Here is a 115,343-nt window from a genome sequence, read left to right as displayed (position 1 = left end):
CGCGAGCAGCGCCCTGCCGGACTCGTCGAGGTTGTCGGGGTGTTCGTCGTGGGAGAGCAGGACCACGTCGATACGGCCCAACTCCGCCGGCGCCGCCGCCGGGGGCGCGGTCTTGGTCAGCGCCCCGCCCGGCACGTCGTAGTCGCGGGGCTGGTCGAAGGTGGGATCGGTCAGGAAGCGCAGACCGCCGTACTCGAAGAGGGCGGTGGGGCCGCCGAGGACGCGTACGGGGAACTGCTGGGCGGTCGTGCCGGCTGTGGCCATGAAGAACCTCACGGATGACAAGGGAATTATCCGTGAGGAACCCTAGCCCTGCCTCACGGATGACGGCAACCCGTACCATGAGACGTATGCCCGAGAGCCCGACCGGCGACTTCGCCGTCACCCCCGCCCCGGGGGCCGCGGACTATCCCTCGCTGGACTTCGTCAACAGCGCCATGGCGCTTCCCGGAGGGCAGTTCGCCGACCTCCTCGGCACCCCCGCCGGCGCCAACCGCTGGCTCACCGGGCACGGCCTCGCCCCGGCGGACGCCGGGATACGGGAGATGTGCGCGGCGCAGTTGCGCTCGCTGCGCGAGCATCTGCGGGTGCTGTTCGCCGCCCGCGCCGAGGGGCTGCCCGCCCTGCCGGCGGCGCTGGCCGCCGTCAACGACGCGCTCAGCCGCGCCCCCACGGCCGCGCTGCTGTACTGGGACGAGAAGAGCGGCCCCTACCGCGCGGCGCCGTGCCCCACCAACGAGATCCTCGACCGCGCCCTCGCCGTGCTCGCCGCCGACGCCGCCGATCTGCTGACCGCTCCCGACGCCGACCGCCTCACCCGCTGCGGCTCCAGCCCCTGCAACCGCTACCTGCTGCGCCACGGCCGCCGCCACTGGTGCTCCACCCGCTGCGGCGACCGCGCCCGCGCCGCCCGCGCCTACGCGCGGCGTACCCGGCCGAGTGACGGCTGAGCCCCGCCGCCCAGTGCCTCTTCCAGTTGGGCGACGCCCTTGGCGGTCTGGCTCTTGACGGTGCCCACCGAGATGCCCAGGGTGTGCGCGGTCTCGCGCTCGGAGAGGTCGAAGGCGTGCCGCAGCACGACGCAGGCGCGCTTGCGGAACGTCAGTCCGCGCAGCGCCTCGCGTACGTCCACGACCGCCGGCACGTCCGGCCCTTCGGCGTGCCCGTGGCTGTCGGTCCAGTACAGGGCGATGCGGCGGCGTTCGCGCACGGCGCTGCGGATGCGACTGCGGACGAGGTTGGCGACGACCCCGCGGGCGTACGCGGCCGGGTGGTCGGCGGCGCGCACCCGGTCCCAGCGGTGCCAGAGCGCGGCCAGCGCGTCGGCCGCCACGTCGTCGGCGCCGTCCGCCTCGCCGCTCAACGAGTTCGCCAGGCGGGCGAGTTCGGCGTAGTGGTGCTCGAAGAACTCGCGGAACTCCGCGGTCGCCGCGGCGTCGTGACCGGCACTGGGTATGCCCACGGTGGCCTCTCCTCGCCCTCGCGTGTCCAGGCCCCTGTTCACGTCATGAGTCATCGTTCAAGATGGTGAACGCAATCTAAGGCAGGGCGACTCGGGCGGCAACCCCCGCGGCCGACGCCGGCCTTCGCCGCCGGCCCCGGGGGTGCGGTCGGCCTCAGGGCTCGTCCGTGCGCGACTCCAGCTCGTGCCGGGTCTCCGGGCCGTAGACACCGCGCTCGTCCTCCTCCAGGCCGTTGACCGACTGGAAGGTGCGCACGCTGGTGCGTACGCCGTCGTCGTACGCGCCGTCCGCCGGCTGCAGCAAGCCCAGCCCGACCTGGCGCAGCCGGTGCTGCAGCTCGGTCACCTCGGGCCCGGAGTCGCCGGGGCCGAGTTCCGGCGGCAGGACGGGGACGACGGGGGAGGTGGGGGAGGAGGACGGCGGGGGGTGCGACGCGCCGTCGGCGGGCGGTGCGGTGGGGGCGATCGAGCCGATCTGCCCGTTCGCACGGCCCGGTTCGGGGTCGCCGGCGTGGTCGTCGCCGTCGGCCCCGCGGCCGTCGGGGGGCGCGTACCCGTCGCCGCCGCGGTCGCGGCCGGCACGGTCGTCGGGCTGCGTGCCCGCGCCGTCCACCGGCGGGCCGCCCTCGTCGTCGCCGCCCAGGGGGCCGCCGTCCGCCTCGCCGCCGGCGGACGGACCCGCGCTGATCCGGGCGGGGCCCGGGCCCGCGTCGTCCGACTCCGAACCGCCGGTCAGCAGCCCGGCGGTGACGATCAGCCCGGTGAGCACCGCCGCTGCCCCGCCGGCCGCGAGCAGCAGCCCGGCGGGACGCCCCCGCCGCCCGCCGCCGAAGGCCGCAGCGGACGCGTCCGGCTCCGTACCCTCGACGCGCACGACCGCGCCTCTCGGCGCGACCTGCGGCAGAAACGCCGCGCGCGGCACCGGCAACAGCTCCGTCCCGGGCCCCGGTTCACTCCCGTCGCCGGTCTCCTTCTCTCCGCCGGCCTCGGTCGCCCGCAGGACGTACGGTCTGATCAGCCGCGGCTCGGCCCGCTGCCCGGTCGTCGGTGTGCTGCCGGTCGTCGGCGTGTCCGATTCCTGCGCCGCGTCCGCCGCACACGCACAACTCGGCCTGCCGTCCTCCCTGAGCGGTGCGAAGCACCGCGGACATCCGTCGGATGGCACTGGCGTTCCCCTCCAGTTCGATGCCGACGATTATGCAAGCAGGCGGCGGTTCGCGCGGCCGATTCGCCCCCCGTTTGCCGCGCGTGTGCACCGGCAAAACGCCCCACCACCCGCGCAATCCGTCGCATACTGGCGTCGCCCCCCCAAGGCCGAGCTCTCGGCTGCACCAGGGAGGCCCCGCATGGACAACGACCGCACCTTCGGCGTCACGGCTTGGATCATCGCGCTGACCATCACGGTCGTCGCGCCGCTGGCGCTGGTGCTCTACCTCGTGCTGTAACCGGCCGACGGGTCGCTCTGCGGGCGTAGTTAGGAAAGTTTCCTTCCAGTCTTGACGGGGTGCGGAAAGGACCTTAGCTTTCCGGCCACGCCCATCTGCGCTCCGGATGGCATCACCCCCCAAAAAACTGGAGACCCCCCCATGCGAAGGACCAAGCCCCTCCTGCTCGGTTCCGCCAGCGTCGCCACCGCGGCGCTGCTGTTCGCCCTCACCCCGCAGCTCAGCGCAGGAGCCGACGAGGACGCCGCCGCGGCCGGCCGCGACACCCGCGGTGCGACCGCGGCCCAGGCCGCCGCCCGCGCCGCGGCCCCGGCGGGCTCACCCGTCGCGGAGAACGGCCGGCTGGCGGTCTGCGACACCATGCTCTGCAACGAGCAGGGCCGGGCCGTCCAGTTGAACGGCATGAGCTCGCACGGCACCCAGTGGTACGAGCAGTGCCTCACCGACGGCTCCCTCGACGCGCTGGCGCAGGACTGGGACGCGGACGTGCTGCGCGTGTCCACGTACGTCCAGGAAGACGGCTACGAGACCGACCCCGAGCGGTTCACCGCCCTCGCCCAGCGGGTTGTCGACCAGGCGATAGAGCGCGGCATGTACGCCGTCATCGACTGGCACATGCTCAGCCCCGGCGACCCCAACGCCAACACCGCCCTCGCCAAGCGCTTCTTCACCGACATGGCCAGCAGGTACGCGGACCAGCCCCACGTCTTCTACGAGATCGCCAACGAGCCCAACGGCGTCGGCTGGGGCTCGGTCAAGAGGTACGCCGAGGAGATCATCCCCGTCGTCCGGCAGCACGACCCGGACGGCGTCGTCCTCGTCGGCACCCGCGCCTGGTCCTCCTTCGGCGTCTCGGACGGAGCGGACGAGCGCGAGGTGATCGACAATCCGGTCGACGCCGACAACATCATGTACACCTTCCACTTCTACGCGGCCTCGCACGGGGACGAGTACCTGCAGACGCTCTCCCGCGCCGCCGACGCGCTCCCGGTGTTCGTCACCGAGTTCGGCACGCAGAACTACGCGGGCGAGGGCCCGAACGACTTCGCGATGTCGCAGCGGTACCTGGACCTCATGAAGCAGAAGGGCATCTCCTGGACCAACTGGAACTTCTCCGACGACTTCCGCTCGGGTGCGGTGTTCAAGGAGGGCACCTGCGACGGGAGCCAGTGGACGGGCACCGGCGTGCTGAAGGAGGCCGGGGTCTGGATCCGGGCGCGTATCAAGGAGTGAGCGCGCGAGCGCGCGACGACCGCGGGACCGGCCCGGTGCGGGCCGGTCCCGCGGCTCTTTCGTGCGACGAAGGTGCCGTCGGAGCTGTCAGCCGACGTTGATGTTGGAGCTGCCGCTGCTCTGGTAGCCCTCGGTCGCCATGATCATGTAGTAGCTGAAGTTGCCGAGCTGCATCCCGGCCCGCGACCAGGCGTCGAAGTGGGTGCCGGTGCTGATCGTGCCGCCCACCCGCCTGGACCTGTTGACGCTCCAGAACTGCGGGAAGGTTCTGGTGCCCTCGACGGACGGGGCGTTGTAGCGCATCGTGTGGTAGATGTCGTACGTGACGCCGTCGCTGCTGACCGAGCCCCGGTTCTCGCCGGTGGGCCGGTAGGTGCCGTAGCTGTCGACGATGTAGTACTCGACGAGCGGGTTCGAGGTCCAGCCGTAGAGGCAGAGGTAGCCGTTGCCGGACGGGCTGAAGCTGCCGGAGTAGTTCACGCTGCGGCGGCTGCCGTTGCTCCAGCCCTTGCCGCAGACGAAGTTGCCGGTGTTGCGCCACGAGGTGCTGTAGTTGCCGCCGTTGCCCAGCGTCATCGAGACCGTGTTCTGCGCGTCGGTCCAGAACGAGTAGTAGTACCCGTTGTGGTTGCCGGTCTGGTTGGTCGTGATGGTCTGCGCGTGCGCGGCTCCGGCGGGCAGGAGCGTGGCCGCGGACGCGCCGAGGGCCACTGCGCCGGCGCGGCCGACGAACTGCCGGCGGCTCACGCCGTGGGGGGTGCCGTTCGTGTTCATTCTTCCTCCTCGTGACGGCAGGCAGGACGTGCCTGCCGCCGGGCCAGGGTGGCGCCGAACGGGTTGTGCGTCAGTGTTGGACGGGAGTCACGGAGTGTCAACAGTTTCGGCATTGATTCCGAAACATTGCCGTGTGGTGGCGTCGAGCCTGACAAGAGTCTTTGCAGCTCAAGGCGTTGCCAACGGGAGAGTGGCAACGAGAACCCGCTGTCTGCGTGTTGAGAAGATCCTCTTCGCGGCCCTGATGCTCGAAAGTTTCGAGTGATCACTTGACCTGGTCGTGGCGACCGAGGAAGCGGAAGGCGCCGTCCCGGACCTCGTACAGGAACGCCGCCTTGTCCGGCTGGAGCGTGTGCACCAGATCCCGGGTGAAGCGCAGCGGCTTGGCGATGCCCGTGTGGCTCACCTCCACGATCCGCTCCGCGATCTGGCCCCGCACGATCTCCGCACCGCCGCCCAGCGCGTCGAGCGCCGCGGCGATCAGGCCCACGGCGTCGTACGCCTCGGCCGCCCAGCGGGGCGGCGCGGTGTCGTAGCGCTCGCGGTACGCGGCCGTGAAGTCGCGGGCCGCCGCCGACGTCGCCTGCTCCGCCGCCGTGTACGGCGCGCCGAACACCCAGCCCTCGGCCGCCGCCCCCGCCGCAGCCAGGAACGCCGGCCGCATCATCGGCTCGAACGACGCCCGCGGCCCGTCGAAGCCCGCGGCCGCGAGCGCGCGTGCGCACGCCGCCGCGCGCTCCGCGGAGGCACCCGCGTAGACGACCGCCTGCGGGTCCCCGGCCAGCGCCTCGGCGACGGCGGGGCCGAACCCGGCCGACGCCGCCACCTGGTGGAAGCTCACCTCGCCCTCCCCGGGCGGCGCCTCCCGCAGGCTTGTCACGACGCCCCGGGCCGCGTCCCCGGCCGCCCGGTCGTCCACGACGGCGGTACGCACCACTCGCTGCACCCGGGTCAGGTAGTCGAGAATCGGATGCGCCTGGTAGGCGCCCGACACCCGGGTACCGACGAGTGACGGGGCGTCGATCCTGTCCACGTCGGCCGCGTCGATGTCGACCGACACGTCCACGGCGGCCAGCGACTCCTGCCCGTACAGCGGGACCGCGGCGCGCAGGGTCTCGACCGTGGTCGGGCCGAGCACCGCGCGTACGGCACGCTCGCCGAGCACCCGGCGCACCACGTCCCGGGCCCGGCCGGGCTCGCCGCCGTCGTCGTACGTGACGAGGGCGAGCCGGAAGCGCACGTCCTCGCGGGTGTTGTGCCGCTCCACGGCGAGGCGGGCACCGCGCTCCTGGGCGATGCCTGCGCCCTTCTGGTCACCCGTCAGGGAGGCATGCAGGGCGAGGGTGTGGGTGGGCGGCCGCGGTGCGCCGCCGCCGTTGCCGTCGGAGCCGCCGCGGGTGGCGAAGAGCGCGCCCGCGCCCGAGGCGGCGAGGACGGCGGCGGCGGACCCGCCGATGGCGAGGAACCGGCGCCGCGAGGGCCTGCGGCGGCCCCCTGCGGTGGTGGCCACCGCCTCGGGCGGCGCGGCGTCGGCGAGTGTGCTCTGCCGCGGCGGCGGGTCGAGCGCCCGGGCGGACCGCTCCGCGACGAGCCGCAGCACGGGGGAGGGCAGCCAGTCGCGGGGGTCGGCGACGGGCACGGGAGCCGGGGCGCCGGGAGCGCGGTCGCGGGGCCGGTCCGCGCGGCGTACGCGGGGTGCCGGTGGTTCACCGGGGCCGCCGGGGACGCGAGGGTCCGCTGCCGGTGGCGGGACGTCGCCGGGCGTGTCCGGGGCACGTACGCCCGGGAGCCGCGGATCGCGGGTGCCGGCAGCCGCGCCGGGTCCGGCCGCGGGGTCCTCGTCCGCGCCGGGGCGATCCGCTGCCGGGTGGGCCGGCCGCTCTCCGGTGCCGCCGCCCGCCACGGCCCGGGGCTCACCCGGGTGTTCGGGCGCTGCGGGCCGCCGCTCCGCCACGCCGTGCTCGGCGGCCTCCGTCCCCTCGTACGGCAGCGTCTCCGAGGCCGGACCGGCCGTTCCGTCCCGCAGCACGCGCGTGTCCGCGTCCGGCTGCGGTGGCACCGGAAGCCGCGGGTCTGCGGGTCCCCCGTCCGGCGCCGCATCCGGCCCCGTGTACGCGGCGGCCGTCCCCGGCCCCGGGGCGGCAGCCGGCTCCGGGGCCAGGGAAGCCGCCAGCTCCGCCGCCGCGGGCCGGTCCTGCGGATCCTTCGCCAGGCAGGCCGTGACGGTCGTCCGCAGCTCCCGCGGCAGCCCTCTCAGGTCCGGCTCCTCGTGGACGGTCCGGTACAGCACCGCCGCCGGGTTGCCCGTGCCGTACGGGCGGCGCGCCGTGGCCGCGTACGCCAGCACGCACCCCAGCGCGAACACGTCGCTCGGCGGCCCCGCCCGGCCGCCCGCCCTGATCTGCTCCGGCGCCAGGTACCCGGGCGTGCCGATCACCGCGTCCGGCGCCGTCAGCGCCGTCGCCCCGGAGTCGTGCGCGATGCCGAAGTCGATCAGCCGCGGCCCGTCGAGCGCGAGCAGCACGTTGCCCGGCTTGACGTCCCGGTGCACCAGTCCCGCCGCGTGCACCTCCGCCAGCGCCTCCGCCAGCCGCGCACCGAGCGCCGCGACGGCGTACGGCGGCAGCGGCCCGTACCCGTCCACCGCCTCCACCAGCGCGGGACCCGGCACGAACGCCGTGGCCAGCCACGGCGCCCGGGCCTCGGCGTCGGCCGCAGTCACCGGCACCACCCAGCGGCCCGTCAGCCCCGTCGCGAGCCGCACCTCGCGACGGAACCGGGCGCGGAACGCCGGGTTCGCCGCGTGCTCGGGCCGGATGACCTTCAGCGCCGCCAGCGTGCCGTCGCCGGCGCGCGCCAGGTAGACCACGCCCATCCCGCCCGCACCGAGCCGGGCGAGCAGCCTGTGCCCGCCCAGCTCCTCCGGGTCGTCCGCGCGCAGCGCCCGCATCGTCCGCCCTCCCCGTCAGGAGCCGGGGAGCGCCACCGGGCCGACGTAGCCGAACCGGCCGTCCTCGACGCGGTGGTGGTGGACCGGCCCCTGCGCGATCTCCCTGCTGTCGTCGAAGCTGTACGTGGCCGTCAGCCCCTTGAACTCCGCGGCGGTCAGCGACGCGGCCAGCGCCTCCCGGGTGGGCCTGCGCCTGCCCTTCCGCGCGAGGGCGGCCAGCCGGTCGGCGATCAGCCGCGTGACGTCGTACGCCTCCGCCGCCCACGGCCCCGGCGCGGAGCCGAACCGCTTGCGGTACGCGGCGGCGAAGTCCCGTACGCCATCGGCGTCCGCACCGACGTACGGCGTCAGCGCCTGCCAGCCCTCGGCCGCGCGCGCCGCCACGGACGTGAACGGGCCGCCGGCCGCGGGCTCGTCGAGGAACCGCGGCCCGTCGAAGCCCCGCTCCGCCAGCTCGCGCGCGACCGCCGCGGCGCGCTCGGGCGTGCCGGTGTAGTAGAAGCCGTCCACGCCGTGGCCGATCATGTCCGCCACCACAGGACCCAGGGCCTCGGCGCCCGCGGCGGCCGGTACGACGCGCAGGTACAGCGCCAGCTCCGCACCCGCCGCCGCGTTGTGCGCCATGCTGCTGTGCTCGAAACCGCGGATCGCACCCGCCCGGTCGGCGAGCAGGCCCACGTTCGTCACGCCCTGGCCCAGCAGCGTGAACACCGTGGTGTAGGCGGCCCGGGCGCCGAGCGCGGTGGTGTGGAAGTACGTCTTCGGCTCCCCGGCCAGCGCCGCCTGCGCGGCGCTGAACGACCCCTCAGAGACCGTCAGCAGCGGCATCCCCGCGGCGTCGTAGGCGTCCAGGGCCGCCTGGGCGGAGGCGTAGCCCGTGGGGCCGAGGACGGCGAGCACGTCCTGGTCGCCGACCAGCCGCCTGGCGACGGTCAGCGCGCGGGCGGGGTCGCCGCGGTCGTCGGCGACGGTCAGCTCCAGCGTGAACGGCGCGTTCTTCCGGGCGTTGAACTGCTCCACCGCCAGCCGCGCGGCCCGCTCCTGGGCCGCACCCGCCCCTTTCTGAGGTCCCGTCAGATCCGCGTGCAGCCCGAGGGTGCGGCGCGGGCCCCTCGCCTCCGCGGGCGGCCCGCCGTCGTCGCGGAGCGCCGCCCACAGCGCGGCTCCGCCGCCCGCGGCGAGGAGCACGGCGCCGCCGCCGGCCAGCGCCAGGACCCGGCGGCGGCCGGGGCGGGCGGAGTCCGCCGGGGCCACGGTGGTGTCCACCTCCGCCGCGTCCCCGGCAGGCGCTGCGGAGGCCACGGTGGGCTCGATGCCGGGCAGTTGCAGCATCTCCGCCGACCGTTCTGCGACCATCCGCACCACCGCGTCCGGCAGCCAGTCGATGTCGCCTTCCGGCGCGTCGGCGTCCAGCTCGGTGTCCAGCCCGGCCGCGGTGGGCCGCCCGTCGGGATCCTTGGCCAGGCACCGTACGAGCAGCGCCCGCAGCCCCTCGTCGGCGAGGCCGTCGAGATCCGCCTCGTCGTGCACCGTGCGGTACAGCAGCGCGTCCGCGGCACCGGTGCCGAACGGCGGCCGGCCGGTGGCCGCGTACGCCAGCACGCACCCCAGCGAGAAGACGTCGCTCGCCGGCCCGACCTGCCGGGCCCGCGCCTGCTCGGGGGAGAGGAAGCCGGGCGTGCCGACGACCATGCTGTCCGACGTCAGTTCCGTCTCCTCGGCCGCCGTGGGCCGGGCGATGCCGAAGTCGATGAGCCGCGGGCCGTCGAGCGCGAGCAGCACGTTGCCGGGCTTGAGGTCGCGGTGGACCAGGCCGGCGTCGTGCACCGCGGCGACCGCGCGCGCGAGCACCTTGCCCAGCACCCGTACGCCGCGGCCCGGCAGCGGGCCGCAGGCGGTGACCGCCTCGGCCAGCGACGGGCCCGGCACGAACGCCGTCGCCAGCCACGGCGCGACGGCCTCGGTGTCGGCGTCGAGCACGGGCACCACCCACGGGCTGGCGACCCGGCGGGCGGACGCCGCCTCGCGGCGGAAGCGGGCCCGGAACTCGGGCTGTTCGGCGTACTCGGGCTGGATGACCTTGACCGCGGCGGGGGCGCCGGCCCGGGTGCGGGCGAGGTAGACCACGCCCATGCCGCCGGCGCCGAGCCGGCCCAGCAGCCGGTTCCCGCCCAGGTGCGCGGGGTCGGAGGGGAGCAACTGATCCATCAGTCGCCCTCCTTCGCACCCGCGGGGTCCGAGGGATCCGCGGAGCCGCCGTCCCCGCCGCCGGTGTCCTCGCGGGCGACCGCGACCTGGGCCCGCTGCATCATCGTCACCATGGGCTCGATGCTCACGCCCGTCACATCCCCCGCCGCCGTCTTCGCCCCGGCGCAGACGGACACGCCGACGACCACCGGGCCGAACGTCGACTGGTCCCACGAGTACGGGTACGGCCCGCCCCGGGTGTCGCTGACGCATTCGCCGTGCTCGGACAGCGAGTCGTCGCTCGTCTCGTTGGCGCCCTCGCCGCGCGCGAGCGCCGTCGACGTCAGGCCGGTCAGCCGCTCGCCCGCCCGCAGCGTCTGCTCCGGGCAGCCGACGGCCTCCTCCAGCATCCGTGCCTGCTCCCACGCCGCATCCAGGGTCGATCGGTGCACGGTGACGGTGGCGGAGAGCTCGGCGGTCCCCTTGCCGTCCGCGGCGGGTATCTCGAAGTAGCGGGTGAGCGTCGCCAGTACGTCGTCCGGCAGTTCTTCCGTGCGCCACGCGCAGTCCTCGGCGAGAACCGTCCAGCGCGCGGGATCACTCTCGTACGGCGTCGCCCGTACCGCGGCGGAGCCGAACTGCTCCGGCCCGACGATGACGTCCTCGATCAGCCGCCGCGCCTGCGCCGCGGTGCGCGGGACCTTCTCGGGGTCCGCCTCGGGCACCGGGGACGGCGCGGGCGGCGCCTCGTCCTTCGTGCCTGCGCTCGTGCTCGCGGTCGCCTTCCCCTCGGGCCCACCACCGCTGTCGCAGGCCGCGCCGCCCACGACCAGCACGGCGAATAACGCCGCGGGAACACCCCGGCGGCGCATACGTCTTCCGTCCACCATGACTCCCACCCCTGCCCTCCGCAGCCACCCGGCCCGAACGCCGCGAGGCGGCCACCCATACGGATGCCGCTCCGGTGTCCCGGCGGCACAACCGCCGGGACACCGGAGCGGCATCGCGTCTTGGTGCTGAACTTTACAAGGGTGCGGGACTCCTGGCACCGCCTGGAATGCCGTTGCCATGGCGGGGCGGTTGCACGTACGTTGACGGCATGGGAACGCTGTGATCACCGCCGGGCGCACGACCGCGTAGAGCCACGCTCCGCATGTCGTCGCGCCCGTCCGTGCGCGAATCCCGCCTCCCCGCTCCCTTTCACGGCGCCGCGGCGCGTTCTCGTGTACGGACCCGTCCTCGATCCGTCGCGAGCGGCCACGGCCGGGAACAGGGGCACCTACCTTGACCACCGCACAACTCTCCCTCCACACCGTCACCAAGCGCTACGGCGAGCGCATCGTCCTGGGCGGCGTGACGCTCACCGTCCGGCCCGGCGAGAAGGCCGGCGTCATCGGAGACAACGGCTCCGGCAAGTCCACGCTGTTGCGGCTCCTCGCCGGCCGGACCGGGCCCGACACGGGCGGGACGACCCTCGTCACCCCCGGCGGCCTCGGCTATCTGCCGCAGAGCCTCGACCTGCCGCCGGAGGCCACCGTCCAGGATGCGGTCGACACGGCGCTCGCCGAACTCCGCGCGCTCGAAGCGGAGCTGCGGCGCGCCGAGGCGGGGCTCGCCGCGGCGGCGCCCGGCGCGCCGCTGGACGCGGCCCTGGCCGCGTACGGGCGGCTCGTCGAGGAGTACGAGACCCGCGACGGCTACCGCGCGGACACCCGCGTCGACGCCGCCCTCGCCGGACTCGGCCTCCCCGGCCTGGCCCGCGACCGCCGCCTGGGGACCCTCTCCGGCGGCGAGCGCTCCCGCCTCGCCCTGGCGGGGACACTGGCGGCCCGCCCGGAGGTCCTGCTGCTCGACGAGCCGACCAACGATCTGGACGACCGTGCGGTCGCCTGGCTGGAGGACCACGTGCGCGCCCACCGCGGCACGGTCGTCGCGGTCACCCACGACCGGCTGTTCCTGGAGCGGCTGACGACGACGGTCCTGGAGGTCGACGGCGGCCGGGTCACCCGCTACGGCGACGGCTACGAGGGCTACCTCGCCGCGAAGGCCGCGGAACGCGCGCGCCTGGTGCGCGAGTACGAGGAGTGGCGCGCGGAACTCGCCCGCAGCCGCCGCCTCGCGGAGTCCGCCGCGACCCGCCTCGCGGCGATCCCCCGGGCGCAGCCCCTGGCGGTCTTCGGCCATGGCGCGTTCCGCAGGCGCGGCAGGACCCACGGCGCCTCGGTCCGCATCCGCAACGCCAAGGAGCGGGTGTCCCGCCTCACGGCGAACCCGGTCCCGACCCCGCCGCAGCCGCTGGTGTTCCAGGCGCGGCTGCGGTCGGGCGGCCCCGCAGTGCCGCCGGCCGGTGGGGGCGGCGCGGCTGCCGCGGAGGGGGACGAGCAGGGCGGCCCGGCCGCGCGCGGGGCCGCGGCGACGCCGGCCGGCGGCCGTGAGCCGGTTGCCGCGGATGCGGGGCAGCCGGGCGGCGGCACCCCGGACGGCCCCGATCCGGCGGAGCCGGTGCCGGCCGCCGCCGAGTTGGCGGACGTCGTCGTCGGGGACCGGCTCCGGCTGAACTCGCTGCGGCTGGGGAGCGCCGAGCGGTTGCTCGTCACCGGGCCCAACGGGGCCGGGAAGACCACCCTCCTGCGGGTGCTGGCCGGTGAGCTGCGGCCGGAGTCCGGGGTGGTGCGGGTGCCCGGCAGGGTGGGGCATCTGCGGCAGGAGGAGACCGCGTGGCCGCCCGGCGTCACCGTGCTGCGGGCGTTCGCCGCCGATCGCCCCGGCACCCCGGACGAGCACGCCGCACAACTGCTGTCCTACGGCCTGTTCCGCCCGGCGGACCTGCGCCTGCGGGTGGGGGAGCTGTCGTACGGGCAGCGCCGCCGCATCGACCTCGCCCGGCTCATCGCCGAGCCGGTCGACCTGCTGCTCCTGGACGAGCCGACGAACCACCTGTCGCCGGTGCTCGTCGAGGAACTGGAGCAGGCGCTCGCCGCCTACGCGGGCGCGCTGGTCGTGGTCACCCACGATCGCCGGATGCGCGCACGCTTCACCGGCACCCGCCTGCACCTCGACGGGGGAACCCCGCGCCCACCGGAGTGACGCCCCACCGGGCCCGCCGCGGCTGCGGCGGGCCCGGCCCGCCCCGCGGGCGGAGCCCCGCCGACGCGGCTGCGCGGGCCCGCAAGGCGGCGGCCGATCGTCTCGCAGGCGGGTGCGGCACCTCCGCGGGGTTTCACCCCTGGGCCCGGCCACGACCCGCCACGGCGTCCGCCCCCACCGGGCCGTCGCCCGGCCGGCGGTCGGGGCGCCTCCACCCCGTGGCCTGGCGATCTCCGCCGCGCCCGCCGCTGGGGGTACCGCCCGGCGGGCCGTCCCCGCGGGTGGGGAGATGCCGCGCATGCTGGGGGGATGTCCGTCGCCAGGTTACTTTCGTCCCGGTGGTTCGTGGCGACGCTCTTTGTCGTCATCACGTTCGCCGACCTCGTGACCGCCCGGAGGCAGTCGCTCGGGGCGCTGTTCTCCGTCATCCCCGTGCTCGTCGCGGTGAACGGCGGGCGGCTTGCCGTCGTCGCCGCCGGAGCGCTCGGGGTGGTGCTGGCCGCGTTGCTGAGCTGGTACAACCACGACGCCGGGCAGGCCCAGTTCTTCGCCCGCTTCATCGCCGTCGTCGGCGCCACCGCGCTCGGGCTCGTGGTCCAGGCGGTGCGCGTCGACCGCGAGACCCGGCTTGCGCGGGCGCAGCGGATCGCGGACGTGGTCCAGCGGGCGCTGCTGCCGGTGCCGCCCCACCGCGTGGGGCCCTTCGACGTCGCCGCGACCTACGCGTCCGCCGCGCACGACGCGCAGGTCGGCGGCGACCTGTACGACGTCGTGGACACCGGCTCCGGCCTGCGGGCCGTGATCGGCGACGTACGCGGCAAGGGGCTGCCCGCCGTGCGCATCAGCGGCGGCGCGCTCGGCGTCTTCCGTGCCGTCGGGCACGACGAGCGGGATCTGCCGCTGATCGCCCGCCGGATGGAGCACAGCGTGCTGCGCGAGGCGGGGCCGGAGGACTTCGTCACCGTGCTGCTCGTGGAGGTCAGCACGGGTGGCCGCTGCACCCTCCTGTCGTACGGACATCCCCCGCCCCTGGTCCGCAACGTCGCGGGCGAGGTGCGCGAGGCCCCGGTCGCCCCCCACCCGCCGCTGGGTCTCGGGCTGCTCCGGGCCACCGCGCCGGAAGACGGCCCGGCACCCCGCGGCTCCGGAGTCGTCCCGGCCACCGACCCCGCGATCGACCCCCTCGCCGCCCCGGCCCCCGGCGCCCCCGCGCGGACCACCGAGCTGATCCTCGCCCCCGGCGACGAACTGCTCCTGGTCACCGACGGCGCCCTGGAAGCCCGTAACGCCGCCGGCGAGTTCTACCCGCTGGCCCCGCGCTACGCCGCCTGCCTGGGCCCGGACGACCCGCCCGCCGAGGTGCTCGCCGCGCTCAACGCCGACATGCGCGTCTACTGCGGCGGCGAACTCGACGACGACTCCGCGCTCGTCCTGCTGCGCTACATGCCGCCGCTGCCCGGCGAACGCTCGTCCTCCGCGGACGCCGTCTCGCCCCGCTGAGCCGGCAGCCGCGGCACCTCGGCCGCACCCGCCTCCGCGTGCGTTTCCCCGCCACCGGCGGAGCCGTCCCCCGCGTCGGCCGCCTCGGTGGCGGCCTTGTGTTCCGCCGCCTGCGCCCGGCGCTCCGCCTCCCGGGCCTCCCGCCACGCCGTCACCCGCAGCGCGACCGGCTCCGTGTACCGCGCCGCCAGCGGTCCGACGATCACCAGCACCAGGACGTACGCCGTCGCCAGCGGCCCCAGGTCCGGTTCGACGCCGGCGGTGACCGCGATCCCCGCGATGACGATGGAGAACTCGCCCCGCGCGACCAGCGTGCCGCCCGCCCGCCAGCGGCCCTTCACCGAGATCTCGGCGCGTTTCGCCGCCCAGTACCCCGTCGCGATCTTCGTCAGCGCCGTCACGACCGCCAGCGCCAGCGCCGGCAGGATCACCGGCGGGATCGACTCGGGGTCGGTGTGCAGGCCGAAGAAGACGAAGAACACCGCGGCGAAGAGGTCGCGCAGCGGACTGAGCAGGTTGTACGCGCCCTCCGCGACCTCGCCGGACAGGGCGATGCCCACCAGGAACGCGCCCACCGCCGCCGACACCTGGAGCTGCTGGGCGAGCCCGGCGACCAGCAGCGTCAGCCCCAGGACGACGAGCAGCAGCTTCTCGGGATCGTCGCTGGAGACGAAGCGGGAGATCAGCCGGCCGTAGCGGACGGCGATGAACAGCACCGCGCCCGCCACACCGAGCGCGATGGCCAGCGTGAGGCTGCCCTGCGCGATGCCGACGCCGGCGACCAGCGCGGTGACGATCGGCAGGTACACCGCCATCGCCAGGTCCTCCAGGACCAGCACGCTGAGGATCACCGGCGTCTCGCGGTTGCCGAGGCGGCCGAGGTCGCCGAGGACCTTGGCGATGACGCCGGAGGAGGAGATCCAGGTGACGCCGGCCAGCACCACGGCGGCGACGCCGCCCCAGCCGAGCAGCAGCGCCATGATCGCGCCCGGCAGGGCGTTGAACGTGAAGTCGACGACCCCGGCGGGGTACTGGGTCTTGAGGTTCGAGACCAGGTCGCTGGCCGTGTACTCCAGGCCGAGCATGAGCAGCAGCAGGATGACGCCGATCTCGGCGCCGATCGCCACGAAGTCCTCGCTGGCGCCGAGCGGCAGCAGCCCGCCCTCGCCGAAGGCGAGCCCGGCCAGCAGGTACAGGGGGATGGGAGAGAACTGGAAGCGGCCCGCGAACCGCCCGAGCAGACCGAGCCCGAGGATGATGGCGCCGAACTCGATGAGGAAAACCGCGTAGGAGTGCAAGCGCTCACTCCCGCCCGAGCAGCGCCGCGGCCGCCTCGATGCCTTCGCGGGTGCCGATCACGATGAGCGTGTCGCCACCGGCGAACCGGAAGTCGGGGGTGGGGGAGGGGATGGCCTCCGCGCGCCGCAGGACGGCCACGATCGACGCGCCCGTCTCGGTCCGGATCCGCGTCTCGCCCAGCACCCGGCCGTTCCAGTACGACGTGGCCGACAGCTCGACGCGCTCGGCGACCAGCCCCAGGTCGGTGGTGTGCAGCAGGTTCGGGCTGTGGTGCGAGGGCGTGAGCGCGTCGATCAGCGCGGCCGTCTCGGCGCCGTTCAGATGCAGCGACTGCATGCAGGCGTCCGGGTCGTCGGAGCGGTAGACGTTGATCGACCGGGTGCCGTCCCGGTGCGCGATCACCGACAGGTGCTTCTTCTGTGCACGTGTGGTGAGGTCGTACTTCACACCGATGCCCGGCAGCGGCGTGGTGCTCATCCTTGGAGCAGGCACGGCCCGTCCCCTTTCCGGCTCTTGCTGAATGTCGCGCGTCCGCGGCCCCGGGATTCTGGCAGCCGATCCCCCCGCGCGGCGCAGCGGATATCGTGCCATCCCGGCGTACGGCCGGAACATGGGTGTCAGCACGGATGGACAGCCCGGCCCCGGCGGGGCCACCATCAGTGCCGGGACGGTCGTCTTCTCCGCCGGTCGCAGCCTCGGTCAGGCCCGGTCCCGCCCGCTGCGTCCACCGTCCCCAGGGAATCCCCGAATGAACCGAGCGGTCAAGGCCCGCGTCCTGCTGGCCGACGACCACGCCCTCGTACGCCGCGGGATCCGGCTCATCCTCGACGCCGAGCCCGACCTGACCGTCGCCGCGGAGGCGGGCGACGGCGCGGAGGCCGTCGCGCTCGTCCGGGACGGCGCGGTGGCCGTGGACCTGGCGATCCTGGACGTCGCGATGCCCCGGCTGACCGGGCTGCAGGCGGCGCGCGAGCTGTCCCGCCTGCGTCCGGGGCTGCGGATACTCATCCTGACGATGCACGACAACGAGCAGTACTTCTTCGAGTCGCTGAAGGCCGGCGCCGCCGGCTACGTGCCGAAGTCCGTCGCCGACCGGGACCTCGTCGAGGCGTGCCGGGCCGCGCTGCGCGACGAGCCGTTCATCTACCCGGGAGTCGAGACGGCCCTCATCCGCCGCTACCTCGACCGCGCCCGGCAGGGCGACCCGCTGCCGGCCCGGCCGATCACGGAGCGCGAGGAGGAGATCCTCAAGCTCGTCGCCGAGGGGCACACCTCGAAGGAGATCGGGGACCTGCTGGTCATCAGTGCGAAGACGGTCGAGCGGCACCGGGCCAACCTGCTGCAGAAGCTGGGGCTGCGCGACAGGCTGGAACTGACCCGATACGCGATCCGCGCGGGCCTGATCGAACCCTGACGGGGCCCGACCGGGCCTGACCGGATCCTGACGCCGCGCCGGGTGTGAGCGTCGGCCGGAAGACCGGCGGGGTACGGCCCCGTGGCCGCACCCCGCCCCCCCCGTCAACGCCCCCGTCCCCGGCGGCGCTCCCCGGCGACCGGATCAGGCAGCGGACTCCGCGGCCGCCGGCGCCGTCCGCCCCGGCGTCAGCGCGCCCGCGATCGCCGCCGACACCGCCGCCGCGACGGCCGCCACCGTGAACGCCTCCGTGAACCCCTCCAGCGTGCTGCCGACGAGGCTCGCCGCCGCCACGCTGGAGACCACCGCGGCGCCCAGCGAGGCGCCGAACTCGTGGAAGGTGCTCACGATGCCGGAGGCGATCCCCGCCTCGTGCGGCTCCACCCGCCCCAGCGCCGTCGCCGAGGCGACCACGAACATCGCGCCCGTGCCCAGCGCCGCGACGGTCACCCCGATCGCGACCGTCACCGGCCGCATCGACAGGGCGGGTACCGCGAGCCCGGCCGCCGAGGCGGTCAGCGCCGCGATGGCGGGCACCCGTGCACCCGTTCGGCCGATCAGCCGGCCGGTGAGATCCGCCCCCAGCATCGCCGCGAACGCGACGGGCAGGAAGAGCAGCCCGGTGCGCAGCGCACCGTAGCCGCGGGCGTGCTGGTAGTAGAACGTGCCCAGGAAGAACACCGCCACCATCAGCGCCGTCGCCATCAGGATGAGGAACGCGCCCGTGGCCACCGGCCGCCGGGCCAGCAGCCGCACGTCCATCAGCGGGCTGCGGGCGCGCCGCTGCCAGACGGTGAACAGCAGGTAGCCGACGGCCGCGAGCAGGACGAGCCCGGCGGTACGGGCGGTGAGCCAGCCGCGTTCGCCGGCGTCGATGAGGCCGTAGATCAGCGTCGCCGTCGAGGCGGTCACCAGCGCCGCGCCGAGCATGTCCACCCGCGGCCGCTCCGCGGGCGCGGGGCGCGAAGGCAGCAGCACCGCGAGCACGGCGACGATGACGAGCCCGATGGGCACGTTGACGTAGAAGACCCACGGCCAGCCGGGGCCCGCGGTCAGCAGCCCGCCGAGGAGGACGCCGAGTGCCGCACCGCCGCCGCCGAGCGCGGACCAGATGCCCAGGGCCTTGTTGCGCTCCTCGCCCTCGAAGAGCGTGACCACGAGCGAGAGCGCGGCGGGTGACAGCATCGCCGCGCCGACGCCCTGCGCGATCCGCCCGCCGACGAGGGTGCCGCCGGACTCGGCGAGCCCGGTGGCCAGGGACGCCGCGGTGAAGACCAGGAGCCCGGCGAGGACCACGCGCTTGGGGCCGATCAGGTCCGCGATCCGCCCGCCGAGCAGCATCAGCCCGCCGAACGTCAGCGTGTACGCGCTGACCGTCCAGGTCAGCGCCGCGCGGCCGAGTCCGAGGTCGGCCCCGATGTGCGGGAGCGCGATGGCCACCACCGTGACGTCGAGGATCAGCATGAGCTGGGCGACCCCGAGGAAGCCGAGGATGCGCCAGCGGGCGGGGTGCCGCCCTTCCTTGGTCGTGTGCCCGACCTCGTGCGAAGTCATCAGTGCCCTCCCGATATCTCGTACGTTGATGTACGAGTTCTAACGGAGGACTGTAACGCAAACATTCCCGTACGAGTTAGGCTGGCCCGCATGACCGCCGCCCCCCGCCCCCGGGCCGGAGCGCGCCAGCGCCGCCGGGCCGACGCCGAGCGCAGCATCGCCCGCATCGTCGCCGCCGCCCGGGAGGAGCTGCGCTCCGATCCCGCCGCGACCACCGACGACATCGCCAAGGCCGCGGGCGTGGGGCGGATGACCCTCTACGGGCACTTCAAGACCCGGGCCGACCTGGTCGACGCCGCCCTCCGGGACGCGGTGGAGGACGGCGACCGGACGCTGGCGGCGGTGGATCTGGCGGGCGACGCGTACGCGGCGATGCGCCGGCTGCTGGTGTCGAGCTGGGCGCTGGTCGCCGAGTCGGCGGCGCTGCTGACCGCCGCCCAGGGCGTGCTGCCCGCGGGCCGGGTGCGGGAGCTGCACGCCGGCCCGGCGGCGCGCGTCGACGAACTCGTCCGCCGCGGCCGGGACCAGGGGGTCTTCCGCACCGACATGCCGATCGCCTGGCTCGTCGGAGTCGTACAGCACATCCTGCACGGCGCCGCCGAGGACATCCGCGCCGGCCGGCTGGCGCTGGCGCCGGACGAGGTCTCCGACGTGGTCACGACGTCGGTGCTGGCGGTGCTGGCGACACCGCCCGGCCCGTAGCCCGGAGCCGCGGCCCGTGCGGCCCGCGGGAACGGGCGGCGGCCTCAGCTTCCGCCCGGGTACGCCCTGTTCGTGATCCGGACCGCGTCCTGGTGCACCAGCCAGCGCGTCAGATACGCCCAGCCCGCGTGCATGGCCACCCACTCCTCCCGCCCCACGTACGGATCCGCGTCCTCCGGCGCGTACGTCCGCCCGTCCGCGTGGCGTTCCTGCATGGCCAGCGCCCGGCCCGCGTGCAGCCGCTCCCAGTACGCGCCGCCGGTGCTCGCCCGGCCGTCGAGCCGCAGGTCGCGCGCCACCACGTCCATCGCGACGAAGTCCATCCGGCGCGACGGGCCCCAGCTCGTGCCCTGCGGGAAGTAGATCTCGTCCGAGCCGCGCACGTACATCGTCCCGCCGGGGGCGGCATAGGGCGGGCTGGTGAACTGCCGGTCGGCGAGGGCGGCGTAGACGACGTCGAAGTTGTGCAGGGCCGCCCGCGGTGCGGCCCGGCCGGCGAGCGCGGAGGTGAGGACGGCGTGGGTGTTCTGCACGGCGGTGGCCATGTAGTCGGGGTGGACGATGCCGTGGTTGACGACGAGGCCGTCCTCCTCGGCGTTCCAGCCCTCCACCCAGCGGGACACCGGCCTGCCGTGCAGCACTTCACGGCTGCCGACGTCGGAGGGGCGGGCGAAGGCGGAGACCATCAGCTCCAGGTTCGCCTGCCGCCACGCGGGCGCGTTGCGGTGGCCGGGCATCATCGCGGTGGCGACCTGGAGCAGCATCGCGTTCCACGAGTTCTCCTCGGCCTTGCTGTCGCCGGGGGTCTGCTCGACGCCTTCGCGGTCCTTCCAGTACGGCACGTCGTAGCCGCGGAAGCGGTCCGCCTCGTACTCGGTCATCGCGCGCACCCACTCCCGCTCCGCGGGCGTCAGGTCGTCCCACAGCAACCAGCCGGCGAACCCGGCCATCGACGCCCACAGCGCGCTCTGCCACGCCTCTCCCCAGCCGCCCGGCTCGGTGGCGCGGTGATGCCCGGCCACCGAGGTCAGCAGGCGCACGGCGATCGCGCGGGCCCGCGGCTCGGCGACGCCCGTGCCCTGCGCGTCGTACGCGCCCGTGGCCAGCGCGGCGGCGAGCGCGAACGCCTCGGCGGCGACGGGGCGTATCCGGTGCTCGGTGGTGCCGCCCAGGTCGAGCAGGCCCTCGTCGCCCTGGTCCCCGAAGCGGTCGTCGTACCAGGTCGTCAGCGCGTAGCGGTTGGCGTTGACCAGGATCGCGCGCAGCCGCGCGGCGTCCTCGCCGGCCGGCGGCCCTTCGTCGAAGTCCGACCACGCGACGGGCACGACCCGGGCGGACGGCGGCGGCGCGGTGGCCGCCGCCCCGGCGGGCAGCGCCGGGAGCGCGGCCAGCAGCGTCGCGAGCAGCGCGACGAGGAGCACGAGACGCGGCCGCCGGCCGCTTCCTGCAGGACCCATGGCGCTGCCTCCTCCGGAGTCGTCCGACCCGTCTCCCGGAAAGTAACCGCTTGCTACGCCCTCGTGAACCCCTCCCGCACCCGGCCCGCCCGCGGCCGCCGCCCGCCGATCGCACATAGTGGTACGCACCGTACGAACCGAGGAGGCCCCTGCCCTGTGTCCCTGTTCTGGCGGATCTTCGGGCTCAACGCCCTGGTGCTCGGCACGGCCACGGGCGTGCTGATGCTGGCGCCCGTGACCGTCTCCACGTCGGTCCTGCTCGCCGAGGCCGTGGTCCTCGTGGCGGGCATGGGCGTCATGCTCGTCGCCAACGCCGCGCTGCTGCGCGTCGGCCTGGCCCCGCTCGAACGCCTCACCGGGCTGATGGCCACCGTCGACCTGCTCCGCCCGGGGCAGCGGCTCACCGTGCCGGGCACCGGCGACGTCGCCGACCTCATCGGCACGTTCAACGCCATGCTCGACCGGCTGGAGGCCGAGCGCGCCGCCAGCACCGGGCGCGCGCTGTCCGCGCAGGAGGCCGAGCGGCGGCGCATCGCGCAGGAGCTGCACGACGAGGTCGGGCAGAGCATGACCACCGTGCTGCTGGAGCTGAAGCGCGCCGGCGAGCGGGCGCCGGAGGGGCTCCGCGAGGATCTGCGGCGGGCGCAGGAGACCACCAGGGAGAGCCTGGAGGAGGTCCGCAGGCTGGCCCGCCGGCTACGGCCCGGGGTGCTGGAGGACCTGGGCCTGGTCAGCGCGCTGACCTCGCTGGGTACGGACCTCGCCGGGCACACCGGGATGCGCGTGGAGCGCCGTCTCGATCCGGAGCTGCCGTCGCTGGACCCGGACGTGGAGCTGGTGCTCTACCGCGTCGCACAGGCGGCGCTGACGAACGTCGTCCGGCACGCCGCGGCGGACCGGGTCGAGCTGAGCCTGGTGCGCACCGGCACGGCGGTGGAACTGCGCGTCGTGGACGACGGCCGCGGGCTGGGCGCCGCCCGCGAGGGGGCGGGGATCCGCGGCATGCGCGAGCGGGCCCTGCTCGTCGGCGCGGACCTGGACGTCAGGCGGGCCCCGGGCGGCGGCACGCAGGTGGTGCTCACCGTCCCGGATGCCGGGCGCGCCCGCGGCGGGGTGCCGCACGGCCCGGCCCCCGGCCGGATCGTGCAGTGAGCCTTCGCGGCTCGGTGACGCCGCCACGCACCGCGCGCACCGGCGGCGGCGCCGGGACGGCGCGGGTGCGTCGGTGTCTTCGGGTACGGGATGCCCGCCTGCTCGCCGTGCGCTACGCCTCTGCCTCCGCCAGTGCTGCCCGAGCCTCCGACGTCCAGAGTGCGTAGCGAAGTTCGAGCGGAAGGCTGTAGAGGCCGGTCCGCAGATGCTCAGCGGCGTCCCGGTGCCTGCCGAGCAACAGGTGTGCGTGCCCGATAGGAAGGCTCATCCATTCCGGCGTGAGCCAATAGGCGGTAGCCGGTGGGGCGCAGTCCGCAGCCTTGTCACGCAACGCCTCTACTTCACTCAGCAGTTGCTCGGCTTCGCCCCGCCTGTCGAGCACGGTGAGTGCCCAAGCGGCTTGCGCGCCGTTGACGACACGTTGACGCGGCGCACTCTCGCCGGCGTACGCGGCTACGGAGTTCCGGTGAACGGCATTCCACTGCTGTCGCTGTCGCGCGATGTTGCCACGTAAGTTGTGCGCCTGCGCCGCAAGCGAACCGTCTTCGATCTCGTCGGCAAGGTCGATCGCTTCGTTCAGTAAGGCACTGGCGCGCGGGTAGTCGTTCAGTTCGATTCGCAGCCAACCGGCGAACTGACTTGCCTGGCTTGCCACGGCGGTGAGGGATTCACGGTGCTTGCCGGACGTCTCGCGCACGAGGGCCGTCAGCGCCTCCCGCTGGGCTTCCGCCGCGTTGACGAGGGGGCCGGGCCCAACTACGTCGTCGGCTCTGCGTTGCGCGGCCAGCGAGGCGGCAAGGGCTCGTACGCCGGCAGCGTCGATCCGCCCCGGGTGCCGCGCCGCGTAGGCCACCCGGTCGTCATCGTCGCTGAGGTCCAGAGCGTCGGCCAGCGCGCGCATCAGCGTCTCGGACGGACGCTGCAAGCCCCTGAGAGCACGAGAGATGTGGGCGACGTCGTAGTGCGTCCGTCGCGCCAACTCCCGCAAGCTGACTGACTGTCTGGTCATGGCGGCCTTGACCGGCCCCACGCTGACGCTCATATGGGAAGGCTACGCCCGGTCAACAGTCAACGGCGAACGGTCAACAGCCGGGACGCACCGCGACTCCTGTGGCCCGTTGAATCGATGCGAACCCCCGCGACCGCGTGAACGGCCCGGGGGCGTGGCCGACCACTGACAAGGAGTGACCGACGACAGGAGCCTACACAGACAGCCCAAGCAGCGGACTGCGGGATTCGTGGTCAGCGTCGCCCTTTCCGTCTATCACGTGATCTTCCTCGCTGGTGTAATCGCGCTCGCGCTGGTGTCGCAATGACGCGCCCACGCCGCCTGCCCTGGCTGGAGGGGGACCGGAGGACGTACGTCATCAGCGACAAGGGCGGAGTGCTCGACCGGATTGCCGATGAGGCAGAGGTCCGGCTACTCGATAACGCGGACTCGCTGCTGAGGATCACGGGCCCGATGCTCGACGAGTTGCGCACACAGGACGAAGGGAAGTTCGCGTGTGAACGACTGCGAGAATCGTTCACGGATGCGGTGAGCGTTGCGGAAGCGCGTGGTGAACGGTTACGCGAACGTTCGTAAGCAAAATGCGCACCTGAAGGCGAGCGCCCCCGTTGCTGGAGGAAACTTGCCAGCGGCGGGGGCGCCTTCACGCACGCTGCGCCACCGGGCGCCCGAGGGGGCCCGGGCGGTGGGCTCCTCCGGCCCGGGGGCGCCGGGGTGCGGGAGGCGGGCCGGCGATGGGAACGGGGCGGGCGGGCGGCGTGTGATCCGGCCTCGCGGGCGCCGGGCAGACCGACTGGCAGACAGCGCCGGGCTACGGGGGCGGCAGTCGGTGCCGGGGAGGGTCGGCTGGCGAACGGCGCCGGAATACGGGGCGGCAGCCGGTGCCGGGGAGGGGCGGCGGCATGTGGGTGTCCCGGGTGCGGGAGGGGCTGCGCCGGGGTGGGCGGCTTCGTGTGTGAGCCGGGTGACGTGGGGTTTGAGCATGGGGCCCACCTCGGACGTGGGCCGCCGCAGCGGAACAGCCCGCTCCGGCCACAGCGGCGATGGTCCGGAGCAAGCAGCGCTCAGCCCTCCGGCCCCACCCGAACCAGGGGCGCCGCAACCCGTCGTTCCGCGACGTGCTCTCGGCCTGCTTTGCCTGCCCCAGCGGAGAGATCTGGCCGTAACTTGCGGCAACCGCCCCCGTAAATCCGGGCAAAGCGTGCACGCTGCCCGACTTGCGCCCGTCCGCGTCCATTTACTCGTCCGGTGTGTACCGCTTGCCGCCCAAGCCATCTCGAGCGCACGCCGTGGGTACGAACTCGCGAGCACGACACCTGCGAACTAGGGCAAATCCCCCGCAGGGTCGGAGTTTTGCCCAGCGCCGCGCGTCCAACCGTTCCGCAGGGGGCGTCTTCGGGTCTTGATTCGGAGTGGGCGCGAGGGCGTGATCCCCGGTTGTTCCCGTTCATCGCCGCTTTCGCCGGAGCCCGGCTGGTCCGCTGCGGCGGGCCGCCGCCGAGGTGGGACCCATGCTCCAAACCCCCGTCCGCCCAGCTCACCCGCGAAGCCGCCCACCTCGGCACCGCCACCCCGTAGCCCCGGCACCGTCCCGGCGCGCCCGCCCGGCACCGGCTGCCGTCCCGTAGTCCGGCGCCGTTCGCCAGTCGGTCTTCCTCCGCGCCGGCTGCCGCCCCCGTAGCCCGGCGCTGTCACCGCTGGGTCGAGCGCGAAGGCGCCTGCGGCCTCGGCGCACAGCGCTCCCGTGCTCTCGCCACGCTTCCCGGGCGTCAAGGCTGACGCCCTGCCGCCGCTCGGCGCGGCCTCCCCGCTTTCCCCGCCCCCGGGCGGCGACGCCATCCGGATACGGACCCCGCCGCCGCTCCCCTCGCACCGGGCCCCGATCATCCGCGTACGGCACCTGCCGGATGAAATCGATTTCGGATACGGTCCCCTACCAGCGGGCCCCCCGGGACGGGGGCGCGCCCGCACCGGCACCCGAGGAAACGAGGAACCATGCACGACACCCCCTGGCCGGTGGTACGCCGCTACCGAGGCGACCGGCTCGCCCGCATCGCCCTGCCGGTCGGCGGCATCGGCACCGGCTCCATCGGCTTCGGCGGGCGCGGCCAGCTCCTCGACTGGGAGCTGTTCAACCGGCCGGCCAAGGGCTTCACCCCCGACTCCTTCTTCTGCCTGCGCGCCGAGGGCGCCGCCGGGTCCTTCACCCGCGTCCTCGAATCGGCCCTGCTCCCCGGCGAGTACGCCGGCCACGGCGGCAGCCCGTCCGCGCTGCACGGCCTGCCCCGCTTCCGCGAAGGCGAGTTCGCCGCCGCCTACCCCTTCGGCCAGGTGCGGCTTACCGACCCGGAGCTGCCGGTGGAGGCGACCGTACGGGTCTTCAACCCGCTCGTTCCCGGCGACGCCGACGCCAGCGGCATCCCCGCCCTGGTCTACCGGGTGACGGTCCGCAACACCGGCGCCGAGGAGCTGGCCGTCGACGTCTGCGGCAACCTCCAGCACGTCGCGGGCCGCCGCCACGCCGGCGGCCTGCCCGCGGGAAACGTCTTCGGCCTCGTCGAACTCGACGGCGCCACCGTGCTGTCCGGGCACACCACCGAGGTCGCCGAGGGCGACGAGAGCTGGGGGACGCTCGCGCTCGCCGCGCTCGGCGGGCAGGTCACCAGCCACCGGCTCACCTGGGCGCGCCGCTCCTGGGGCGACTCGCTGCTGGACTTCTGGGACGACTTCGCCGGGGACGGCCGGCTGGCCGAGCCGGCCGAGGGCGCCCGCGTGCCCACCGGCTCCCTCGTGGTCTCCGACCGCCTCCCGCCGGGTGCCGAGCGGGAGTTCACCTTCGTCGTCGCCTGGCACTTCCCGCACCGCCGCGGCTGGAGCCACCGCTTCCAGGGCCCGCCGGACTACGGCCACAGCGCCGACACCGTCGGCAACCACTACGCCACCCGCTACTCCGACGCCGCCGACGTGGTCGGCCGGCTCGCGCCCCGGCTCGCGGACCACGAGCGCCGCACCCGCGCCTATGTCGAGGCCGTCACGACCTCCAGCCTGCCGCCCGCCGTCCAGGACGCGGTGCTCTCCAACGCCGCCGTGCTGAAGACGCCGACCTGCTTCCGTATCGCCGACGGCACGTTCCTGGCCTGGGAGGGCGGCAACCCGGACCACGGGAGCTGCCACGGCAGTTGCACGCACGTGTGGAACTACCAGTACGCGCTGGAGCAGCTCTTCCCCGACCTGGCCTGGACGATGCGCGAGGTCGAGTTCGTCCACGCGCTGGACGAGCGCGGCATGATGAGCTTCCGCGCCGGGCTGCCCCTGGACCGCGAGGGCACCGGCTGGCGGATCGCCGCCGCCGACGGGCAGATGGGCGCCCTCGTCCGGCTCTACCGCACCTGGCGGCTGACCGGTCGCGACGACCTGCTGGCGGCGCTGTGGCCGGGCGCGCGCCGGGCGCTCGCGTTCGCCTGGATCCCGCTGGGCTGGGACGCGGACCGCGACGGGCTGATGGAGGGCTGCCAGCACAGCACCAGCGACGTCGAGTACTACGGGCCCAGCGGCGTCAACCAGTCCTGGTATCTGGCCGCGCTCGCCGCCTGCGAGCGGATGGCGCGGGCCCTCGGCGACCACGCGTTCGCCGCCACCTGCGCGGAGGTGCTGGCCGGCGGCGCGGCCCGGACGGACGCGGAGCTGTTCAACGGCGCCTACTACGAGCAGAAGGTGCTGCCCGCCGGCTCCGCCGACAACATCGCCGACGGCCTGCGCATCCGCTACGACGGCGACAACCCCGACGTCGGCTCCGACGACCTCGTCGACCCGGACCTGCAGATCGGCCCCGGCTGCATGGGCGATCAGCTCGCCGGCCACACGTACGCCGTGCTCTGCGGCCTCGACGACCGGCTCGACCCCGCCCACACCCGGACCGCGCTGCGCAGCGTGCTGCGGCACAACCACCGCGGGGAGTTCCACTCGCACATGAACCATGTGCGCACCTTCGCGCTGGGTGACGAGCACGGGCTGCTGAACTGTACGTATCCACACGGCGGCCGGCCGACGCGACCGTTTCCGTACTGCAACGAGGTGTGGACCGGCGTGGAGTACACCGCGGCCCTCGGGCTCGCCGCGCAGGGCGACCGGGAGGCGGCGGAGCACGTGGTGGCGGACGTCCGGGACCGCTACGACGGGCGGGTGCGCAACCCGTTCAACGAGGTGGAGTGCGGCAACCACTACGTGCGCTCCATGGCCTCGTTCGGGCTGGCGCACGCCTGGCCGCGGACCGTGGTGGACGCCGGCGCCGGGACCGTCGAACTGGACCCGCTGCCGGGGCGCTGGCCGGTCGTCGCGGGGGGCCACGTGGGCGTCGTGCACGTCACCGCGGGACCGGACGGGCTCGCAGCGGAGGCGGTCTGGGAGTCGGTCGCGGAGGGGAGCGGGGGACCGCTCGTGGTACGGCTGCGCGCCGCCGCCGCGGGCGCCGGGGACGGCGCCGTGCCCCCGCCCGCGTAGCGGGGGACCCCGCTCCGTACGGCACGGAGGCCCGCCCCGCACCGGCGCGTACGGCCGCCCCCGCGGCGGCCGTACGGCGATTGCGCGTGCACGCCTCTTGACCCCCGAGGTGACGCGCTGCTTGCATGGCTGGCCATCAGGCAAGAAATCGATTTCACGCCCTGTTCCGCCCGTACATGCCGAAAAGTCCGCGCTGCCGAAAAACGGCGCAGGACCAACGAGAGGAGCCGCAATGGGTTGGGTCGGACCGGGAGGAATGTCGCGCCGTCAGGTGCTGCGGTCGCTGGGCGCGGCGGCGCTCGCCGCGCCCGCCGCGGGGAGCCTGGCGGCGTGCGGGGGATCGGCGTCGGGGGACTCGTCCACGCTCGACCTCGTGTATCTGGGCGACGCCACCCAGCAGGAGGCGTTCAACGCGCTCTTCGCCGAGTTCAACAAGTCCAAGCCGAAGGTGAAGATCAAGGCCCGCGGCATCGCCGCCGAAACCTGGGGCAACTTCGCCAACACCGTCTCCACCCAGATCGCCGGCGGCAAGGTCCCCGACATCGTGCAGGTCGCCACCGAGGGCCAGCGGCTGTTCGCCTCCAAGAGCCTCCTGGAGCCGCTCGACCCGTACATGGAACGGGACAAGAAGATCGTCGAGGACTACTTCGGCGACACCGACCCCAAGCTGAAGGAGTGGACCGAGACCTACGGCTCCACCGACGGCAAGACGTACTACATACCCGGCGGCTACAACACCTCGGTCCTCTACTGCAACACCAAGGTCTTCGCCGACGCCGGCGTCGACCTGCCGGAATCCGAGTGGACCTGGGACGACTTCCGGGCCGCCGGCGAGCGCATCAAGGCGAAGACCGGCGCCTTCCTGCTGCCCGCCGGTTTCGGGTTCCCGTTCCTCGACATCATGCCCTGGCTGCTCACCAACGGCGCCAGCACCCACAACGCCGCCTGGGACGCGGCGACGTTCGACAGCCCCGCGGCCGTCGAGGCCGCCGAGTACGTCAAGAGCCTCATCGACGACGGCCTCTCGCCCAAGCCGGGCGGCAACTTCAACGCCGCCGGACAGCTCCAGAAGGGCAGGCTCGCCACCTTCGGCGCCGGCCGGTGGGCCACCCTGGACATGCGCCGGCTGGGGCTCACCGACTCCGTCCGCATCGTGCCCTGGCCCAGCAACACCCAGGCCGGCGCCAGCGTCGGCTGGGACGGCTGGCCGATCCTGCGCGCCTCCCAGAACAAGGACGCCGCCTGGGAGTTCCTTACGTGGATGATGTCGAAGGAGGCGTCCACCTTCTACGCCTCCGCCGGCGGCACCAACATCCCCGCCCGCAACTCCGTCGCCGCCGGCCCCGCGTTCACCGACGACGCCCCGGCCGGCACCGAGAACCTGCCCGCCGCCCTCGGCTACGGCACCCCCATCCCCTCGCCCGAGCGCGGCGCGGAGGCCCAGGCCGCCATCACCCAGGGCTGGCAGGCCGCCATCCTCGGCAACCAGCCCGCCGCCGAGGCCCTGGGCAGCGCGAACGACAAGCTCAGCGGGCTGCTGTGACCCTGACCCAGGCACGGCCGAAGCGCGCCGCCGCCCCGCGCCCGGCGGCGCGCGGCGGCGGCCGGTTCCGCCGCGGCGAGTGGGTGGGGTACGCGTTCCTCAGCCCCGCGCTGCTGCTCTTCCTCGCCTTCGTGGCCGGGCCGTTCGTCGTCGCCGTCGTCCTGGCCTTCTTCAGCTGGGACATGCTCACCCCCGCAGAGTTCAACGGCGTCGGCAACTTCACCGAGATGTTCTCCGACCCGCTGCTCTACGAGGCGCTGGCCAACACCTTCGTCTTCGCCTTCGCCTCGGTCGTCACCCACCTCGGCGGCGGCCTGCTGCTCGCCATGGGCGTCAACCGGATGATGAACAGGGCGCTTTCGTACTTCGTACGCACCACGCTGTTCTTCCCGTTCGTCATCTCCTGGGCCGCGGTCGCGCTGCTGTGGAAGTACGTGCTCGACCCGACGTTCGGGCTCGTCACCCACTACGCCGGCGAGATCGGCGTCCAGCCGCCGGAGTGGTTCACCGACCCGGCGTGGGCGCTGCCCGCCATCATCGCCATCGACTTCTGGCACACCATCGGCTTCACCTTCGTCATCATGCTCGCCGGGCTGCAGACGGTGCCGCGCGAACTCCACGAGGCGGCGCGCGTGGACGGCGCGAGGCCGCACCAGGTCTTCTGGCGTGTGACCCTGCCGATGATGTCCCCGACGATCTTCTTCGCCGCGGTCGTCACCTTCATCGGGGCGTTCCAGATCTTCGACCCCGTGCAGATCATCACGCCCGACGGCGGACCGGAGAACTCGACCATCACCATCGTCATGTACCTCTACCAAAAGGGCTTCCAGTCCTTCCAGATCGGCTACGCCGCGGCCGTGTCCATCCTGGTCTTCGTGATCATGATGGCCGTCACGCTGCTGCAGTTCTGGGGCTCGCGGAAGTGGGTGCACCAGCAGTGACCGTACGGACCCGCAGCCGCCGGCGCGTACGCCCGGCCCACCTCCTCCTCGAACTCCTCCTGGTCGCCGTCGGGCTCGTCATGATCGCCCCGCTGGTCTGGCTCGTCGTGCAGAGCCTCACGGCAGAGGAGGCCGCCTTCGAGCTGCCGCCCAACTGGATCCCCAGGCCCTTCACCACCGAGAACTTCGCCCACGTGCCGGACGCCATCCCCTTCGGCCGGATGGCGCTCAACAGCCTCCAGGTCGCGGTGATCGCCACCGTCGGCTCGCTGCTGGTCAGCGTGCTCGCCGCGTACGCCTTCTCCCGGCTCACCTTCCGCGGCCGGGACGGGATCTTCCTCGTGCTGCTCAGCGCGCTGATGATCCCGGCGCAGATGACGGTCATCCCCGTCTTCGTGCTGATGCGCAACCTCGGCCTCATCGACTCGCTGCCGGCGCTGTGGCTGCCCGCGCTGATCAACGTCTTCTCGATCTTCTTCTTCCGGCAGTACTTCAACACCATCCCGCGGGAGCTGGACGAGGCGGCGCGCATCGACGGCGCCGGGCATCTGTGGATCCTCTTCCGCATCATCGTGCCGCTGTCCGGTCCTGCGCTTGCGGCGATGGCGATCCTGACGTTCCAGGCCGTCTGGAACAACTACCTCGGCCCGCTGATCTTCCTCAGCACCCCGGAGAACATGACGCTGCCGGTGGGCCTGGTCACCCTCCAGGCCAGCCACGGCGGCTCGCCGGTGGTGGTGTTCGCCGCGATCACGGCGGTGGTGGTGCCGGTGCTGGCGCTGTTCCTGGTCTTCCAGCGCTCGTTCGTGGCGAGCATCGCGCAGGCGGGACTGCGCGGATGAGGCGGCGCACGACGACGATGCCGCGGAGCGAGCGGATCCCGTACGAGGCCACGGCACCCGCCGCTCCGCCACGGGCCCGCGCCGCGGCGGGGGACCCGCCGATGCCGACCCCTCCCTCGGCACGGAGCACGGAGCCGGCGCCGGTCACCGAGAACGAGGCGCTGCGGCGGGTGCTGCGCGGCGCCTGGCCGAGCCTGCCGGCGCTGGCCGTCGCGGGCGCGGCGGTCTGCGCCGCCGGCACCGTCGCCGTCCTCCTCGCGCCGGGCGTCACCCCCGTCTCCGTACTCGTCGCCGCCGTGCTCACCGGCCCCTGGCTGGCCGCGCTGGGCGCCGCGGCGGACCGGATCGCCACGGCCGGCGAGGCCGGGCTCTGCGACTGGTGGCACGGGCTGCGCACGCTGTGGCGGTTCGGTCCCGCGCAGGCACTGGTGCCCGCGGTGCCGGCGGCGGCGTTCCTGGCGGCGCTGTCGCTGTGGCAGCAGTCCGAGAGCCCGTGGCTGCTGCCGTCGCTCGCCGCGGGCGGCGCGTGCGCGGTGGCCGGGCTGCTCGCCCTGCCGGCCGCGCTGTCCCTGGGCGCCGCCCGCCCGGCGCTGCGCGGCCGGCTGCTGTGGATCTGCGCGGCGCACCTGGTCGCCCGGCACCCGACGCGGTTCCTCGCGGCCCCGTCGCTGGCGCTGCTGGGTCTCTGGGCCTCGCTGCGCTGGACGGCCTCGCTGCTGCTCCTCGTCCCGCCGCTGGTGGCGCTCGTCGCCGCCGCCGCGACGGCGACGGCCCTGGTGCACCACGCCGCGGCCACCGGCGGGGGAGGGGCGCCGGGACAGAGCTGACGCGCGTACGGCCGGCGCCGGCACGCCGCCCGTACGCCGTCAGCCCTTCGAGGCGCCGGGCCGCCGTGCCGTGCTCAGTCCCCGTGGCGGGCGATGCGCTCGTCGTTGAGCGCGTTCACGGCGCCGCGTGCGTCGCCGATGGTGGCGTAGTCGACGGCCACCAGGCTCACCGGCCGGCCGCGGTCCCGCTCGCACTCGCGGGCCCGGTCGAGCACGAAGTCGCGGGCGTTGATGCGGCCGGCGTCCAGGCGGCTGCCGCCGCTGTTGGTGATGAAGTGGTTCATGAGGAAGAGCTGCTTGTCGTCGCCGCCGCGGTTCGGCGCGCACGTCATGTCCTCGGGCGTGCGGAACGCGAACGGGGTCTCCATGCCGTACCGGTAGAAGTTGCGGTACCAGGGCGCCGGGCCGTCCGCCTTCTCCGCGAACACCACCAGGCGCCGGTCCTCGTCGATCATCTCGCCGAGCGTCGGCCACGGCTTGTCCGGGTCGTCGTCCGGCGTGAAGAGCACGTCCTCCAGCCCGGCCCGGCGCATCGCGGTACGGGTGTCGGCGCCGCTGATGCCGTCCTGGATCACCAGCGTGACCACGTCCGACGGGTTCTGCTCCAGCCAGTCGCCGATCTTCTCCAGCTCCGGCACCAGCGGCAGGGCGCCGCCGCGGCAGACGGCGTGGCAGAGCCAGGTGCCCTTGCGGGGCGGATCGACGGTGTTGAGCACCGAGCGGATCTGCCGCTGCATGGTCGGGGTGAAGTCCGACTCCGCCAGCCGCTCGGTGATCTCCGGCGGTGTCTCCCAGCGGTGGGTGTCGAGGAGCAGGGCGCGGACGCCGCCGTTGAGCTGGCCGGCGATCGACGGGTCCTGCAAGGGGGCGATGAAGCGGTCCTGGGAGGTGGCCATCGCGTTGTGCGCGGCGAGCTGGGCCACCTCGTCGTAGCGCAGCTCGCACAGCTCCTCGCGCCCGTTGCAGCGGCGGTCGGACTCGCCGCCGAAGGCGTTGGGTACGAAGACGGCGCCGGCCAGCGCGGCGACGACGATGCCGACCGCGCCCCAGCGGTAGCGCGGCGGCATGGGCGGCGCGGGTCCGGCCGCGCCGGGCGCGGCCGGGGCCGGCGGCTCGGCGGCACCGGGTACGGGGACGCCGGCCCGGTCCGTTCCCGGCTCGCCGGCCTCCGGCGTCCGGGCCTGCGGGGTGAGGGCTTCCGGCGCCTCGGTGCTCGCCGGCCCGGTGGCCGCGGCCCCGGCCGCCGCCGTCCGTGCCGCGGCGATCGCCGTCGCCCTGCGGTGCCACAGCCACCCTCCGGCGGCCAGCAGCACCCCCGCCGTCAGCGGCACCGCCGCCGTCGTCAGCGCGACCGTGTAGAGCCGGTCCAGCGCCGTGCGCTGGACGTCGTCCAGCAGCCGGCCGGCGGAGTCCGGCCAGTTCCGCGGCGCGGCCGCGATGCTGCCGCCGATCGTCCCGCGCACCACCAGCGCCAGCACGAACGTCAGCGCCCCGCCGCATGCCAGCGCCCCGCCGATGCGCATCAGCCGGCGGCCCGGGGCGCGCGGCCCGTAGCGCCACAGCACGGCCAGCGAGGCCAGCCCCAGCAGCACCGCGCCGGTCTGCACCCAGCCGAGGCCCAGCTTGGTGAAGGAGCGGGCCTCGCGCACCGGGCGCAGCTCGTCGCCTGCGCCGTCGAACTCGGAGGCCAGGTCCCAGGACACCCCGTCCGCCGTGTTCCGCAGCGCCGACGCCGCGCTCTCCTCCCGCCCGGAGAAGAGCGCGGGCCCGACCTCCGCGAGCGCCGTGGCCAGGTCGCCGGCGCCGAGGGCGGCGAGCAGCCGCGGACGCAGCTCCGCCCGCTCGTCCGCGGGAACGGCCCGCAGCACCGTGTCGGTGGCGGTCCTTGCCTGCGCCTCGGTGAGGTCGAGGGTCGGCAGCCCCTCGGGGCGCTCGCCGTCGGCGATCCGGTTCACGGCCTCGCCCAGGTCGGACTGGAAGGCGGCGTAGTCGGGGGCGGGCTTGTCCTGGAGGTTCGCGACGACGTCGGCGAAGTGGACGTTGGCCACGGCGCCCAGGTTGTCGAGCACCGGGCGCAGGTCGATCTCCAGGGTCAGGTCGTCCTTCTCGCCGCGCAGGTACGCCACCGCGTCCCCGATGACGTCCTCGGCCAGGGCCCGCGCGGTGGTCGGCGGCAGAACCGTTTTGAGGTTCGAGGTGACGACGGTCTCGGGCACGGGCAGCCGGGCGAGCAGATCGCGGGTGACGCCCGACGCCTCGGGGTCGACCAGCACCTGGTCGTAAAGCCGGTCGTAGGCGTGCTCCCGGTCGAGCGCGGCGCGGTAGAAGCCCGCGTCGGCGACGGTGGAGCGGGCCGTACCCGCGATGACCAGCACCGTCGTGGCGAGCGCCGCGACCACGAAGGCGAGCCACCGCAGGACGACGGCGTCCCGCCGCGGCGCGGCCTCCCCGGCCCGCCGCACCACGCGGGCGAGCCGGGCTCTGAGCTTGTCGAACAGGGTCATACGCGGTTCCTGCCTGCTGGTGCCCTTTGAGCCTACGGGCTGCGTGCGGGAAACGCGCCGGGCCGAGATGTCACGCCCGCGCCGCCGGGCGCGCCCGGGTCAGGGTGCGGCGGGGGCGAGGAAGTCCCGGGGGGACAGCGCACCGGCCACGATGCGGGTGTCCCCGATCCAGCCGTAGAAGCCCTGCCCGAACGCGCCCGCCGCCGTGGTCAGGATCGCGCCGCGGTCCGGGCCCTTGCCGCCGTCGAAGCACAGGCTCGCGTGCCCCGGCTGGCCCGCGTGGTGGCCGTCCGACCAGGTCAGCGCGGTGGGGCCGCTGTCGTGCAGCCTCCGTACGGTCAGGTCGTTGCCGTTGCCGCTCAGATCCCGGGCGCGGATCCCGTCGGCGACCGGCTCGCCGTCCCGGCCGGCGGCGGCCAGGCCCGCGGAGTCGAAGCGCCAGTACGCGACCGTGCCGCGCGGCAGCACCGCGGCCGGCGGCCGGGGCCGCGGCGGCACGACGGGCGCGAAGCCGGCGAACCGCTCGTCGAAGCGGATCTCCATCGAGAAGCGGTCGGCCGGCCCGGTCAGCTCCACCGTCTCCGCGGCCAGCGGCCAGCGGCCAGCGGCGAGCGGCGAGCGGCGCCCCGGGCCGCGGGTGAGGAACCACGGCGAGAACGTCTCCACGTCGATCACGCCGCGCGCCAGGTCTCGTCGGCGGTGCCGTGCTCGGTGACGTCCCCGAGGTGCGCCATGAACGCGATGTTCGCCTCCCGGCGCTCGGCGGCCAGATACCGGAACGTCGCGCGCAGCGGCTCCGGGTCGGCGCTGTCGGCGTCGAAGAGGTACTGGGTGTCCGGCAGCACTGCCAGCGCGAAGCGCGGGCTCTCGCCGTCGTACCCCTGCCGCCCGGCGGCCGCGGCGCTCCCGGCCGCCGCCGCGGGATCCGCCGCCAGCGCCGCCACCGCGCCGGCGGCCGGCACGGCGACGGCGGTCTGCAGCAGTGCGCGTCTGTCGAGGCGGGTGCGCTGCCCGCCGGCCTCTTCCGCTGTCCGGTCCGTCGGAACTCCGTCCGCGAGACGTCGTGTCAGCCGCACTGTGCTGATCATCCGTGGCCGCGGGGTGGCACGGACCTGAACGACGCCTGTTCTTCGCCGTACCAAACCCGCCCGGGACAGGGCCGCTCGGGGCCGGTCAGGTCGCGATCAGCGTGAACTCCACCTCGGGCACGGTCCGTCCGGTACGGGTGTCGCTGAGCGCGGCGCCCCACTGCGTGAACTCCGGGGTCTTGTCGCGGTAGCCGCGGTTGCCGCGCAGCGTGATCCGCTGCGAGTCGCGCACCCCGACCGCGTACGGGTACGGGCCCTGCACGGTGGCGACGCGGAAGAGCACCGACCCGGCGAGCAGGATGTCGGCGGAGCGCTCGATCTCCACCGCCTGCGAGCGCCAGCCGTAGATGTGGTCCTCGGTCTGCAGGCCGAGGAACGACCAGTTGCGGACCCGTCGCAGGACCACCTCGCGCGTCTCGTGGTGCTCGACGGACACCTCGTACAGCCGCGTCGGCACGTCGGTGTCCTCGACCAGCAGCCCGTTCTCCGCCCAGCCGTTGATGCTCCACACGTTGGCCATCGCGCCGCCCCCGCCGCGCACCCAGATGCCGTACTTGTGCGCGCCGCGGTAGGTGTAGCCCGGGTCGCCCGACTGCACGTCCTCCGGGTGCCACTTGACGAACTGCGTGACCACGTCGGCCAGATACGATCCGGCGCCGGACTGCCACAGCAGGTTCACCGACCCCGCCGTCCGCCGCGCGGTGTCCAGGCCGAGGCCGCTGACCGTGTGGCGGCCGCCGCGGGGGGTGGCGAGCAGCGCGCGCGGCGCGTCCGGGTCGGCGAAGTGGGGGTGGCCGTCGGCGGCGAGCAGCCACGTCTGCCGCGGGTGCAGCCCGATGAGGTTCGTCCGGGCGCGCAGCTTCAGGGTGTCGGTGAACAGATACCGCCCGAGGGGCACGAACACCGTCTCGTGCCGGTCGACCGCCGCCTGGAAGACGTCGAGGTCGTCCTCCCCGGCGCCGATCGTCCGGCCCATCTCCGCGGCCACGTCGGCGACGCTGACCCACTCGTGCACCGGGGGCGGCGGGGGCGTGTCGGCGCGCAGCCCGGCGCGGATGAGGGAGTGGGGTGCGCCGCGGGCGACGTCGGCGTACACGCCCTCGCGCCGCGACTCCCGCGGGCCGAGCGCGTGCTCGACGCGCAGCCCGTACGTCAGCTCGCGGATCCGTCCGGACGGCTGCGGGCCGCGGGTGCGCGCGCCGCTCTGCGCGAGGAGCAGCAGGTCTCGGGTGCCGGTGGCGGTGCAGCCGAGCAGGGTGAGCTGGTTGCTGCGCCGGATCAGGTCGTTCTGGGCACCGGGCAGCGAGGCGCTGTCGTTGAGCACGGCGACGGCGTCGCTCACGCCGTCGAAGTGGGAGTCCTGGACGTAGAGGTGCTGCCACTGGTCCGGCGCCGACTCGAACGCCCGCGGCGTACCGGAGAACGCGGTCCGTACGACGACGAGCTTGGCGTCGTTGAACATCGACACCGCGGCCCGGCGCTGACCCTCGAACCTGCAGTCCAGCAGCGTCGTCTGCCAGCCCGCGGAGGCGGCGTACGCGTGCAGCCCGACCTCGCCGCCGCGCACCCGCACGCGGTGGATCAGGTTGGCGTTGTGGTCGATGCCCGCGCGGGCGTCGCCCGCGTCGATGTCGAGATCCTGGAGCAGGCACAACTGCGCGCCGCCGAAGCGCACGGCGATCGCGTCCGGGTTGCCGGGGCCGATGCGGATGTCGAGATTGACCAGGCCCGAGCCGAAGGTGTCGTTGTTCGCGTACGAGACCGGCCCGCCGACCGGCCGCCGCCGGAAGGAGAACACGTCGCGCGCCGTCCCCGTGGCGTACCCGGGGGTGGCCGCGTCCAGCACGAACACCGGCCGGCGGGCGCCGAACCCGACGATGCGGACCGAGTCGTGCACGTCGACGGGCCCGGTCAGCCGGTACGTACCCGACGGGACGAGGACGACGCCGCCGCCGTCGCCGTACGGGAAGTCGCGGGCGCCGCCGAGGATGTCGCCGAGCTTGTTGGCGATGCCCCGGCGGGACGCCTCGTCGACGGCGGCCCTGAGTGCCGCGGTGTCGTCGCCTTCGCCGTCGCCGTGGACGGCGAAGCCCGGCCCGCCGAGGAGGACGGCGCCGGGGTCCGGCGGGCGGGCGGTGTACGACGAGCCGAAGTGGGTCGGGTCCCACGACGGCCCGCCGGCCGCCGCTGCGGCGGCCGGGGCGGAGGCGGGGGTCGTGGCGGCGGCGGTGGCGGCTGCGGTGGCGAGGCCGCCGAGGGCGAGCGCCGTGCCGCCGGCGGTGGCGCCGCGCAGCACGCTGCGGCGGCTCATGGCAGAGGAGGACATTGCGGCTCCTGCGGCAGGAGGGAACGTACGGGAAGGGAAGGGGGTCACTTCAGACCGGTGTGCGCGAGGCCCTCCACGAACTGGCGCTGCGCGAAGACGAACACGGCCAGCACCGGCAGCGCGGTCAGCGACGCCGCGGCGAGCTGCACGTCCCACATCGGGCCGCCGTAGGCGTCGGTGAACTGCGTCAGCGCCTGCGGCAGCGTGAACTTCTCCGGCGTGGAGAGGTACACGATCGGCTCCAGATACAGGTTCCAGCTGTGCAGGAACGTGAAGATCCCGACCGCCGCCAGCGCCGGGCGCGCCAGCGGCAGGGCGATCCGCCAGTAGATCGCGAAGCGGCCCAGGCCGTCCATCCGCGCCGCCTCCTCCAGTTCGCCCGGCAGCGTGATGAAGAACTGCCGCATGATGAACGTCGCCAGCACGCTCGGCGCGCCGAGGATCGGCACCAGGACCAGCGGCCAGTGCGTGTCCGTCATCCCCCAGTCGTTGAACAACTGGAAGAGCGGCACGATGGTCACCTCGCTGGGGATCAGCAGACCGGTGAGCACCACCAGGAACAGCGCGTTCTGGCCGCGGAAGCGGATCCGCGCGAAGGCGTAGCCGGCCATCGACGACACCGCGAGCGTGCCGACGGTCACCACCACGGCGATGTACATGCTGTTCCAGTACTGCTGCGCGAACGGCTGGAGGTCGAAGACCCGCTCGTACGCGCCGAACCCGGGGTCGCCCGGCAGCAGCGACGGCGGGAACGCGAAGATCTCGCTCGCCGGCTTCAGCGACGACGTCACCATCCACCACGTCGGGAAGACGAAGGGGACGAGGAGCACCAGCAGCACCCCGTAGAGCACGAGCCTGGCGCGCCGGGGCAGCTTATGACTCATGGAAGACCCACTTCTTGCGCATCTGCCACTGCACGACGGTCAGCACGAGCACGATGAGGAAGAGCAGCACGGAGAGCGTCGCGCCGTAGCCGAAGTGGTGGAACTCGAACGCCTGCTGGTAGAGGTAGTAGACGAGGACCGTGGTGGAGTTGCCGGGGCCGCCCTGGGTGAGCACGGCGATCTGGGCGAACACCTGGAGCGAGCCGACCACCGTGATGATCGAGGTCAGCAGGATCGTCGGGCTGATCAGCGGCACGGTGATGCGCAGGAACTGCCGCCACCGCCCGGCGCCGTCCACCGTGGCGGCCTCGTACAGCTCCCGCGGCACGCCCTGCAGCGCGGCCAGGAACAGGACCATGTTCAGGCCCACGTTCTTGAAGACCTGCACGACGACCACCGAGATCATCGACGATGTCTCGCCGCGCAGCCAGTTGGGTCCCTCGACGCCGATCAGGTCGAGCCCGGCGTTGATGCCGCCGTTCTTCTGCAGCAGGAAGCCCCACACGATCGTCCAGGCGACCAGCGAGACCACCACGGGCGAGAAGAACAGCGTGCGGAAGACGATGCTGCCGCGCAGCTTCTGGTTGAGCAGCACCGCCAGTGCCAGCGCGAGGCTCAGGTTCAGCACCACCAGGCCGGCGGAGAAGAACGCGGTGGCGCGTAGCACGCCCGGCAGCTTGGGATCGTCGGCCAGCGCCCGGTAGTTGTCCGCACCGACCCTGTGGAAGCTGCCGGCCAGCACGTTCCACTCGTGGAAGCTGTACCAGAAGACCAGGACGAGCGGGATCAGGACGAACAGGACGCTGCCCAGCAACTGCGGGGCGATGAACAGGTAGCCGGCCAGCTGGTCCCGGCGGCGGGCGGTCCAGAAGGGCCGCCGGGAGCCGTCCCCGCGCGGACGCGGGGGTGCGGCCTTGGCCCGGGCGCGTTCCAGGGTCGCCATGGCGGCGCCGTCACTTCTCCAGTTGCGGCTGGATCGCCGAGCAGACGTCCTGGAGCGTCTTCGCCACGTCGGCGTCGGGCTTCCACAGCGGGTCGAGCGCGGCGCGTACGGCGTTGAACAGCTCGGCCTGGTTGGTGTGGGTGGGCTTGACCTTGCCGTTCTCGATGCCGCCGATGACGACCTCTTCGAGCTGCGCGGGCTTGAGCTGCGGGTTGCTCTTGGCGAGGGTGTCCGCGTCGAGCTGGGAGCTGCGGGCCTGCGGGAAGTAGCGGCCGAGGGCGGCGGAGTTCTTCTCGTTCGTCATGAACTCCAGGAAGTCGACGGCCTCCTCGGCGTTGTCGCCGTTGCCGAGCACCCCGAGGCCGGCCTGCCCGATCACGTCGTACGAGCCCGCGGGCCCCTCCGGCAGCGGCACGAAGTCCCAGGCGAAGCTGTCGTCCAGCAGCGAGGCGCGGCTGATCTGGGTGACGGTCATCGCCGCCCCCCCGGAGAAGAAGTCGGCGGTGGTGCCCGGTGCGGGCATCGCCTCGTCGGTGAAGATCGCATCGTGCAGGAAGGTCATCGCCTCGGTCATCTCCGGGGCGTCGAACGCGCAGGTCCTGCCGTCCTCGCTCCAGGGCTCGGCGCCCCAGCCGTCCCAGACGGTGGCCAGGTTGTCCCACAGCTTGTAGTCGAAGTCGCCGATGACCATGCCGGCCTCGCCGGTCTCGTCCCGTACCGCGCCGCCGACCTTGGAGACCTCCTCCCAGGTCCACTTCCCCTGCTCGATCAGCTCGGCCGGGGCGGGCTGGCCGGCCTCCTTCAGCATGTCGGTGTTGACGAAGACACCGAACGGGGAGGTGGAGAAGGGATAGGCGTAGAGCTTGCCCTCGTGCTGCCACAGCTTCTTCGCCGACGGCAGCACGTCCTTGTCGTCCTTGATCTCGGCGAGCGCGCCGGAGGCGACGAAGTCGGGGGCCGAGTTCTCGAAGATCCAGGCCAGGTCCGGGGCCTTGCCGCCGGCTATCTGGGTGGTCAGCGTGGTGGTGTACTTTTCGACCGGCAGGGTGTCGAACTTGATCTCCTTCACGTCCGGGTTCTGCTTGCGGTAGTCCGCGGCGATGCCGTTCAGGAGCTTCAGATGCTCCTCGTTGCCGGTCCAGATGGTCATGCGCAGCGTGACCGGACCGCCGTCGGAGCCGGAGCCGCCGTCGGAGCCGCCGCAGGCGGTGAGCGCGAGCAGGCCGGCGGCGGCGAGGGCGACGGGCTTTCCGCGGACGAGTGTTCCCCGGGCGGGCCGGGTGCGAAGCCGTGATGGCGAAGACATGCGGGTGCCTCCTTCGATGTCGGGTCGGTCGGTGACCGTCGGTCAGTAACCGCTGATGTCGGGCCAGCGCAGCTCGACGCCGTGGGCGGTCAGGGTGCGCTGGAAGTCCTGGAGCAGGCGGGGGGTGTTGCGTACGGCGCGGGGGGTGAGGCCGTGCGCGACGCAGTGGGCCGCGAGCAGTCCCGCGGCCTCGCCGATGTTCCACTCGACGGGGTGCAGGCGGTAGCAGCCGTTGGTGATGTGGGTGGTGCCGATGTTCTTGCCGGCGGGCAGCAGGTTCTCCGTACGCCGCGGGAGCAGCGCGCCCAGCGGGATCTCGAACGGGCTGGAGGGCACGTCGATGTAGGTGTCGCGGCCGGTGGAGGGGTGCAGGTCGATGCGGTACATGCCGATGCCGACCGAGTCGGCGTAGCTGACCGCGCCCTTGCCGCCGCGCACGTCGAGCGACAAGTCCTGTTCCACGACGGTGTACTCGGCCCGGATGCGCCGCGACTCGCGGATGTACGGGGCCATCGCCAGCCCGTCCGTGCCGCCGCCGGTGACGTCGCCGCGCAGCCGCAGCCCGGGGAAGCCGGTGCCGCCGTCGGGGCGCGGGGCCTCGGTCTGCATCCAGTACAGCAGCGACAGCGACAGCCCGCGGGCCTCCGCCAGCCGGGCCTCGGCGTCGGGCACGTCGACGACCGGGGCCTCGAAGTAGTCGACCATCGGCCAGTTGACGAGCGTGACGTCGCTGGCGTACGTGCCGGGCGCGAACTGGTCGCGGGCGGCGATCCGGCGGAACGTCCACAGGTTCCGGTCCCCGCCGCTGCGCCGCTGGTCGGCGACGACGGCGAGGGGGTCGTCGCCCGGGTTCGGGGTGAACTCCCGCTCGACCAGCTCCAGCGTCCGCGGGTGCGGGGCCCGCCAGGACAGCAGCGGGGCGCCCCAGAACTCCGGCTCGTAGTCGCGCCAGAAGCCGTAGGAGGCGGGGCGGTCGATGGTGTGGTCGCCGTCGACGTGGTCGACCGCGAAGCAGTACGACACCGCCTGCATGTTGAGCGGCTGGGCCTCGTCCGGGCCGCTGGGCTCGCCGGTCTCCGCGCCGGACTCGAAGCCGGTGACGTACTCGGTGCCGGTCAGCGGCAGCAGCTCGCCGGTCTCGGTGGCGTCGAGCACGTACGGCGCGGTGAGCACCAGCGGTTCGCCGCCGCCCGGGCGCTCCACCGTCACGGACGTGACGCGGTCGCCGTCCGTCTCCGCGGCCACCGGGCGGTACGGCTGCAGCACGGTCAGCCGGCCGGCGCCCCGGTACGGGGCCAGCAGCTCGTCGATCACCGCGACGGCCACCCGCGGCTCGTGGCAGAGCCGGCTGACGTGCCCGGCGCCCGGGTTGAGGTCCGGCCTGGCGCGGGCGGCGGCCGTCAGCGGATAGTGCCGGCGGTAGTAGTCGCGGATGCCGTCGCGCAGCGCCCGGTACGAGGCGGTGGCGCCGAACTGCTCGATCCAGGTGTGCTCGTCGGGGGGCACGGCCTGGCTGGTGAGCTGGCCGCCCAGCCAGTCGTACTCCTCGGTGAGGATCACCGAGCGGCCGGCGCGCAGCGCGCCGAGCGCGGCGGCGACGCCTCCGGTGCCGCCGCCGACGACGAGGACGTCCGCGTGCATGGGTCTCCTTGGGGTGCTGTGTCGGAGGGGGCAGGGGTGGGGTGCGGGCGGGGGGCCGGTCAGCGGGCGGGGGCGGCGAGCGTGACGCCCTCGACGAGGTGGCAGTCCAGCAGCCGGCGGGTGTGCTCGGCCCGGCCGTGCAGCATGCCGGTGAGCAGGTCGACGGCCTGCCGGCCCATCTCGGTGCGGCGCAGCCGGAAGCCGGTGAAGTCCACCGGCGGGTCGACCGGCGCGGTGGGGTCGCCGAGCGCCAGCATCGACAGGTCCCGCGGTACGTCCAGGCCGCGGGCCGCCGCCGCCTCGTACAACTTGACGGCGTCGTGCAGGAACTCCACGAACACCGCGGTCACCCCGGCGTCGAGCAACTGCTCCAGCTGCTCCCCGGCCGGTTCGCCCCCCGCGCCCAGATGCGGCGCGTCAGGACCGGCCACCTGCCGGAACCCGGTGAGCCGGTCGTCGGACGACTCCGCCCCCGCACCCGGGCCGGCGAACGCCAGCCGCCGGTGTCCCAGTGCCCGCACCCGTTCCACGAGCCGGGCGGTGGCGGAGACGTAGTCGGCCCCGATGTACGGCACGGCCCCGCCGTCCGCGTCGTCGCGGCGGCCCACGCAGACGAAGGGGTAGCCCTCGGCGACCAGCCGGCTCAGCTCCTCGTGCGGGATCTCGCGGCCGAGGAGCACACAGCCGTCGGCGACCCGCAGCCGGTTGTTCTCGTGGAAGATGCGCCGCCGCCCGGCGGTCACCGGTGCGGAGGTGAAGAGGAGCAGGTCACAGCCGCTGCGCTCGGCGCTCTCCTCGATGCCGCGCAGGAACGGGTGGTAGAAGTCGGCGCTGGTGCTGGGGAAGACGGGCTCGTAGGTGAAGACCCCGAGGATCTGGTTGAGCTGCTTGGTCAGCCGGCGGGCCATGGGGTCGGCGGCGTAGCCGGTCTCGCGGATCACGCGGAGCACCCGCTCGCGGGTCTCCGGGGCGATCCGGGCGGCGTCGGGGCGGTCGTTGAGCACGAGCGAAACCGTGGTCTGACTGACGCCGGCGAGCCGGGCTATGTCGCGCTGGGTGAGCCTGCCGGGGGCTGCTGGCATGGGAAGTGGGACCTTCACAGTGGGTAGCTAATGCGTATTGCCTGACTGCTGTGCGAGGAACCTAGAGCTGCCCGCGGAAGGGCGTCAAGGGTGTTGCAGCAGTGGTAATGCGAATTAGCAGATTCCCGAGAAGGGTTCGCATCCCGATTGCACCATGTTCTGAGCGTACGCGGGGAAATGCTCCTCACGGGCAGGGCGCGGGCCCTCGATGGGTCAGCGCGACGGCCGCGCCGCGCGCCGCGGAGCCCGGCGGCGCGATCTCCTCCGGCTCGCGCCAGCTCCCGTCCCGTCGCGTCCACATGGCGTGCACCGCGCCGTCCGTGCCCGCGAACACCGCGTCGAGCCGCTGCACCGCCGCCCGGTGCCCGAGGCCGATCGCCGTCGCCGGAGCGCACGTGCCCGGCGGGGCGGCGGTCACGGGTCCGCGCCAGCCGGCCTCGCCGGCCGCCGAGAGCGCCAGCACCGAGCCGTCGACGCCGGCGACCACCGCGTTCAGCCGCTCCGCGGACTTCCCGTACGCGAGCGACACCGGCGAGCCGGGTGCGCAGTTGCCCGCGGGCGCCACGACCTCGGGACCGGTCCACGGGCCGCCGCCGTCGGCCCACATGACCTGCACCGAGCCGTCCGCGCCGGTGAACAGCGCGGTCAGCCGGCCGGCGTCGTCCTGGGAGGCGAGCGTCACCGGCGTGCCCGGCACACAGGTGCCGGGCGGGGTGAGGACGGCGGGTCCGTGCCACGGGTGGTCGACGTCGGCCCACAGCGCCTGCAGGGACCCGTCCGCGCCCGCGAACACCGCCTCCAGTCGCTCGGCCGGCCCGCGCCGGCCGAGCCCGACCGGGGTGCCGGGCGCGCAGGCGCCGGGCGGGGCGAGGACCGCGGGGCCGCTCCAGGGTTCGTCGCCAGCGGCCCACAGCGTCAGCACCGAGCCGTCGGCTCCGGTGCACAGGGCGTCCACCTGATCCCGCGTCCGCTGAGCCGCGAGCGTGACGGCGGCGCCGGGTGCGCAGGTCCCCGGCGGCGCGACCGTCTCGGGGGCGTGCCAACCGCAGCCCCGTACGGCCCACATGACTTGAATCGACCCGTCCCACCCCGCGTACGCCGCGTCCAGGCGGCTTGCGGACGCCCGGGGGGCCGATCCGATCGGAGCGCCGGGGCGGCAGCTTCCCGCGGGTGCGACGACGGTGGGCCCGCGCCAGGGCCCCCCGTCCGCCGCCGACAGTGAACGCACCGTTCCGTCGGGTCCGGTGAAGAGCGCACGCGCCTGGGAAAGTGCGTCCGATTGCGGCATCGTGGCCTCCGGGTCAGAGGCCGCCGGCCCCGTGGCGAGCGCGACGACCTGGGGGGACCGGACCACGTGTTCGACGGCAATCATGCCGTACGGCGGCGGATCCGGACATGCGCAACCGCTGTCGTGTCGGGAGTGCGTCACGTCATCCCTTTCACATGGCAAGGTGCTGTCATCGTGCGGTGTTCCTCGTTGGTAACACCCTGGCCCCCGGCAGTCGATCGTCGTTTGAGGCTATGCCGAGCCGCCCTGGGGCGGTGCCTGTCAAGACCGCGGAAACGCCTGAAGGGGTGATCACGTGGGGGGAATTCCAGCCATGATGGGGTCGGATTCGGCCCCGGACGCAGGGGAAGGAGGGGCGTATGACGCGATCCTGGTGGGGCTGGGGAACCGTCGAGGACGCGGTGCGGGGCGCCGAACTCGCCGCGCTGCTCGACCGGGTGCGGCTGCTGTCGACCGCCGAGCCCGCGGACCACGCGCCCCCGCCCGTCGCCTCCCTCGCCCTGCCCCCGCCGCGGGTCGAGCCGCCGGCCGCGCTGGCCGGCCTGTGCTCCGCGGACCCCGGGGACCGCGCAGCGCACACCCACGGCAAGGCGTTCCGCGACGTCGTACGCAACCTGCACGGCGACGTGCGCCACCCGCCGGACCTCGTGGCCCGCCCGCGCCACGAGCGCGACGTCGCCGACCTGCTCGACTGGTGCACCCGTGCGGGCGTCGCCGCGATCCCCTACGGCGGCGGCAGTTCGGTGGTCGGCGGCATCGAGCCGCGCTTCACAGACGGGCGCCCGGCGGTCACCCTCGACCTGGGGCGGCTGGACGCCGTGCTGGAGGTCGACGCGACGAGCCGCGCGGCCCGTATCCAGGCGGGCGTATACGGGCCGCGCCTGGCCGAACAACTGCGCCCGCACGGACTGACGTTGCGGCACTTCCCGCAGTCGTTCGAGTTCTCCACGCTCGGCGGCTGGCTGGCCACCCGGGCCGGCGGCCACTACGCCACGCTGCACACCCACATCGACGATCTCGTGGAGTCCCTGCGGGTGGTCGCGCCGGCCGGCACCGGTGAGTCCCGGCGGCTGCCCGGCTCGGGCGCGGGCCCGTCGCCGGACCGGCTCTTCCTCGGCAGCGAGGGCGCGCTCGGGGTGATCACCGAGGCGTGGCTGCGGCTGCAGGCGCGGCCGCGGTGGCGCGCGCGGGCGTCGGTGCGCTTCGCGGACTTCGCCGCGGCGGTGGCGGCGACCCGGGCGGTCGCGCAGAGCGGCCTGCACCCGGCGAACTGCCGGCTGCTCGACCCGGCCGAGGCCCTGGTCAACGCGGGGGTCGGGGTCGGCGGGGGCGTGCTCGTGCTGGGCTTCGAGTCCGCGGACCACCCGGTGTCCGACCGGCTGACCCGGGCGCTGGAGCTGTGCCGCGACCACGGCGGCACGCCCGACCCACCTGACGCGCCGGGGGAGCCGGGCGTACGGGACGCCTCCGCCGGTGCCGCGGAGCCGGGGGAGCGGCCCCGTGCCGGGGAGCCGGGGCCGGGCGGCGACACCGGCGGCGGCGCCGGCGCGGCCTGGCAGTCGGCGTTCCTGCGGATGCCGTACCAGCGCGACGCGCTCGCCCGGCACGGCATGATCGTCGAGACCTTCGAAACGGCCTGCACCTGGGACGCGTTCGACGCACTCCACCAGGCCGTCACCGACGCCGCGCACCGCGCCGTCCGCGCGGTCACCGGGGGCACGGGCGTGGTCACCTGCCGCTTCACGCACCTCTACCCGGACGGCCCCGCCCCGTACTTCGGCGTCATCGCGCCCGGCCGCTGGGGCAGCACCGTCGCGCAGTGGGACGACATCAAGGCCGCGGTCTCTGAGGCGATCGCGGCGCACGGCGGCACGATCACGCACCACCACGCCGTCGGCCGCGACCACCGGCCGTGGTACGACCGGCAGCGCCCGGACCCGTTCGCCGCGGCGCTCGCCGCCGCGAAGGCTGCGCTCGATCCGGCCGGCATCCTCAACCCCGGGGTGCTCGTCCCCGAGCGGTGACACCGCGGGGCCGGCCCGCGACCGGGCCCCGCGGCGGGGCGCTACTGCCCCGGCTGCCGCTGCCCGGGCTGCTGCGACGGCTGCGGCGGCATGGCCGGGGGGCGGTGCTGCGGCTGCTGCGGCACCGCCGACGGGGGCACCTGTGTCTGCCGGGCTTCCTGCGCCTGTTGTGCCTGCTGGGCCTGTTGCGGCTGCCGGTCCTGCGGCTGCCCCTGCCGCCGCCCGGCCGGGTCCGCGATGGCGACCACCGACTGCTGCGCCTCCGCCAGCCGCGTACGCGCCTCCTCGATGCGCCTGGCGTAGCGTTCCTGCTCCACCGCCGCCCGGATCTCGATCCGCTCCGCCGCCTGCCAGGCCCGGTCGCGCAGGTCCGCCGCCTCCAGTTCCGCCTCGCGCAGCAGCCCGGTCGCGTACTTCGCGTTGCCGTCGCGCCGCCGCAGATACTCCGAACGCACCGCCTCGGCCTGCCGCTCCGCCGCCCCGAGCGCCTCCTCCAGCTCCTGCAGCCGCGCCCCGGTCTCGCCGGCGAGCTTCCCCTCGCGCTCGGCCTGCGCCGCCTGCTGCGCGCCGATGTTCGCGGCGGCCTCCAGCGTCACCTGCTGCGCGCTCTGGCGGGCGTCCTCGCGGACGCCGTCCGCCTGCCGCTGCGCGTCGGCGACGAGCTGCCCCGCCGTCTCGTGCGCCTGCTTGATGCGCTGCCGCGCCCGCTGCTCGGCGTCGGCCCGGATGGCCTCGGCCTGCCGCTCCGACTCCTTGCCGCGCTCGGTCGCGGCGGCGCGGGCGGCCTCCTTCAGCTCCCGGCACTCCTCCGCGGCCCGGGCGAGCACCCGGTCCGCCTCGGCCTCGGCGTCCACAAAGAGCTTGCGGGCGGTCTCGCCGAGCGATTCGTACGTCTGCGGGCCCAGCGCGGCGGCCTGTTCGAGGAGCTGCGCCAGATGCCGCCCGCTCGCCTCCACCTGCGCTTCCAGGTCTCTGGCATGGCGTACGGCGGCCTCCCGCTCGGCGAGCAGGTCGCCGACGACGCGGTCGACCTGCTGCGGCGAGTAGCCGCGGCTCCTGGTGGCCATCATGAAATCGCCGGGTTGCATCATCTCGCCCATCGTGCCCTGTCGTCTCGGCTACGCACTTCACCCCATGATGCTGCATCCGCACCCGGCACCGGCGGCCGGTACCTCGGGGTCGCAGGCGGGTAGCGTGGCGTCGCCGGCGCGCTCGCGCAAGTCCCGTGGCAGGGCCGGGTGGTGGCGCCCCGGGGAGCGCCGCGGCGCGGGGCGGGCGCCGCCGCCCGCGTTGCCGGACACGTCACCTTTCGCCTGCGTGCGGTCACAGGCGCGGGAGAGAGCGCTCTCTCACGGCCGTCGCCCGGACGGTATAAAGGCTGCATGGCAACAGAAGCCCGACGGCCCGGCCGCCCCGCCACCCTGGAGGACGTGGCCCGGGTGGCGGGGGTGTCCCGGGCGACGGCCTCCCGGGTCATCAACGGCTCGCCCACCGTCGACGCCGCGCTGCGCCGCAAGGTGGAAGAGGCGATCACCGCCACGAGCTACGCGCCGAACCGGGCCGCCCGCTCCCTGGTCACCCGGCGCACGGACTCCGTGGCGCTGGTGGTCTCCGAGCGCGAACAACGCCACGTCGCGACCCCGTTCATCGGCCGGATGTTCACCGACCCGCACTTCGGCCGTGTCCTCAGCGGGCTGCTCCAGGTGCTGCGCCCGGCCGGCATGCAGACCGTGCTGATGGTCGCCGACGACGACGCCTCGCGCCGGCAGGTGCTCACGTACCTGCGCCAGGGACACGTCGACGGCGTCGTCCTCGTCTCCTCCCACCCCGACGACCCGCTGCCCCGGATGCTCTCGGAGACGGCGCTGCCCACCGTGCTGGCCGGCCGCCCGGGCCGGTCGGCGGCGCTGCCGTACGTCGAGGTGGACCAGCGCGCCGGCGCCCGGCTGGCCGCGGAGCGCCTGGTGGCACAGGGGCGCAGGCTGATAGGCACGGTGGCAGGACCGCAGGACATGCCGGCCGCGCAGGAGCGTCTTGAGGGGTTCCGCGGTGCGCTCGCCGCGCTGGGGGTGAGCGGACTGCCGTGGGCGGAGGGCGACTTCACCCGGGCCGGCGGCGCCGCGGCGATGCGCCGGCTGCTCGCGGAACACCCCGGCGTGGACGGGGTGTTCGTCGCCTCCGACCTGATGGCGCTGGGCGTGGTGCCGGTGCTGCTGCGCGCCGGCCGCCGGGTGCCCGAGGACGTGGGCGTGGTCGGGTTCGACGACAGCGAGGCCGCCGAGGCGTCGGAGCCGGCCCTGACGACCGTGCGGCAGCCGGTGGAGGACATGGCCTGCGAGATGGCGCGGCTGCTGCTGCGGCAGATCAGGGAGCCCGGCGCCGCGCCGCCCTCGGTGGTCTTCCGCCCCACGCTGGTGGTGCGCGAGTCGTCCTGAGCCCAGGGCCCGTACGGCCCCCGCCCCGCCCCCGGCGTCCGCAGGACCGGGGGCGGGGCTTTCGCACCCGCCGGTGCGGCTCAGGGGTAGGAGACGACCTTGGAGGGGATCGTCGACGTACCCGAGGTCGGCGCACCGTGGTTGTTGATCACGTGGGCGTACTGCCCCTGGCCCCCGAGCGAGACCACCATGATGTGGTGGAACTTGATCCCGGAGCCCGTCGGCGAGGCGAAGCCGTGCTCCTGCACGATGTTCGGGGCGACGTTGTAGTAGCAGTAACTGCCCATGCCCCAGCCCTCGTGCTGGCCGACGTCGTCGGCGACCTTGTACGCGGCGTAGCCGCGCAGGCTGCCGTTCTGGATGGCTGCCTGGTTCGGCGCGTCGTACGCCTTCTCGTTCTGGAAGAAGATCGTCCGGCCGCGCTCGCCGTTCCACTGCACGTCGTACTTGTTGAAGTGCTCGACGAAGAACCCGGTCGTCAGCACGTCGTCGCCGTTGACGACGACGCCGTAGTCGCACCGGTTGGTCTCCCAGCCGACGCCGTCGCCGTGGTCGGCGCGCCACACCCAGGTGTGGTCGACGACCACGTGCCGGCTGTTGATCACCATGCTGGTGGTCGCCTTGCCGGGGCCCGCGCCGCCGATGCGGATGAACACGTCCTGCAGCGTGGTCGGGTTGTCCGCGTGGTCCGCGGCTGAGCCGTCCGGGCCGACCTGGAGGAGCACGTCGGAGTTCTGCGGCCCGGCGTCCACCAGGAAGCCGGCGAGGCGTACCCCGTCGACGTCCGCGACCGTCATGGCGCGCACGCCGCCGTCCGGGATGATCGTGGGGTAGCCGATGCCGAGCACCACCGTGTTCGCCCGCTCGATGGCCAGGGGTGCGTCGACGTGGTAGATGCCCGGGGTGAGCAGCAGATGCTTGCCCTCCCGCAGGGCGGCGTTGATGCTCGCGGCGGTGGCGCCCTGCTTGACGATGTGGAAGTCGGACAGCGGCAGCGACGTGCCCTGCGGGCGGCCGCCGCTCCAGGTGGTGCCGCGGGCGTTGCGGCGCAGCGCGGGGAGGAAGACGCGGTACTCGGCGCCGTCGATGTACAGGAACGGCTTCTCGCGGGAGATCGGCGTGGTGTCCAGGGTGGTGTACGGCGGGTCGGGGAAGGTCTGCGCCGGGGCGCCCTCGACGCCGGAGAAGACCATGTTCCACACGGCGTTGAGCCAGCCGCCGATGCTGCTGTCGCGGGTGTACCACTGCTGCTGCGAGTACGGCTGCACGGTGCCGTCGATGCGGCTGTCGGCGATGTAGCCGCCGCTGGCCCAGCCGTAGCCGTCGGGCGCGAGGTTGAGGTTGCCGCGCACGTGCATGCGGCGGAACGGCGCGGCCTGGGAGACGGCGAAGCGGTTGGTGCCGTTGACGGGGCTGAGCGACAGGTTCTCGGCGGAGCGCCAGAAGTTCTGGGTGGCGTTGCCCTGGAACCAGCCGGCGTCCACGGTCACGTCCCCGTTGAAGTGCGTGTCGTCGGGGGAGAGTCCCAGGCCGATGATCGAGGTGTAGAAGCCGAGCTGGGCGTTGAGGCCGTGGTACGTGCCGGGCTTGAAGAGCAGCGCGTAGCGACCGGTGCCGAACTGCGCCGACTCCTGCTGCCGGAAGATCTCGTCCAGCCGGCCCTGGATGTTCGGCGAGGACGGGTCGAAGAAGATCACGTTGGGCCCGAGATCCGGGTCGGCGAGCGGCCGGGCCGCGGACCGCTGCGGCGCCGCGGTCGCCTGGGAGACCGCCAGGCCCGTGGCCGGCACCGCGGCCGCCGCCGCGGCGGCGGCCAGCAGGGTGCGGCGGGACGGGCCGGATCTTGCGGACGGAGTGGGCGAGTCACCGGTGGGGGGTACGCGCATGGGTCACGTCTCCTGAGTCGTCGGCTCTGGTGCGGGTGCACCCGGTGGGGCGGATGGTGCGCTGGTCGGCTCTTCGATCAGGCTTCAAGGAATGAATGATCGGGTGAAAGAGAGCGCTCTCTCACGCTGGGGTTGGTCTACGCCCATGGGAACGCGCCGTCAAGAGGGTGCGCATGCAACCGTGGCCATGGAGGGACTTTAAGTCCCTTTTTCATGCGCTTGGTCGGGGCCGGTGCGGGTGAAACGCCCGGGGCGGCGGGGGTGTTGGCACGTACGCGATGAGTTCAAGGGATGTGAAGACGGTCGGAAGCGCGGCGAGCCTTGACAGCCTCCGGGAGCGCTTCTACTTTCCCGGGTGGAGCGCTCTCTCAGCCGTGTCGGAATCCGATCACCTCTTGAAGGAGAGTCGTGTCCTCATCCCCCCACAGCCAGGCGTACGCCGCCCGGCCCGGACGGCAGTCCCTGGTCTTAGCCGTCCTCGTGGTCCTGGTGCTGTTCGCCACGCTGATCCTCGACCGCGCCCAGGGCGCGGAGCCCGGCGGCCCGCAGCCGCTGGCGAGCGCGCAGGACTCCACCCGCGCCGACCTCCCCGGCCTCACCGAGGTCGACAGGGTGGCCCTCGACTGGAGCGGCGACCCCGTCGACGACTTCCAGCTCCAGGCCTCCGCCGACGGCGAACGGTGGGTCACGGTCCGCCGGATCACCGGCGCCGCCGGCGGCGAGCAGACCTACGACGTCTCCGGCATCGGCCGCCATCTGCGGGTCCTGGCGACCGACCGGGCCCGGCAGCAGGACGTCGACCTCGCCGGAATCGAGGTCTTCGGCCGCGCCGCCGACCGGGCCGCGCCCGCCGCAGCCGCGGACGTCGTCCGCGTCGCGGAGTTCCTCGCCGAGTGCCCCTACAGCCACCGCAGGCCCGACGACCCGATCGTGCTGCCCGGCATGCCCGGTGCCTCCCACATGCACAGCTTCTTCGGCAACGACTCCACCGACGCCCACTCCGACCTGACGAGTCTTCAGGGCGGCCGGACGACGTGCGACCCGGTCTCCGACCTGTCCTCGTACTGGGTTCCGACCCTGTATGACGGCAGCCGTGAGGTCGAGCCCACCGGCACCACCTTCTACTACCTCGGCGAGGGCGTGCGGGACGACGTCATCGCCAACATCCAGCCCTTCCCGCGGGGCCTGCGCATCATCGCGGGCTACTCCAAGGCGACCGGCCCGGACGACAACTCCAGCGCCCGCTGGTCCTGCCTGCACCACGGCGAGGTGCCGCCCGGCAAGGAGTTCGTCGACTGCCCGGACGGCTCGATGCTGGAGTCGTACCTGGACTTCCCGCAGTGCTGGAACGGCGTCGACCTGGACTCCGCGGATCACAAGAGCCACATGGCCTTCCCGGTCGGCGGCCAGTGCCCGTCGACCCACCCGGTACCGGTGCCCAAGCTGCGCCAGGTGCTGAGGTACCCGACGAACAGCCCGCCCGCGCAACTGTCGCTGGCCTCCGGCCGCGGCTACACGATGCACGGCGACTTCTTCAACGTGTGGCCCGAGGCCGAGCTGGCCCAGCGCGTGCGCGACTGCATCAACGTCATCATCAAGTGCGGTGCCGACGGCACTCCCTGAGGACGATCCCCCGCCCCCGGGGGCGGCTCTGCCCGAGCCGCCCCCGGGGCCTCCCACCGAAGGACGCCTGATGAAAGCGCGCCCGCCGGCCGCCTCCCCGTGCGCCGCCCTCCTCCTTGCCGCCGTACTCCTCGTCCCGCTGGCCAACTGCGCCGGCCAGGACTCCCCGCCGGCCGCCCGCGAGCCGGCCACCTCCTCCGGGAGCACACCGGCCGGCTCCGCGGCCGGCCCGGCCGGCTTCAGCCCCGTCGACTCCGGCTGGGTGCAGCTCGCGCTGCCGATGACCGAACAGGCGCTGTCGCTCCTCGAACTCGTGCCTTCCCGCGGGGCCGATCCCGAACTCGCCGCCTGGGCGGCCGACGTCGCGGCCGGCCACCGCGCCGACGTCGCCGAACTGCGACGGCTGCGCGACCGCATGGGTCTGCCGGACACCAACGTGCACGAGGGCCACGCCATGCCCGGCATGGTCACGGCCGAGCACATGGCGCAGGCGAGGAGGGCCGAGGGCGCCGACTTCGACCGGCTTCTGCTGCGCCTGGTACGCGACCACCTGAAGCACTCCGAGAAGATCAGCGACTCCGAGCGGCGCAACGGCAACGGCCCGATGGCCCGTGACCTGGCCGCCGCCCTCGCCGCCGACCGCGCGGGCGCGCTGCGCACGGCCCCCGGCCTCCCCGCCCGATAGGCAACCAGGGTTGACTATCCCCGGTAGTCAACCTAGGTTGCTTGCATGGCAGACGACGATCCGGCAGACGCCCTGGCGGCGGTCGCGGCCCTGCGCCGCCTCGCCGACCGGCTGGAGGACGCCGCGGTGGAGGAGGCGATGCGTACCGGCTGGAGCTGGCCGCAGGTCGCCGAGGCGCTCGGCGTCACCCGCCAGGCGGTGCACAAGAAGCACGCCAAGCGGCTCATCGCCGCCGGCGTGACGCTGAGGAGGCGGGGATGAGCACGTTCGACAGGTATCTGCAGGCGGTGCTCCTGACCGCCGAAGAGGAGGCTCGCGAGGACGGCTCCGCGGCCATGGAGGCGCGGCACGCGCTGCTCGCGGTCGCCGCCCAGGACGGCACCGAGCCGCAGCGCGTCCTGGCCGGCGCCGGCCTCGGCCGCGCCGAGCTGAAGGCCGCGCTGGACCGGGAGTTCGCCCACAGCCTCGGCGCCGCGGGGGTAGCGCCGGGCGCCTTCGACCTGCACGCCACCCCCGACCCCGGCCGCCGCCCGCAGTTCGGCGCCTCGCTCAAGCTCGCCCTGGACCGGATGGCGGGCGCCCACCGCAAGAAGGACCTCACGCCGCTCCATGTGCTGGACGCCCTCCTGCAGGCCGAGGTCGGCACGGTGCCCCGGGCGCTGGACCTCGCGGGCGTCGACCGGGCCGCCCTCGCCGCGCGCGTCCGGGAGGCGCTGTGAGTACCGGTGCGGCCGTCACGGTCGCGGGGCTGCGCATGCGCTACGGCGCCGCGGACGTCCTCCACGGCGTGGACCTGCACATCCGGCACGGCGAGACGGTCGCCCTCCTCGGCCCCAACGGTGCCGGCAAGACCACCACGATCGAGATCCTCGAAGGCTTCCGCGCCCGCTCCGCCGGCGAGGTCACCGTCCTGGGCGCCGACCCCGCACACGGCGACGAGCAGTGGCGGGCCCGCGTCGGCGTCGTGCTGCAGTCCTGGCGCGACCACGGCAAGTGGCGCGTCCGCGAACTGCTCGCCCACCTCGCCTCGTACTACGCCTGCCTGGGCCGCACTCCCTGGGACCCCGGCGAGCTCGCCGACACCGTGGGCCTCGACGGCCAGGGCGGGCAGAAGGTCCGTACCCTCTCCGGCGGCCAGCGCCGCCGCCTCGACGTCGCCATCGGCATCGTCGGCCGCCCCGACCTGCTCTTCCTCGACGAGCCCACGACCGGCTTCGATCCCGACGCCCGGCGCGGCTTCCACCGGCTCGTACGGGACCTGGTCACCGCCGGCACCACCGTCCTGGTCACCACCCACGACCTGCACGAGGCCGAGCGGCTCGCCGACCGCATCGTCATCCTCGACGCCGGCCGCGTCATCGCCGACGGCACCCCCGCGGAGCTGGCCCGCCGCATCGCGGGCGCCGACCGGGTCCGCTGGCGCCACCGCGGCCGGCCCCGCGTCCACGCCACCGACGACTCCACCGCCTTCGTCCGCGGCCTCTTCGAGCGCCACGGCGCGGAGATCGCCGAACTGGAGGTCCACCGCGCGTCGCTGGAGCAGACCTACCTCGCCCTCGTGCACGCGGCGGAGCGGACCCCGGAAGGCGCCGGCCGGTGAACGCCTGCGTCCTGCGCGCCGGGCTGCGGCGCGGCGCGATCGAGCTGCGGCAGTCGTTCACCAACGGCGCCGAGCTGTTCAGCCACCTGTTCTGGCCGCTGCTCATGCTGGGCGTGCTGTGGTTCCTGCGCGGGCGGGAGTTCGACTCCACCGGCTTCATGCTCGGCGCCCTGACCCTCCCCGGCATCCTCGGCATGAACGTGTCGTTCGGCATGGTCACCATGAGCCAACTGCTCACCGCCGAACGGGAGGACGGCACCCTGCTGCGCGCCAAGGCCACCCCGAACGGCATGGGCGGCTACCTCGTCGGCAAGGTCGTCTCCGTCGCCGCGGGCTCCTCGCCGACCTCGCGCTCTTCCTCGTCCCCGCGCTGTTCCTCGTCGACGGCCTGCACCTCGACGGCGGCGCCTGGGTCCACCTCACAGGGATCGTGGCGCTCGGGACGGTGGCGACGCTGCCCGTCGGGGCCGTGCTGGGCTCGGTGTTCGGCGACGCCCGCGCGCAGGGCCTGATCCAGCTCCCCGTGCTCGCCCTGATCGGGATCTCCGGAATCTTCTACCCGATCACCGCGCTGCCCGAGTGGCTGCAGTGGACCGCGCAGGTCTTCCCGCTCTACTGGCTCGGGCTCGGCATGCGTGCCGCGATGCTGCCCGACGCGGCGGTGGCCGTGGAGATCGGCGACTCCTGGCGGCACGCGGAGACGGTGGGGGTGCTCGGGGCGTGGGCGGTGCTGGGCCTGGCGGTGGCCCCCGTGGTGCTGCGCCGGATGGCGCGCCGCGAGTCCGGCTCGAAGGTGGCCGCCCGCCGCGAACGCGCGCTGCAGCGGGTGAGGTGAGCGCCGGTACGGGCCCGCCGCCGGGCCGGCGCGCCGCTCAGGCCGCCGTCCAGGCGCGGAGCTTCTCCGGGTTGCGCATCGCCCAGATGCGCGTGATCCGCCCGTCCGCCACGTCGAACGCGAGCACCGACACCGTGACCCCGTCCACCCGCGCCGCCACGCCTGGCTGCCCGTTGACCGTACGCTCCAGCAGCTCGATTCCGGGCTGCTGCTCCCGTACCTCCGCGAGCGTCCCCGCGATCGCCTCGCTCCCGACGACCGGCCGCAGCACCGCCGGCACCAGCCCGCCGCTGTCCGCGGTGGACGTCGCGCCCGGGTCCAGCAGCCCGACCAGGGCGGCGATGTCCTTCGCCGCCCAGGCCCGCCGGAACTCCCGTACCAGCGCGGCATGGCGCTCCGCCGACGCGGGCCGCCGGGCCGTACGGACCCGGCGGCGGGCCGACGACGCCAACTGCCGGCACGCCGCCGGCGACCGGCCGACGATCTCGGCCACCTCGGCGAACGGGTAGCGGAACACGTCGTGCAGCACGAACGCCACCCGCTCCGCCGGGGTCATCGACTCCAGCACCACGAGGAACGCCATGTGCACCGACTCGTCCATCGTCACGTGGTCCGCCGGATCCGCCGCGGCCCCGCCCACCCGGCCGCCGACCAGCTCCGCGCGGTCCGGCAGCGGCTCCGGCAGCCACTCGCCCACGTACCGCTCCCGCCGCGCCCGTGCCGAGCCGAGCAGGTCCAGGCAGACGCGTCCGGCGACCTTCGTCAGCCAGCCGCCCGGGGAGACGACGGCGGCCCGTCGCTCCGCGGGCATCGCGTACCAGCGGGCGTACGTCTCCTGCACCACGTCCTCGGCGTCGGCGAGGGAGCCGAGCAGCCGGTAGGCGAGGTTGGTCAGCCGCCGCCGCTCGCTCGCGATCCCGGCCGGCCCCGGGTCGAGGCGGCCGTGCTGCTGCGCGGGCGGTGTGGTCATGGTGCGGGTGCTCCCTCGGTCGTGTGACAGGTCTCCCTCCTATGACGAAACGGGCGGCCGGACTGTGAGGCGGGGCCGCCGTCTCACACTTGGGGCCGCCGACACGTCTTAGTCACAGGGCTCGCGCGGGGGAAGCGCATGCCCCATCGTGAACCATCCCCGAGCCGGACCGCGGAGTGAGAGGCCCACCATGGAATCCGAGAGCCCCGTCAAGGCGGCCGTCATCTACTACAGCGCCACCGGTACCGTGCACACCCTTGCCCTCGCCGCGGTCGAGGGCGCGGAGAAGGCGGGCGCGGAGGTGCGGCTGCGCCGCGTGCCGGAGACCGCGGGGGAGACGGAGGCGAGACCCGAGTGGGCGCGCCACCGCCGTGAGACCGCCGGCGTGCCCGTGGCCGCCGTGGACGACCTGGACTGGGCCGACGTCGTGCTGTTCGGCACCCCGACGCGCCTCGGCACCATGTCCGCCCAGGTGAAGGCGTTCATCGACACCACCGGCCCGCTGTCGTCCGCCGGCGGGCTCGCGGACAAGGTGTACTCCGCCTTCACCTGCGTCGACACCGCCCACGGCGGGCAGGGCGCGGGCCTGCTGACGCTGGCCAACGTCTTCTACCACTGGGGCGGCATCATCGTGCCGCCCGGCAGCGCCGACCCCGTCCCGGAGGGCTCGGGGGACGGCCCGCCCGGCGACGTGGCGCTGGAGGCGGCCCGGTACCAGGCGTGGCGCGCCGTCACGACCGCCGCCGCCCTCGACGCCCGCCGCCCGCACCCCGTCTGAGGGCCGCGGCGGTACGGGCCGGGGCCGGCCCGTACCCGCAGCGACGGCGTGAGCCGGGTGACCCGGCTGATCCGTGCGATCCGCTACGGCCCGGAGCGCCCGGCGCCCTCCGCGTCCTGTTCCGTGTCCTGTTCCGTGTCCTGTTCCGTCTTCCGCTTCGTGTCCTGCTCCGCGTCGGCCGCGCGCCCCGCCGACCACGCCCGCCACAGCGCCGCGTACGGCCCGTCCGCGGCCCGGAGTTCGTCGTGCGTGCCGCTCTCCGCGACCCGGCCCTCCTCCATCACCACGACCCGGTCGGCCGCCGCGGCCTGGCTCAGCCGGTGCGCGACGACCAGCGCCGTGCGCCCCTCCAGCGCGCGCTCCGCCGCCTCCTCCAGTCGCCGGGCGCCGAGGCTGCCCGCCTCCGCGGTGGCCTCGTCGAGCACCGCGACCGGCGGGTCGGCCAGCACCAGCCGGGCCAGCGCGAGCTGCTGGGCCCGGTCCGCCGTCAGCCGGTGACCGCCCTCGCCCACCACCGTGTCAAGACCCTGCGGCAGCGCCTCGGCCCAGCCCAGCGCGCCCACCCGGGCCAGCGCCTCGCGCAGTTCCTCGGCTCCGGCGCCGGGGCGGGCCAGCCGCAGGTCGTCGGCGAGCCGGCCGGCGAAGACGTGCACCTCCTGGGTGACCAGCGCGACCGTACGGCCCGACTCGTCCGGTGCCGTGCCGCCCACGTCGATGCGCCCGGCGGCCGGGACGTGGATGCCGGCCAGCAGCTTGGCGAGCGTGCTCTTGCCCGCCCCGCTCGCGCCCACCAGCGCCACCTTCTCCTTCGGCCGCAGCTCCAGGTCCACGTCGTGCAGCACCGGCCGGCCCGGCTCGTACGCGTGCGACACCCCGCTGACGGACACGCCGAGCGCGGGCCGCGACTCCTGCGCGGGTCCCGGCCGGCCGGAGGCCGCCTGCTCCCGCCCGTCCACGACGCCGACCAGCCGCGCCAGCCCCGCCGTCGCCGCCTGCGCGTCGTCGAGGAGCACCAGCGCCACGTTCACCGGCCCGAACAGGGAGTGGAAGTAGAGCGCGGCGGCCGTCGCCGTGCCGATCGACGCGGAGCCGTCGCGCACCAGCACGTAGCCCGCCACCAGCACCGCGGAGAGCCCCAGGTACTCCGCCACGTGCAGCCGGTTGTAGAACCCCATCAGCAGCCGCACCCCGCGCAGCCTCAGGTCCACCGCGGCGCGCGAGCGCGCGTCCACGCGCCCGGAGTGCAGCGCCTCCAGCCGGTGCGCGCGCACGGTGGCCGCGCCGCTGACGGTGTCGAGGAGCTGCTGCTGCTGCGCCCCGGTGGCGACGCGCTCGCGCGCGTAGAGGGGCACCGCGCGGCGTACGTACCAGCGGGCCGTGTACGCCTGCACGGGCACCGCGAGCAGCGCGGCGAGCAGGAAGCGCCAGTCGAGGATCGCCAGCGCGCCCAGCGTGAGCACGATGGCCAGCACGGAGGAGGCGAGTTGGGGCAGCGCGCCGCGGACGGCCTCGGCGACGCGGGAGACGTCGCGGGTGACACGGGCGGTCAGGTCGCCGGAGCCGGCCTTCTCCAGCCGGTCGAGCGGCAGGCGCAGCGCGCGCTCGACGAACCGCTCGCGCAGTTCGGCGAGGACCGTCTCGCCGAGCCGGGAGACCATGGTGCGGCCGATCGCGGTCAGCACGCCCTGGCCGACGGCCACGGCGACCAGCAGCACCACGGGCAGCGTGAGCGCGCCGGCCTCGCGCCGGTCGGTGACCAGGTCGACGATGTGGCCCAGCAGCGGCGGGGTGAGCAGCCCGACGGCGGTGGCCGCGGCCGTCATCGCGAACGCGGTCCAGGCCAGGGCCCGGCGCGGGCGCAGCAGTTCGCGCACGGCGGCGCGGGTGCGGGCGGGGGTGGCGGTGGGGAGCAGTTCGCGGGTGCCGTCGCCGCTCCGGGCCTTCGGCCCGCCGGGTCCTTCGGGCGTCCCGTCGTACGGGCCGGGCGTCGCGGTCATGCGAGCACCGCCGTCCGGTAGGCCGCCTCGTCGCGTACGAGAGCGGCGTGCGGTCCTTCGGCGGCGACCCGGCCGGCGTCGACGAACACGACCCGGTCGGCGACGGCGAGCAGGGCGGGGCTGTTGGTGACCAGCAGGGTGGTCATCCCGGCGCGATGGGCGCGCAGCCCCTCGGCTATCCGGGCCTCGGTGACGACGTCCACGGCGGTGGTCGGGTCGTGGACGACGAGCACGGGCCGCCCGGCGTGCAGCGCGCGCGCCAGGGCGACGCGCTGGCGCTGCCCGCCGGAGAGCGCGCGCCCCGCCTCGCCGACCTCGGTCTCGCTGCCGCGGGGCAGCGCGCGGGCCACCTCGTCGGCCGCCGCGGCGGCCATCGCGGGCCCGGGATCGCGGCCGGCGTCGCGGTCGGCGTGGGGGCCGGGCGGCTCGGGTCCGGAACGGGCGGCGCCGGCGGGTGCGCCGTCGGCCTCCAGGTGTCCCGTACGGGCGCCGTCGGCTCCCGCGTCGCCGGCGGGCCCGCCACCGGCGGCGGCAGTCACCGGCCGCCCGGGCTCCGCCGCCGTGACGTTCTCGCCCACCGTGCCCGCGAAGAGATCCGCGTCGTGGGCCGCCACCAGGACCGCCGTCCGCAGCTCCGCCGGGTCGAGCCCGGTCAGCGGGACCCCGTCCAGCTCCACCACCCCCGTCGCCGGGTCCTCGATCCGGCCCAGGCACCGCAGCAGGGCCTCCGCGGCGGCCGGTTCGGTCGTCGCGACTCCGACCAGCTCGCCGGCCGCGACCGCCATGTCCACCTCGGTGAGCGCCCCGAGCCCCACCCCGCGCAGCCGCAGCTCGCCGCGGACCGGCTCCGCGAGCCGCCGGTCGCCGGGGACCACGGCCGGCGCCGCGGCCAGCACCTCGGCGACCCGTGCCGCCGACGCCCGTGCCTGGGCGAACTCGGCGTTGACGTACGCGAACACCTGCAGCGGCGTCAGCAGGAACTGCGCGAGCCCGACGGCCGCGACGAGCTCCCCCAGCGTGATGTCGCCGCTGAGCGCGAGCCGGCCGCCGACCAGCGCCACCAGCGCGATGAAGCCGCCCGTCATGGCGAGCACGACACCGTTCTGCCAGCCCTCGGCGCGCGCGGCGCGCAGCGTGGCGGCCAGCGAGTCGCGGCTGGTGGCCCGGTAGCGCTCGACCGCGGCGTCCCGCGCGCCGATGCCCTTGAGTACCCGCAGCCCGGCGACCAGGTCGGCGGCGACGCCGGAGGCGGTGGCGGCCTGCTCCTGCTCGGCCGCGCTGCGGTGTTCCAGCGGCTTGCTCAGCAGGTGCCCGAGCCACAGCAGCACCGGTGTGCCGATCAGCACGAGCAGTCCCAGCGGTACGGAGATGAGCAGCAGTGCCGCCGCGCTGACCGCCGCGCCGGCCAGTCCCGAGACGCCGACGGTCACCACCATGACGATGTAGCCGACGCGCTTGGCGTCGTCGGTGGCGATGTTCGCCACGGCGCCCGGCAGCCGGCCGCGCTCGGCCCCGCCGCGGGGGTCGAGCACCCGCCCCACCAGCTCCAGCCGCACCTGGTGCGCGGCGAGTTCCGCGGCCCGCTCGGCCGCCTTGACCCCGAGGCGGAAGCTCACCGCGAGCATGACGTACACCGCGACGAGCACGAGGAGCCAGCGCACCAGCGCGCCCGCGTCGTCCCCGGCGACGGCGTCGTCGATGACCACGCCGATGAGCACCGGGACCAGCGCCTCGCCGAGCTGGTGCCCGACCGCCAGTACCGAGCCGATCGCGACACCGCGCCGCTGTCCCGTGATCGCGCCCTGCAGCACGTCCCGTCCCGACGGTCCCTGCGCAGCCACCCGCCACCCCACCTCTTCGTTGTCCCGTTCCGACCGGGAGGTAAGGCTAGCCTAAGTAATGGTCGGGCGGTCCGGATCCGGGGGTGCGCGAGCTGCCCGGCGGGCCCGACTCGGCTGCACACGGGGGTGGTTGGGGCTCCGTCGATCTCTTGACGCGGTGATCGCGTTGGGGAAGGTTGTTGCCCCGGAAGTGCGGGAGAGCCGGCCGGGCGCGGTGCGTCACGGCGCCGGCCCGAGGAACAGAGGGGAGACCGTGGTGGACGAGGACTCCGTCGCCGTGGTGGGCGGGAGCATCGCGGGGTGTGCCACGGCGCAGGCGGTGGCGCGGGCGGGTGCCGGGCGGGTCACCGTCTTCGAGCGGGCCGGCGGCGAGCTGCGCGACCGAGGCGTGGGCATCGGCCTGCACGATGCGCGGTTCGCGGAGCTGGAGGCCGCGGGGTACGTGGACTCCTCGATGCCGTGGTCCGGTCTGAACCGCCGGGTGTGGACGATCCGCGACGGAGACGCCGAGCTGGGCCACGGGTTCGCCGAGCAGCACTTCCCGTTCCGCTCCTACAACTGGGGCTCGCTCTGGCACGAACTGCGCAACCGCGTGCCCGAGTCGGTCACGTACCACACGGGTGCGGCCGTGACCGCCGTCGAGCAGGACGCGGACGGCGCCACCCTCAAGCTCGCCGACGGCCGCCAGGAGCGCTTCGACGCGGTGATCGGCGCGGACGGCTACCGCTCGGTGGTCCGCGAGGCGATGTTTCCCGGGCTCGCCCCCCACTACGCCGGCTACCTCGGCTGGCGCGGCACCTCCGCACCGGTGGCCGGCGACCCCGAGACGGACGGCGCCGAGGCGCGCGTGGTCGTCTTCCCCGGCGGCCACTGCATGATGTACCTCATCCCCGCCGCGGGCGGCGGCTTCCGGATGAACTGGGTGCTCTACGCCGTCCCGCCGGACGACCCCGACCTGCTGCTCGACCTGCGCACCCCGACCTCGCTGCCCCCGGGCCGGGTCGCCGCGAAGCTCACCGCGTACCTGCGCGACCTGGTCGCCGAGCACTTCCCGCCGTACTGGGGCCGCTGCGTGCTGCGTACCGCGCCGGAGGACTCCTTCATCCAGCCGATATACGACCTGGAGGTGCCGCGGCTCGCCGTGGGCCGGCTGCTGCTCACGGGCGACGCCGCCACCGTCGTACGGCCGCACACCGGCGGCGGCAGCGTGAAGGCGCTGCAGGACGCCACGGCGCTGGAGGCCGCCTGCCGTGCCGGGGGCGACTGGCCGGGCATCGCCGCCGCGTACGACGCGGACCGCACCGCGGTCGGTGCCGCCATGGTCGCCCTCGGCCGCCGGCTGGGCCGCGCCCAGGTCGAGCAGACCCCGGACTGGCAGAAGATGGGGCAGCCGGAGTTCGATGCCTGGTGGCAGGAGCAGAACCGCGGTCCGGACGGGAACAGCGGCTTCGGCGGCCACGCTCTCAAGCGCGGCTGACGGGCGGAGTCTTGGCCGTGGCAGGGCCCCAACTGCCCACCCATCTCTGAAATTTCAGACGGAACCTGATCGAATCGGATTGGTCAGAGGTAGAGATTGGATCTCCCTCTTACATATTTTGATGTTGTACTCGCCCGTAACTTATACTTCCGACTTAGCATCAGACACATCGCTCAGCCCACCCTCAGCAGGAGCGATGGATGCACCGACCCCCACATGTCACACCCTCCCCATCGCAAGGTAATCCCGTGTCAGCTTTACTGTGTCATGACCCCGACGTAGGGGTTGCGTAGTGAAGATCAACCGTCGACTCGTCCTCTTGGTCGCCGTGCCCCTTGCGGTGGCCATCGCCTTTTCCGTGCGAGCACTCGCGCCGGCGACGACCCAGGCGTTCCAGGCCAACAGGCTGGCGCACATGGTCGATGCCGCCGAGTCCGCCGCGGAGCTGACCGCCCGGTTGCAGCACGAACGTGCCGCCGCAACCGCGCTGGTCGCCTCCCAGGGCGATGCCGCCACGTTCCGCAAGGCAACCGACGCCACGGACGCAGGTATCTCGGACTACACCGAGAAACGCAGGGACCTCGAGTCCCTGCCCCACAACGCCGACTTCGCCGTGCAGCGGATCGACCGCTCGCTGGCGGAGCTGCCCTCGTTGCGCGCCCAGGTGCGCTCCGGCAGCGGCACCCTGGCCGCGCTCGCGTTCGGTTACCGGATCACGATCGCCGACCTCATCGCCTACCGGGACGGCATCGCCCAGGCCGACGGCGTCAACGCCGACATCGCCGACCGCATCCGGGCCGCCGCCGCGTACTCGAGCGGGGCGGAGCACTCGGCGCAGCAACAGGTCGTGGTGCTCCGGGCGCTGGCCGGCGGTGGCTTCACCTCCGCCTCCCGGCGCACGTTCGACGCCACCGAGATCGGCTTCTTCGAGACGCTCGGCACCTTTGTGGCCCTCGGCACGCCGGAGTGGCGCGGCATGCTGGAACATGCGCTCTCCGCCCCGGGCACCCTGCCCGCGCAGCGGATGCAGGACCAGGTCAGCCGTACCCCGCTCGGCCAGGAGATCGACATCTCCGCCGCCGAGTGGCTGGAGGCCACTTCCGACCGGCTGTCGGAGCTGCGCTCGGTGGAGCGTCGCGTCAACGAGGCGGTGCACAAAGAGGTCACCGAGGAGCGGTCCTCGCTCATCTGGTGGGCGGTCATCGAGATCGTCGTGGTGCTGGTGACGCTGGTCGGCGCGCTGCTCTTCGCGTTCCGGATCGGCCGCGTGATCATCCGCCGGCTGCGCGACCTGCGCAACGCGGCGCGCGCGGTGGCCACCGAACGGCTGCCGCAGATCGTCGCGGACCTCTCCCAGCCCGGCGCCCTCGGCGGCGCCACGCCACGGCAGGTCGCCGACAGCTCCGGCAGCCCGGTGGAGACCACCGGCGACGACGAGATCGGCGAGGTGGGCGACGCGTTCAACTCCGTCCACCACGAGGCGGTACGGCTCGCCGCCCAGCAGGCCCACGCGCACGAGCAGTTCGCGGAGACCCTGGTCGGCGTCGCCCGCCGTGGCGCGCAGCTCACCTCCGTCATGGTGTCCGAGCTGGACGCGGTCCAGCGCGACGAGGCCGACCCGGAGCGGATGAAGATCCTCTTCGCGCTCGACCACCTCGCCATCCGCATGGAGCGCAACACCAACAATCTGCTGGTGATGGGGGGTTACGGTCACGCCCGGGTACGAGAATCAGACGCGCCCTGCGCCACCGTGGTCGTCGCCGCCGCCCAGCAGATCGAGCGGTTCGAGCGCGTCGCCATGGGCATCGTGGAGCAGGGCATCGGCATCGCCGCCCGCGCGGTGCACGACCTCGCGCACATCCTCGCCGAACTCCTCGACAACGCCACCCGGTTCTCGCCCCCCGACAAGCAGGTGGGCGTGGCGGTCTGGCGGCTGTGGGACCGCGCGGTGGTGCAGATCGTCGACGAGGGCGTCGGTATGACCGCCGAGCGCCGCGACGAGCTGAACGCCCGGCTGGTCAATCCGGACACGGGCGTCGGCGCGGTGCGGTCCATGGGTCTGCACGTCGTGGCCCGGCTCGCGGCCCGGCACGGCATCGTCGTCGAGCTGCGCTCCTCCGCGGGCCCCGGCACCATCGCCGAGGTCACCCTCCCGCCGACGGTCCTCGTGGCCGTCGCGGAGGAGACGATGGTCGAGGGCGAACGGCCGCTGGTGGAGGGGGAGCCGAGCGTCTTCGCCGCCACGACCCGCGGCGTACCGGGCCCGCGCAAGCCGATGGACGAGCCCGTCGCCGCCGCCGCGCCCCGCCGCGCTCCGGCCGCCGCGAGCGGCGCCGCCGCACCGGGCACCCGGGAGCCGGGGACCGGCGACGACAGCGGCACACGGCGCCATCCGCCCTTCGGCCCGGAGTACGACCCGGCCGACCGCGTCGCCGGCGTCAGCCCCTCGGGGCTGCCCGTGCGGATGCGCCAGCCGGCGGACCAGTGGCCGCGGTTCCCCAAGCGCGACGGGGAGAACAAGCCGGGCCGGAGCGAGCGGAAGGCGGCGCCCGCCAAGCGCCGGGACTCCCGGCAGATCTCCGACGTGCTGGCCGCGTACACCCAGGGCATCAGCAGGAGCACAGGCCGCCGTGAGGGAGCCGGAGGGGCCGCCGATCGCGGCCGCCCGGCAGGTACGGGCGGCAACGGCAGCGGTGACGGCCGTACCCGTAACGACGACGGGGGCCGTGCCCGTAACGCCGGAAACAGCGGCCGTACCCGGTCCGCAAAAGACGACGACTCGCAACGGAGCACGTGATGACTACCCCATCCACCGCCGACCTGAGCTGGCTGCTGAGTGACTTCGCCCGAAGAATCCCCGAGGTCACCCAGGTCATCGCCGTGTCCGTGGACGGCCTCGCCCTGGCCTACACGGGAGTGGACCAGGACGACGCGGACCGGCTGGCAGCCATCGCCTCCGGGATCGTCAACCTGCTCTCCGGCGCCGCGCAGCTGATCGAGGCCGACCCGGTCGAGCACAGCCTGACGGCCATGGAGGGCGGCTACATGTTCTCCATGGCGGTCTCCAGCGGGGCGTCCCTCCTGGTCACCACCAACCGGGACGCGGACATCGGCGAGGTCAGCTACATGATGTCCGAGCTGATCAACCAGGTGGGCGACGCGCTCAGCCCTCAACTGCGCGACTCGCAGCCCGCTTCCTGACGCCGCCGCCCGGGCGGGCCCCCCTCACCCCGCCCGCGCGCCCGGCCGCATGCTCCACGTCGTCCGTCTGCCCGTCGTCGCTCCACGCCCTTTCCCCCACCCCACCCCCGGATCGACCCCCAGCCCATCCTTCATTTTTCCCTCGGGAGCCCTCGTGTTCGTCAACGCATCCATACGCCGTCCGGGCCGTAGCAGAACCCGGGCCGCCGCCGCCACCGCAGCAGCCGTCTCGCTGGCCCTCGCCGGCTGCAGCGGCGGCGGCGACAGCGGCTCCGGCGACGAGACGGTGAAGGTGGGTCTGCTGGCCGCCCTCTCGGGTACGTACGAGGCCGTGGGCACCGACCTGCGCAATGGCTTCCAGCTCTATCTGGACACGCACGGCGGCAAGCTGGGCGGGCGCGAGGTCGAGCTGTCGGTGGGCGACGAGGGGGACGGCCCGCCCACCGCCGTGCCGGCCGCCACCAAGCTGGTGAAGAAGGACCGGGTCGACGTCATGACCGGCATCGTCGCCAACGGCTCCTACCAGGCGGTGCTGCCGATGCTGGAGCAGAACAAGATCCCGCTGGTCAGCTCCAACGGCCGCCCGGACCTCAAGGACGTCTCCCGCGTCTGGCACACCAGCTTCCTGTCGAAGGACTACGGCACCGCCATCGCCGAGTACGTCAAGGACGAGGTCGACGGCCCGGTCTACGCGATCGGCCCCGACTACCAGGGCGGCTACGACCAGCTCGGCGGCTTCACCGACACCTTCGACGAGGTCGGGGGCGAACTGGCCAACTCCGACGGCGAGACCACCTGGACGCCGTTCCCCGACACGACCAACTTCACCCCGTACTTCGCCGACATCGCCCAGTCCGACGCGAAGGCGGTGTACACCTTCTACGCCGGCAAGGCCGCGATCGACTTCGTCAAGCAGTACGCCCAGTCCGACGTCGCCGACCTGCCGCTGTACGCCTCCGGCTCGCTGACCGAGGGCAGCATCCTCCTCGCCCAGGGCGAATCGGCCGAGGGCATCCAGTCCGTCTCCAACTACGTGTCCGACCTGGACAACGACGCCAACCGGAAGTTCGTCTCCGACTGGACCGCCAAGCACGACACCCCGCCCACCGGGTACGCCGTGGCCTCGTACGACGCCGCCGCGGCGCTCGACATGGCCATCGGCGTGGCCGCCGAGAAGGGCGAGGTGAACTCGGACACCATCAACGAGGCCCTCGGCAGCCTCGGTCAGATAGAAAGCCCCCGCGGCACCTGGGCGTTCGGCAAGAAGTCGCACGCGCCGGTGCAGAAGTGGTACCTGCGCGAGGTCCGCAAGGACGGGGAGCAACTCTCCAACGTCACGGTCCAGGACCTGGCGACGCTCGGCGACTGACATGGGGGCGCTCGATGCCCAGCTCGTGCCGGCGGTCGACGGCGTCGCCTACGGGCTGCTGCTGTTCGTCGTCGCCGCCGGCCTGAGCCTGGCGTTCGGCACCGCCGGGGTGCTGAACCTGGCGCACGGCACGCTGTACGCGGTCGGCGCCTACACCGGCGCCGAGCTGAGCGACGGGACCTGGGGCGGCCTCGCCCTCGGTCTCGTCGCCGGCACCGCGGCCGCCTGCGCGGCGGGCGCGCTGCTGTCGGCGGCCACGGCGCCGCTCGCCCGCCGCGGGCATCTGGACCAGGCGCTGCTGACCTTCGGGCTCGCGCTGATCGGCGGCAACCTGCTCGTCGAGGGGTTCGGCGCGGACGAGATGCCGGTACGCATCCCGGACGCGCTGGACAAGTCCGTCGACCTCCTCGGCCACCGCTACCCGGCCTACCGGCTCGGGTTCATCGTCATGGCCGTCGTCCTCGCCGCGGCCGGCACCTGGGTGCTCACCCGCACCCGCGCGGGCGCCGCCGTACGGGCCGCCGCCGACGACCCCGAGATGCTGGCCACCACAGGGCTCAGCCCCCGGGTCGTCCACACCGGCGTGCTCGCCGCGGCGGGCGCCCTGGCCGGCGCCGCCGGCGTGCTCGGCGCGCCGATCATCGGCCCCGGGCCGGGCACCGGGGACACCGTGCTGATGCTGTCCCTCGTCGTCGTGGTCCTCGGCGGGCTCCGCTCGCTGTGGGCGACGCTGGTGGCCGCCATCGGCGTCGGCGAGGTGCAGACCCTCGGGGTGTCGGTCGCCCCGGACTGGGCGCCGTACCTGCTCTTCGCCGCCATGGCCGTGGTGCTGATCCTGCGCTCCGGCCGCGGACTCGCCGAGCCGCACGGCCCGGAGCACGACGCCGACCCGCCGCCCGACCCGGCGGAGCGGCTGCGCCGCAGACTGGCGCAAGTGCCGTGGCCGTGGCGCGGAATGCCGGCGGCGCGCCGTGCCAAGGCCGCCGGTGCCGCCGCGACCGGGAGCCGCGCCGGTCGGGCCGCCACGGCGCTTCGCGCCGCCGCCCCGCTGCTCGCCCTGGTCGTCGTGCTGGCCGTCCTGCCGACGATGCTCGACGCCTACGCCCTCTCCCTCGCCGGCTACGCCCTGGCCCTCGGCCTGCTCGCGGTCAGCGTCACCGTGGTCACCGGCTACGCCGGGCTGCCCACGCTCGGGCAGACCGCGCCGTTCGCCGTCGGCGCGTACACCACCGCCAAACTCGCCGAGAACGACTGGACGGTGGGGCCCGTGCAGGTGGTGATCTCCGCCGTCGCCGCCGCCGCGTTCTGCGTGGTGACGGGGCCCGCGGTGATCCGCGCCCGCGGCACCACCGTGCTCATGATCACCGTGGCGGTCGGGGAGCTGACCGCCATCGCGATCGGCCAGTGGAAGTCCGTGACCGGCGGCACCGACGGCCTCGCCGGGTTCCCCTCCACGCAGGCGTTCTGGGGCGGCGAACCGCTCTTCGAGGAGCTGGCGATCTATCAGTACGCGGCGGTGGTCGTCGTCTGCGTCGTCGCCGTGGCGCTGGTGCTGCTGCGCTCGCCGGCCGGCAAGCTGCTGACCGGCTCGCGGGAGGCGGAGGAGCGGATGCGCGCCTCGGGACACCCCGTGACCCGGTACCTGCTGCTGGCGTACGTCGGCGCGGGCGCCCTCGCGGGCGCGGGCGGCTCGCTGCTCATCGCCGTGCAGAGCTACGTCTCGCCGGCCGACGTCGGCTTCGAGATCGCCGCGCTCGCGCTGCTCGCGGCCGTCATCGGCGGCATCACCTCGGTGATCGGCGCGCTGGTGGGCGCCGGGCTCATCGTCTACACCCGCGACTGGCTCGCCGGTTCGTGGCCGGGCCACGGCCCGCTGCTGCTCGGCGTGCTGTTCGTCGCGGCGGTCTACCTGCTGCCGCGCGGAATCGCCGGGCTGGTCTCCGGGGCACCGCGCGTGGTTGCCGCGGACGGCGAGGAAACCGGCGGTGCCGCCGGGCGGCTGCCCGCGCCGCGGAGCCCCGGCGACGCGGAGCCGCCGGACACAACGGAGCCGGCGGAGGCGGGCGCATCGGCCCGGCTGCGGAAGGGGACGACATGACCGCGCGCGCCGCGGGTCGCCCCGCTCGTCGTACGGGCCGAGCGGCGGCCTCCGCCGCCGGCCTGCCCGCTCCTCGTACGGAAGGCCGCGGTGTGACCGCATCCGGCCCCTCCGCCCGCGTAGGGAAGGGCACCCCGTGACGGCATCCTCCGCATCCTCCGCATCCTCCGCATCCACCGCCCTCGAACTCGCCGGTCTCACACGCCGCTTCGGCAGCCTCACCGCAGTCGACGAGGTCTCCCTCGACCTGCCCGTCGGCGCCCGGCACGCCCTCATCGGGCCCAACGGCGCCGGCAAGACCACCCTGCTCAACCTCATCGCCGGCACCGAACGCCCCGACCACGGCTCCCTCACCTTGTTCGGCCGCGACGTCACCCGTACCGCACCCGCGCGGCGCAGCCGCCTCGGCGTCGCCCGCAGCTTCCAGCAGCCCACCGCCATCCCGGCCCTGACCGTCCTGGACAACGTGCTGCTCGCCTCCTGGCGGCACCACCCCGAGCGCCGCGGCGCCTGGCGGCGGACCGCGCGCCGGGGGCGGCTGGCCGCGGCCGCCGAAGAGCGGCTCGCCGACGTGGGCCTCGCCGGGGTGGCGGACCGCCCGGCGGGCTCGCTGTCGCACGGCCAGCGCCGGCTGCTCGACCTCGCCGCCGCGCTCGTCGCCCGACCGCGCGTGCTGCTGCTCGACGAGCCCGCGGCCGGGCTCACCGACCGGGACGTGGTCCGGCTGCTCGACGTGCTCGGCGCCCTGGACGACGACATCGCCGTGCTGCTGGTGGAACACAACACCGAGGTGGTCGCGCGGCTGGCCCGTACGGTCACCGTGCTGGTGACCGGGCGGGTGCTGGCCTCCGGGCCGGTACGGGAGGTCTTCGAGCTGCCCGAGGTACGCAGCGCCTACCTGGACGCCGCCACCACGGCCGACGCCCCGGCGGTCGCCGGCATCCCGGGTGCCGCCGACGCCCACGACACCGGCGCCGAGAGGTGACCCGACCCATGCTCCGCATCTCCGGGCTGTCCGCCGGCTACCACGGCGGCACTGTCCTCCACGACCTCGACCTCGACGTCCCCGAGGGCAACGTGCACGCCGTCGTCGGCCACAACGGCGCCGGCAAGACCACCCTCGTGCACACCGTCGCCGGCCTGCTGCGCCCGGCCACCGGCACCGTCGAGGTCGCCGGCCGCGACGTCACCGGCCGCCCGGCGCACCGCATCGCCCGCGCCGGCGTCGGCCTCGTACCCCAGGGCCGCCGGGTCTTCGCCCGGCTGACCGTCGCCGAGCACATCCGCCTCGCCCACCGCCCGCCCCGCGACGGCGGGGGCGGCCGGCCCTGGACGCCGGAGCGGGTGCTCGACCTGCTGCCCCGGCTCGGCGAGCGCAGCACCCACCGCGGCACCGACCTGTCCGGCGGTGAGCAGCAGATGCTCGCCCTGGCCCGCGCGCTGCTGGGCTCGCCGCGCGTGCTGCTGCTGGACGAGCCGACGGAGGGCCTGGCGCCGATCCTGGTGGGGCAGATCCTCGACCTGGTCGGCACGCTGGCGGGGGAGGGGCTCGCGGTGCTGCTGGTCTCGCCGAGCCCGGCGTCGGCCGCGCAGTGCGCCGACACGGTGACGGTGCTGACGTCGGGCCGGGTCACGGCCCGGCTCGCCGGTCCCGCGGTGCGCAAGGACCCGGGGGAACTGCACGAGGCGCTGGCGCTGACGGCGCACTGACCCGGGGAACCTTCGGCCCCGTACGCCCCGGAAGCGCCGACGGTGCCGCTCACCCGCTCATCCGCCGCCGGCTGGCGGGTCCGGCGGAGGTGGGCAAGCCTGGGGACAGGGTACGTGGAAGCAGCGGCGCCCTCCGCGCCGCGCGCGAAGACGGAGGCCGATGGTGAGTGCACCGGTGCTGGTGGGCGTCGACGGGTCCGCCGAGGGCCTGGCGGCCGTCGCCGTGGCGGCGCGCGAGGCACGGCTGCGCGGCACCTCGCTGCGCATCGTGCACGCCTTCTTCTGGCCGATGATGCGGGTCCCGCTGGAGCCGTCGTCGATGGGCCCGCCCGAGGGCGGGCTGCGCAACCAGGCGGAGCAGGTGATCGCCGAGGCCGTACGGCACGCGGGCGCGGCCGAACCGGACGTCGCGGCCGAGGGCGCCGTCGTCACCGGCGACACCCTGCCGGTGATGGCCGAGGAGTCGCGCGGCGCGGCGCTGGCCGTCGTCGGCAGCCGCGGACTCGGCGCGTTCGTCGGTCTGCTGCTGGGCTCGACGGCCGTACACCTGGCCGCACACGGCCACTGCCCGGTGCTCGTCGTGCGCGGCGGGGGCGACCCGGCGCGTGAAGGACCGGTGGTGGTCGGCATGGACGGCTCGCCGGCCGGCGACGCGGCCATCGAATTCGCCTTCGCCGAGGCCGCGATGCGCGGCACCGGCCTCGTCGCCGTGCATGCCTGGTCGCCGTGGAAGGCCGAGGCCCCGCCGCCCCATGACCCCGCCGCGCCGTACGCGAGCGGGGCGGGCGACCTGGCCGCGAACGAGGAGCGCGTGCTCGCCGAGGTCCTGGCGGGCCGTCAGGAGCGCTACCCGGACGTGTCCGTCGACCGCCGCGTGCTGCGCGGCGGGCCCCGCGAGGCGCTGATCGAGGCGAGCCGGGAGGCGGCGCTGGTGGTCGTGGGCGCGCGGGGGCGCGGGGGCTTCACGGGAATGCTGCTCGGTTCGGTGAGCCAGGCGCTGCTGCACCACGCGGACTGCCCGGTGGCGGTGGTGCGGGGGGAGACGGACAAGCGCTGAGCACCTACGAAGGCGGGCCCGGCCCGCGCCGTGGAAGCCCGGCCGCCGCCCGCGTACCGCCGCGTGCCCCGGCTACCTGACCCGCCGCAGCAGCGCCACCGCGACCGCGCCGCCCAGCGCGACGACGGCGAGCCCGCCGACGAGGGCGCTGGACATCCCCGAGTTGAACGCCTCCCGCGCCGCCCCGGCGAACTCGGCGCCCCGCGCGCCCCCGACGTCGTCGGCGACGTGCAGCGCGCCGGCCAGCGAGTCGCGGGCGGTGTCGGAGGCCCCCTCGGGCAGCCCCTCGGCGGCCCGGCCGACCTCGCGCCGGTAGGCGGAGTTGAAGACGCTGCCGAGGACGGCGATGCCGAGGACGCCGCCGAGTTCGCGGGTCAGGTCGTTGAGCGCGGAGGCGACGCCCTGCTTGTCGGCGGGGAGCGCGGCGACGATCGCCTCCGTCGCCGGGGTGGCGGCGAAGGCGACGCCGGCGCCGAGGACGGCGGTGGCGACGAGGAAGCCCAGGATCCCGGCGCCGCCCACGACGGCCGCCAGCACCAGCAGGCCGGCGGCTATCAGCGCCATGCCGAGCCCGATGACGGCGGCCATGCCGTACCGCTTGGCCAGCGCGGGTGCGACGGGGGAGAAGACCATGGCGCCGACGGCCATCGCGACGAGCGCGATCCCGGCACGCAGGGGCGAGTAGCCGAGGATCTCCTGCAGGTACTGCAGACCGAGGAAGAAGAACCCGAACATGGCGAGCGTTTCGGCCGTGATGATCAGCGACCCGGCCGAGACGCCGCGCAGCCGGAACACCCGCAGATCGAGCAGCGGATGCGGGGTGCGCAACTCCCACCGCACGAACGCGCCCAGCGCCGCGGCCCCGACGACGAAGCCGCAGAGCACCGCGCCGTGCACCCAGCCCCGTTCCGGCCCCTCCACGATGCCGAAGACCAGCGCGCCGATGCCGGTCACCGAGAGCAGGGCACCCACGGCGTCCAGCGGTGCGGCGGAGGCGGCGCGGGAGGCGGGAGCAAGGACGGCGGCGGCGAGCAGGGCGACGGCGGCGAGCCCGGCGTTGACGGCGAAGACCGAGCGCCAGGAGTAGGCCTCCAGCAGGCCGCCGGCGAGCAGCACGGCCAGCAGCGCGGAGCCGAAGCTGACGCCGGACCAGATGCCGACGGCCCGCCCGCGGCTCTCCGGCGGGTAGACGGCCGTGATGATCGACAGGGTCATCGGCATGACCAGCGCCGCGCCCACCCCGGCCACGCCGCGAAGGACGATGACGAGGGTCACGTCGTCGATCGCCACGACGGCACCGGAGGCGAGGCCGAAGACGGCGAGCCCGGTGAGGAGGACGCCCTTGCGCCCGTAGCGGTCGCCGAGTGCGCCGCCGGCGAGGAGGAGACCGGCAAAGGTGACGCCGTACGCGTTCATGACCCACTGCAGATCGGCTTCGGTGGCCGCCAGGTCACGGGCCATGCCGGGCACGGCCACGAGCAACGAGGCGAGCATGCCGACGACCACCGCGAGGGCGAGGCACATCACGGTCAGCACGGCGGTGCGGCGGCCGGGGCCGACGACGGGTGACGGCATAGGGGACTCCGGTTCGTCAAACGAACGATTCAAGCGATCGTTTAAATCCTTACCATGCAGTCGTTGCCGTCTTCAAGCGAGCGTTTTAAACTCCCGGTCGATGCCCACGTCACGCTCCACCGCCACCCGCACCCGCCTCCTCGACGCCGCCGAGCGGCTGTTCGCCGAGCACGGGTTCGCCGCGACCTCCCTGCGCACCGTGACCGACGCCGCGGAGGCGAACGTGGCCGCGGTGAACTACCACTTCGGCTCGAAGGAGGGGCTGCTGCGCGCCGTCGTCGAACGCGCCATGGCCGCCGTCAACCGCGAGCGCATGCGCCTCCTCGGCGCACTCCGCACCGCCGCCGGGCCTCCGGGCGCGGCGGACCTGGTGCGCGCGTTCGTCACCACCGGCGCGCATGTGGGCGACCCCGAGGCGGGCGGCGCGGACCTGCGCCGCTTCCTGGGCCGGGTCGTCTGCGAACCGGACCCGGCGATCCGCCGCCTCTTCGGCGCGGAAGTCGCCCCGGTGGAAGGCGAGTACCTCAGCGCCCTGACGGCGGCGCTGCCCCATCTCGCCCCGGCGGAGGTGGCGTACCGCTACCGCGCCATGGTCGGCCTCCTGGCCCTCCACCAGTCGGGCACCCTCACGGACTTCCACCCGGGCCCGCCCCCGGAGGACCCGGGGGCGGGGGCGGACGATGTGGAGCGCCTGACGGCGCTGCTGACGGCGGCCTTCGAGGCCCCGGCGTCTGAGAAAACTTGAGCGACGAACTTCTTTGCGGTAGAAAATGGGAACCTCCGCGCGGAGGATCACGTAATGAAGTCTTCCGCCCTGAAAACGTCAAGGAGAAGTGCGTCTTGAGCACCATCGTTCGACTGACGGCGTGCGTCACATTTGCAGTTGCATTCATTGCGGGTGCCGACCAGTGGATGTACTCGGAGCCCGCCGGCGCCGGCATACACGCGACTGTCTGACGCTGCGTCAGCGCACCCCCGGATGACCGGCTTCTGATTCTTCAGGAGCCGGTCATCCCCTGCTCCCGGAGCAGCCGCGCCACCCTGTCCGCGTCCGAGTCCGCCTCCCGCGCGCGGAAGAGCCCCATCGCCCGTTCCGCACACCGCCGCATCTCGCCCGTGTCGCCCGCCGCCAGCGCCACCCGCGCCAGCCCCTCCAGCGCGTACGCGCTGCCCAGGGAGATGCCTGCCTCGTCGGCGATCCGGTGGCCGAGCTCATAGGTTTCGCGCGCGGCCGTGAGCTTTCCCGACCGTCTGTGTACGTCGGCCACCCCGATCAGCGCCCGCAGCCGTTCGTACGCGTTGCCGATCGTCGCGGCCAGCCGTGCGGCCATGCCGAAGTGCAGCACGGCTTCGCTGCGTCGGCCGCACTCGGCGTACAGGTTGCCCAGACTCGTGAGCGCGTGGACCTCGCCCAGCGCGTCGCCGGCGGCGCGGTGGCTCTGCAGCGCCTCGTGGAAGGAGGCCAGCGCCTCGGAGGTGTGGCCGGTCGCGTGGAGCACGATGCCGAGGTTCGTGGAGAGGATGGCCAGGTCCCCGCGTTCGCCGCAGCGCCGCATCAGGGACAGCGACTGTTCGTAGCAGGCACGGGCCGCGGCGTTGTCGCCCTCGTCGCGCCGCAGCTCCCCGAGGTTGTTCAGGGCCTGCGCCTCCCCGTAGAGATCGCCGATCTCCCGGCGCAGGGCCAGCGTGGCGTGTGCGGTCTCCACCGCCTCGCGGTGTCGTCCCGCGTACTGGAGCGCGAGACCGCGGACGTTCAGGCACTGGGCCTCGCCGTGGCGGTCCCCGCTCCTGACGTAGAGGCTCAGCGCCTCGTTGAGCACGCGCAGGGTCGCCTCGCTGTCTCCGGCCGTGACATGGGCCCGGGCCATCTGCAACTGCGCGTCCGCGCAGCCCAGTTCGTCCCCGACACGCCGGAACTCCGCCAGCGCCTCGCGGGCGTTGCGCAGCGCCTCCTCCGGGTTCTCCTTGGCGAGTTGCGCCGCGCGGTCCACCAGTGTGCGGGCGAGCGTGGCCGTGTCGCCGCGGGTGCGCAGCACGGCGAGGGCCGCGTCGTAGAGGGCGGCCGCCGGGTCGCGGGCGCCCCAGCGTTCCAGGGACGGGGCCAGCACGTGGGGGAAGAGCGCCCCCGTCGAAGGGGACGCGGTGGTGGCGTGGGCGGCGGTGGCCAGGAGGTTGGCCCGTTCCACCGACAGCCACACCGACGCCACGTCGGCGTCCGCGAACTCCGGCGCGTACGGGGAGACCAGGCCGGGCGGCAGCGGCAGGATGCGGTGGTGCGGGTGGGCGAGGCGGGTCGCGCGGTGGGCCCCGGTCAGGTAGTGGGCGGCCAGGCGGTCGAACGCCGCCTGGCGTGCGGCCGGTTGAAGGGTGCGGCGGCCGGCCCGGAGGCCGAAGGCGCGGGTGAGGTCGTGGAGGCGGTAGCGGTCGCGTACGGGCTCGTCCAGCAGGTTGCAGTCCTGCAGTTCTTCGATGCTGCGCCGAGGCCCCGCCGGTGGTACGTCCGGCGCGGCGCCCACGAGCGCCAGCACCGCGGTGGGGGCGAGGTCGGGGCCGGGAGCCAGCGCCAGGGCGCAGAGCATGTCCCGGGCCGGGGCGCTGAGTTCCTCGTACGACAGCCGGAAGGCGGCGGCCACCGCGGGGTCCAGCTCGTCGAGGGGGTCGGCGGCCTGGCTGAGCCGGTCGAGGAGGTGCGGGAGGTCCCAGGAGCCGCGGTGCCGGAAGCGGCCGGCGAGGAGCTGGACCGCGAGCGGGTTGCAGCCGCAGGCCGCCACGACCGCGGCCAGCGTCGCGCCGTCGCCGGGCAGCCTGGCCGCACCGACGACCCGTGTGAACAACTCCGCCGCCTCCGCCGCCGACAGCACGTCCAGGTGCAGTTCCCCGGCGCCGTCCAGCCGCAGCCTGTTGCGGCTGGTGACGATCGCCCGGCAGTCGGCCGAGGCGGGCAGCAGCGGCTCGACCTGCGCGGCGTCGCGGGCGTTGTCGAGGACCAGGATCAGGCGCCGGCGCGCCGTCCACTCCCGCCACGCGCTCGCGCGCTCGTCCAGCGTGTCCGGCAGCTTCGGCGCCCCGCACGTCTGCAGCAGTACGGCCAGCGCCTCGGCCGGGTCGTAGGGCTGCTGCCCGCTGAACCCGCGCAGGTCGAGGAAGAGCTGCCCGTCGGGGTACGCGCGGCGGAGCCCGTACGCGACGTGGACGGCCAGGCTGGTCTTGCCGACGCCGGGCATCCCCTCGATCAGGGTGAGCGGCAGCGCCCGCTGCTCCCGCCCGCCGTCCGCCGCCCTCGCACCGGCGTCGGTGAGGAGCAGGCTGAGCTCGCTCGCCCGGCCGGTGAAGTCGTGGGTGTCGCGCGGCAGGTTGGTACGGGGCGCGGGCGTGACCACCGCGTCGACCGGCGTACCGGCGGCGGGCGTGGGGGCGGCGAGCAGTTCGCCGTCCTGCTCCAGGATGCGCTGGTGCAGGTCGCGCAGCTCCGCCGAGGGCGCCATGCCCTGCTCCTCGTCGAGCCTGCGGTGCGTGGTGCGGTAGAGGTCCAGCGCCTCGACGTGCCGGCCGCAGCGGTACAGCGCCAGCATCAGGGAGGCGACGAGCCGCTGGGCGAGCGGATTCTCCGCCACCAGCTCCCCCAACTCCCCGATCAGATCCGCGTGCCGGCCCGTCTCCAGCTCCAGCCGGATGCGCTGCTCCCGCACCCGCCGCAGGTCCTCCAGCAACCGGGCGCGGGTGGCGGAGGCCCACGTCCCCGGGAACTCGGCCAGCGGTTCGCCCCGCCACAGCGACTCCGCCGCGTGCAGCAGCCCGACGGCCCGACGCCGCTCGCCGTGCGCGACGGCCGTCGCGCTCTGGGCCCGTAACTCCCCGAACCGCAGCAGGTCGACGCTGTCCGGCCGGACCCGCAGCCGGTACAGGCCGGGTGAGGGCCGCTCCAGCTCGATCGTGTCCCGGTACGGCTCCAGTCTGCGGCGCAGCCGCGAGAGCAGGCTGTGCAGCGTGCCCTGCGCACTCGGCGGCGGGGAGCCGTCCCAGACGCGCTCCGTCAGCGCCTCGGCGGTGACCGACCGCCCGCGCGCGTGCACCAGTACGGCCAGGACGCAGCGCTCCTTGACCGAACCGAGGTCGCGGCGCTGCTCGCCCTGCCAGAGTTCCAGCGGTCCCAGAGCCCGAAGTTCCACCCGTCGCTCCACCGTCGACCCGCGGGACCGTCGCCCCGCGGCCGGATCCCCTCCCGTGGTGGCGGCGCCCCGCCCGCACGCCGGGGACACCACACCATCGCCACGCCGGTACGGATGCGCCAGGGGAGCGGGACGGGGCGCACGGATGCGTGCGCCGGGCGCGCACGGGCCGTACCGCAGGCGGAGTGCAGGATTCCTGCAAGCCTCGGCACAGTCCCCGGGGGCAGCCCGCCTCTGTGGCCGCGAAGCCACGCGGCCGCCTCGGCCGGGCGATCGGCCGGAGCAGAGGGACGGGGACGACAGGGATGAGCATGGCGATACGGGAAGGGCGCTGGCACGTGCCGGTGCGGCTCGACGTGGAGCGGTGGGCGACGAGGCGCACCAGCAGGCGGGTGCTGGTGGTGGTGCACACGGTGACGTCGGGGCAGCGGGTGCTCGAAGCGGTGCGGCTGCTGGAAGGGGACCCGCGGGTGCAGGTCTGCTTCACCGCCGCGCCCGACGTGTTCAGCAACGGAGTGACGGCGTTCCTGGAGCGCCTCGGCGGCCTCGTGCTGCCGTGGGACCAGGCGGCGCAGACCAGGTTCGACCTCGCCCTGGCGGCGAGTTGCGGCAGCCTGCACGAGCTGCACTCGCCCGTGCTGGTCCTGCCGCACGGCGCCGGGCACAACAAGATGGTGCCCGAGCGCCGCCGCGGGCGCCTCGGCGCCGCGCGCGGCACGTACGGGCTGGCTCGCCAGATGCTCGTACGCGACGGGGCGGTGATTCCGGAGACGATCGTGCTGGCGCACGAGGAGGACCTGTCCCGGCTCGGCCGCGAGTGCCCCGAGGCGCTGCCCGTCGCAGCGGTCGTCGGCGACCCGTGCTACGACCGTATCCAGGCCAGCCGCCCGTCCCGCGCGCTGTACCGCGAGGCGCTGCGCGCCGGGGCCCGGCAGCGGCTCGTCGTGGTGTGCTCGACCTGGGGGGCGGGGTCGCTGCTCGGGCAGGGCTGGGAGCTGCTGCACCGGCTGGTGCGGGAGCTGCCGCGGGAGGACTTCCGGGTGGCCGCGCTGCTGCACCCGCACGTGTGGAACGGCCACAGCGAGTGGCAGATACGAAGCTGGCTGGCCGAACTCGGCCGCGCCGGGCTGGCCGTGGTCAGCCAGCACGCCGACTGGGTCGGCCCGCTGGTCGCCGCGGACGTGATCGTCGGCGACCACGGTTCGACGACCCTGTACGGCACGGCCACGGGCGCGCCGGTGCTGCTGGCCGAACTCGCCGGCGCCGACCTGGACCCCGCCTCGCCCATGGCCGAACTCCTCTCCTTCGCCCCGCGGTTGCGCGCCGACCGGCCGCTGGCGCGTCAGCTCGCCCGCGACGTGCGGCCGGCGGTGCGCCTGCGCTACGAGCACGTCGCCGGACGCATCACCTCCGAGCCGGGCCGCTTCGCGCGGCTGATGCGCGGGCTGCTGTACCGGAAGCTGCGGCTGCGGGCCCCCGGCGGCCTGCCGGGTGCGCCGGTCACCGAACCCGCGGCGCTGCCCCGGCTGGTGCCGCCGCAGGCGGAGCCGAGCAGCCGGGTGGTGCCGTGACGGCCGCGGCGGAGCCGGTGTGCGTCGTGGCGGTGGCGGGGCTCACGGCGGCGGTGCGGGACGTACCGGTGTACCCGGACGGAGCGCCGGCGGCCTCGCGGTTGCGGCGGCACGGGCGGCCGTGGTCACGGCCGTTGCCGGGTCCGGTGCACCGCGTGCGGGTCGAGGTCCGGCGCGGCACCGGGGCGCCGATGGTCGACGAGCACGTGTGCGCGGGGCTGCACGCGCCGGGGCCCTGGCCCCGGGTGGCCGACGTGCTGCTGGTCCCGGGCGGAGGTCCCGCGGACGTGCGGGAGGCGGCGGCGGGGCACCCCGGGGCCCTGGTGGTGGCGGCGTACCGGGGTGAACGGTGCGGACTGCGGTACGGCGGCCGGGTCGTCTCCCTGCGGTCCGCCGAAGCCGAAGGCGATACCGACCCCGGCGCAGGCACAGGCACTGCCACCGCCGGGGTACCGGGCCCCGGGTGGCGCTGGCGCGCCGTGGCCTCCGCGGTCCACGCCTGGCTCGCGGCCGGCCTGCTCACGGACCCGCTCCCCGGGCCCGTACGGCTGCGGACCACGCGCCTGCGTGCGGCACGGGACGCCCCGGTGGCCGCCGCACCCCGGGCGTGACCCGGAGGGCTCAACCGCCCTCCAGCCGCCGCAGCCGCTCCCGTATCACCTCCGCCGGGGGCGAGTCGGCGCGGCCCGCGGCGGCGTAGAGGTCCAGTGCCTCCCGGCAGAGGTCGCCGGCCGGGCCCGGCTCACCGCGGCGCTCCGCGAGGAGCGCCAGGCCCGCCACCGCGCGGGCGGTCTCGAAGTCCGCGGCGCCGGTGCGGAGTTCGGCCAGCGCGGCGGTCAGGTGCTCCTCGGCCCGGTCCGGCAGGCCGCGTTCGAGGAAGGCGTGCCCCAGGAGCGTACGGGCGCGGGCGGCGTTGTACGCGTCGCCCGCGTCCCGTAACACGGCGAGCGCCGCCGCGGCGTCCTCGGCGGCCGCCGCGGGGCGCCCGGCGGTGAGGGCGACGTCGGCGAGATTGAGACGGGCGAGCCCGCCCGCGCGCACGTCTCCGGCGGCCGGCAACTCCTCGGCGGCACGGGCGAACAGCCCGGCCGCCCGCTCGCCGTCGCCGAGCCGCTGGTGGGCGAGGCCTCGGTAGTTGAGCGTACGGGCATGACCGAGGGCATCCCCGCCGGCACGGAACAACCGGGCGGCCTCCTCGAACATCTCCAGGGCGCGCGCATGCCCGCCCGAGCCCAGCTCGACCAGCCCGCCGGAGGTGAGCATGCGGCACTGCGCGGCCACGTCGCCCAGCTCGCGGGCGGCGGCCAGCCCCTCCGCGTGCGCCGCGCGCCCGTGCTCGTACGACTTCCGGCGGCTGAAATGGGGCCATAACGCGTCGGCGGTCTGCCACGCCGCCGTGGGCACGCCCTCGGGGCGCGCGCGGCGGATGACGGCCATCAGGTTGGCCAGTTCGCGGTCCATCCAGTCGAGCGCGCCCGCGGAGTCGTCGCCGACGTACGGCGCGAAGCGCGGCCCCGGGCCGTAGTCGCGCGGGAGGGTGCGGTGCTGCGGGTCGACGATCTCCTCGGCGCGGGTGGCGCCGGCGAGGTAGTGGTCGGTGATACGGCGCAGCGCGGCGGCCCGCTCCGGGGCCGGTTCGCCGACCTCGGCGGTGTCCGAGGCGTGCAGGCGCACCAGGTCGTGCAGCCGGTGCCGGTCCTCGCCGACCTCGGTGAGGAGGTTGGCGTCGAGCAGTTCGTCGAGGGGTTCCCCGGCCTCGTCGCCGAGGGCGGCCGACGCCGCCGCACCGCTGAACTCCGGGCCGGGGTGCACGCCGAGCAGCCGGTAGAGCCGGGCCGCGCGGGGCGGCAGTCCGCGGTACGAGAGGTCGAGGCTGGCCCGTACGTCGTGGTCGTCCCCGGGGATCGACAGCGCCGCCAGCCTGCCGCGCTCCTCCGCGAGCGCACGCTGCATCGCGGCCAGTCCGCGCCGCGGCCGGGCGGCCAGCCGGGCGCCGATCACGCGCACCGCCAGCGGCAGGCCCGCGCACAACTCGACCAGGGAGCGCGCCGCTTCGGGCTGGGCCGCGACACGGCCGTCGGCGAGGGTGGCGCCGAGGAGTTCGACGGCCGCCTCGCGGGGGAGGGGTTCGAGGTTGAGTGCGTGGCCGCCGTCGACGACGAGTCCGGCCAGCCGGCTCCGGCTGGTCACGACCACCAGGCTGAGGCCCGCGCCCTGCAGCGGCCGCACCTGCCCGGCGGTGGCGGCGTCGTCGAGGAGGACGACGAGGCGCCGCTCGTCCGTCAACGACCGGTAGAGCGCGACCCGTTCCGCGAACGTCCCCGGCACCTGCTTCGGCGCCACGCCCAGTGCGCGGAGGAATCGGCCGGCGACCTCCTGCGGATCGGCGGGCCCGTCGAGGGAGTGGGCGCCGAGGTCGGCGTACAACTGACCGTCGGGATACTCCTTCCGCAGGCCGTGCAGCCAGGACAGTGCCACCGCCGTCTTGCCGACGCCGCCGAGCCCGCTGACGGCCGCCAGGGTGCCCCGCCCGGCCCGTACCCCGCGCACACGGCGCTCCTCCAGCGCGGCCAGCTCCGTGGCGCGGCCGGTGATCCGCGCGGGCGGCGGGAGCTGCCACGGCACCGTGCGCGTGGGGGCGCGGGCGTGGACGTGGACGTCGCCGTGGACGGCTCCGGCCTGGACGACGGGACCGTGGACGGTCCCCCCGACTTCGTTGCGGCTGACGTGCCTTGCATCCCCGTGCACGCGTCCTCCCGAACCGTCTACAAGGTGCCTGAATCACCCATTTCTCCCGGGTGCGCGACACTCGGAAAGTGACGCGCCTCTTACGGGGAGTATGCACGCCAACGGGAAACCGCCAACCCCGCGCGGGAGTTCGGAAGGGTCAGGCCCTGGCCCGTGGGTGACCGCGCCGGTTACGGGCTGACCTGCTTCTTCGTACCTCCGAGGGGTCGGCGTCCGGTCCTCGGCCGTCCGCCCGGGCCGCCGGGTACAGTCACGTCTGTACCGGGCCTCGGGCTACGGCGTGTCACATGCATCGCCGCGGATCAGGCCCGGCGCCGGCCGGGGGCGGACCCTCGTGCGTGCCGGTCGCTTCTGTCACCGAACCGCCGGGCGCCACACGGGTGTTCAGCTGCCGATGCCCGTCAGCAGCAGGTCCACCGTGCCCTCCAGGAAGGCGTCGTCCAGCGGTTCGCGGGTCAGCAGCAGGCGCGTGTGCAGCGGGCCCGTCAGGGCCTCGAAGGCCAGCCGGCGGTCGACGCCGGGGCGGAGTTCGCCGCGGGATTCGGCGCGGTCGAGCACCGTCGCGCCGACCGCGAAGCGGGTGGTCCAGAACTGGTCGCGGGCCGCCTCGTACTCCGCGAGGTCCTCCTGGACCGCCATGCGCAGCAGCAGGCCGCCCAGCGGGGTGCGGACGAAGGCGGCCGTGTCGTGGAGGAGGGCGAGGAGGTCGGTGCGGAGGGTGCCGGTGTCGGGGGTGGGGAGGTCGGTGCGGGTGCGGTCCAGGACCGCGTCGAGGGCGAGGGCGGACTTGGTGCCCCAGCGGCGGTAGATAGACGTCTCGTGGACGCCGGCGCGCCGGGCGACCTCGGCGATCGACAGCGCGTCGGTGCCGTGCTCCAGGACGACGTCGACCGTCGCCTGCAGCACGGCGGCGCGGACGCGGGCGCTGCGGCCGCCCGTTCTGCGGGCGGCGGTGGCGGGCTGGCGGCTGCTTTCCGGCATCCCGCCAACGTAGCGCAGGTCAGTGCGGCGCCGGCCGGTCGGCGTGGGCGCGGGGAAGGGCGGCGACGAGCGCCGCGGTCACGGCGGTGAGCGCCGTGCCGCCGGCCGCGAACACGGTGACGAGCGTCCAGAAGTCCGGGGTGAGAACCATCGGGGTGCCTCCATCCAGTTAACGCAGTGAGTCTTGCTTTAAGGTACGACCGGGGCGGCTTCTAATGCAAGTTGACTTGCGTTACGTGCGTCCCGGCGGTGCAGGGAGTACGTTCATGGCAGCCCGGCACACCCCGCCGACCAGCACCGAGGAGCCCGTATGACCGGCGACTTCGCCCCGTTCACCGCCGACGACTACCGCGCCCGCATGCGGCATGCCGCCCGCGCCGCAGCCGACGCCGGGCTCGCCGGGCTGCTCGTCGCCCCCGGTCCCGACCTCCTCTGGCTCACCGGCTACGCGCCGCCCGCCGCCACCGAGCGGCTCACCCTGCTCGTGCTCGCGCCCGGGGCGGACCCGGTGCTGGTGGTGCCGAAGCTGGAGGCCGGCGACGCCGCCAAGGCGGCCGGCGGGCCGGCCCTCACCCTGCGCGACTGGACCGACGGCACCAGCCCGTACGCCGTGACCGCACCGCTGCTCGACGCCCGCGGCCGGTACGCCGTCAGCGACGACGCCTGGGCCCTGCACCTGCTCGGGCTCCAGCGCGAACTGCCGGACTCCGCCTACGCCGCCGTCTCCGACTGTCTGCCGATGCTGCGCGCCGTCAAGGACGACGCCGAGCTGGCGCGGCTGGCCGCGGCCGGCGCCGCCGCGGACGCCGCGTACGAGGAGATCAGGAAGGCGCGGTTCGCCGGCCGCAAGGAGTCCGACATCGCCGCCGACCTGGCCGCGCTGCTGCGCCGGTTCGGGCACTCCCAGGTCGACTTCACCGTCGTCGGCTCGGGTCCCAACGGCGCCGACCCGCACCACGAGGCCGGCGAACGGGTCATCCGCGACGGCGACATGGTCGTCCTCGACTTCGGCGGCCTCGTCCACGGCTACGGCTCCGACACCACCCGCACCGTGCACGTCGGCGAACCCACCGCCGAGGAGCGGGAGATCCACGACGTCGTACGCGCGGCGCAGGAGGCCGGCTTCCGGGCCGTCCGGCCCGGCGTCGCCTGCCAGGAGGTCGACCGGGCGGCGCGCCGGGTCATCGACGACGCCGGCTACGGCGCGTACTTCATCCACCGCACCGGGCACGGCATCGGCACCACCACCCACGAGCCGCCGTACATGATCGAAGGCGAGGAGCAGCCGCTCGTGCCCGGCATGTGCTTCTCCGTCGAGCCCGGCATCTATCTGCCGGGGCGCTTCGGCGTCCGCATCGAGGACATCGTGACCGTCACGGAGACCGGCGGGCGGCGGCTCAACGACACCGCCCGCGAGATGGCGATCGTGTCGTAGGCGCCGGTCCTCGGCCGCTCCTCAGCCGGTGCCCGGACGCTCCTCAGCCGGTACGGCCGCCGCGCCGCCTGCGTGCCCGCGGCAGCCGCCGCAGCCCGTTCTCCAGCAGCGCGAACGCGTGCTCGGCGTCCGCCACCGCGCCCGCGTAGCGGGCATCGGCGGGCTCCCCGTACGCCAGCCGCTCGGCGTTCTCCCGGGCCAGCGCCCACTGGACCGCGACGATCTGGGCGGCGGCCAGCCGCGCGGTCGGCTCGGGGACCGCCGCGGTCTCCCGCAGCGCGTCGGCGAGCGCGCGCTCCGCGCCGGCCCGGAACCGCTCCATCCGGGCCGTCAGCGAGGGTGTTTCGAGGATCATCCGGTACAGCGCGCGGACTTCCGGCCGGTCGTCGAGCCCGGTGGCCGGTGCCCGCTCCCGCAGCCCGCGCAGGACGTGCTCGCGCAGCGCGGCCAGCGGTGCAGTGCGCGGCGGGCGGGCCCGTACCGCGCGGGCGGCGTCGGTCTCGTGGTCGGCGAGGCGGTGGGCGACGAGGTCTTCCTTGCTCGGGAAGTACGCGAAGAGCGTGCGCTTGGACACCTCCGCCGCCTCGGCCACCTGGGCGACCGAGACCGCGGCGAAGCCGTGCCGGAGGAACAGGGTGACGGCCGCCTCGGAGAGCGCCGCCCGGGTCCGCTGCTTCTTGCGCTCCCGCAGCCCTGGTTTGCCGTCCACGGCGTCACCGTAGCAAACAGGTAACCCGGGAGGACTTCTCCACCAGGTGCAGGTTCATGGCCGGGGAGGAGGGCTGAGGAGGGTCACGCCTGACCGGTGTCGAAGTGGCTGATGCGGTCGCCGTCGACGGTGAAGGACCAGCGGGTGCGCATGCCGCCCCAGGTGGAGTTCGTGTACGTGGCCACGAGCGAACGGCCGTCGGGGCCGACGGACTCGACGTCCATGTGGCCGGCGGAGGAGAAGATCTCCTTGTCGGTCCACGCGGCGAGGTCCCGCTCGTTGCCGTCGTCGGTCATGGTCGCGTCTTCGGTCAGGAGCGCGAAGAACGCGTCCTTGTCGCCGGCGTTGAGCGCGGCGACGAAGGCGGCCACGACGGGGTCGGTGAGCTGGGCGGCCATGGGGCACCTCCGGGTTTGCTGCCGTAATGCGCACGCGCGGCGTACGCCCCCCACGCCGTCATTGTCCCGCCTGCCCGCCGCCGCAGTTCGTCCCGCGGCGCGCGCCCGCGAGGGGGCGCGCCGCGTGCTCAGCCGCCCCGCTTCACCCCGTCCACCACCACGTCCGCCGGCGAGTCGTAGAAGGCCACGTACCCCGCCAGCGGCGCCGCCTCGGCGAGCGGCTCCTCGTAGGACCACGCCACGTCCACGCGCTCCGGCGTCCCCTCGCCGCGGTACGTCCGGTACGACGCGAAGCCCTTGTACGGGCACCCCGTCCGCGTCCGGGTGGGCTCGAAGAGGTCCAGCCGCACGTCCTCAGGCGGCAGGTAGAACTGCGCCGGCAGCCCCGTCTCGAAGACCGCCAGCGGCCGGTCCGACTCCGCGACCACCGTCCCGTCGATCACGACCCGCACATGCCGCGCACTGCGTACCGCGTCCACCCGGTGGTAAGGGTCCTGCGGGCCCACCAGCCGCTCCTCGTCCTCCTCGTACCAGTGGTCCAGCGCCGACCACCGCACCGACACGTGGTCCGCCAGCTCCGGATCCCCTTCGTACGTCTGCACCGCGTCCGGCACCAGGTCGGTGCGGACGTCGCGGCGCGGGAAGGCGTACTTCACGTACGGCTTGCCCGCCTCCCGCACCAGCAGCGCGGCCCCGCTGTCGACGACGAGGTCGCCGCCGAGCCTGCCGCGGACCCGCCGCTCGCTGGGTTCCCAGGTCCTGGTATCGAAGGTCAGCATCTTCCTGCCTCCCGGCGGTCAAGATCTGTCAAAGGCTGTCAGCGTCAACACCGGCGGCGGACCCGGGCTTCCCGACCGGGAGCGCGTCCGTGCACCGCCTCACCGGAGCGTGGTCCGCAGGCCACCCGCAGGTCGGCCCCCGGCCGCCCACCGTTGCGGAGCAGGGCATTCCGCCTCCGCCCGGTTCGCGGACTTCCTTGACACTCCCGATTGGTATAGGCCAGTATCCGGCATTGGTCTGTACCAAGTCTTTCCTCGCCACGTCAGCCCGTTCCGACCCGCCTTCCACACCACTCGCACCCGTCGCGCGCCCGGCCCCGCAGTCCGCCGCGGCCGCCGTCCCGCCCCTGCTCCCGCGGAGGTCTCCATGGCAGCCAACAACCCCGAACTCGCCCGGCTTGCCAACTCGGTTCTCCAGCCGGGGTTCGTGGGCACGACCGCGCCCGACTGGCTGCGCCGCAGAATCGGCGAGGGCCTGGCCTCCGTGGTCCTCTTCGGCCGCAACATCGTCGACCCCGAGCAGGTGGCCGCCCTCACCGCCGCGCTGCGCGCCGAGAACCCCGACCTGATCATCGCCATCGACGAGGAGGCCGGCGACGTCACCCGGATCGAGGCCGGCACGGGCGCCACCCGCCCCGGCAACCTCGCCCTGGGCGCCGTCGACGACGTCGAGCTGACCGAGCAGGTCGCGTACGACATCGGCCGCCAACTGCACGCCATGGGCGTCTCGCTCAACTACGCGCCCTCCGCCGACGTCAACTCCAACCCCAAGAACCCGGTCATCGGCGTCCGTTCCTTCGGCGCCCGCACCGACCTCGTCTGCCGGCACACCGCCGCCTGGATCCGCGGCCTGCAGTCCGCCGGCGTCGCCGCCTGCGCCAAGCACTTCCCCGGCCACGGCGACACCAGCGTCGACTCCCACCACGGCCTGCCGCACGTAGCCGCCGACGCCCGCGAGATCGCCCGCACCGCGCTGCCGCCGTTCACCGCCGCCATGGAGGCCGGCGTACGCACCGTCATGACGGCGCACATGCTCATCCCCGCCTACGACGACAGCCTGCCCGCCACTCTCAGCCCCCGCATCATCCGCGACCTGCTCCGCGACGAACTCGGCTTCACCGGCCTCGTCGTCACCGACGGCATCGAGATGGGCGCCGTCTCCGACCTGTACGGCATCGACGGCGCCACCGTCCGCGCGCTCGCCGGCGGCGTCGACGCCGTCTGCGTCGGCGGCGAGAACGCCGAGGAGTCCGTCACCACCGGCCTGACCGACGCCATCGTCGCCGCCGTGCGCGACGGCAGCCTGCCCGAGGAGCGGCTCGTCGAAGCCGCCGCCCGGGTGCACGAGTTCGCCGCATGGTCCGCCGCGCTGACCCGCGGCGTCCCGGCCGGCGACCCCCGCGGCGGCGACGGGGCCGGCCACGAGATCGGCCTCGTCGCCGCCCGCCGCGCCGTCCGGGTCCACCATGACCCGGCGGGCCCGGCCCGGTTCCCGCTCGCCGGCGATCCGCACGTGGTCGAGTTCTCGCCCGTCACCAGCCTCGCCATCGACGGCCGTACGCCCTGGGGCGTCGCCGACCCGCTGCGCGCCCTGCGCCCCGGCACCACGTCGGTGCGCATCGGCGAATCCGAGCTGACCGGCGCCGCCGGCGGCGCGGCGGATGTGCTCGACGGGCAGGCGCTGCGCCCGGCCGACGGGCGCGAGCTGGTCGTCGTCGTCCGCGATGCCGCCCGCCACCCGTGGATGTGGCAGGCCCTGGCCGACCTGCTGCGGCGGCGGCCCGACGCGCTCGTCGTCGAGATGGGCCTGCCCGCCGAGGACCGGCTCGGCGCCGTGCACCTGTCGACCCACGGGGCCACGCGCGTCTCCGGCATCGCCGCGGCCGAGGTCCTCACCGGCGCGGTGTGACGGCAGCACGCAACGAGTTCCACTTCTGGAGGACGTTCCATGCCCGACCCCGGCCCGTACCTTTACCGTGCCGCTTCCGACACCCCGTACTTCAGCGCCGACGGCGAGTCCTACCTCGCCCGCACCCCGTTACGTGACATCCGCAAGTCCCGGCCGCTGCGCGTGCTGTCCGACGAGGACCACGCCCACTGGCAGACCTACGGCTACGTCGTGGTCAAGGAAGCGATACCCGCGGAGGCCGCCGCCCTGCTGCTCGACTTCGCCTGGGACTTCCAGGGCCTGGACCCCGGCCGCCCCGGGACCTGGTACGAGGAGCGCGAGTTCCGCTCCGACCTCGACCGCGACCTGCACGTCTACGGCTTCGTCGAGGCGTACCAGCACCAGTTGATCTGGGACAGCCGCCAGAGCCGCCGCGTCTACGACGCCTTCGCCGACGTGTGGGACTGCGACGAGCTGTGGGTGACCCTCGACCGCCTGAACCTCAACCCGCCCAACGTCGGCAACCGCAGCCGCACCCTCATCGAGCCCACCGACACCGGCTTCGACATCGAGCTGCACTGGGACGTCGACACCACCCTCACCGTCCTCCCGCAGCGCGTGCAGGGCATCATCGCCCTCAACGACACCCGCCCCGACCACGGCGGCTTCCAGTGCGCGCCCGAGCTGTTCCGCGACTTCGAGAAGTGGAAGCTCGCCCAGCCCGCCGACCGCGACCCGGTCCGGCCGAACACCGACCGTGCCGAGTTCCCCGTCGTACGCCCCGACTTGGCCGCCGGCGACCTGCTCATCTGGAACGGGCTGCTGGCCCACGGCGTCGCCGCGAACGCCTCCGGCAGCGGCGTACGCGCCGTGCAGTACCTCGCGATGATGCCCGCCCTGGAGGAGCACGAGCGGCTGCGCCGCTCGCGCGTGGAGTCCTGGCGGACCCTCAGCACCCCCGACTGGAACCCCACCCTGCTCGGCGACTCCCGGCGGCACGAGTCCGAGCGGTACGGACCGGCCGAGCTGACCGGCCTCGGCCGCAAGCTCCTCGGGCTCGACTCCTGGCACCGGCCCGCGCCCCACGCCGGGCCCGCAGCGACCGCCGGGGGCCGGGCCGAGGGGGAGACGGCGCAGACGGGGGAGCCGGCGTGGCACGCATCTGCCTGACGCTGCCCACGAACCGCGCGTGCGCGGCCACCATCGCCGCCGTCCACGAGGAAGCCGTCCACGCCGCCGCCCACTTCGGCGTCGAGGTCCACTTCCTGATCCTCGACTCCGCCGCCGAGCGCGACCGCGCGGGACACGCCGCCGCGGTCGCGGGGCTGCCGCCCGTGCCCGGCGTCGTCGTGCACCACCTCGGGGAGGCCGCGCAGCGTACGTTCCTCGCCGCCGTGCTCCGCCGCGCCAGGGTCGCGGGGGCGCAGAAGCTGCTGAGCCTGCTGCTGCCCGACGCCGTCTCGTACGGCGCCTGCACCGACCGCGCCTTCCTCCTCGCCGCCGCCCTCGGCTGCCGCTCGGTGCACCGCCGGGACTCCGACAGCCGCTACCAGACCGCCTCCGGCCGCCCCGTCTTCCCCGTCCACCACGAACTCGCCACCCTCGGCCTGCCCGCCGCCGACGCGGCCCGGCGGGTGGACGCCGACGCGCTGAACCCGCTGCACGCCCACAAGCCCGTCTCGCTCGTCGGCGCCTCCTTCGTCGGCGAGATGTCCGTCGACATCGCGGAGATCCACGACCTCGACCCCGCCGTCTACCACGACGTCGTCAGCCTCTGGGCGCCGCCGCACTGGCCGGAGGAGCGCAAGCGGGCGCTGGTCGAGGAGTCCTTCAGGGGGGCGGGCACCGCGCCGTTCGGCGGCGACCACGCCGTCCTCGGCGCCGTCGATCCGATGCGCGTCGACATGTGCAACGTCGCCTTCCACCGCGGCGTCTACGAGGCCGTCCCGCTGCCGCCCGCCACCGACACCATCGGCAGCGACTACTTCCTCCTCCACCTCGTCCACGACGCCACCCTGCCCGGCGTCCTGCACAACCGGCACATCGTCAACTACCACACCGACGAGCGGAAGACCGGCGCCGGCTTCACCGCCTACCAGATGCGGTTCGCCAAGTTCCTGCTGTCCATGCGGTACTTCCACGTCCTCTACGACGGACTCGCCGCCGCCGGCGCCGCGCTCCTCGACGACCGGCACCGTCCGCGCACCGCCGCGGTCGGCGAACTGGTCGCGCGCAGCACCCGGCTCGACCGCGACGAGAACGTCATGCGGCTGACGGCCCTGGAGATCGCATACCGCAAGCTCGGCGGCAGATACGCCGGGTTCGCCGGCGTGCTCGCCGCCCGCGGCCCGGACCTGCTGGACGAGGCCGCCCGCGACATGGCCGGCTTCGCGCTGCTGATCGCCGCGTGGGAGCCGCTGGTACGGGCCGGCGCGGCGACGGACGTACCGGGGAGCGCCCGGTGACCGCAGCGGTACGGCCCCCGCAGCCGGCCCCGCCGGCGCCGCCCGTGACGACCGCCGCCGTGACCGCGCGGCTGCGCGCCGCGCTCGCCGCCGCCGAGGACGACCGGATCATCTACGACCTGCCCGGCATCGAGGAGCGCTACGACGAACTGCGGCACCGGCTGCCCGGCGTCGACATCAGGTTCGCGATGAAGTCCTGCCCCGTCGGCGAGGTGCTGGCCCGGCTCGCGCAGAAGGGCGCCGGGTTCGACGCCGCCAGCCCCGGCGAGGTGGAGCAGGCGCTCCGCGCCGGCGCGCCCGCGGCCCGCGTCCATTTCGGCAACACCGTCAAGTCCGACCGCGGCATCCTGGCCGCACACCGCCTCGGCGTCCGCGACTTCGCCACCGACAGCCCCGAGGACGTCCTGGCCATCGCGGCCCTCGCCCCCGGCGCGCGGGTGTTCTGCCGGCTGGCCACCAGCGGCGAGGGCGCGCTGTGGGGGCTCGGCCGGAAGTTCGGCTGCTCGCCCGGGGAGGCGGTACGGGTGCTCGCCGGCGCGCGGGCCGCGGGGCTCGTGCCCGCCGGGCTGTCCGTACACGTCGGCTCCCAGCAGATGACGGCCGCGGCGTGGCGCCGCGCCTTCGACGCCTTCGCGGACGTGCTGGCGGCCCTCGGCCGGCGCGGCATCCACCCCGACCACGTCAACCTCGGCGGCGGCCTGCCCGCGCTCGGCTACCGCGACCTGCGCGGCCGGCCGCTGGTGCCGGAGCTGGACGAGACGTTCGCGGCGATCCGCACGGGCATGGCGCGGCTGCGCGCCGCGGCCACGCACCCGCTGCGCTTCGTCGTCGAGCCGGGCCGGCACCTGGTCGCCGACCACGGCGCGATCCGGGCGCACGTCGCGCGGCTCTCCTCGCGCCGGCACGCGGACGGCGAGCGGGGCTACTGGCTCTTCCTGAGCTGCGGCAAGTTCAACGGCCTGTACGAGGTAGACCAGGTGCAGTACCCGCTGGTGTTCCCCTCCCACGGCGCCGCCGCGGAGCTGGTGCCGGCGGTCGTCGCCGGCCCCACCTGCGACAGCGACGACGTCGTCGCGGAGGGCCGCGTACCGGTGCAGGTGCCCAGAGCGGCCGCGTCCGGGGATCCGGTGTGGATCCTCTCCAGCGGTGCGTACGCCGTCAGTTACATGACCCGGGGGTTCAACGGTTATGGCCCGCTACCGCACACCTGCCTGCGCGCCGGCTGACGTGCGTATCCGGCACATCGCCGCCCGTGACTGGGGCGCCATCGCCGCGCTGGAGGACCGCGCGTACGCCGACCGGGCGCTCGCCGAGGGCCGGGCGGCGCTGGAGTCCCGCGGCCGGGCCTCGCCCGGCACCTGCTTCGTCCTGGACGCCGACGGCGCCCCGGAGGGCTACTTACTGGCGCTGCCGTACCCGGAGTTCCGCTGCCCGGAGCTGCGCGGCGCCAAGGAGACCGGGCACGCGAGCGACAACCTGCACCTGCACGACATCGTCGTCGCCGAGCACCTGCGCGGTGCCGGGCTTGCCAAGCGTCTGCTCGCCCGGCTCACCGCCACCGCCCGTGCCCGGCGGTTCCGCCGGATCTCCCTCGTCGCCGTCGCCGGCACCGCGGCGTTCTGGACGCGCCGCGGCTACCGCCCCCATTCCGACGTGGCACCCCCGGCCGGCTACGGCCCGCGGGCGGTCTACATATCCCGGGCGGTGTTCATGTCCAAGGAAGGAGGCTGATCACGATGCTGCCGATACGCGACGACTTCCGCCGGGCCCAGGTGGCCATCGCGGCGCTCTTCTGCTTCCTGGGCTTCCAGTACGTCACCTGGGTGTCCCGGCTGCCGCGGATCAAGGACGAGCTGGGCCTGACGGCGACCGAGCTGGGCTTGCTGCTCATGGCCTGCGGCGCGGGCGCGGCGGCGTCCTTCCCGCTGGTCGCCCACCTCATGAAGGCGAGGGGCGCCAAGTGGCTCGCGTTCGCCTCGGCCGGCGTCCTGCTGCTGCTCCTGCCCGCGTTCGCCGCCGCGCCCGGCTACCCGGCCGCGCTGGTCGTCGCCGCCGCCGACGGCGTCGCCGTCGGCTGTCTGAACGTGGCGATGAACGCGCAGGGCGCCGCGCTGGAGGAGAGCCACGCGCGCACCGTCATGGCGAAGATGCACGCCACGTTCAGCGCCGGGTCGCTGGCCGCAGCGCTGCTGGCCTCCCTCGTCCAGACCGTGACAGAGGAGATGGCCGCGCACTTCGCGGTCGCCGCGGTGCTGCTCGTCGCCCTGCTCGCCGTCGCCCGCACCGGCCTGCCGGCCGGGGACGGCTTCCGGCAGCCGGAGAAGGAGCGCCGGCGCCGGCGGCTGCCGTCGCGCGTCACGCTGTGGATGGGGTGCGCGATGGCCTTCGGCACCCTCACCGAGGGCGCCATGAACGACTGGTCGACGCTCTACCTGGAGGACGTCGCGAACGCGGCGCGAGAGGTCGCGCCGCTGGGCATCGCGGTGGTCTCCGTGATGATGGTCCTTGCCCGCCTCTTCGCCGACGGCTGGCGCACCCGCTGGGGCGACGGCCCTGTGGTCGGGCTCGGCAGCGCGCTGGCGGGCACGGGGCTCGCCCTCGCGGTGCTCGCGGGCGGGGTGGTGCCGGCGCTGCTCGGGTTCGCGTGCGTCGGGCTGGGCGTGGCGGCCGTGACGCCGTGTCTGTACGTCGCGGCGGCCCGGGAGGGCCCCGACGCGCTGTCCCTGGTGGCCTCGATGGGCACCACGGGGCTGCTGGGCGGGCCCGCGGCGATCGGCTTCGTCGCGGGGGCGGCCGGGCTGGCGTGGGGCATGGGCGCCGTCGCCGCGTCCGCGCTGCTCGTGTCGCTGTGCACGACGCGTATACGCTGGCCCGCGCTGAGCAACGCCTGAGCGCCGGCGGGCGCGAACGGGGCGACGCGGCGGGGCTGTTCGAAACGGGGGTGGGACGGCGATGGCGGAGCACGCGCGAGCCGGGGGCGTACCCGGGGCCGCGGCCGGGGGTACGGGCGAGGACGCGCCCGGCGATGCCGTGGGGGGCGTACGGGTCATGCCGGGCGCCGGTGCGCCGCCGGGGCTGCCCGGGGGAGCGCGGGTGTGGTCGTTCGACGCCGGGCCCGGTGTCGAGCCGGACCTGTCGGCGCTCGACGACGACGAGCGGCGGCGGCACGCGAGCTTCCTGCGCCGGGCCGACCGGATCCGCTACGGCGTCGCCCACGCCGCGCTGCGCCGGCTGCTCGGCGAGCTGACCGGCACCGCACCTGCGGCGCTGCGCTTCGGACGGCGCGCCTGCCCCCGGTGCGGCGGCCCGCACGGCCGGCCGGTGCTCGAACGGCCCGCGGGCGGGCCGGAGTTCTCGCTCTCGCACGGGGGCGGGCTGGTGCTCGTCGCCGTCGCGCCCGGCCGGGTGGGCGTGGACGTGGAGCCGGTCAAGGACACGCCGCCGGAGCCGGGCCTGGTGGAGCGGCTGCACCCGGCGGAGCGCGCGTTGGTGCGGGCGGCGCCCGAGGGGCTGCGGTCCGCGGCGTTCACGCGGCTGTGGACGCGCAAGGAGGCGTACCTCAAAGGGCTCGGCGTGGGCCTCGGCCGCGCCCTGGACGCGGACGACGTCTCCACCGCCGTGCCCGGCTGGCACCTGGTCGATCTGGCCCCGGGGAACGGCCACGCGGGGGCGCTGGCCGTGGAGTCCGCGGGCGTCCTGGAGACGGTCCTGGAAATCCGCGAACGCGGTGCGGAATTCCCCTGATCCGGTGCTCACTGCCGCCGTCCCTGCTTATTCCGGTTCCGCTCTCCGGCCCGGCTCCACGCCGAGAGCGGCGCCGAGTCCGAATTCCGGCATGTTGATATAGCGGGCCTCATAGGAACCCGGCTGTACGTGGTACAGCTCGTGCCAGATTCCGACGTCCCCGCTGCTGCCGACGGCGCGGTTGAACCACTTCCAGTACGGCCTGTGCCGGTGCTCCCGCGATTTCGAGAACTCCGTGATGTGCGCCGCCGACCGCCAGTACTGCACTACCGTGATCGTACGTCCCTTGCGGCTCATTCTGGCGCCCAGCAGGCCGAGTTCCGGATCCTCGCCGAGTTCGGTCAGCATCTTCGGCATCGAGGTGAACGCAGGCCACCACTTGTGCACCTTCCAGAGGGAGTTGATCCGCATTCCCACCAGGAAGAGGACGAATCCGTGGCCGGTGTCGACATTTACCCTGCCCTGCTCTATCCGCGCCATGTCGTCCGGGTCCTTTCCGGGGGTCGTCGCGCTCGCCGAGCCGGTCACCGTCATGGTAGAGCGTCCGCCGGGTCGGCAACATCGCCTGTGCACAGGGCAGTTGGGGTGCCCAAAAGGGCAACATCCGTCATTGCCCCCCGAGTGCGGACATATCCGGCAAATATTTTGCAAGAAAAGAATGGTTCAGACCAACGGATTGCATGTACGATGACGCTCGCTCGAACGCGAAACCGAACGCGTGATGGCCTCCGGTCATCGCGCAACTACTGTTCGTCACACCCTGAACACGGCACCACACAACCCTCGCTGCACGGCCTGAACTTCACCTTGCACCGAACGGACAGGTACTTATGGGGAAGGCGGCACGCGCGGAGATTCCGGTGGACTCCGCGCATCAGCCGGGAAGAAGCGACAGCGAACTCGACGAAGGGGTAGCGACGTTGCCCGCGAGGACGGGCAAGGCTACCGGCGAGTTGTTCACAGAAAGCCCCAAGCCGGGTGCGAGCGGCACGCATTCACTGCTGAATGCGGGATTCCGCGAAGTCGGCGACCCGGGCCGGCCGCGCTCGCTCGACGTGCATGCCCTGCTGTTCGACATGGACGGCACACTCGTGGAATCCGCGGCCGCAATGGACCGCCATACCCGCATGTGGGCCAGGCGCCATTCCCTCGACCCCGAGAAGGTCATACGCGCCTCACACGGGCGCCGCGACATCGACGTCATCCGCGAACTGGCCCCGCACGCCGACCCGCACGCCGAGCTGGCCTGGTTCGACCACCTGTCCTGCACCGACGCCGCCGGCGTCCGCGCCGCACCCGGCGCCGCCCGGCTGCTTCGCACCCTGCCCCCGCGCCGCTGGGGCCTGGTGACCTCCGCGACCCGGAGCGTCGCCCGCAGCCGGATGGCGGCCGCGGGGCTGCCGCTGCCCGACGTCCTGGTCTGCGCCGAGGACGTCGCCGCCGGCAAGCCCAGCCCCGAGGGGTACCTCATCGCCGCCGCCCGCGTCGGGGCACCCCCGTCGTACTGCCTCGTGGTCGAGGACGCCGACGTCGGCCTGCGCGCCGCCCGGGCCGCGGGCATGCCCGCGCTCGCGGTCGCCGGACCGCCGGGCCCTGTCCACGGCCACCGGATCGCGGGCCTCGGCGCCCTCTCCGTCACCGCCGACTGACCCACCACCCGGCCGTACGCGCCGCCCCCGTACCGACGGGGCGTCGGCCACGGCTGCCGTTCTCACGCCACGCGAAGGGGAGGCGGAGATGGATCTCAGAACCGCACTGCTGCTGCCGGGCCAGGGCGCCTACCGGCCCGGCGCGTTCGCCGGACCGGTGAGCGCGCCGGTCGCCGACCTGCTGGCCGTCGTCGACGCGGTCGCCGCCGAGTTCGGCCACGCCGCGATCTCGCCGCTGCTCACCGACCCCGAGGCCGCGGACGGCCGCCGGCTGGCCGAGACCGACCCGTTCGCGCTCCAACTGGCGATCTACGCGGCGTCGCTCGTCTACGCCCGCGAGGTCGACCTGCGCGAGCCCGCCGATGTCGTACTCGGCCACAGCATGGGCGAGATGGCCGCCGCCGCCCACGCCGGCTGCTTCACCGCCGCCGACGGCGCCCGCATCGCCGCCCACCGCGCCCGCGCCCTGGAGCACACCGCCGCCGACACCGGCGGCATGCTCGCGCTCACCCTGCCGGCCCGCCGCGCCACGGCGCTGCTCGCCGCCGCGGAGCTGCCGGGCGCCCGGCTCGCCGTCGTCAACGCGCCGCGGCACGTCGTCGTCTCCGGACCCGGGGCCGCCCTCGGCCGCCTCGCCGCGCTCGCCGACGTCCTCGGCGTACGGGCCGTCCGGCTCACCGCGCCGTACCCGTTCCACAACCCGCTGCTGGCCACCGCCCAGGCCGAGTTCGCGGCGGCGATCGAGGGCATCGCCGAGCGCCCGGCGCAGCGCCGGCTGTACTCGCCGGCCCTCGGCGGGCTCGTCACGGACGACACCGACGTCAAGGCGTCGCTGGTCGCGCAGGTGACCCGCCCCGTCGACTTCCTCGCCGCGCTGCGCGACCTGCAGACCTACGGGCTGGAGTCGGTGGTGGAGTGCGGCCGCGCGGGACTGGGGGAACTGGTGCGGCAGGCGGTGGGCTGCGGGGCGGATACCGCGGACCGCCGGCTCGCGGCGGGTACGGGGGCGGGGACTGCGCCACCGGCCGCCGGGGCGGCGCCACCGACGGTGCCTCCGGCGTCTTCGGTGCCCGACTCCGGCGCGGGGGCGCCCGGGGTGCCGGCCCTGCCCGCGGCGGGGGCCCCTGCTGCGGCCGTGCCCGGTCCCGCAACCCCGCGTGCGACGGAGTTCGGCGCGTTTGGCCCGGCGGCGGACCCGGCCGCCCTTCCCGCACCCCCAACCGCGGCCGAGCCCGGCCCCGCACCCGTGCCCGGCACCGCCGTGCCCGCCCCCGTACCGGCGAACGCGCCCGCCGCAGGCGGAGACGTGCTCGCCACCCTTCAGCAGGTCTACGCCGACCGGCTCGGGTACCCCGTCGAGGCCATGGACCCCGACGCCGACCTCGAAGGCGACCTCGGCATCGACTCGCTCAAGCGCATGGAGGTGCTGAGCACGCTGATCGACCGGTTCGGCCTGCACCACGTGGCCGACGACACCCGCTTCGCCCTGCAGTCCACCCTCGGCGGCCTCGCCCGGCTCATCGACGAGACCGGCCGCACCACCACCACCGCCGTACGGGCCGATGGCTGACGGCACCGAGGGCGGCGCTCCCCGCCCGCCGCGCTACCGCGTCGAGGCCCGCGCCGCCGACCGCGCCGCCGCAGAAGCCGCCGCGGCGGCGCTGCGTGCGCGCGGCCTGGACGCCGCCGTCCGCACCGCCGGGTCGCTGCCGTCGCTCGCCGCCGGCGAGCCCGTCGACCCCGGCGCGATCGTCGCCGTCGGCACGGGCCTGGCCGTGCCGGGCGCCTGCTCGCCAGACGAGCTGTGGGACCTGCTGCGCGACCGTGTGCCGCAGTTCGGCGAGCCCGGCGACCGGATGGACATCGACGCGCTGTGGTCCGCCGACCCGGCCGCCCCGGACAAGACGTACACCCGCACCTCCGGGTTCATCCGCGACCTGCGCCCCCACCCCCGGCTGCGCGACGAACTCGCCGCCGGCCGCGCCCCGCAGCGCGAGCCGAGCGGCCGGTGGCTGCGCCACAGCGTCCTCCAGGCGCTCGACGGGGTGCGGCTGGACGCCGGTACGCGCACCTTCGCCGCCGTCGGCATGACCGCGGACGGCGGCCACGCCGCCGAGCACAGCCTCCTCCGGCACGGCGCCCGGCTGCTGGCCGGACCGGACGCCGCGGACGCCGACCCGCTGGCCGCGCTCTACCCGGCAGGCTCACCCGACCTCGCCGCCACCGCGCCGTACCGCGTCGTGCGCGAGGCGCTCGCCGAGATCGCGGACCCGGTGGAGACCGTCGTCGTCGACACGGCCTGCTCCTCGTCCCTCTACAGCTTCGACTTCGGCATGCGCGCGCTGCGCGAGGGCCGCGCGGATCTCGCGCTGTGCGGGGGCACGTACTCCGTCAACGCCCAGACCATGGTGCTGTTCGCGAAGCTCGACGGGCTGGCCAGGGGCGACCGGGTGCGCTCGCTGGACCGCGGCGCGGACGGCGTGCTGTTCTCGGACGGCGCCGCGGTCGTGGCGCTCAAGACGTACGCGCGCGCCCTGGCGGACGGCGATCCGGTCCTCGGCTTCGTCCGCGGCTTCGGCGGCTCGTCCGACGGGCGCGGCAAGGCGGTGTACGCGCCGAACCCCGCCGGTCAGCGGATCGCCCTCGAACGGGCCTGGGCGGCGGCCGGCGTCGGCCCGGAGGACGTCGACTGGATCGTCGCCCACGCGACCGGCACCGCCGCCGGCGACGAGGCGGAGCTGCAGGCGCTGGCCGCCGCGGCGCCCGGCAGGCGGTGGACGCTGACGTCGAACAAGTCGCTGATCGGGCACACCGGTTGGGCGGCGGGCGCCGTCAACGTCATCCACGCGCTGCTCGCACTGCGCCACGAGGCGATCCCCGCGCAGCACCTCTACACCGAACCGGTCGCGGGCGCGGCCGCCGTTCCCGTACGGACCCTGCCGTGGCGGCCGCCGCCGGACGGCCGGGCCCGTACCGCGGGAGTCTCGGCGATGGGCTTCGGCGGCACGAACGCGCACCTGATCGTCAGCGACCGCCCGGGCCCCGCCGCCCCCGCGGCCGCGGACCCGGCACCGGTCGTGGTCGTGGCCACGACCGCCCTTCAGCCGCCGTCGCCGAGCCCGGTCTTCGGTGCGTCGTTCCCGACGCCGGCACCGCTGGAGGTGCGGCTGCCGCCGGCGGTGCTGGCGCGGCTGGACCGCAGCCAGCTCATGGCGCTGCGGTGCGCGCTGGAGCTGCGGTCCGGGTGGGAGGGGCCGGAACTCCGCGCGCATACGGGCGTGTTCGTCGGCCACAGCGGTCAGGTGCGGCAGGCCCTGGCGTGCACGCTGCGCGCGTACCTGGACGACATCGAGGCGCGGGCCGAAGGGGACGTGTCCGCGCTGACGGCGGGCGTACGGGCGCTGGCGCCCGCGAGCAACAGCGACTCCCTGCCGGGGCTGATGCCCAACATCATCGCCTCCCGCGTGGCCCAGCTCCTCGACCTGCACGGCCCGAACATGACCCTCGACGCCGGCCCGGACTCCTCCCATGCGGCCCTGGCGGCGGCCTGCCGCCACCTCGCGACGGGCGCGCTGGACGCGGCGGTGGTGATCGGTACGACGGCGGCCGCGGAACTGGTGGCGCCACCACCGGGCGGGATCACGACGGAGACGGCGGCAGCGGCGGTCCTGATGCGCCGGGAGGAGGCGGAGGCGCGGGGCCTGCGGGTGCTGGGGGAGCTGCGGGTGGAACCGCCCGCGGGCGTCGGATTTCAGGTACGCGGCGGTGCCGCCGCGGATGCGGTGGGGGAGCCGACGGCGGCCGGCGGGTCGGGCGCCCCGCACGGTGCACGCCCGGGTGCGGCCGGCGGCCGCCCCCTCGGCGCCCCGGCCGCGGACGCGGGCGACGCACGGCCGTACTTCCACGCCGCCGAAGGGCTCGTCGCGCTGGACCGCGCCGTGCGCGCGAACGACGCGGCGGCGGAGCTGACGCCGCTCGCACCCGGCACTCCCGCGCTCACCTACGTGCCGGAGTCGCCCGCGGCCCCGGACCGGCTCGGCGACCTGCGCCCGCACGTCCTGCGCCTGAAGCGCCTGGACCGCCCCGGGGTACGTCCCGCGCTGCCCGCGGTCCCGCCGGACACCCTGGTGCTGACGAACGCCCCGCAGCCGCTGGCCGGTCTGACGCTGCCGCCGGGCTGCGTCGTCGCGGTGCCGCGGGCGGCGCACGCGGAGTCGGCATCCGGCGTGCACGTCCTCGACACCCCGGAGGCCCTGGCCGGCATCCTGACGGGCCGCCGCCTCCGCCACGTACGCGTCCTCTTCGACACCGGGCACCGCCCGGGCGCCCCGGCGGACCGGCCGGGCGGCGTTCTCCCCGCCGCCTCCCTCGAACTGCAGGACCTGGCCTTCGCCGCGGCGCATCTTCTCGCCGAACCCCTCGACGCCCGCGGGTCCTTCGCCGTGCTGGTCCTCGATCCCGGCGATCCCGCGGCCGACCCCGCCACCGGGCTCTTCGCCGGGCTCGTACGGGCGTTGGCCGCCGATCTGCCCGGCGGGCTCGTCTACGGTGTCGTGGCCGACGCCGCCGACCTCGCCGAGGGGCTCGGCCTGCTGGCGCGGGAGTCCGCCGTCGAGCGGCATCTCGGTGTCGCTCACTACCACCGCGGTGTACGGGCCGAAGCCGTGCTCGCGCCCGCCGGCGACCGGCCCGCCGCGGCCCGCCTGCCGCGGGCGCCCGTCGTCGTCGCCACCGGCGGCGGGCGGGGCATCACCGCCGAACTCGTCGACCAGCTCGCCGGGCTGTCCCGGCCCGCCGCGATCTGGCTGCTCGGCTCCGGGCCCGCCCCCGGCCCCGCGGACGCCGACGACCTCCCGGCCGACCGGCCCGCCGCCCTGCGGCGGTTGATGGCCGAGCACCCCGGCGCCAAGCTCGCCGAGCTGAACCGGCGCCACAACCGCGCGCTGCAGGCCGCCGAGCGCGGCCGCACCCTGCGCCGGCTCGCCGCCCGCTACGGCGCCGACCGCGTGCACTACCGGCAGTGCGACGTGCTCGACCGCGGTGCGCTGCGGGCCGTGGCCGCCGAGATCGCCGCGGCCGGCGGCGCCGACGTCGTCGTGCACGGCGCCGGAGTCGAGCGGGCCACGGCGCTGCGGCGCAAGACGCCCGCGGAGTTCCGGGCCGTACGGGACGTGAAGGTGCGCGGCTGGCTCCACCTGCGCGCCGCCTTCGCCGCCCACGACCCCGCGCTGTGGCTGGCGATCAGCTCGGTCACCACCGTCGTGGCCCGGCCCGGCGAGGCCGACTACATCTCCGCCAACGAGTTCCTCACCCACGCCGCCGCCCACGCCCGCGCCACCGCGGGCGCCGACGTGCACGCCCTGGTCTCCGGCCTGTGGACCGAAAGCGGGATGGTGACGCACACCCAGGTCCAGGACGCGTACCTCGCCCGCGAGGACAACTTCACCCACCTCGACGACGCCCTCGGCCGCCGCTACTTCCGCACCGAGCTCCTCCACCGCAGAAGCGACCGCTTCCCCTCCGTGTGGCTCGGCGAGACCGAGTGGCGCATGCTCGCCGCCGTCGCGCCGGAGCTGCGCGCCGCCGGTGCGCGGCCACCGGCACCCGCGGGGGCCTTCGTCCACGGTCCCGGCGTGCCCGCCGACGGCGGCGGCACGGCCTGGGAGGTACGGCTCGGGCTGGACGACCACGGGTACGTGCGCGACCACCGCGTGGACGAACGGCCCACCCTGCCCGGGACGTTCCTCATGGAGATCGCCGCCGAGGCCGCCGCCGCCATCGGGGCGGGCCGGCCGGTGGCGATCGCGGACGCGGTGTTCGCGCGGTTCGTGCGCGCGGCGGAGGAGCAGTGGCCGCGACGGCTGGTGGTCACCGCGCGGGCACAGCGGCCCGACCGGGTCCACGTGGTCGTCGCCGGCCCGCCCCGGGGGCGCATTCCGGCGCAGGAGTACAGCCGGATGACGGTCCTCCTCGGTGGCCGGTACGGCCCCCGGCCCGGCCCCGAGCCCACCGCGGACGGCCTCGTCCCCGCCCGCGACGCCTACGCGCTCGCCGGCTCTCCCGTCCGGCTCCGCGGGATGTTCGACTCGCTCCGCGAGCCCCGTACGGGCCCCGCCGGCGGCGTAGCGAGGCTGCATCTGCCGGCCCCCGAACACCTCGGCCCGCTCCGGGACTTCCTCCTGCCCGCGCTGGCCATGGACAGCCTCCTGCGGGCGACCGCCGCCACCTCCGCCACCGCGGACGCGCCGGTCCCCGTGCCCGTCCGCATCGACCGGTTCGACCTCTGCGCCCCCGGCAACGACGCCGTGCTCGCCGAGGTCCCCTCCCCGGTCGACCTGCGCCACCGCACCGCCGCCGACGGCGCGGTGGCCCGCTGCGAGGCGGTCGGCGAGGACGGCCGGGTGCTGTTCGCCTTCACGGGGCTCGCGACCCGCGACAAACGGGCCACGGCAACGCTCGCCGGCCGCCCCGCGGAACCGGGGCGAGACCCCGGCCCGCCGCCTCCGTCCCGTACCGCCGCCGGAAGGAGCACCCGATGACCGCCCTGTACGACGTCGCCGCCCACATCGCGCCCGTGTCGGTGCCCATCGCCGACCTCGCGCCCCGCCTCGGCGTCGGCGACCGCGACCTCGCCCTCTTCCACCGCTACTTCGGCCTCCGCGACGTCCGCATGTCACCCGGCGCCGGGCTGCGGGAGATGACGGTGGCCGCCGGCCGCGAGCTGACCGCGCTCGAAGGCAACGAGCACCGCGTGTCGTACGTCGTCAGCGCCCGCACCATCCCCATCGGCTCCCGCGCCTCGCGGAACCCCGTGCACGACGCCGCCGACGAACTCGGCCTCGGGCACGCCGCCGTCTTCACCGTCACCCAGCAGGCGTGCTCCTCCGGCCTCGCCGCCGTGGACCTCGCCGGGCGGCTCCTCGCCGAGGACGGCGACCCCGACGCGCTGGCGCTCGTCGTCGCCGGGGAGAAGGCCGACTGGCCCACCGCCCAGCTCATCCCGGGCACCACCGTGATGGGCGAGTCCTCGGCCGCCTGCCTGTTGTCGGCGGGCGGCGGCGGCGACGTGCTGCGCAGCTACGTCACCCGGACGTTCGGCGAGTACCACGACGTGAAGCTCCCGCCGCCGCGCGGCGAGGAGTTCGAGCGGCGCTACGCGGAGCGGCTCACGACCGTGATCCGCGAGGCGGTGGCGGCGGCCGGGATCCGTCCGGAGGACCTGGCGTGGATCCTGCCGCACAACGTCAACCGCATCTCCTGGGCGAAGGCCGCCCAGGTGCTGGACTTCCCGCGCGCGCGCATCTGCCTGGACAACGTCGCCGCGCTCGGGCACTGCTTCGGCGCCGACTCCTTCATCAACTACGTGACCCTGCGCGACGCCGGCCGGCTCCGCAGGGGCGACTGCTACCTGATGGCCGCGGTGGGGCTCGGCGCCACCTTCGCGGCGGCGGTGTTCCGCCACTGACGGCGGGCGTACGCCACGGACACACCGCCACGAACGCCAAGAGACGGGGGACGACATGACGGCCGACGACTTCATGAGCGGCGTCCGGCGCGCCTGCACCGGCGATCCGGCCGCACCGCTCGTACTGCTCGGCAACATCGAGGTCGAACGCGACTGGGCGCGCGGCGAGCCCGGCGTGCCGGCCGTCGGGGACAACGCACCCTCCGCGATCGTCGCGCGCATGGACGAGTTCGCGCTGCTGCTCGGCGGCGCGGCCGACCACGTGATCCTCAAGTCCGCGCCCGACCCCGGCTATCTGGACTACCTGCGCGGCCTCGGCCTCGACCTGCCGCACGTGCAGGTCACCGACCGCTGCGGGCCCGCCGTGCCCGTCACGGAAGAGGCGCTGGACTCGCCCGGCCTGCTTGCGCGGCTGCGCTCGCTCGACGCCGTCCGGCTCCTCCCGCACGGGATGTCCGCCGCCGAGGAGGAGCTGTGCCGGCGCGCGGGACTCGCCGCCGCGCTGCCGGGCGCGGCGCTCGCCAAGCGGGTCAACAGCAAGATCTACAGCCGCCGGATCACCGCCGAGCTGGGCGTGCCGCTCGCCGAGGGCTGGGAGTGCGAGTCCGTCGCGGAGTTCGAGGCCGTGGCACAGAAGGCCGCGGCCCGGATCGCGGACGGCGCCGTCGTCGGGGTCAAGGACGCGTACGGCGTCTCCGGCAAGGGCATCGTCGTCGCCGACCGGGCGCGGCGGCTGGAGCAGGTCGTGCGGATGGTGCGGCGGCGCGCGGAACGTACCGGGGACGACCGGCTCGCCGTCGTCGTGGAGGTGTGGGCCGACAAGGCCGCCGATCTCAACTACCACCTCACCGTGGGCCGGGACGGCTCCGTGCGCTTCGACTTCGTCAAGGAGGCGCTGACCGCCGGCGGCGTCCACAAGGGCCACCGCTTCCCGGCCCGGCTCACCCCGGAGCAGGACGCGGCCGTACGGGAGACCGCGGCGCTCCTCGGCCGGCGGCTCGCCGCCGACGGCTACCACGGACCCGTGGGCGTCGACGCCCTCGTACGGACCGACGGCTCGCTGCTGCCCGTGCTGGAGATCAACGCCCGCAACAACATGTCCACGTACCAGACCCGGCTGCAGGAGCGGTGCGTCCCGGCGGACGCGGTCGTCCTCGCCCGGCAGTACGACGTGCGGCTGCCCGCGCCGGTCCCCTTCGACCGGCTCGCCGCCGCCCTCGGCCCGCTGCTCTTCGACCGTGCCGCAGGCCGCGGCGCGCTCCCCGACAACCACGCCACCGTGGGCGCCGCCTTCGCCGGCCCGGGCTCCCCTCCGGCCGCCCCGGCGGACGGCCGCTTCTACTTCCTGCTCGTCGCCCCCGGCCAGGCGGCGGCGGACGCCCTGGACGCCGAAGTGGCCGCGCGCCTGACCGAGTTCGGAGACGTACGATGACATACCCCACGGCCGCGACCCACTGCCAGGGCCTCGCGCTCACCGACCTGGCCGCCGAGTTCGGCACGCCGCTGTACCTCTACGACGCCGACCGGCTGCGCACCCAGTACGCCGGCCTGCGGGAGCGGCTGCACCCCGCGCTGCGCCTCTTCTACTCCCTCAAGGCCAACCCCAACCTCGCCGTCACCCGCACCATGCGCGAGCTGGGCGCCGGCCTCGAACTGTCGTCGCTGGCGGAGCTGGCCACCGCCCAGCGCGCCGGCGCCACCGGATCGCAGATGCTCTTCCTCGGCCCCGGCAAGAGCCGCGACGAGATCGCCGCCTGCCTCAAGGCCGGCGCCCGCCTCATCGCCGAGTCGCTGCCCGAGCTGGCCGTCGTCGACGAGGAGGCCCGCCACCGCGGCACCACCGCCGAGGTGCTGCTCCGCGTCAACCCGGCGTTCGAGCTGAAGGGCGGCGGGCTGACGATGGGCGGCAAGCCGCGGCAGTTCGGCATCGACGAGGAAGTCCTCGACGCGCTCGCTCCGGCCGATCTGCGCCGGTACGGGAACGTCCGCGTGACCGGCGTGCACGCGTACATGGGCACCCGCATCCTCACCGCCGCCGCGATCGTGGAGAACACCCGGCGCATCCTGGAACTGGCAGAACGGCTCGCCGGGCGGCTCGGGTTCGGCCTCGGCACGGTCGACGTCGGCGGCGGGCTCGGCGTGGCGTACCACGCGGCCGAGAGCGACCTCGACGCCGACGAGCTGGCCGCGGGCATCAACCCCGTCGTCGCCGCCTTCCACGCCGCGCACCCGGACACCCGGCTGGTGATGGAGCTGGGCCGCTACCTGGCCGCGCCCGCCGGGACGTACCTCACCCGCGTCCGCTACATCAAGGAGTCCCGGGGCGAGCGCTTCGCCGTCTGCGACGGCGGCACCAACCACCACATGGCCGCCGTCGGCATCGGCTCGCCCTTCCGCCGCAACTTCCCCATGCACCGCGTCGGCGGCGGCGGACCCCCCGTCCCGTGGAACGTCACCGGGCCGCTGTGCACGCCCAACGACACCCTCGGCAAGGCCGTCGACCTGCCCGCGGACCTCGCCCCCGGCGACCTCGTCGCGGTCACCCGCTCCGGCGCGTACGGGCCGAGCGCCTCGCCCGTGCTGTTCCTCAGCCACGGCCACCCCGCCGAGGTGCTGGTCGGCGCCGGGCGCGCGCATCTCGTACGGCGCCGCGACACCGTCGACGATCTGCTGGAGCGGCAGGCGGACGTCGCTCCCTAGCCCCGGCCCACGACCACCGTACGTACGCACCACCGTTCCCCTCAGGAGGCAGAGCATGACCACGCACGTCGACGAGGCCCGATCCGACCTTGCGGCCAAAGTCATCAAGTCGCTGGAGGCCGTGCTGCGCAAGGACCTCGGCGAGGCCACCGCGCAGACGAAGCTCTTCGAGGAACTGGGCCTGGACTCCACCAGCGTGCTCGAACTCCTCATGACGCTGGAGGACGACCACGGCATCGAGATCGACCCCGAGACGCTGGAGCCCGAGCACCTGGAGACGGTCGGCGCCGTGTGCGCCTTCATCGAGGCGTCCGCGGGACCGGGCGCGGCGGGCTAGGCGGGTGGCGATGCCCGTCACACTGGAGCGGCTGACCGCCGTCGGCCCGCCGCCGCCCGGCCACGGCGGCACCACGGCCGCGGACCTCCGGGAGTACGCCGACGACCTGGAGACGGTCTACGGCCCGCTGCCCGACCGCACCTGGCTGGAGCGCGGCGAGCGGGTCTCGTACCCGGACCTGGTGACGGCCGCCGCCGTTGTGCTCGGCGGCCCGGACAGCGGCGTGGACCTGCTGCTCACCGTCACCCCCGTGCCGGACTGCCAGGCCCGGGTGCTGCCCGGCTGCCTGCTGGCCGAACTGCTCGGCGGCCGGCCGCAGGTCGTCGGCATCAACGACCAGGGGGCGGCCGGGGCGTTCACCGCGCTGCGGCTGGCGCGCGGCCGGATCGCGGGCGGCGAGGCGCGGCGCGCCGCGGTCGTCGTCATGGAGCAGTCGACGCTGCCGCCGGAGCCCGGGTACGCGCTGCCGCCGGCCAGCGGTGCGGCCGTCCTCGTGCTCGGCACCGGCGCCGGGCCGCGGCTCGCGGAGCTGACCGTACGCCGCATGCCCGCCGCCCGGCGGCATCCGGGACGGCGGTCGGGCGGCTGGCTGCGGCCGTGGTACGAGGCCGCGCTGCGGTACGCCGCCGACCCGGGGGGCGCCCTCGCCGTCGCCGACCGGGACGAGGCCCTGGGCTACGACTGCCGGGCGCTGTTCACGCCGGCGCCCGCGGCCGGTGCGGCCGGCTCGCCACCCCGTTCCCGCAGCAGAGCGCACTGGAGGCGCGGACGTGACCGTACGACCTGACCCGCACCCGGCACCGGTGCTCGACACCGCGCTCGGGCAGCGCTGCCGGGCCCGCGCCAAGGCCGAGGGCCCGGCCCCCGCCCTCGCCGAACTCCGCGCCGGACTCGGCCCCGACGCCCGCGCCTGGGGCCCCGGCGGGCACGCCCTGCTGCCGCTGGACGCCGCCGAGGCACCGGGCGGCGCACCGGTCGCCACCCTGGAGTTCGCCTCCGGCGACCTCGGGGTGTGGCGCGACGAGCGCCACCGCGACGGCGCCACCGGCCCCTGGTCCACGGGCGTGCTGTGGATCCGGCTGGGCCTCACGGAGCAACTGCTGCGCACCGCGGCGGACCACCTGGCGGGCCGCCGGGTGGGCGGCGAGGTGCTGGCCGACATCGCGTCCGTACGCACCGCGCTCGGCGAAGCCGCCGCGGACCTCCTGGAGGCCCGTCTCCTGCTGGAACACGGCGCGGACGAGGGCGGGCCCGCGACGGCGGGGGCAGAGGCGCCGCACGGATCCGGGCCCGGCGCACCGGAACACGCCTCCGGGACCGCGGAGGCCGCGCGCACCGCCGCCTCCGGAGCGTCCGCGGCCGGGCCGGGCCGTACCACCGTGTCCGGACGGGCCGCACGCTCCGACGTTCCGGAGCCGCCCGGCCCTCGGGCTCCGGCCGGCGACCCCGCCGCGCTCGCCGCGCCCCGCGCGGCCGACGTGCTCGTACGGGCCCAGCGGGCGGTGCTGCGGCTGCTGGGTGCCGCCGGGTATCTCGACACCGGTCCCGGGCGGCTCGCCCGCGCCGTCGACCTGCTGGCCGACGTCCATCCCGTCGCCGCGGAGCCGGCGCCCCGCCACCACGCCACCGAGGTGAGCCCATGACCACGACCCCGACCCGCACCCCGCCGCCGGCCCGGCACCGACCGCCGCCCCCGGATCCCGCGCGGCTCCGTGCCGCCGTCGAGGAGTACGCGCAGGCGTTCCGCGCCACCGCGCTGGCCATGGACGAGCCGGGCGCCGACCCCCGGACCCTCAACCCCGTCGTCCACGACGCCTACTTCCCCGTCCTCCTCGGCCTGCCGCCCGCGTACAACCCGGACCCGCTGATCGTCGACGGCCGCCCCTGCCACCTCCACTCCTGCGTCGAGCGCGTCGTCGTCTACGAACGCCTCGCCTGGGGCGACGCCGCGCTGATGGTCGCCGCCCCCGGGCCCTCCCTCTCCGGCGTACTCACCGAGGAACTGGGCGACGACGACCAGAAGGAGCGCTACTACACCACCCTCGCCGCCCGCCCCACCTGGACGTTCTTCGCGCTCACCGAGCCGCACGCCGGCTCCGACGCCACGGCGCTGACCACCGCGCTCACCGAGACCGAGACCGGGTACGGGACCGGCACCCCGGGCCCGTACCGGCTCAGCGGCGTCAAGAAGTACATCGGCAACGCCGTCCGCGCCGACCTCGGCGTCGTCTTCGCCCGTATCAAGCCGGGACCCGTCGGCGTCGTCGCCGTGCTGGTCGAGCCGGCCCGGCCCGGCTTCACCGCCTCCGCGCTGCCCACCACCGGCATGCGCGCCGCCGGACTCGGCGAGGTCCGTCTCGACGGCGTGCCCGTGGCCCGCTCCGACATCCTCGGCATGCACCTGTCCGCCACCCGCCGCGGCATCGTCGGCGCGATGCGCACCTTCAACCGCGCCCGCCCCGTCGTCGCCGCCATGGCCCTCGGCATCGCCCAGGCCGCCTGGGACTACGCCGCCGACCACCGCCGTGCCCTGCGCGCCGACGAGGCGCACGCCGTGGACGCGCTGCGGCGCCGGCTGGCCGGCACCCGGCGGCTGGTGCTGGCCGCCGCGGCACAGGCCGACCGCGACCCCGGTGACGGCACCGTCGCCTCGGCGGCCAAGTACCGGGCCGCCGAACTCGCCCTGGAGACCGCCGAGTACGCGCTCGGGCTGCTCGGCCCCGGCGCCCGGCTGGAGCACCCGCTGCTCGACAAGCTGCACCGCGACGCCCGCGCCTTCGAGTTCATGGAGGGCACCGGCACCATGCAGCGGCTCAACCTCGCCCTGGGCCACCGGAAAGGCAGGATCCTCGATGACTGACGTCAAGGAGCACGGCGACCCGGCCCCGGACGCGGCCCCGGCCCCGCCCGGCGACCTGCGCGGCCGGCTGCGCGGTCTCGCCGTCCCCATCTGCCTCGGCGTCGTCACCGGCCTGGGCGCCCAGTTCGCCATCTCGGCGCTGCTGGGCAACATGGGCGGCGACGCGCTGTACATCCGCGCCCTGTTCATCCCCGTCTCGTTCTTCTTCCTCGCGCTGGAGGAGGGCATCGAGATCAGCAGCCAGGTCGTCTCGGCCCGCCGCCGCGGTGCCGACGCAGGCGACGACTCGCAGCCGCCGCTGGTGCGCATCGGCGCCATCGCGCTGGGCTGCTTCGCCGTCGCCGCGGCGGTCATCGCGCTGGCCGCGCCGCAGATGGCCGAGACGCTCGATGTCGACGCCGCCTCGCACGACGACTTCGTGCTCTTCGCCCGCCTGGTGGCCGCCTCGTTCCTGCTGGCCGTCCTCACCTCGGTGGTCGCGGGCACGCTGCGCGGCTGGGGCAGCGCGCGGTCGGCGTCGGTCATCACCATCGCCGTCGCCGGGATGCAGGTGCTCGGGGTGTGGCTCCTCGGCTTCCACGCGGACATGGGCGTCTTCGCCGTGCCCGCGTCGATCGCCGGCGCCTCGGTGGTGGGCCTGACCTCGGGGCTGGTCCTGCTGGCGCGTACCGGGCTGCTGCGCTTCGGCGGTCCCGCCGAGCCGCTGCGGCAGACGGTGGGGATCCTGGTCACCGTCGGGGTGCCGGTGGCGGTCTCGTACCTCTTCATCGCCGGTATGAACTACACCTCGCTGTGGGTGCTCTCGGACTTCGGCTCCGACGCCGTCGCCGGCTACGGCGGCGCGCACGCGGTCCAGGTGCTGTCCCTGTCGCCCGCGATCGCGCTCGGCTCGGCCGTCGCCATCACCATGAACCAGTCCCTCGGCGCCGGCCAGAGCCACCTGCTGCGGCCCGTCCTGCGCGAGGGCGTGCGCTACGTGCTGGCGGTGTACGCGGTCCTGGCCGTCGCCGGCTTCGCGCTCGCCGGGCCGCTCGGCAGGCTGATGAGCGACGACGGAGGCACCGCCGCGTCCACCGACGACTATCTGACGATCGTCGCGCCGAGCTGGCTGGCCTTCGGGCTGCTCAACATGGTGACGATGTGCCTGCAGCAGGTACGCAACGGGCACATCACCATCGCCGCCGACGTCGGCTACCTCGGCGTCGTCAACGTGGGCGGCGGACTGCTCGCGCGGGCCGTGGACCACGCGGAGGCGTACTTCGTCGCCCTGGCCGTCGGCAACGTCGTCGGCGGCGCGCTGCTGCTGGCCACGGCCTGGCAGCGGTTCGGCCGCGCCGCGGAGGCGGCCTAGGTGGGCGGGAGCGGGGGAGGCGGCGCGGTACGGGTCTGGGACGTCGACCTGTCCGGCGACGACGGTGCGGCCGGCCCCGCCGCGGGGCTGCTCACCGACGCCGAACGGGCGCGGGCCGCGCGGCTCGTGGACCCCGTACGCCGGACGGCGCTGCTCCGCTCGCACGCCGCCGCCCGGCGGCTCCTCGCCGACCACCTGCGGTTGCCGCCCGAGCGGATCCGCTGGACCGCGGGACCGTACGGCAAGCCGGCGCTGACCGGTCCGGGCCGCGGCTGCGAGTGGAACCTGTCCCGCTCGGGGGCGCGCGCCCTCGTCGCCGTCGGCGGCGCCGTGCCCGTCGGCGTCGACCTGCAGGCGGAACACCCGCACGGCGACCCGCTGGCGCTGGCCCGGCGGTTCTTCGCACCGGCCGAGGCGGCGCGGCTCGCCGCGCTGCCCGCGGGCAGCGCCCGGGTGCGGCTGCTGTGCCTGCTGCTGGCCCGCAAGGAGGCGTGGGCCAAGGCCGCCGGCGGACGGCTGCTGGACTTCCTGCGCCACGACGCCGGCCACGCCCCGGCGGCGTACGGAACGCCCCGCCGGCCGGACGGCGCCGGGTACGCCGTCACCGACCTCACGATCGGACCGGGGTACGCCGCCGCGGTCGCCACCACCGGCCGTACGACCGGCCGCATCGACTACCGCAGTTGTGACTGGAGGGACCTGTGCGTACCGAACTGAGCGAGGTGGCAGGCCACACCGCCCGCGTCGTCACCGTGGGCATCGCCGAAGCGCCCGCGGGCCGGGGGCCCGTGACCTGGGGCCAGTGGGCCATCCGGCGGGCGATGCTCGACACCGAGCCCGACGACCACGGCACCAACGTCAAGGTGCTGGTGCCCGTCGAACCGGCCGTCCCCGCCGTCCGCGCGGTCGAGGCCGTACGCGGGCTGCTCACCGTGTACGACGCGCTGCGCACCCGCGTCCACGTCGGCGGCGACGGCGCGATGCGCCAGGAACTCGACGGCGGCGGCAGGTTCGACGTGCACCTCTTCGACGCCGAGGACGATGCCGCGGCCACCGCACTCGCCGACGCCGTGGAACGCCACTGGCGCGGCGTGCGGTTCGCGTACGACCGCGAGTGGCCGGCACGTGCCGCGCTCGTGTGCGTCGACGGCAAGGCGGTGCGCGCTGTGCTCGTCCTCGCACATGTCGCCACCGACGCGATGGGCCTGACCCTGCTGCACCACGCGCTCACCGAACTGCTGCGCGGTGCGGACCCGGCGGCGCTGCGCGCCGCGAGCCGCGGCCACCAGCCGCTGGCGGAGGCCGAGTTCCAGGCGTCGGAGAAGGGCCGCGGGCGCGACGCGGCGGCCCGGCGGCACTGGGTGGACTCCCTGCGCGACGCGCCCGAGCGGCTGTTCGTGCGACGGCACGGGGTGCGTCCGCGGTTCCGGCAGGCGGTGCTCGCCTCGCCGAGCCTGCCGGGGGCGCTGCGGACGCTCGACGAGCGCTGGCGGATCAGCTCGTCGGCGATCCTGCTCGCCGCCGCCTCGGCGGTGGTGGCCAGGCAGGCGCGGCACGACCGGGCCGTGTTCCAGGTGATGGTGAGCAACCGGTTCCGGCCCGCGCTGCGGGAGGCGGTGAGCACGGTGACGCTGGAGGGCCTGTTCACGCTCGACGCGGGGCTCGGACCCGGCGCGGGGCCAGCGGAGTTCGAGGCGCTGGCCCGGCGCGCGGCGCAGGCGGCGATGAAGACGTACTACCACGCGTACTACGACAAGTCGGCGCTCCTGGCCGATCTGCGCGCGCTGGACGAGCGGCGCGGCCGGCCGGCGGACCGTACCTGCTGGTACAACGATCTGCGCGACATGATCACCGAGGCGCGGTCGGTGGACCGGCGCGAACACGAGGGCGTGCGGCCGGAGAAGTCGGTCATCGAGTGGCAGACGCTCGGCCGGCAGTCGGAGACGTCGGTGGCCTGGCACGTGTACAGCAGCAGGCATTTCATGCCGGTGTCGCTGACCGTGGACACCGGCCTGATCGACGAGCCGGCCGCGGAGGCGATGCTGACGGGGTTCGAGGCGCTGATCGTCGATGCGGCGCGGGCGGCCGAGGAGCCCGCCGGTGAGGGCGCGGGTGCGGCGGGCCGGAGCCGGGCGGCGCTCGCATGACGCGACGGCCCGTCCGGCTCAGCACCGTCGTCATGTGCCACCCCTCGCGCCTCGCCGGCGCCGAGCGGGTCGCCGGGGAGTGCGCGCCGCTGCCCGCCCGTATCGTCCGGGACCCGCAGCCGAACGGCTTCCCCAGCCCGCTGCGCACCGCGAAGGCCGCCTGGGCGGCGATCGCGCCCGGCGCCACCCACCACCTGGTGGTGCAGGACGACGCCCACCTCGCCCCCGGCTTCGCCGGACACGTCACCGCGCTCCTCGAACGGCACCCGGACCGGGCCGTGTCGCTGAGCGTGCTGTGGGTGTCGCCGTACAACTCCTACCGGGTGCGGCAGGCGGCCGTCGGCGGCTACGCCTCGGTGCGGCTGGCGCCGTGGGAGTGGGTGCCGTCGCTGGCCCTGGCGCTGCCCGCGGACACCGCCCGCGAACTCGCCGCGTACCTCGGCGGCTTCCCCGACGACACCCGCGACGACGACGAGCACATCGCGGTGTTCTGCGCCGAGCGCGGCATCCCCGTCGTGGCGCCCGTGCCGCACGTGCTCGACCACGGCATCGGGCCCTCCGTCGCGGGCAACGACCACCACGGCATCCGGCTCGCCGTCGCCTGCGCGGCCGGGCCCGTCGCCACCGCCCACTGGGCGGGCCCGGAGCTGGCGGACCCCGCGCGCCACGGCGGCCTCGGCTACGCCGTCGAACTCGTCGCGTCCCGCTGCCACGTACGCATCCGGCGCAGCGGCGAACAGGAGGCGGCGGAGCAGCCGTTCACCTGGCCGTGGCGCCCGTGGTCGGCACTGCTCGGCGTGGCGCACGAGACGATCGCCGCCGCCGCCCGGGCGGCCGGACCCGCACCCCGGGAGCTGCCCGCGGAGCCGGCCGCCGAGGTGTGGGCCGCGGGCTACCTCCTCGGCGCGCTCACCCCGGACGGCGGCGACGAGCGGGCGGAGCACCGCCGCGTCCGCGAGGACGCCCGCACGGCGGCGCTGCGGAGCTTGATCACGGCGGGCCTGCGCCCCGACGACCTGGCAGTCCTCGGCGAGGAGGGGTGCGCGGTGGCGGCCGGGTGGGCCGCGCGCGCGGTGGCCGCGGGCCGGGCGGCGCGTGAGAAGGGGGAGCGGACGGCGGCGTACGGAACGGGCGTGCCGGTGCCGTACGCGGAACCCCGCGCGGTGCGCCAGGACATGCCCGCGGCGCACCGGGCCGCCGCGCCCGCTCCGTACGGGAGCGCACCCGTCGCATACGGGGGAACGGTCCCCGCCGGCACCCCCGGCGACCTCCCTCCCGCCGCCCTCCAACGCGCCGCCGTCCGGCGGATGGCGCGCCGTGAGGCGGGCCTCCTGCTCGCCCCCGCGCCCGAGGAACTGCCCGACGTGCGGCTCAAGGTCGTGCCCTGCCCGGAGCACCCCGGCGCCGACCCGGCCCTGCCCACCCGCGACTTGCCGGTGCGCTGGCTCGGCGAGCACCTCAGCGAGGTGGCCGGCGACTCCACCCTCGCCGTCCTCGCCTGCGAACGCCTCGAACCCCGCCCGCTCGCGGGCCTCGCCGTGCTCATCGGCGGCGGCTGGAAGGGCACCGTCGAGACCCGCGCCGCCACCGTGGCCCGGCTGCGCGCCGCCGGGCTGCGCGGTGCGGCGCTGACCGCGGCGGTGGACGACGCCGAGCGCCGGTTCGCGGCCGGCGACGGCGCCGTCGTCACCCTCCCCGCGGCCTGCCGCGCCGCCGGCGGCACACCGCGACGCCTCTGGCCGCACGACGACCCGGAGCTGTCCGCGGACGACGGCCACTACGCGCGGCTGCGGCTGCGGTTCGTCGCGGAGACCGCGCTGTAGGGCGCGGCAGTTGGGCCCGCCGC

Annotated in this window: 89 protein-coding genes and 2 pseudogenes (1 of these 91 running past the window's edge); 55 read left to right on the top strand and 36 right to left on the bottom strand. The window is 74.8% G+C overall.

Annotated features, from left to right (window positions below; translation table 11 throughout):
• Nucleotides 1-264, bottom strand: partial view of an MBL fold metallo-hydrolase gene (locus tag ABGA99_RS13410; RefSeq protein ID WP_347577411.1) — the 5' end (the start) only. Its footprint begins 525 nt before the window's first position; only the first 264 of its 789 coding nucleotides appear in the window; the start codon lies at nt 262-264; its stop codon lies beyond the left edge, outside the window.
• 86 nt (nt 265-350) lie between these two features.
• Here ABGA99_RS13410 and ABGA99_RS13405 point away from each other — a divergent pair, with 86 nt between their 5' ends.
• Complete coding sequence (locus tag ABGA99_RS13405) at nt 351-950, top strand: ABATE domain-containing protein (protein WP_347577410.1); 600 nt, start codon at nt 351-353, stop codon at nt 948-950.
• On the opposite strand, the gene ABGA99_RS13400 is transcribed toward ABGA99_RS13405, so the two are convergent.
• A complete protein-coding gene (locus tag ABGA99_RS13400) occupies nt 917-1,462 on the bottom strand; it encodes a SigE family RNA polymerase sigma factor (RefSeq protein WP_347577409.1) in 546 nt (181 codons plus the stop codon). The genes ABGA99_RS13405 and ABGA99_RS13400 overlap by 34 nt on opposite strands.
• A gap of 154 nt (nt 1,463-1,616) precedes the next feature.
• On the bottom strand, nt 1,617-2,336 hold the full coding sequence (locus tag ABGA99_RS13395) for a peptidoglycan-binding domain-containing protein (RefSeq protein WP_347582711.1): 720 nt from the start codon (nt 2,334-2,336) through the stop codon (nt 1,617-1,619).
• A gap of 712 nt (nt 2,337-3,048) precedes the next feature.
• Here ABGA99_RS13395 and ABGA99_RS13390 point away from each other — a divergent pair.
• Nucleotides 3,049-4,140: a glycoside hydrolase family 5 protein gene (locus ABGA99_RS13390; protein WP_347577407.1), complete on the top strand. Its 1,092-nt coding sequence runs from the start codon at nt 3,049-3,051 to the stop codon at nt 4,138-4,140.
• Nucleotides 4,141-4,227: 87 nt separating this feature from the next.
• Here ABGA99_RS13390 and ABGA99_RS13385 read toward each other — a convergent pair whose 3' ends face one another.
• The 4 genes from ABGA99_RS13385 to ABGA99_RS13370 form a co-directional block, all read right to left on the bottom strand.
• On the bottom strand, nt 4,228-4,914 hold the full coding sequence (locus ABGA99_RS13385) for a glycoside hydrolase family 11 protein (protein WP_347577406.1): 687 nt from the start codon (nt 4,912-4,914) through the stop codon (nt 4,228-4,230).
• 265 nt (nt 4,915-5,179) lie between these two features.
• The gene (locus ABGA99_RS13380) at nt 5,180-7,864 is read right to left on the bottom strand and encodes an ABC transporter substrate-binding protein (protein ID WP_347582710.1); all 2,685 of its coding nucleotides are present in this window, start codon (nt 7,862-7,864) and stop codon (nt 5,180-5,182) included.
• A 15-nt stretch (nt 7,865-7,879) separates the two neighbouring features.
• Nucleotides 7,880-10,072 (bottom strand): bifunctional serine/threonine-protein kinase/ABC transporter substrate-binding protein, encoded by a 2,193-nt coding sequence (locus ABGA99_RS13375; RefSeq protein WP_347577404.1) that lies wholly within the window; start codon nt 10,070-10,072, stop codon nt 7,880-7,882.
• Nucleotides 10,072-10,941, bottom strand: a complete 870-nt coding sequence (locus ABGA99_RS13370) for a hypothetical protein (protein ID WP_347577403.1) — start codon at nt 10,939-10,941, stop codon at nt 10,072-10,074. The genes ABGA99_RS13375 and ABGA99_RS13370 overlap by 1 nt, the downstream gene beginning before the upstream one ends.
• Nucleotides 10,942-11,335: 394 nt before the next feature.
• Here ABGA99_RS13370 and ABGA99_RS13365 point away from each other — a divergent pair, with 394 nt between their 5' ends.
• Entirely contained in the window at nt 11,336-13,138 is a 1,803-nt protein-coding gene (locus ABGA99_RS13365; protein WP_347582709.1) for an ABC-F family ATP-binding cassette domain-containing protein, read from the top strand.
• Nucleotides 13,139-13,447: 309 nt separating this feature from the next.
• The gene (locus tag ABGA99_RS13360) at nt 13,448-14,638 is read left to right on the top strand and encodes a PP2C family protein-serine/threonine phosphatase (protein WP_347577401.1); all 1,191 of its coding nucleotides are present in this window, start codon (nt 13,448-13,450) and stop codon (nt 14,636-14,638) included.
• Here ABGA99_RS13360 and ABGA99_RS13355 read toward each other — a convergent pair.
• Both ABGA99_RS13355 and ABGA99_RS13350 read right to left on the bottom strand, forming a co-directional pair.
• A complete protein-coding gene (locus ABGA99_RS13355; RefSeq protein WP_347582708.1) occupies nt 14,578-15,936 on the bottom strand; it encodes a cation:proton antiporter in 1,359 nt (452 codons plus the stop codon). The two genes, ABGA99_RS13360 and ABGA99_RS13355, sit on opposite strands and share 61 nt — an antisense overlap.
• Nucleotides 15,937-15,940: 4 nt before the next feature.
• Nucleotides 15,941-16,414, bottom strand: coding sequence for a TrkA C-terminal domain-containing protein (locus ABGA99_RS13350; RefSeq protein ID WP_347577399.1), 474 nt, complete (start codon nt 16,412-16,414; stop codon nt 15,941-15,943).
• A 271-nt stretch (nt 16,415-16,685) separates the two neighbouring features.
• Between ABGA99_RS13350 and ABGA99_RS13345 the strand changes: the two genes are divergently transcribed.
• Nucleotides 16,686-17,351 (top strand): response regulator transcription factor, encoded by a 666-nt coding sequence (locus ABGA99_RS13345; protein ID WP_347577398.1) that lies wholly within the window; start codon nt 16,686-16,688, stop codon nt 17,349-17,351.
• Between the two features lie 144 nt (nt 17,352-17,495).
• On the opposite strand, the gene ABGA99_RS13340 is transcribed toward ABGA99_RS13345, so the two are convergent.
• Complete coding sequence (locus ABGA99_RS13340) at nt 17,496-18,905, bottom strand: MFS transporter (RefSeq protein WP_347582707.1); 1,410 nt, start codon at nt 18,903-18,905, stop codon at nt 17,496-17,498.
• Between the two features lie 90 nt (nt 18,906-18,995).
• On the opposite strand from ABGA99_RS13340, the gene ABGA99_RS13335 reads away from it, so the two are divergent.
• Nucleotides 18,996-19,607, top strand: coding sequence for a TetR/AcrR family transcriptional regulator (locus ABGA99_RS13335; protein ID WP_347577396.1), 612 nt, complete (start codon nt 18,996-18,998; stop codon nt 19,605-19,607).
• A gap of 44 nt (nt 19,608-19,651) precedes the next feature.
• Here the strand turns inward: ABGA99_RS13335 and ABGA99_RS13330 are convergent, their stop codons facing one another.
• Nucleotides 19,652-21,064: a hypothetical protein gene (locus ABGA99_RS13330; RefSeq protein ID WP_347577395.1), complete on the bottom strand. Its 1,413-nt coding sequence runs from the start codon at nt 21,062-21,064 to the stop codon at nt 19,652-19,654.
• A gap of 156 nt (nt 21,065-21,220) precedes the next feature.
• On the opposite strand from ABGA99_RS13330, the gene ABGA99_RS13325 reads away from it, so the two are divergent.
• Entirely contained in the window at nt 21,221-22,216 is a 996-nt protein-coding gene (locus ABGA99_RS13325) for a HAMP domain-containing sensor histidine kinase (RefSeq protein ID WP_347577394.1), read from the top strand.
• A gap of 112 nt (nt 22,217-22,328) precedes the next feature.
• Here the strand turns inward: ABGA99_RS13325 and ABGA99_RS13320 are convergent, their stop codons facing one another.
• Nucleotides 22,329-23,258: a helix-turn-helix domain-containing protein gene (locus ABGA99_RS13320; protein ID WP_347582706.1), complete on the bottom strand. Its 930-nt coding sequence runs from the start codon at nt 23,256-23,258 to the stop codon at nt 22,329-22,331.
• Between the two features lie 270 nt (nt 23,259-23,528).
• Between ABGA99_RS13320 and ABGA99_RS13315 the strand changes: the two genes are divergently transcribed.
• From ABGA99_RS13315 to ABGA99_RS13290, 6 genes are all read left to right on the top strand, one after another.
• Nucleotides 23,529-23,801: a hypothetical protein gene (locus ABGA99_RS13315; RefSeq protein WP_347582705.1), complete on the top strand. Its 273-nt coding sequence runs from the start codon at nt 23,529-23,531 to the stop codon at nt 23,799-23,801.
• A 1,419-nt stretch (nt 23,802-25,220) separates the two neighbouring features.
• The gene (locus tag ABGA99_RS13310; RefSeq protein WP_347582704.1) at nt 25,221-27,725 is read left to right on the top strand and encodes a GH116 family glycosyl-hydrolase; all 2,505 of its coding nucleotides are present in this window, start codon (nt 25,221-25,223) and stop codon (nt 27,723-27,725) included.
• A gap of 256 nt (nt 27,726-27,981) precedes the next feature.
• Complete coding sequence (locus ABGA99_RS13305) at nt 27,982-29,268, top strand: sugar ABC transporter substrate-binding protein (RefSeq protein ID WP_347577391.1); 1,287 nt, start codon at nt 27,982-27,984, stop codon at nt 29,266-29,268.
• Nucleotides 29,265-30,209: a sugar ABC transporter permease gene (locus ABGA99_RS13300; protein ID WP_347577390.1), complete on the top strand. Its 945-nt coding sequence runs from the start codon at nt 29,265-29,267 to the stop codon at nt 30,207-30,209. Before ABGA99_RS13305 ends, ABGA99_RS13300 begins: the two co-directional genes overlap by 4 nt.
• Nucleotides 30,206-31,051, top strand: a complete 846-nt coding sequence (locus ABGA99_RS13295) for a carbohydrate ABC transporter permease (protein WP_347577389.1) — start codon at nt 30,206-30,208, stop codon at nt 31,049-31,051. Before ABGA99_RS13300 ends, ABGA99_RS13295 begins: the two co-directional genes overlap by 4 nt.
• A 101-nt stretch (nt 31,052-31,152) precedes the next feature.
• Nucleotides 31,153-31,878, top strand: coding sequence for a hypothetical protein (locus ABGA99_RS13290; RefSeq protein WP_347582703.1), 726 nt, complete (start codon nt 31,153-31,155; stop codon nt 31,876-31,878).
• A 74-nt stretch (nt 31,879-31,952) separates the two neighbouring features.
• On the opposite strand, the gene ABGA99_RS13285 is transcribed toward ABGA99_RS13290, so the two are convergent.
• The 10 genes from ABGA99_RS13285 to ABGA99_RS13240 form a co-directional block, all read right to left on the bottom strand.
• A complete protein-coding gene (locus tag ABGA99_RS13285) occupies nt 31,953-34,382 on the bottom strand; it encodes a hypothetical protein (RefSeq protein ID WP_347582702.1) in 2,430 nt (809 codons plus the stop codon).
• 99 nt (nt 34,383-34,481) lie between these two features.
• Complete coding sequence (locus ABGA99_RS13280; protein ID WP_347577386.1) at nt 34,482-35,057, bottom strand: hypothetical protein; 576 nt, start codon at nt 35,055-35,057, stop codon at nt 34,482-34,484.
• Entirely contained in the window at nt 35,054-35,458 is a 405-nt protein-coding gene (locus tag ABGA99_RS13275) for a hypothetical protein (protein ID WP_347577385.1), read from the bottom strand. Before ABGA99_RS13275 ends, ABGA99_RS13280 begins: the two co-directional genes overlap by 4 nt.
• Nucleotides 35,459-35,555: 97 nt before the next feature.
• A complete protein-coding gene (locus ABGA99_RS13270; RefSeq protein WP_347582701.1) occupies nt 35,556-37,796 on the bottom strand; it encodes a glycosyl hydrolase family 28-related protein in 2,241 nt (746 codons plus the stop codon).
• Between the two features lie 44 nt (nt 37,797-37,840).
• Nucleotides 37,841-38,680, bottom strand: coding sequence for a carbohydrate ABC transporter permease (locus ABGA99_RS13265; RefSeq protein ID WP_347577383.1), 840 nt, complete (start codon nt 38,678-38,680; stop codon nt 37,841-37,843).
• Nucleotides 38,670-39,623: a sugar ABC transporter permease gene (locus tag ABGA99_RS13260; protein ID WP_347582700.1), complete on the bottom strand. Its 954-nt coding sequence runs from the start codon at nt 39,621-39,623 to the stop codon at nt 38,670-38,672. The genes ABGA99_RS13265 and ABGA99_RS13260 overlap by 11 nt, the downstream gene beginning before the upstream one ends.
• 10 nt (nt 39,624-39,633) lie before the next feature.
• A complete protein-coding gene (locus ABGA99_RS13255) occupies nt 39,634-40,929 on the bottom strand; it encodes a sugar ABC transporter substrate-binding protein (RefSeq protein WP_347582699.1) in 1,296 nt (431 codons plus the stop codon).
• A gap of 42 nt (nt 40,930-40,971) precedes the next feature.
• Nucleotides 40,972-42,570 (bottom strand): FAD-dependent oxidoreductase, encoded by a 1,599-nt coding sequence (locus tag ABGA99_RS13250; protein ID WP_347577380.1) that lies wholly within the window; start codon nt 42,568-42,570, stop codon nt 40,972-40,974.
• Nucleotides 42,571-42,629: 59 nt separating this feature from the next.
• Complete coding sequence (locus ABGA99_RS13245; protein WP_347582698.1) at nt 42,630-43,652, bottom strand: LacI family DNA-binding transcriptional regulator; 1,023 nt, start codon at nt 43,650-43,652, stop codon at nt 42,630-42,632.
• Between the two features lie 184 nt (nt 43,653-43,836).
• A complete protein-coding gene (locus tag ABGA99_RS13240) occupies nt 43,837-44,718 on the bottom strand; it encodes a hypothetical protein (RefSeq protein ID WP_347582697.1) in 882 nt (293 codons plus the stop codon).
• Nucleotides 44,719-45,299: 581 nt separating this feature from the next.
• On the opposite strand from ABGA99_RS13240, the gene ABGA99_RS13235 reads away from it, so the two are divergent.
• A complete protein-coding gene (locus ABGA99_RS13235) occupies nt 45,300-46,964 on the top strand; it encodes an FAD-binding oxidoreductase (RefSeq protein ID WP_347582696.1) in 1,665 nt (554 codons plus the stop codon).
• Between the two features lie 41 nt (nt 46,965-47,005).
• On the opposite strand, the gene ABGA99_RS13230 is transcribed toward ABGA99_RS13235, so the two are convergent.
• Nucleotides 47,006-48,055 (bottom strand): hypothetical protein, encoded by a 1,050-nt coding sequence (locus ABGA99_RS13230; protein ID WP_347577376.1) that lies wholly within the window; start codon nt 48,053-48,055, stop codon nt 47,006-47,008.
• Nucleotides 48,056-48,346: 291 nt separating this feature from the next.
• On the opposite strand from ABGA99_RS13230, the gene ABGA99_RS13225 reads away from it, so the two are divergent.
• A complete protein-coding gene (locus ABGA99_RS13225) occupies nt 48,347-49,399 on the top strand; it encodes a LacI family DNA-binding transcriptional regulator (protein ID WP_347577375.1) in 1,053 nt (350 codons plus the stop codon).
• 80 nt (nt 49,400-49,479) lie between these two features.
• Here the strand turns inward: ABGA99_RS13225 and ABGA99_RS13220 are convergent, their stop codons facing one another.
• On the bottom strand, nt 49,480-51,285 hold the full coding sequence (locus tag ABGA99_RS13220) for a coagulation factor 5/8 type domain-containing protein (protein WP_347577374.1): 1,806 nt from the start codon (nt 51,283-51,285) through the stop codon (nt 49,480-49,482).
• An 840-nt stretch (nt 51,286-52,125) separates the two neighbouring features.
• On the opposite strand from ABGA99_RS13220, the pseudogene ABGA99_RS13215 reads away from it, so the two are divergent.
• The 6 genes and pseudogenes from ABGA99_RS13215 to ABGA99_RS13190 form a co-directional block, all read left to right on the top strand.
• Nucleotides 52,126-52,908 (top strand): annotated as a pseudogene (locus tag ABGA99_RS13215) (DUF1996 domain-containing protein); the annotation flags it as partial.
• 70 nt (nt 52,909-52,978) lie between these two features.
• Nucleotides 52,979-53,593 carry a DUF305 domain-containing protein gene (locus tag ABGA99_RS13210; RefSeq protein ID WP_347577373.1) on the top strand — a complete coding sequence of 205 codons (615 nt, stop codon included), beginning with the start codon at nt 52,979-52,981 and terminating at the stop codon, nt 53,591-53,593.
• A gap of 45 nt (nt 53,594-53,638) precedes the next feature.
• A complete protein-coding gene (locus ABGA99_RS13205; RefSeq protein WP_347577372.1) occupies nt 53,639-53,854 on the top strand; it encodes a hypothetical protein in 216 nt (71 codons plus the stop codon).
• Nucleotides 53,851-54,312 (top strand): Clp protease N-terminal domain-containing protein, encoded by a 462-nt coding sequence (locus tag ABGA99_RS13200; RefSeq protein ID WP_347577371.1) that lies wholly within the window; start codon nt 53,851-53,853, stop codon nt 54,310-54,312. The genes ABGA99_RS13205 and ABGA99_RS13200 overlap by 4 nt, the downstream gene beginning before the upstream one ends.
• On the top strand, nt 54,309-55,193 hold the full coding sequence (locus ABGA99_RS13195) for an ABC transporter ATP-binding protein (protein ID WP_347577370.1): 885 nt from the start codon (nt 54,309-54,311) through the stop codon (nt 55,191-55,193). The genes ABGA99_RS13200 and ABGA99_RS13195 overlap by 4 nt, the downstream gene beginning before the upstream one ends.
• Nucleotides 55,190-56,028 (top strand): annotated as a pseudogene (locus ABGA99_RS13190) (ABC transporter permease). The gene ABGA99_RS13195 and the pseudogene ABGA99_RS13190 overlap by 4 nt, the downstream one beginning before the upstream one ends.
• 37 nt (nt 56,029-56,065) lie before the next feature.
• On the opposite strand, the gene sigJ reads toward ABGA99_RS13190, so the two are convergent.
• Nucleotides 56,066-56,998, bottom strand: coding sequence for an RNA polymerase sigma factor SigJ (gene sigJ, locus ABGA99_RS13185; protein ID WP_347577368.1), 933 nt, complete (start codon nt 56,996-56,998; stop codon nt 56,066-56,068).
• Between the two features lie 190 nt (nt 56,999-57,188).
• Between sigJ and ABGA99_RS13180 the strand changes: the two genes are divergently transcribed.
• Nucleotides 57,189-57,776 (top strand): NAD(P)H-dependent oxidoreductase, encoded by a 588-nt coding sequence (locus tag ABGA99_RS13180; RefSeq protein ID WP_347577367.1) that lies wholly within the window; start codon nt 57,189-57,191, stop codon nt 57,774-57,776.
• 83 nt (nt 57,777-57,859) lie between these two features.
• Here the strand turns inward: ABGA99_RS13180 and ABGA99_RS13175 are convergent, their stop codons facing one another.
• Together ABGA99_RS13175 and ABGA99_RS13170 are read right to left on the bottom strand one after the other, a co-directional pair.
• Nucleotides 57,860-59,773, bottom strand: coding sequence for an ABC transporter ATP-binding protein (locus ABGA99_RS13175; protein WP_347582695.1), 1,914 nt, complete (start codon nt 59,771-59,773; stop codon nt 57,860-57,862).
• Nucleotides 59,770-61,614 carry an ABC transporter ATP-binding protein gene (locus ABGA99_RS13170; RefSeq protein WP_347577365.1) on the bottom strand — a complete coding sequence of 615 codons (1,845 nt, stop codon included), beginning with the start codon at nt 61,612-61,614 and terminating at the stop codon, nt 59,770-59,772. Before ABGA99_RS13170 ends, ABGA99_RS13175 begins: the two co-directional genes overlap by 4 nt.
• Nucleotides 61,615-61,870: 256 nt before the next feature.
• Here ABGA99_RS13170 and ABGA99_RS13165 point away from each other — a divergent pair, with 256 nt between their 5' ends.
• The 8 genes from ABGA99_RS13165 (at nt 61,871) to ABGA99_RS13130 (ending at nt 72,526) form a co-directional block, all read left to right on the top strand.
• Entirely contained in the window at nt 61,871-63,091 is a 1,221-nt protein-coding gene (locus tag ABGA99_RS13165; protein ID WP_347577364.1) for an FAD-dependent monooxygenase, read from the top strand.
• Nucleotides 63,092-63,449: 358 nt separating this feature from the next.
• Entirely contained in the window at nt 63,450-65,888 is a 2,439-nt protein-coding gene (locus ABGA99_RS13160; protein ID WP_347577363.1) for a nitrate- and nitrite sensing domain-containing protein, read from the top strand.
• Nucleotides 65,888-66,292 (top strand): roadblock/LC7 domain-containing protein, encoded by a 405-nt coding sequence (locus ABGA99_RS13155; RefSeq protein WP_347577362.1) that lies wholly within the window; start codon nt 65,888-65,890, stop codon nt 66,290-66,292. The genes ABGA99_RS13160 and ABGA99_RS13155 overlap by 1 nt, the downstream gene beginning before the upstream one ends.
• Before the next feature lie 154 nt (nt 66,293-66,446).
• Nucleotides 66,447-67,661 carry an ABC transporter substrate-binding protein gene (locus ABGA99_RS13150; RefSeq protein ID WP_347577361.1) on the top strand — a complete coding sequence of 405 codons (1,215 nt, stop codon included), beginning with the start codon at nt 66,447-66,449 and terminating at the stop codon, nt 67,659-67,661.
• A gap of 1 nt (nt 67,662) precedes the next feature.
• Nucleotides 67,663-69,759: an ABC transporter permease gene (locus ABGA99_RS13145; RefSeq protein WP_347582694.1), complete on the top strand. Its 2,097-nt coding sequence runs from the start codon at nt 67,663-67,665 to the stop codon at nt 69,757-69,759.
• 136 nt (nt 69,760-69,895) lie between these two features.
• On the top strand, nt 69,896-70,744 hold the full coding sequence (locus ABGA99_RS13140; RefSeq protein ID WP_347577359.1) for an ATP-binding cassette domain-containing protein: 849 nt from the start codon (nt 69,896-69,898) through the stop codon (nt 70,742-70,744).
• An 8-nt stretch (nt 70,745-70,752) separates the two neighbouring features.
• Nucleotides 70,753-71,469: an ABC transporter ATP-binding protein gene (locus ABGA99_RS13135; RefSeq protein WP_347582693.1), complete on the top strand. Its 717-nt coding sequence runs from the start codon at nt 70,753-70,755 to the stop codon at nt 71,467-71,469.
• 160 nt (nt 71,470-71,629) lie between these two features.
• Entirely contained in the window at nt 71,630-72,526 is an 897-nt protein-coding gene (locus ABGA99_RS13130; RefSeq protein ID WP_347577357.1) for a universal stress protein, read from the top strand.
• A 72-nt stretch (nt 72,527-72,598) separates the two neighbouring features.
• Here ABGA99_RS13130 and ABGA99_RS13125 read toward each other — a convergent pair whose 3' ends face one another.
• Nucleotides 72,599-74,101 carry a DHA2 family efflux MFS transporter permease subunit gene (locus ABGA99_RS13125; RefSeq protein ID WP_347582692.1) on the bottom strand — a complete coding sequence of 501 codons (1,503 nt, stop codon included), beginning with the start codon at nt 74,099-74,101 and terminating at the stop codon, nt 72,599-72,601.
• 100 nt (nt 74,102-74,201) lie between these two features.
• On the opposite strand from ABGA99_RS13125, the gene ABGA99_RS13120 reads away from it, so the two are divergent.
• Nucleotides 74,202-74,846: a TetR/AcrR family transcriptional regulator gene (locus tag ABGA99_RS13120; RefSeq protein ID WP_347582691.1), complete on the top strand. Its 645-nt coding sequence runs from the start codon at nt 74,202-74,204 to the stop codon at nt 74,844-74,846.
• Between the two features lie 253 nt (nt 74,847-75,099).
• Here the strand turns inward: ABGA99_RS13120 and ABGA99_RS13115 are convergent, their stop codons facing one another.
• Nucleotides 75,100-78,270 carry a BTAD domain-containing putative transcriptional regulator gene (locus tag ABGA99_RS13115; protein WP_347577354.1) on the bottom strand — a complete coding sequence of 1,057 codons (3,171 nt, stop codon included), beginning with the start codon at nt 78,268-78,270 and terminating at the stop codon, nt 75,100-75,102.
• Nucleotides 78,271-78,575: 305 nt separating this feature from the next.
• Here ABGA99_RS13115 and ABGA99_RS13110 point away from each other — a divergent pair, with 305 nt between their 5' ends.
• Together ABGA99_RS13110 and ABGA99_RS13105 are read left to right on the top strand one after the other, a co-directional pair.
• A complete protein-coding gene (locus tag ABGA99_RS13110) occupies nt 78,576-79,841 on the top strand; it encodes a hypothetical protein (protein ID WP_347577353.1) in 1,266 nt (421 codons plus the stop codon).
• The gene (locus ABGA99_RS13105) at nt 79,838-80,452 is read left to right on the top strand and encodes a hypothetical protein (RefSeq protein WP_347577352.1); all 615 of its coding nucleotides are present in this window, start codon (nt 79,838-79,840) and stop codon (nt 80,450-80,452) included. The genes ABGA99_RS13110 and ABGA99_RS13105 overlap by 4 nt, the downstream gene beginning before the upstream one ends.
• A 10-nt stretch (nt 80,453-80,462) precedes the next feature.
• On the opposite strand, the gene ABGA99_RS13100 is transcribed toward ABGA99_RS13105, so the two are convergent.
• From ABGA99_RS13100 to ABGA99_RS13090, 3 genes are all read right to left on the bottom strand, one after another.
• A complete protein-coding gene (locus ABGA99_RS13100) occupies nt 80,463-82,589 on the bottom strand; it encodes an NB-ARC domain-containing protein (RefSeq protein WP_347577351.1) in 2,127 nt (708 codons plus the stop codon).
• Between the two features lie 384 nt (nt 82,590-82,973).
• The gene (locus ABGA99_RS13095) at nt 82,974-83,570 is read right to left on the bottom strand and encodes a TetR/AcrR family transcriptional regulator (RefSeq protein ID WP_347577350.1); all 597 of its coding nucleotides are present in this window, start codon (nt 83,568-83,570) and stop codon (nt 82,974-82,976) included.
• 19 nt (nt 83,571-83,589) lie between these two features.
• Nucleotides 83,590-83,721 carry a hypothetical protein gene (locus tag ABGA99_RS13090; protein WP_347582690.1) on the bottom strand — a complete coding sequence of 44 codons (132 nt, stop codon included), beginning with the start codon at nt 83,719-83,721 and terminating at the stop codon, nt 83,590-83,592.
• Nucleotides 83,722-83,880: 159 nt separating this feature from the next.
• Between ABGA99_RS13090 and ABGA99_RS13085 the strand changes: the two genes are divergently transcribed.
• Nucleotides 83,881-85,005: an aminopeptidase P family protein gene (locus tag ABGA99_RS13085; protein ID WP_347582689.1), complete on the top strand. Its 1,125-nt coding sequence runs from the start codon at nt 83,881-83,883 to the stop codon at nt 85,003-85,005.
• Between the two features lie 43 nt (nt 85,006-85,048).
• On the opposite strand, the gene ABGA99_RS13080 is transcribed toward ABGA99_RS13085, so the two are convergent.
• The 3 genes from ABGA99_RS13080 to ABGA99_RS13070 form a co-directional block, all read right to left on the bottom strand.
• Nucleotides 85,049-85,714 (bottom strand): helix-turn-helix domain-containing protein, encoded by a 666-nt coding sequence (locus tag ABGA99_RS13080; RefSeq protein WP_347577347.1) that lies wholly within the window; start codon nt 85,712-85,714, stop codon nt 85,049-85,051.
• An 83-nt stretch (nt 85,715-85,797) separates the two neighbouring features.
• The gene (locus ABGA99_RS13075; RefSeq protein ID WP_347577346.1) at nt 85,798-86,112 is read right to left on the bottom strand and encodes a nuclear transport factor 2 family protein; all 315 of its coding nucleotides are present in this window, start codon (nt 86,110-86,112) and stop codon (nt 85,798-85,800) included.
• A 128-nt stretch (nt 86,113-86,240) separates the two neighbouring features.
• Nucleotides 86,241-86,891, bottom strand: coding sequence for a DUF427 domain-containing protein (locus tag ABGA99_RS13070; protein WP_347582688.1), 651 nt, complete (start codon nt 86,889-86,891; stop codon nt 86,241-86,243).
• A 367-nt stretch (nt 86,892-87,258) separates the two neighbouring features.
• Here ABGA99_RS13070 and ABGA99_RS13065 point away from each other — a divergent pair, with 367 nt between their 5' ends.
• From ABGA99_RS13065 to ABGA99_RS13035, 7 genes are all read left to right on the top strand, one after another.
• Nucleotides 87,259-88,800 (top strand): glycoside hydrolase family 3 N-terminal domain-containing protein, encoded by a 1,542-nt coding sequence (locus ABGA99_RS13065; protein ID WP_347582687.1) that lies wholly within the window; start codon nt 87,259-87,261, stop codon nt 88,798-88,800.
• A gap of 39 nt (nt 88,801-88,839) precedes the next feature.
• Nucleotides 88,840-89,949, top strand: coding sequence for a phytanoyl-CoA dioxygenase family protein (locus ABGA99_RS13060; protein WP_347577343.1), 1,110 nt, complete (start codon nt 88,840-88,842; stop codon nt 89,947-89,949).
• Nucleotides 89,931-91,244 carry a DUF6271 family protein gene (locus ABGA99_RS13055; protein WP_347582686.1) on the top strand — a complete coding sequence of 438 codons (1,314 nt, stop codon included), beginning with the start codon at nt 89,931-89,933 and terminating at the stop codon, nt 91,242-91,244. The genes ABGA99_RS13060 and ABGA99_RS13055 overlap by 19 nt, the downstream gene beginning before the upstream one ends.
• Nucleotides 91,187-92,470 (top strand): type III PLP-dependent enzyme, encoded by a 1,284-nt coding sequence (locus ABGA99_RS13050; protein WP_347577341.1) that lies wholly within the window; start codon nt 91,187-91,189, stop codon nt 92,468-92,470. The genes ABGA99_RS13055 and ABGA99_RS13050 overlap by 58 nt, the downstream gene beginning before the upstream one ends.
• A complete protein-coding gene (locus ABGA99_RS13045; RefSeq protein WP_347582685.1) occupies nt 92,433-92,975 on the top strand; it encodes a GNAT family N-acetyltransferase in 543 nt (180 codons plus the stop codon). The genes ABGA99_RS13050 and ABGA99_RS13045 overlap by 38 nt, the downstream gene beginning before the upstream one ends.
• Nucleotides 92,976-92,980: 5 nt before the next feature.
• Nucleotides 92,981-94,135 (top strand): MFS transporter, encoded by a 1,155-nt coding sequence (locus ABGA99_RS13040; protein ID WP_347577339.1) that lies wholly within the window; start codon nt 92,981-92,983, stop codon nt 94,133-94,135.
• A gap of 61 nt (nt 94,136-94,196) precedes the next feature.
• A complete protein-coding gene (locus ABGA99_RS13035; protein ID WP_347577338.1) occupies nt 94,197-94,988 on the top strand; it encodes a 4'-phosphopantetheinyl transferase superfamily protein in 792 nt (263 codons plus the stop codon).
• A gap of 27 nt (nt 94,989-95,015) precedes the next feature.
• Here the strand turns inward: ABGA99_RS13035 and ABGA99_RS13030 are convergent, their stop codons facing one another.
• Nucleotides 95,016-95,522 carry a DUF4188 domain-containing protein gene (locus tag ABGA99_RS13030; protein WP_347577337.1) on the bottom strand — a complete coding sequence of 169 codons (507 nt, stop codon included), beginning with the start codon at nt 95,520-95,522 and terminating at the stop codon, nt 95,016-95,018.
• Nucleotides 95,523-96,043: 521 nt separating this feature from the next.
• Here ABGA99_RS13030 and ABGA99_RS13025 point away from each other — a divergent pair.
• The 14 genes from ABGA99_RS13025 to ABGA99_RS12960 all read left to right on the top strand — a co-directional run bounded on the left by ABGA99_RS13025 (nt 96,044) and on the right by ABGA99_RS12960 (nt 115,320).
• Nucleotides 96,044-96,637 (top strand): HAD-IA family hydrolase, encoded by a 594-nt coding sequence (locus tag ABGA99_RS13025; RefSeq protein ID WP_347577336.1) that lies wholly within the window; start codon nt 96,044-96,046, stop codon nt 96,635-96,637.
• Nucleotides 96,638-96,725: 88 nt separating this feature from the next.
• Nucleotides 96,726-98,207 carry an acyltransferase domain-containing protein gene (locus ABGA99_RS13020; protein ID WP_347577335.1) on the top strand — a complete coding sequence of 494 codons (1,482 nt, stop codon included), beginning with the start codon at nt 96,726-96,728 and terminating at the stop codon, nt 98,205-98,207.
• The gene (locus tag ABGA99_RS13015) at nt 98,200-103,176 is read left to right on the top strand and encodes an SDR family NAD(P)-dependent oxidoreductase (RefSeq protein ID WP_347582684.1); all 4,977 of its coding nucleotides are present in this window, start codon (nt 98,200-98,202) and stop codon (nt 103,174-103,176) included. Before ABGA99_RS13020 ends, ABGA99_RS13015 begins: the two co-directional genes overlap by 8 nt.
• Nucleotides 103,173-104,102, top strand: a complete 930-nt coding sequence (locus ABGA99_RS13010; RefSeq protein ID WP_347582683.1) for a 3-oxoacyl-[acyl-carrier-protein] synthase III C-terminal domain-containing protein — start codon at nt 103,173-103,175, stop codon at nt 104,100-104,102. Before ABGA99_RS13015 ends, ABGA99_RS13010 begins: the two co-directional genes overlap by 4 nt.
• Before the next feature lie 55 nt (nt 104,103-104,157).
• On the top strand, nt 104,158-105,534 hold the full coding sequence (locus ABGA99_RS13005; protein ID WP_347582682.1) for a hypothetical protein: 1,377 nt from the start codon (nt 104,158-104,160) through the stop codon (nt 105,532-105,534).
• Nucleotides 105,531-106,802, top strand: a complete 1,272-nt coding sequence (locus ABGA99_RS13000) for a type III PLP-dependent enzyme (protein WP_347582681.1) — start codon at nt 105,531-105,533, stop codon at nt 106,800-106,802. Before ABGA99_RS13005 ends, ABGA99_RS13000 begins: the two co-directional genes overlap by 4 nt.
• A 55-nt stretch (nt 106,803-106,857) precedes the next feature.
• The gene (locus ABGA99_RS12995) at nt 106,858-107,139 is read left to right on the top strand and encodes an acyl carrier protein (RefSeq protein WP_347577330.1); all 282 of its coding nucleotides are present in this window, start codon (nt 106,858-106,860) and stop codon (nt 107,137-107,139) included.
• Nucleotides 107,140-107,149: 10 nt separating this feature from the next.
• Nucleotides 107,150-107,926: a hypothetical protein gene (locus ABGA99_RS12990; RefSeq protein WP_347582680.1), complete on the top strand. Its 777-nt coding sequence runs from the start codon at nt 107,150-107,152 to the stop codon at nt 107,924-107,926.
• Nucleotides 107,910-108,782, top strand: coding sequence for a hypothetical protein (locus tag ABGA99_RS12985; RefSeq protein ID WP_347577328.1), 873 nt, complete (start codon nt 107,910-107,912; stop codon nt 108,780-108,782). Before ABGA99_RS12990 ends, ABGA99_RS12985 begins: the two co-directional genes overlap by 17 nt.
• Nucleotides 108,779-109,999 carry an acyl-CoA dehydrogenase family protein gene (locus tag ABGA99_RS12980; protein WP_347582679.1) on the top strand — a complete coding sequence of 407 codons (1,221 nt, stop codon included), beginning with the start codon at nt 108,779-108,781 and terminating at the stop codon, nt 109,997-109,999. The genes ABGA99_RS12985 and ABGA99_RS12980 overlap by 4 nt, the downstream gene beginning before the upstream one ends.
• Nucleotides 109,992-111,350: an MATE family efflux transporter gene (locus ABGA99_RS12975; RefSeq protein ID WP_347582678.1), complete on the top strand. Its 1,359-nt coding sequence runs from the start codon at nt 109,992-109,994 to the stop codon at nt 111,348-111,350. Before ABGA99_RS12980 ends, ABGA99_RS12975 begins: the two co-directional genes overlap by 8 nt.
• Nucleotides 111,351-112,067 carry a 4'-phosphopantetheinyl transferase superfamily protein gene (locus ABGA99_RS12970; protein ID WP_347582677.1) on the top strand — a complete coding sequence of 239 codons (717 nt, stop codon included), beginning with the start codon at nt 111,351-111,353 and terminating at the stop codon, nt 112,065-112,067. It begins immediately after the preceding gene.
• On the top strand, nt 112,052-113,497 hold the full coding sequence (locus ABGA99_RS12965) for a condensation domain-containing protein (RefSeq protein WP_347577324.1): 1,446 nt from the start codon (nt 112,052-112,054) through the stop codon (nt 113,495-113,497). The genes ABGA99_RS12970 and ABGA99_RS12965 overlap by 16 nt, the downstream gene beginning before the upstream one ends.
• Nucleotides 113,494-115,320 (top strand): hypothetical protein, encoded by a 1,827-nt coding sequence (locus ABGA99_RS12960; RefSeq protein ID WP_347582676.1) that lies wholly within the window; start codon nt 113,494-113,496, stop codon nt 115,318-115,320. The genes ABGA99_RS12965 and ABGA99_RS12960 overlap by 4 nt, the downstream gene beginning before the upstream one ends.
• Nucleotides 115,321-115,343: the final 23 nt, after the last annotated feature.

The sequence above is a fragment of the Streptomyces sp. B5E4 genome (assembly GCF_039871555.1).
In the GTDB taxonomy this organism is placed as follows: Bacteria; Actinomycetota; Actinomycetes; order Streptomycetales; family Streptomycetaceae; genus Streptomyces.
The sequence above is the reverse complement of the archived record's forward strand: the minus strand, read 5'-3'. Positions and strand labels throughout refer to the sequence as shown.

Coding starts and splice junctions, on each gene's coding strand:
- ABGA99_RS13405 (WP_347577410.1), top strand. CDS start 351: ATGCCCGAGAGCCCGACCGGCGACTTCGCCGTCACCCCCGCCCCGGGG.
- ABGA99_RS13390 (WP_347577407.1), top strand. CDS start 3,049: ATGCGAAGGACCAAGCCCCTCCTGCTCGGTTCCGCCAGCGTCGCCACC.
- ABGA99_RS13385 (WP_347577406.1), bottom strand. CDS start 4,914: ATGAACACGAACGGCACCCCCCACGGCGTGAGCCGCCGGCAGTTCGTC.
- ABGA99_RS13380 (WP_347582710.1), bottom strand. CDS start 7,864: ATGCGGGCGCTGCGCGCGGACGACCCGGAGGAGCTGGGCGGGCACAGG.
- ABGA99_RS13375 (WP_347577404.1), bottom strand. CDS start 10,072: ATGGATCAGTTGCTCCCCTCCGACCCCGCGCACCTGGGCGGGAACCGG.
- ABGA99_RS13370 (WP_347577403.1), bottom strand. CDS start 10,941: ATGGTGGACGGAAGACGTATGCGCCGCCGGGGTGTTCCCGCGGCGTTA.
- ABGA99_RS13360 (WP_347577401.1), top strand. CDS start 13,448: ATGTCCGTCGCCAGGTTACTTTCGTCCCGGTGGTTCGTGGCGACGCTC.
- ABGA99_RS13350 (WP_347577399.1), bottom strand. CDS start 16,414: ATGAGCACCACGCCGCTGCCGGGCATCGGTGTGAAGTACGACCTCACC.
- ABGA99_RS13345 (WP_347577398.1), top strand. CDS start 16,686: ATGAACCGAGCGGTCAAGGCCCGCGTCCTGCTGGCCGACGACCACGCC.
- ABGA99_RS13340 (WP_347582707.1), bottom strand. CDS start 18,905: ATGACTTCGCACGAGGTCGGGCACACGACCAAGGAAGGGCGGCACCCC.
- ABGA99_RS13335 (WP_347577396.1), top strand. CDS start 18,996: ATGACCGCCGCCCCCCGCCCCCGGGCCGGAGCGCGCCAGCGCCGCCGG.
- ABGA99_RS13330 (WP_347577395.1), bottom strand. CDS start 21,064: ATGGGTCCTGCAGGAAGCGGCCGGCGGCCGCGTCTCGTGCTCCTCGTC.
- ABGA99_RS13320 (WP_347582706.1), bottom strand. CDS start 23,258: ATGAGCGTCAGCGTGGGGCCGGTCAAGGCCGCCATGACCAGACAGTCA.
- ABGA99_RS13315 (WP_347582705.1), top strand. CDS start 23,529: ATGACGCGCCCACGCCGCCTGCCCTGGCTGGAGGGGGACCGGAGGACG.
- ABGA99_RS13310 (WP_347582704.1), top strand. CDS start 25,221: ATGCACGACACCCCCTGGCCGGTGGTACGCCGCTACCGAGGCGACCGG.
- ABGA99_RS13305 (WP_347577391.1), top strand. CDS start 27,982: ATGTCGCGCCGTCAGGTGCTGCGGTCGCTGGGCGCGGCGGCGCTCGCC.
- ABGA99_RS13290 (WP_347582703.1), top strand. CDS start 31,153: ATGCCGACCCCTCCCTCGGCACGGAGCACGGAGCCGGCGCCGGTCACC.
- ABGA99_RS13285 (WP_347582702.1), bottom strand. CDS start 34,382: ATGACCCTGTTCGACAAGCTCAGAGCCCGGCTCGCCCGCGTGGTGCGG.
- ABGA99_RS13270 (WP_347582701.1), bottom strand. CDS start 37,796: ATGTCCTCCTCTGCCATGAGCCGCCGCAGCGTGCTGCGCGGCGCCACC.
- ABGA99_RS13265 (WP_347577383.1), bottom strand. CDS start 38,680: ATGAGTCATAAGCTGCCCCGGCGCGCCAGGCTCGTGCTCTACGGGGTG.
- ABGA99_RS13260 (WP_347582700.1), bottom strand. CDS start 39,623: ATGGCGACCCTGGAACGCGCCCGGGCCAAGGCCGCACCCCCGCGTCCG.
- ABGA99_RS13255 (WP_347582699.1), bottom strand. CDS start 40,929: ATGTCTTCGCCATCACGGCTTCGCACCCGGCCCGCCCGGGGAACACTC.
- ABGA99_RS13250 (WP_347577380.1), bottom strand. CDS start 42,570: ATGCACGCGGACGTCCTCGTCGTCGGCGGCGGCACCGGAGGCGTCGCC.
- ABGA99_RS13245 (WP_347582698.1), bottom strand. CDS start 43,652: ATGCCAGCAGCCCCCGGCAGGCTCACCCAGCGCGACATAGCCCGGCTC.
- ABGA99_RS13240 (WP_347582697.1), bottom strand. CDS start 44,718: ATGTGGGCCGTACGGGGCTGCGGTTGGCACGCCCCCGAGACGGTCGCG.
- ABGA99_RS13235 (WP_347582696.1), top strand. CDS start 45,300: ATGACGCGATCCTGGTGGGGCTGGGGAACCGTCGAGGACGCGGTGCGG.
- ABGA99_RS13230 (WP_347577376.1), bottom strand. CDS start 48,055: ATGATGCAACCCGGCGATTTCATGATGGCCACCAGGAGCCGCGGCTAC.
- ABGA99_RS13225 (WP_347577375.1), top strand. CDS start 48,347: ATGGCAACAGAAGCCCGACGGCCCGGCCGCCCCGCCACCCTGGAGGAC.
- ABGA99_RS13220 (WP_347577374.1), bottom strand. CDS start 51,285: ATGCGCGTACCCCCCACCGGTGACTCGCCCACTCCGTCCGCAAGATCC.
- ABGA99_RS13210 (WP_347577373.1), top strand. CDS start 52,979: ATGAAAGCGCGCCCGCCGGCCGCCTCCCCGTGCGCCGCCCTCCTCCTT.
- ABGA99_RS13205 (WP_347577372.1), top strand. CDS start 53,639: ATGGCAGACGACGATCCGGCAGACGCCCTGGCGGCGGTCGCGGCCCTG.
- ABGA99_RS13200 (WP_347577371.1), top strand. CDS start 53,851: ATGAGCACGTTCGACAGGTATCTGCAGGCGGTGCTCCTGACCGCCGAA.
- sigJ (WP_347577368.1), bottom strand. CDS start 56,998: ATGACCACACCGCCCGCGCAGCAGCACGGCCGCCTCGACCCGGGGCCG.
- ABGA99_RS13180 (WP_347577367.1), top strand. CDS start 57,189: ATGGAATCCGAGAGCCCCGTCAAGGCGGCCGTCATCTACTACAGCGCC.
- ABGA99_RS13175 (WP_347582695.1), bottom strand. CDS start 59,773: ATGACCGCGACGCCCGGCCCGTACGACGGGACGCCCGAAGGACCCGGC.
- ABGA99_RS13155 (WP_347577362.1), top strand. CDS start 65,888: ATGACTACCCCATCCACCGCCGACCTGAGCTGGCTGCTGAGTGACTTC.
- ABGA99_RS13145 (WP_347582694.1), top strand. CDS start 67,663: ATGGGGGCGCTCGATGCCCAGCTCGTGCCGGCGGTCGACGGCGTCGCC.
- ABGA99_RS13135 (WP_347582693.1), top strand. CDS start 70,753: ATGCTCCGCATCTCCGGGCTGTCCGCCGGCTACCACGGCGGCACTGTC.
- ABGA99_RS13130 (WP_347577357.1), top strand. CDS start 71,630: ATGGTGAGTGCACCGGTGCTGGTGGGCGTCGACGGGTCCGCCGAGGGC.
- ABGA99_RS13125 (WP_347582692.1), bottom strand. CDS start 74,101: ATGCCGTCACCCGTCGTCGGCCCCGGCCGCCGCACCGCCGTGCTGACC.
- ABGA99_RS13120 (WP_347582691.1), top strand. CDS start 74,202: ATGCCCACGTCACGCTCCACCGCCACCCGCACCCGCCTCCTCGACGCC.
- ABGA99_RS13110 (WP_347577353.1), top strand. CDS start 78,576: ATGAGCATGGCGATACGGGAAGGGCGCTGGCACGTGCCGGTGCGGCTC.
- ABGA99_RS13095 (WP_347577350.1), bottom strand. CDS start 83,570: ATGCCGGAAAGCAGCCGCCAGCCCGCCACCGCCGCCCGCAGAACGGGC.
- ABGA99_RS13090 (WP_347582690.1), bottom strand. CDS start 83,721: ATGGTTCTCACCCCGGACTTCTGGACGCTCGTCACCGTGTTCGCGGCC.
- ABGA99_RS13085 (WP_347582689.1), top strand. CDS start 83,881: ATGACCGGCGACTTCGCCCCGTTCACCGCCGACGACTACCGCGCCCGC.
- ABGA99_RS13075 (WP_347577346.1), bottom strand. CDS start 86,112: ATGGCCGCCCAGCTCACCGACCCCGTCGTGGCCGCCTTCGTCGCCGCG.
- ABGA99_RS13070 (WP_347582688.1), bottom strand. CDS start 86,891: ATGCTGACCTTCGATACCAGGACCTGGGAACCCAGCGAGCGGCGGGTC.
- ABGA99_RS13065 (WP_347582687.1), top strand. CDS start 87,259: ATGGCAGCCAACAACCCCGAACTCGCCCGGCTTGCCAACTCGGTTCTC.
- ABGA99_RS13060 (WP_347577343.1), top strand. CDS start 88,840: ATGCCCGACCCCGGCCCGTACCTTTACCGTGCCGCTTCCGACACCCCG.
- ABGA99_RS13045 (WP_347582685.1), top strand. CDS start 92,433: ATGGCCCGCTACCGCACACCTGCCTGCGCGCCGGCTGACGTGCGTATC.
- ABGA99_RS13040 (WP_347577339.1), top strand. CDS start 92,981: ATGCTGCCGATACGCGACGACTTCCGCCGGGCCCAGGTGGCCATCGCG.
- ABGA99_RS13035 (WP_347577338.1), top strand. CDS start 94,197: ATGGCGGAGCACGCGCGAGCCGGGGGCGTACCCGGGGCCGCGGCCGGG.
- ABGA99_RS13030 (WP_347577337.1), bottom strand. CDS start 95,522: ATGACGGTGACCGGCTCGGCGAGCGCGACGACCCCCGGAAAGGACCCG.
- ABGA99_RS13020 (WP_347577335.1), top strand. CDS start 96,726: ATGGATCTCAGAACCGCACTGCTGCTGCCGGGCCAGGGCGCCTACCGG.
- ABGA99_RS13015 (WP_347582684.1), top strand. CDS start 98,200: ATGGCTGACGGCACCGAGGGCGGCGCTCCCCGCCCGCCGCGCTACCGC.
- ABGA99_RS13010 (WP_347582683.1), top strand. CDS start 103,173: ATGACCGCCCTGTACGACGTCGCCGCCCACATCGCGCCCGTGTCGGTG.
- ABGA99_RS13005 (WP_347582682.1), top strand. CDS start 104,158: ATGACGGCCGACGACTTCATGAGCGGCGTCCGGCGCGCCTGCACCGGC.
- ABGA99_RS13000 (WP_347582681.1), top strand. CDS start 105,531: ATGACATACCCCACGGCCGCGACCCACTGCCAGGGCCTCGCGCTCACC.
- ABGA99_RS12995 (WP_347577330.1), top strand. CDS start 106,858: ATGACCACGCACGTCGACGAGGCCCGATCCGACCTTGCGGCCAAAGTC.
- ABGA99_RS12990 (WP_347582680.1), top strand. CDS start 107,150: ATGCCCGTCACACTGGAGCGGCTGACCGCCGTCGGCCCGCCGCCGCCC.
- ABGA99_RS12980 (WP_347582679.1), top strand. CDS start 108,779: ATGACCACGACCCCGACCCGCACCCCGCCGCCGGCCCGGCACCGACCG.
- ABGA99_RS12975 (WP_347582678.1), top strand. CDS start 109,992: ATGACTGACGTCAAGGAGCACGGCGACCCGGCCCCGGACGCGGCCCCG.
- ABGA99_RS12960 (WP_347582676.1), top strand. CDS start 113,494: ATGACGCGACGGCCCGTCCGGCTCAGCACCGTCGTCATGTGCCACCCC.